At 42.0% G+C, this 81882-nt stretch carries 80 protein-coding genes; 63 read left to right on the forward strand and 17 right to left on the reverse strand.

The window, feature by feature from the left end; all coding sequences use genetic code 11:
• Nucleotides 1-85: 85 nt before the first annotated feature.
• From arsS to ACT3ID_RS17435, 9 genes are all read left to right on the forward strand, one after another.
• Complete coding sequence (gene arsS, locus ACT3ID_RS17395; protein WP_491543414.1) at nt 86-1135, forward strand: arsenosugar biosynthesis radical SAM (seleno)protein ArsS; 1050 nt, start codon at nt 86-88, stop codon at nt 1133-1135.
• 93 nt (nt 1136-1228) lie between these two features.
• Entirely contained in the window at nt 1229-1807 is a 579-nt protein-coding gene (locus ACT3ID_RS17400; protein WP_491543415.1) for a TIGR04282 family arsenosugar biosynthesis glycosyltransferase, read from the forward strand.
• 220 nt (nt 1808-2027) lie between these two features.
• Nucleotides 2028-2714, forward strand: a complete 687-nt coding sequence (locus tag ACT3ID_RS17405; RefSeq protein WP_491543336.1) for a TIGR04283 family arsenosugar biosynthesis glycosyltransferase — start codon at nt 2028-2030, stop codon at nt 2712-2714.
• Nucleotides 2715-2910: 196 nt separating this feature from the next.
• Nucleotides 2911-6243 carry a TonB-dependent receptor gene (locus tag ACT3ID_RS17410; protein WP_491543337.1) on the forward strand — a complete coding sequence of 1111 codons (3333 nt, stop codon included), beginning with the start codon at nt 2911-2913 and terminating at the stop codon, nt 6241-6243.
• Nucleotides 6244-6333: 90 nt separating this feature from the next.
• Nucleotides 6334-7584 (forward strand): alkaline phosphatase family protein, encoded by a 1251-nt coding sequence (locus ACT3ID_RS17415; RefSeq protein WP_491543338.1) that lies wholly within the window; start codon nt 6334-6336, stop codon nt 7582-7584.
• A 168-nt stretch (nt 7585-7752) separates the two neighbouring features.
• A complete protein-coding gene (fdxA, locus tag ACT3ID_RS17420) occupies nt 7753-8091 on the forward strand; it encodes a ferredoxin FdxA (RefSeq protein ID WP_491543339.1) in 339 nt (112 codons plus the stop codon).
• A gap of 74 nt (nt 8092-8165) precedes the next feature.
• The gene (folP, locus tag ACT3ID_RS17425; protein ID WP_491543340.1) at nt 8166-9023 is read left to right on the forward strand and encodes a dihydropteroate synthase; all 858 of its coding nucleotides are present in this window, start codon (nt 8166-8168) and stop codon (nt 9021-9023) included.
• 287 nt (nt 9024-9310) lie between these two features.
• Nucleotides 9311-10129 carry a diadenylate cyclase CdaA gene (gene cdaA, locus ACT3ID_RS17430; protein ID WP_491543341.1) on the forward strand — a complete coding sequence of 273 codons (819 nt, stop codon included), beginning with the start codon at nt 9311-9313 and terminating at the stop codon, nt 10127-10129.
• Between the two features lie 74 nt (nt 10130-10203).
• A complete protein-coding gene (locus ACT3ID_RS17435; RefSeq protein WP_491543342.1) occupies nt 10204-11076 on the forward strand; it encodes a DUF4097 family beta strand repeat-containing protein in 873 nt (290 codons plus the stop codon).
• Between the two features lie 327 nt (nt 11077-11403).
• Here ACT3ID_RS17435 and meaB read toward each other — a convergent pair whose 3' ends face one another.
• The 4 genes from meaB to ACT3ID_RS17455 all read right to left on the reverse strand — a co-directional run bounded on the left by meaB (nt 11404) and on the right by ACT3ID_RS17455 (nt 17468).
• The gene (gene meaB / locus ACT3ID_RS17440) at nt 11404-12498 is read right to left on the reverse strand and encodes a methylmalonyl Co-A mutase-associated GTPase MeaB (RefSeq protein ID WP_491543343.1); all 1095 of its coding nucleotides are present in this window, start codon (nt 12496-12498) and stop codon (nt 11404-11406) included.
• Nucleotides 12499-12625: 127 nt separating this feature from the next.
• Nucleotides 12626-13078 (reverse strand): endonuclease domain-containing protein, encoded by a 453-nt coding sequence (locus ACT3ID_RS17445; protein WP_491543344.1) that lies wholly within the window; start codon nt 13076-13078, stop codon nt 12626-12628.
• Between the two features lie 57 nt (nt 13079-13135).
• Nucleotides 13136-15265 (reverse strand): methylmalonyl-CoA mutase, encoded by a 2130-nt coding sequence (gene scpA, locus ACT3ID_RS17450; protein ID WP_491543345.1) that lies wholly within the window; start codon nt 15263-15265, stop codon nt 13136-13138.
• Nucleotides 15266-15437: 172 nt separating this feature from the next.
• On the reverse strand, nt 15438-17468 hold the full coding sequence (locus tag ACT3ID_RS17455; RefSeq protein WP_491543346.1) for a methylmalonyl-CoA mutase family protein: 2031 nt from the start codon (nt 17466-17468) through the stop codon (nt 15438-15440).
• Nucleotides 17469-17676: 208 nt separating this feature from the next.
• On the opposite strand from ACT3ID_RS17455, the gene ACT3ID_RS17460 reads away from it, so the two are divergent.
• Nucleotides 17677-18840 (forward strand): acyl-CoA dehydrogenase, encoded by a 1164-nt coding sequence (locus ACT3ID_RS17460; RefSeq protein ID WP_491543347.1) that lies wholly within the window; start codon nt 17677-17679, stop codon nt 18838-18840.
• 426 nt (nt 18841-19266) lie between these two features.
• Here the strand turns inward: ACT3ID_RS17460 and ACT3ID_RS17465 are convergent, their stop codons facing one another.
• Nucleotides 19267-20043: a formylglycine-generating enzyme family protein gene (locus ACT3ID_RS17465; RefSeq protein ID WP_491543348.1), complete on the reverse strand. Its 777-nt coding sequence runs from the start codon at nt 20041-20043 to the stop codon at nt 19267-19269.
• 161 nt (nt 20044-20204) lie between these two features.
• Between ACT3ID_RS17465 and ACT3ID_RS17470 the strand changes: the two genes are divergently transcribed.
• From ACT3ID_RS17470 to ACT3ID_RS17485, 4 genes are all read left to right on the forward strand, one after another.
• Nucleotides 20205-21458, forward strand: a complete 1254-nt coding sequence (locus ACT3ID_RS17470) for a PAS domain-containing protein (RefSeq protein ID WP_491543349.1) — start codon at nt 20205-20207, stop codon at nt 21456-21458.
• 75 nt (nt 21459-21533) lie between these two features.
• On the forward strand, nt 21534-21977 hold the full coding sequence (locus tag ACT3ID_RS17475) for a SufE family protein (protein WP_491543350.1): 444 nt from the start codon (nt 21534-21536) through the stop codon (nt 21975-21977).
• Between the two features lie 731 nt (nt 21978-22708).
• On the forward strand, nt 22709-24007 hold the full coding sequence (locus ACT3ID_RS17480) for an aminotransferase class V-fold PLP-dependent enzyme (RefSeq protein WP_491543351.1): 1299 nt from the start codon (nt 22709-22711) through the stop codon (nt 24005-24007).
• 4 nt (nt 24008-24011) lie between these two features.
• Nucleotides 24012-24533 (forward strand): Rid family detoxifying hydrolase, encoded by a 522-nt coding sequence (locus ACT3ID_RS17485; protein WP_491543352.1) that lies wholly within the window; start codon nt 24012-24014, stop codon nt 24531-24533.
• Nucleotides 24534-24537: 4 nt separating this feature from the next.
• Here the strand turns inward: ACT3ID_RS17485 and ACT3ID_RS17490 are convergent, their stop codons facing one another.
• Together ACT3ID_RS17490 and ACT3ID_RS17495 are read right to left on the reverse strand one after the other, a co-directional pair.
• A complete protein-coding gene (locus tag ACT3ID_RS17490; RefSeq protein ID WP_491543353.1) occupies nt 24538-24753 on the reverse strand; it encodes a dodecin in 216 nt (71 codons plus the stop codon).
• A gap of 119 nt (nt 24754-24872) precedes the next feature.
• Entirely contained in the window at nt 24873-25082 is a 210-nt protein-coding gene (locus ACT3ID_RS17495; protein WP_491543354.1) for a cold-shock protein, read from the reverse strand.
• Nucleotides 25083-25264: 182 nt separating this feature from the next.
• Between ACT3ID_RS17495 and ACT3ID_RS17500 the strand changes: the two genes are divergently transcribed.
• Nucleotides 25265-26137 (forward strand): nucleotide excision repair endonuclease, encoded by an 873-nt coding sequence (locus tag ACT3ID_RS17500; RefSeq protein WP_491543355.1) that lies wholly within the window; start codon nt 25265-25267, stop codon nt 26135-26137.
• Between the two features lie 53 nt (nt 26138-26190).
• On the opposite strand, the gene ACT3ID_RS17505 is transcribed toward ACT3ID_RS17500, so the two are convergent.
• Both ACT3ID_RS17505 and ACT3ID_RS17510 read right to left on the reverse strand, forming a co-directional pair.
• Nucleotides 26191-27216 (reverse strand): porin, encoded by a 1026-nt coding sequence (locus ACT3ID_RS17505; protein WP_491543356.1) that lies wholly within the window; start codon nt 27214-27216, stop codon nt 26191-26193.
• A gap of 143 nt (nt 27217-27359) precedes the next feature.
• Nucleotides 27360-29360, reverse strand: a complete 2001-nt coding sequence (locus ACT3ID_RS17510) for a sensor histidine kinase (RefSeq protein WP_491543357.1) — start codon at nt 29358-29360, stop codon at nt 27360-27362.
• A gap of 223 nt (nt 29361-29583) precedes the next feature.
• Here ACT3ID_RS17510 and ACT3ID_RS17515 point away from each other — a divergent pair, with 223 nt between their 5' ends.
• Nucleotides 29584-30012 carry a hypothetical protein gene (locus ACT3ID_RS17515; RefSeq protein ID WP_491543358.1) on the forward strand — a complete coding sequence of 143 codons (429 nt, stop codon included), beginning with the start codon at nt 29584-29586 and terminating at the stop codon, nt 30010-30012.
• Nucleotides 30013-30016: 4 nt separating this feature from the next.
• Here ACT3ID_RS17515 and ACT3ID_RS17520 read toward each other — a convergent pair whose 3' ends face one another.
• Nucleotides 30017-30472: a hypothetical protein gene (locus tag ACT3ID_RS17520; protein WP_491543359.1), complete on the reverse strand. Its 456-nt coding sequence runs from the start codon at nt 30470-30472 to the stop codon at nt 30017-30019.
• Nucleotides 30473-30788: 316 nt separating this feature from the next.
• Between ACT3ID_RS17520 and ACT3ID_RS17525 the strand changes: the two genes are divergently transcribed.
• From ACT3ID_RS17525 to ACT3ID_RS17595, 15 genes are all read left to right on the forward strand, one after another.
• Nucleotides 30789-31241 (forward strand): response regulator, encoded by a 453-nt coding sequence (locus ACT3ID_RS17525; RefSeq protein WP_491543360.1) that lies wholly within the window; start codon nt 30789-30791, stop codon nt 31239-31241.
• 10 nt (nt 31242-31251) lie between these two features.
• Nucleotides 31252-31749 (forward strand): chemotaxis protein CheX, encoded by a 498-nt coding sequence (locus ACT3ID_RS17530; RefSeq protein ID WP_491543361.1) that lies wholly within the window; start codon nt 31252-31254, stop codon nt 31747-31749.
• 8 nt (nt 31750-31757) lie between these two features.
• Nucleotides 31758-34196, forward strand: coding sequence for a chemotaxis protein CheA (locus tag ACT3ID_RS17535; RefSeq protein WP_491543362.1), 2439 nt, complete (start codon nt 31758-31760; stop codon nt 34194-34196).
• 81 nt (nt 34197-34277) lie between these two features.
• On the forward strand, nt 34278-35063 hold the full coding sequence (locus tag ACT3ID_RS17540; protein WP_491543363.1) for a CheR family methyltransferase: 786 nt from the start codon (nt 34278-34280) through the stop codon (nt 35061-35063).
• A gap of 15 nt (nt 35064-35078) precedes the next feature.
• Complete coding sequence (locus ACT3ID_RS17545; protein WP_491543364.1) at nt 35079-35564, forward strand: chemotaxis protein CheD; 486 nt, start codon at nt 35079-35081, stop codon at nt 35562-35564.
• A 146-nt stretch (nt 35565-35710) separates the two neighbouring features.
• Nucleotides 35711-36118, forward strand: a complete 408-nt coding sequence (locus ACT3ID_RS17550; RefSeq protein ID WP_491543365.1) for a response regulator — start codon at nt 35711-35713, stop codon at nt 36116-36118.
• The gene (locus ACT3ID_RS17555; RefSeq protein ID WP_491543366.1) at nt 36087-36548 is read left to right on the forward strand and encodes a chemotaxis protein CheX; all 462 of its coding nucleotides are present in this window, start codon (nt 36087-36089) and stop codon (nt 36546-36548) included. The genes ACT3ID_RS17550 and ACT3ID_RS17555 overlap by 32 nt, the downstream gene beginning before the upstream one ends.
• Before the next feature lie 9 nt (nt 36549-36557).
• Nucleotides 36558-37604: a protein-glutamate methylesterase/protein-glutamine glutaminase gene (locus ACT3ID_RS17560; protein ID WP_491543367.1), complete on the forward strand. Its 1047-nt coding sequence runs from the start codon at nt 36558-36560 to the stop codon at nt 37602-37604.
• Nucleotides 37605-37630: 26 nt separating this feature from the next.
• Nucleotides 37631-38020: a response regulator gene (locus ACT3ID_RS17565; RefSeq protein ID WP_491543368.1), complete on the forward strand. Its 390-nt coding sequence runs from the start codon at nt 37631-37633 to the stop codon at nt 38018-38020.
• A gap of 428 nt (nt 38021-38448) precedes the next feature.
• Nucleotides 38449-38949, forward strand: a complete 501-nt coding sequence (locus ACT3ID_RS17570) for a chemotaxis protein CheW (RefSeq protein ID WP_491543369.1) — start codon at nt 38449-38451, stop codon at nt 38947-38949.
• A 71-nt stretch (nt 38950-39020) separates the two neighbouring features.
• Nucleotides 39021-41042: a methyl-accepting chemotaxis protein gene (locus tag ACT3ID_RS17575; protein WP_491543370.1), complete on the forward strand. Its 2022-nt coding sequence runs from the start codon at nt 39021-39023 to the stop codon at nt 41040-41042.
• Between the two features lie 272 nt (nt 41043-41314).
• The gene (locus ACT3ID_RS17580; protein ID WP_491543371.1) at nt 41315-43327 is read left to right on the forward strand and encodes a methyl-accepting chemotaxis protein; all 2013 of its coding nucleotides are present in this window, start codon (nt 41315-41317) and stop codon (nt 43325-43327) included.
• 87 nt (nt 43328-43414) lie between these two features.
• On the forward strand, nt 43415-43828 hold the full coding sequence (locus ACT3ID_RS17585; RefSeq protein WP_491543372.1) for a TonB family protein: 414 nt from the start codon (nt 43415-43417) through the stop codon (nt 43826-43828).
• Nucleotides 43829-43898: 70 nt separating this feature from the next.
• Complete coding sequence (locus ACT3ID_RS17590) at nt 43899-44315, forward strand: hypothetical protein (RefSeq protein WP_491543373.1); 417 nt, start codon at nt 43899-43901, stop codon at nt 44313-44315.
• Nucleotides 44316-44360: 45 nt separating this feature from the next.
• On the forward strand, nt 44361-44750 hold the full coding sequence (locus tag ACT3ID_RS17595) for a response regulator (RefSeq protein WP_491543374.1): 390 nt from the start codon (nt 44361-44363) through the stop codon (nt 44748-44750).
• Between the two features lie 112 nt (nt 44751-44862).
• Here ACT3ID_RS17595 and ACT3ID_RS17600 read toward each other — a convergent pair whose 3' ends face one another.
• A complete protein-coding gene (locus ACT3ID_RS17600) occupies nt 44863-45819 on the reverse strand; it encodes a sensor histidine kinase (protein WP_491543375.1) in 957 nt (318 codons plus the stop codon).
• A 442-nt stretch (nt 45820-46261) separates the two neighbouring features.
• Between ACT3ID_RS17600 and ACT3ID_RS17605 the strand changes: the two genes are divergently transcribed.
• From ACT3ID_RS17605 to ACT3ID_RS17710, 22 genes are all read left to right on the forward strand, one after another.
• Nucleotides 46262-46600, forward strand: coding sequence for a flagellar basal body rod protein FlgB (locus tag ACT3ID_RS17605; RefSeq protein WP_491543376.1), 339 nt, complete (start codon nt 46262-46264; stop codon nt 46598-46600).
• 13 nt (nt 46601-46613) lie between these two features.
• On the forward strand, nt 46614-47108 hold the full coding sequence (gene flgC, locus ACT3ID_RS17610) for a flagellar basal body rod protein FlgC (protein WP_491543377.1): 495 nt from the start codon (nt 46614-46616) through the stop codon (nt 47106-47108).
• Between the two features lie 61 nt (nt 47109-47169).
• Nucleotides 47170-47499: a flagellar hook-basal body complex protein FliE gene (gene fliE, locus ACT3ID_RS17615; protein WP_491543378.1), complete on the forward strand. Its 330-nt coding sequence runs from the start codon at nt 47170-47172 to the stop codon at nt 47497-47499.
• Nucleotides 47500-47507: 8 nt separating this feature from the next.
• Nucleotides 47508-49148 carry a flagellar basal-body MS-ring/collar protein FliF gene (gene fliF, locus ACT3ID_RS17620; protein ID WP_491543379.1) on the forward strand — a complete coding sequence of 547 codons (1641 nt, stop codon included), beginning with the start codon at nt 47508-47510 and terminating at the stop codon, nt 49146-49148.
• A 6-nt stretch (nt 49149-49154) separates the two neighbouring features.
• A complete protein-coding gene (gene fliG, locus ACT3ID_RS17625; RefSeq protein WP_491543380.1) occupies nt 49155-50195 on the forward strand; it encodes a flagellar motor switch protein FliG in 1041 nt (346 codons plus the stop codon).
• 5 nt (nt 50196-50200) lie between these two features.
• Nucleotides 50201-50899: a FliH/SctL family protein gene (locus tag ACT3ID_RS17630; protein ID WP_491543381.1), complete on the forward strand. Its 699-nt coding sequence runs from the start codon at nt 50201-50203 to the stop codon at nt 50897-50899.
• Nucleotides 50900-50946: 47 nt separating this feature from the next.
• Nucleotides 50947-52224: a FliI/YscN family ATPase gene (locus ACT3ID_RS17635; protein WP_491543382.1), complete on the forward strand. Its 1278-nt coding sequence runs from the start codon at nt 50947-50949 to the stop codon at nt 52222-52224.
• A 15-nt stretch (nt 52225-52239) separates the two neighbouring features.
• On the forward strand, nt 52240-52668 hold the full coding sequence (gene fliJ, locus ACT3ID_RS17640) for a flagellar export protein FliJ (protein ID WP_491543383.1): 429 nt from the start codon (nt 52240-52242) through the stop codon (nt 52666-52668).
• A gap of 5 nt (nt 52669-52673) precedes the next feature.
• Entirely contained in the window at nt 52674-53255 is a 582-nt protein-coding gene (locus ACT3ID_RS17645) for a hypothetical protein (protein ID WP_491543384.1), read from the forward strand.
• An 86-nt stretch (nt 53256-53341) separates the two neighbouring features.
• The gene (locus tag ACT3ID_RS17650) at nt 53342-55312 is read left to right on the forward strand and encodes a hypothetical protein (protein WP_491543385.1); all 1971 of its coding nucleotides are present in this window, start codon (nt 53342-53344) and stop codon (nt 55310-55312) included.
• 21 nt (nt 55313-55333) lie between these two features.
• A complete protein-coding gene (locus ACT3ID_RS17655; protein ID WP_491543386.1) occupies nt 55334-56023 on the forward strand; it encodes a flagellar hook assembly protein FlgD in 690 nt (229 codons plus the stop codon).
• Between the two features lie 77 nt (nt 56024-56100).
• On the forward strand, nt 56101-57738 hold the full coding sequence (locus ACT3ID_RS17660; protein WP_491543387.1) for a flagellar hook protein FlgE: 1638 nt from the start codon (nt 56101-56103) through the stop codon (nt 57736-57738).
• Between the two features lie 439 nt (nt 57739-58177).
• Nucleotides 58178-59062 (forward strand): motility protein A, encoded by an 885-nt coding sequence (locus ACT3ID_RS17665; RefSeq protein WP_491543388.1) that lies wholly within the window; start codon nt 58178-58180, stop codon nt 59060-59062.
• Complete coding sequence (locus ACT3ID_RS17670; protein ID WP_491543389.1) at nt 59020-59754, forward strand: OmpA/MotB family protein; 735 nt, start codon at nt 59020-59022, stop codon at nt 59752-59754. Before ACT3ID_RS17665 ends, ACT3ID_RS17670 begins: the two co-directional genes overlap by 43 nt.
• Before the next feature lie 22 nt (nt 59755-59776).
• Entirely contained in the window at nt 59777-60265 is a 489-nt protein-coding gene (locus tag ACT3ID_RS17675) for a flagellar basal body-associated FliL family protein (protein WP_491543390.1), read from the forward strand.
• Between the two features lie 31 nt (nt 60266-60296).
• Complete coding sequence (locus tag ACT3ID_RS17680) at nt 60297-61232, forward strand: flagellar motor switch protein FliM (RefSeq protein WP_491543391.1); 936 nt, start codon at nt 60297-60299, stop codon at nt 61230-61232.
• 7 nt (nt 61233-61239) lie between these two features.
• Nucleotides 61240-62238, forward strand: a complete 999-nt coding sequence (gene fliN / locus ACT3ID_RS17685) for a flagellar motor switch protein FliN (protein ID WP_491543392.1) — start codon at nt 61240-61242, stop codon at nt 62236-62238.
• Complete coding sequence (locus tag ACT3ID_RS17690; protein WP_491543393.1) at nt 62228-62779, forward strand: flagellar biosynthetic protein FliO; 552 nt, start codon at nt 62228-62230, stop codon at nt 62777-62779. The genes fliN and ACT3ID_RS17690 overlap by 11 nt, the downstream gene beginning before the upstream one ends.
• 1 nt (nt 62780) lies before the next feature.
• A complete protein-coding gene (gene fliP / locus ACT3ID_RS17695; RefSeq protein ID WP_491543394.1) occupies nt 62781-63578 on the forward strand; it encodes a flagellar type III secretion system pore protein FliP in 798 nt (265 codons plus the stop codon).
• A 12-nt stretch (nt 63579-63590) separates the two neighbouring features.
• A complete protein-coding gene (locus ACT3ID_RS17700; RefSeq protein ID WP_491543395.1) occupies nt 63591-63860 on the forward strand; it encodes a flagellar biosynthetic protein FliQ in 270 nt (89 codons plus the stop codon).
• Between the two features lie 32 nt (nt 63861-63892).
• Nucleotides 63893-64672: a flagellar biosynthetic protein FliR gene (gene fliR / locus ACT3ID_RS17705; RefSeq protein WP_491543396.1), complete on the forward strand. Its 780-nt coding sequence runs from the start codon at nt 63893-63895 to the stop codon at nt 64670-64672.
• 323 nt (nt 64673-64995) lie between these two features.
• Nucleotides 64996-65283 carry a hypothetical protein gene (locus ACT3ID_RS17710; protein WP_491543397.1) on the forward strand — a complete coding sequence of 96 codons (288 nt, stop codon included), beginning with the start codon at nt 64996-64998 and terminating at the stop codon, nt 65281-65283.
• A 707-nt stretch (nt 65284-65990) separates the two neighbouring features.
• Here the strand turns inward: ACT3ID_RS17710 and ACT3ID_RS17715 are convergent.
• From ACT3ID_RS17715 to flhB, 5 genes are all read right to left on the reverse strand, one after another.
• A complete protein-coding gene (locus tag ACT3ID_RS17715; protein ID WP_491543398.1) occupies nt 65991-66758 on the reverse strand; it encodes a sigma-70 family RNA polymerase sigma factor in 768 nt (255 codons plus the stop codon).
• Nucleotides 66755-66985 carry a hypothetical protein gene (locus tag ACT3ID_RS17720; RefSeq protein ID WP_491543399.1) on the reverse strand — a complete coding sequence of 77 codons (231 nt, stop codon included), beginning with the start codon at nt 66983-66985 and terminating at the stop codon, nt 66755-66757. The genes ACT3ID_RS17715 and ACT3ID_RS17720 overlap by 4 nt, the downstream gene beginning before the upstream one ends.
• 101 nt (nt 66986-67086) lie before the next feature.
• Nucleotides 67087-68586, reverse strand: a complete 1500-nt coding sequence (locus ACT3ID_RS17725; protein WP_491543400.1) for a hypothetical protein — start codon at nt 68584-68586, stop codon at nt 67087-67089.
• Entirely contained in the window at nt 68583-70679 is a 2097-nt protein-coding gene (flhA, locus tag ACT3ID_RS17730; protein WP_491543401.1) for a flagellar biosynthesis protein FlhA, read from the reverse strand. Before flhA ends, ACT3ID_RS17725 begins: the two co-directional genes overlap by 4 nt.
• Before the next feature lie 9 nt (nt 70680-70688).
• Nucleotides 70689-71762, reverse strand: coding sequence for a flagellar biosynthesis protein FlhB (flhB, locus tag ACT3ID_RS17735; protein ID WP_491543402.1), 1074 nt, complete (start codon nt 71760-71762; stop codon nt 70689-70691).
• Between the two features lie 368 nt (nt 71763-72130).
• On the opposite strand from flhB, the gene ACT3ID_RS17740 reads away from it, so the two are divergent.
• From ACT3ID_RS17740 to ACT3ID_RS17785, 10 genes are all read left to right on the forward strand, one after another.
• Entirely contained in the window at nt 72131-72868 is a 738-nt protein-coding gene (locus ACT3ID_RS17740; RefSeq protein ID WP_491543403.1) for a flagellar hook-basal body protein, read from the forward strand.
• A 20-nt stretch (nt 72869-72888) separates the two neighbouring features.
• Nucleotides 72889-73686 carry a flagellar basal-body rod protein FlgG gene (gene flgG, locus ACT3ID_RS17745; protein ID WP_491543404.1) on the forward strand — a complete coding sequence of 266 codons (798 nt, stop codon included), beginning with the start codon at nt 72889-72891 and terminating at the stop codon, nt 73684-73686.
• A gap of 290 nt (nt 73687-73976) precedes the next feature.
• Nucleotides 73977-74672, forward strand: a complete 696-nt coding sequence (gene flgA / locus ACT3ID_RS17750; RefSeq protein ID WP_491543405.1) for a flagellar basal body P-ring formation chaperone FlgA — start codon at nt 73977-73979, stop codon at nt 74670-74672.
• Complete coding sequence (locus ACT3ID_RS17755) at nt 74654-75361, forward strand: flagellar basal body L-ring protein FlgH (protein ID WP_491543406.1); 708 nt, start codon at nt 74654-74656, stop codon at nt 75359-75361. The genes flgA and ACT3ID_RS17755 overlap by 19 nt, the downstream gene beginning before the upstream one ends.
• A 7-nt stretch (nt 75362-75368) precedes the next feature.
• Complete coding sequence (locus ACT3ID_RS17760; protein ID WP_491543407.1) at nt 75369-76520, forward strand: flagellar basal body P-ring protein FlgI; 1152 nt, start codon at nt 75369-75371, stop codon at nt 76518-76520.
• A 41-nt stretch (nt 76521-76561) separates the two neighbouring features.
• Nucleotides 76562-76846, forward strand: coding sequence for a hypothetical protein (locus ACT3ID_RS17765; protein WP_491543408.1), 285 nt, complete (start codon nt 76562-76564; stop codon nt 76844-76846).
• Nucleotides 76847-76948: 102 nt separating this feature from the next.
• A complete protein-coding gene (gene flgN, locus ACT3ID_RS17770; protein WP_491543409.1) occupies nt 76949-77449 on the forward strand; it encodes a flagellar export chaperone FlgN in 501 nt (166 codons plus the stop codon).
• Between the two features lie 2 nt (nt 77450-77451).
• On the forward strand, nt 77452-78822 hold the full coding sequence (flgK, locus tag ACT3ID_RS17775; RefSeq protein WP_491543410.1) for a flagellar hook-associated protein FlgK: 1371 nt from the start codon (nt 77452-77454) through the stop codon (nt 78820-78822).
• 4 nt (nt 78823-78826) lie between these two features.
• Nucleotides 78827-79711, forward strand: a complete 885-nt coding sequence (locus ACT3ID_RS17780) for a flagellin N-terminal helical domain-containing protein (protein WP_491543411.1) — start codon at nt 78827-78829, stop codon at nt 79709-79711.
• Nucleotides 79712-79748: 37 nt separating this feature from the next.
• Complete coding sequence (locus ACT3ID_RS17785; protein ID WP_491543412.1) at nt 79749-81101, forward strand: tetratricopeptide repeat protein; 1353 nt, start codon at nt 79749-79751, stop codon at nt 81099-81101.
• A 281-nt stretch (nt 81102-81382) separates the two neighbouring features.
• Here ACT3ID_RS17785 and ACT3ID_RS17790 read toward each other — a convergent pair whose 3' ends face one another.
• Complete coding sequence (locus tag ACT3ID_RS17790) at nt 81383-81751, reverse strand: GIY-YIG nuclease family protein (protein ID WP_491543413.1); 369 nt, start codon at nt 81749-81751, stop codon at nt 81383-81385.
• Nucleotides 81752-81882 lie beyond the last annotated feature (131 nt).

An 81882-nucleotide genomic window follows, 5' to 3' on the forward strand; every position in this document is an offset into this window, starting at 1 on the left:
AACCGATAACCGATAACCGATAACCGATAACCGATAACCGATAACCGATAACCGATAACCGATAACCGATAACCGATTTTCCATGATTAAATCGCTAAAGACACAGAGTCATCGGCTTTCTGATCCGGCATATCAGCTCGAGGTTTTGAATAATTCTTCAGAGTCGCTTCGGAATCAGCCTAAATTCCGTGAAAAACTGGAGGAAATCGACCTTTTCCCTTTAAAACCTACGGGCATCGATATATTTCAGATGAATGTGGGTTATATGTGTAATATGACGTGTAAACATTGTCATGTTGATGCGGGTCCGGATCGTGATGAGGTTATGGAAAAAGAAACTTTTAAACATTGCCTGAAAGCTTTGGAAAATTCTGATATATCTACAGTAGATTTGACTGGTGGCGCCCCCGAAATGAATCCCCACTTCCGGTGGTTTGTGGAGGAGGTCTCAAAATTTGGCAAGCATATCATCGTGAGGTCTAACCTCACGATTTTAACAACGGCCCCCAAATACCAGGCACTCCCAGAATTTTTTGCCGAACATGGTGTGGAAGTTACCTGTTCTCTTCCTTTTTATAATAAATCGCGTACCGATCGGCAGCGTGGAGAAGGAACTTATGACAAATCGATTGAAGCACTAAAAAGATTAAATGATATTGGTTATGGAAAAGAGGACTCAGGTCTGGAATTGAACTTGGTTTATAATCCTGTCGGTGCCTTTTTGCCCGGCGACCAAGAGGCAATAGAGCAAGATTTCAAGCGTCAACTGGACCGCAAGCACGGGATTACATTCAATAATTTATTTACGATTACAAACTTGCCGATCAGCCGTTTTCTCAACTTTTTATTGAAATCCGGGAATTTGGATGAATATATGGACAGGCTGATTACGGCTTTTAATCCTGCAGCAGCAAAGGGCGTTATGTGTCGGGATACTATTTCGGTGGGATGGGACGGAACGCTCTACGACTGTGATTTTAATCAGATGCTGGAGATGCCCGTGGAGGATAAAGCACCGCAGCATATCAGCGAGTGGAATGAGCTGAAATTGAATAACCGGCAGATAAAAATCAATCAGCATTGTTTTGGTTGTACCGCAGGTGCCGGAAGTAGCTGTGGCGGAGCAACTACGTAACCCTGGGTATAGGGGTAATGTCTTTATTCTTCTAGCACACACCTCTAACAACACTCCCGAAAAATGGCAGAAACCGCACGAAATAATTTACTAATGATCTTCATCAAAAATCCTCGAAAAGGTCATGTGAAAACCAGATTAGCCGAGGCTGTTGGTAAAATAAAAGCTCTGGATATTTATCAGCGGCTATTGAAAATTACTAAATCGATAACAGATCAGCTTAAGGTCGACCGACAGGTATGGTATTCCGATTTTATTGATAATGACGACCTGTGGTCGAACGGTGAATATGAAAAGTGTCTGCAATCGGGAGAACACCTGGGAGAACGGATGAAGGATGCTTTTAACCAGGCGTTTACCAAAGGCTATGAGAAGGTTGTAATTATTGGCAGTGATTGTGCGTCTCTGACAAAAGCAATAATTGAAAATGGATTTAAGAACTTGAAAGATAACGATATTGTTATCGGTCCCTCGCTAGACGGCGGATATTACCTGTTAGGCATGTCAGCATTTTATCCCCAAATTTTTGAGAAAATCCCATGGAGTACGCCTGATGTGTTAGATCATACTCTCGAACGAGTTAATGATCTGGAGCTTTCTTATAAATTATTACCCGAACGCAATGATATTGACACTATAGAGGATCTGCAGAATTCCAATACAGAATTTTAAATTACCTATGCAGATAACTCTGCGCCCTCTGCGGTTTTAAAACCATTTATATTGAGGCATGTTTGTTCAGTTGTGAAATTAATATGCCCGAAATCACCAAGGGAATACGTTAAATTAACCACAGAGTTACACAGAGGATTCGCAGAGACCATTGATAATTAAGCTTGTAATATCTGTGAATCCTCCGCGCTCTCTGCGGTTAAAAGATAAGAATGCTACCATGAAATTAAGTGTAATAATTCCTGCATATAATGAAGAGGATTTCATAGTAGAGACTATAAAGGAAATCACAAAAAGAGCGGGAGACTTTGTTTCGGAAATTATTATTATTGACGGTGGAAGCAGTGATGAAACAGTTGAACAGGCAAAATTAACTGGAGCGACGGTTATCTCATCCCCGAGGAAAGGACGAGCTGCACAAATGAATTACGGCGCGGAGCAGGCTAAGGGGGATTGCCTGTACTTTTTGCATGCCGATAGTATTCCTCCTCTTAATTTTGATCAGAAAATTTTCCAAGCGGTATCAAAGGGATTTAAAGCGGGTTGTTTTCAGCTGGATTTTGATGAAGATCACTACCTGCTTGATTTTTACAGCTGGTGCACTAACTTTGATATTGATGCTTTTCGTTTTGGAGATCAAAGTTTGTTTATAGAACGTGACACATTTATCCAGCTAGGTGGCTATCAGGAAGATCATCTGGTAATGGAGGACAACGAAATGGTCAGGCGCATAAAAGGTGATTATGACTTTATCATCCTGGACGATTCGGTAGTAACCTCAGCTCGGTCTTACATGAAGGTAGGAGTTGTTAAACTACAGCTTGTATTTGCGATAATATTTTTGCTCTATTTCTTTGGCGTTAACCAAGAGATATTGGCGGATATCAGGCAAAGAATACTTGTATAAAATTAAGGCATTAGTTCTAACTCTTAACAGATTCTTTATACGAAAATTGCCGATAATTTTATAGATTTGGGCGTCTTAAAGATTGGCTATAATTATCTGCTAGTATATAGTTAGTTTTACTTTTAAGTAGTTGATCCATTTCACATATCAAACATACATTTGACATCACAATCTAAATCAAACATATCTATCGATTATGAAACGTTACGGAGTAGTTTTATTTATTTTCTTGCTACTACCACTAATTGGATTCAGTCAGGGTGTTACGACTGCTTCCATGAAGGGGACAGTAGTAGATGAAAATGGCGAAGCTTTGGTCGGGGCTAATGTGTTAGTTACACATATGCCCTCTGGTACAGAATACGGGGCTGCTACTAATGCTGAGGGAGCGTTCAACATACGCAACATGAGGTCTGGTGGCCCTTACAGGATTAGAGTGACCTTTGTTGGTTATGATACCTATGTAAGTGAAGGAACTCAACTCGAGTTGGGGGAAACAGAAACTGTGGAAATACAGATGCAAGAAGGTTCAGCCGAACTCGGGGAAGTTACAGTTGTTGCTGCCGGTGAAGTTTTTGATCGAAGTAAAACTGGTGTAGGTAAAAATGTTTCTACACGAGATATTGAAGAATCTCCGACAGTTGGAAGATCACTGGCAGATTTTACTCGCTTGAATCCACAAGCTTTCGTTGTAAACAGCGACGATGATGGTGCAGCTATTTCTATAGCCGGTCAAAATAATAGATTCAATTCCATATTTATCGATGGGGCTGTAAACAATGATGTGTTTGGTCTTTCTGCTCAAGGCACGAATGGCGGACAGACTGGTGCTTCGCCTATTAGCATGGATGCAATTGAACAGTTTCAGATAAATAGTTCTCCCTTTGATGTAAGTCAGGGAGGATTTACTGGAGGTGCTATCAATGCTGTTACCAAGAGTGGAACAAATGAATTGGAAGGGTCTGTCTATTGGTTTAACCGAAATGAAAATTTAGCTGGTGAAACGCCTATAGCACTTGCAAATTTTAATAATAGTGACCGTGAACCACTCCCAGAATTTAAAAATAACCGTTTTGGTTTAAACCTGGGCGGACCAATTGTGGAAGATAAGCTTTTCTTCTTTGCTAACTTGGAGTTACTGCGTTCTGAGTCGCCACAGCCATTTTTAGGTGTAGGTACTTCAGGAGCTTACCAAGGAGACGCATCTATTAGCGACCTTGAAGAAATTTATTCAACGCTCCAGAATGAGTTTAACTATGATGCTGGAACTTTTCGTGATAAAAATTCTACGTTAGATAGTGATAAAGCTCTGTTTAAGCTCAACTGGAATATTAGCAATAATCACAAGTTAATGTTCCGGCACAGTTATACCGGATCGGATAATATTGACAGATTCCAAAGTGGAGTTGGTACGATAAACTATAGCAATAACAGTGAGGTGTTTCCCAATACCACACATTCATCTGCTCTGGAGTTGACTAGTTCATTTGGGCAAAACATGAGTAACAAGTTAATTGTTGGTTATACAGATGTACTTGATGATCGTGATTTTGCAGGAGAGGCATTTCCAACAGTAACCATATTTGATGGGAATGGTGAGATTAGATTAGGTAATGAGCCATTTTCAACTTCTAATCTTCTGGATCAGCAGATATTAACTATTACCAATGACTTCAACATTTTTGCGGGAGATCATACGATAACCATTGGTACTCACAACGAGTTCTATGATATGGCCAACCAGTTTATTCCATTTAACAATGGTTGGTACCAGTATAATAGTGTGGACGATTTCTTACAGTCAGTTCGTGCTGTTAATGATCCGTCAATTGATCCTGCCACTCCTGCACTTTATCTGCGAGGGGTTTCACTTGTCGGCGGACAGAACGTAATTGGGGATGAAGCAGAAAATACCGGTGCTTTTAAAGCGTATCAGCTTGGACTTTATGTCCAGGATGAGTGGCAGGTGAATGATCAGTTCCGTTTGACAGGTGGCCTTCGTTTTGATATGCCTAATATTACTACGGAGCCCCGACATGCTGATGATGTGTTTAGTACCACTATTCCGGATCTGCAGTCAGCTGGAAAAAATCTGGAAGGTGCTCGTCCGGGTGAAACACCTGCGCCGCAACTCTATATTTCTCCAAGATTCGGTTTTAACTGGAATATTGATAATGAAGGCGAAACACAAGTTCGCGGCGGTGCTGGTGTATTTCTCGGCCGAGTACCATTTGTATGGCCAGGTGGTATGTTCCTGAATAATGGGGCGAATACTGGTGTCATTGTAGGTGGTCCGTGGTTAGGTCAGGAAATACCATTCCGTCCCAATCCAGAAAACGGTTTAACGCTTGAAGATTTCGGCCGCTCTCCAGATGAAGTTATACCAAGTGGTCGTCTGGAAATGTTTGCAGAGGATTTTAAATATCCTACGGTTTTCCGAACAAGTTTAGGAGTTGATCATCGCCTTCCATATGACATCGTTGGTACATTTGAAGTCCAGTATACTAACACCATGAATAACATTCTGATTGAGAATGTGAATCTAAAGTCGCAGAATGAGACATTGGATGGACCGGATAATCGTCCTATTTATGCTTATTCGGGTTCCGATAGATTTATTGACTCGCGTTATGATAATATTCATGTGGTAAAGAATACCAGTGAAGGCCATACATATGATTTCACTGCTCAGCTTCGTAAAAACTTCAACCAAAACTTCCGGGCAAATGTGTCCTGGACATACGGTGACTCATATGTAGTAAATGAGGGAACATCTTCACAGATTAATTCACTCTGGCAGTATCAAGAGCATGTGAACGGAGCTAATAATTTGGATCTTTCTCGCTCTGATTTCGCGATGGGGCATCGTATAACTGCCAGCCTTACCTATCGCAAAGAGTTCCTGAATAATTTGGCCACTACATTTTCACTGTTTTACGAAGGAACCTCTGGCCGTCCAATTTCATATGTAATTGATGGTAGTGAATTTATGGTTAATGAAAATGGAGACGATGCTTCTCTCATTTATGTGCCGGAAGATGCCTCTGAACTGGCGTGGACAGGTACTGCTGCTGAACAGCAAGCTCAAGCAGAGGCTTTTGATCAGTTTATAGAAAGCAGTGACTACTTGAGTAGTCGCCGCGGAGAATACGCTGAGCGAAATGCTTCTCGAACTCCTTTCGAATCTATCATTGATTTAAAGATTAAGCAGGAGTTGTTTGCTGATCTCATGAATCGCAGACAAAGTCTTGAGTTCACACTCGATATATTCAATTTCACCTCTTTACTGGGTGATCTGTTTGATACCAGCTGGGGTACTCGTTACAACGTTGGAAATGGCGTTTATGAGCCTATCGAGTTTGAAGAATTCCAAGATGCAGATAACGGAGATTATACACCAGTGTATAATCTGAACTATGATCCCAGTCAGATTCAATCTGTTGAGGATATGTTTCAGCAGAACGTTCATGATTTCGGAACATACAGTTCTCGTTGGTTAATGCAGTTTGGTGTCCGTTACACATTCTAACGAATAGCCTATTTTGATTATATTCAGAGGGCAGTCTCAGTTGGGGCTGCCCTTTTTTATTGCACTAAAATTAAGCGTATGAAAACATCTATGAGATTCAGAATAACGTTTATCTTCTTACTGGCACTTTTTGTAGGCGTAAGCGCATGCGACCAAAGCCAGCAGCAAACAAATCCCCAGAAAACACTTTTGATCTCCTTTGACGGATTTGGTCACGATTACCTGGAAAAAACAGATACTCCCAATTTTGATTCGCTTGTTGCCGGTGGTGTGCAGGCTGAGGGACTTATTCCAGTTTTTCCCAGCAAAACGTTTCCTAATCATTATTCTATTGCAACCGGATTATATCCCGAAAATACTGGTTTTGTAGGAAATACAATGTATGATCCGGAATGGGATGAGTGGTATAGAATTAGCGATCGGGAGGCGGTCGAAGAAGGAAAGTGGTACGGCGGGGAACCGATCTGGAATACATTAGAAAAGCAGGGTATACGCACCGGCACAATGTTTTGGGTAGGTTCGGAGGCCGATATCCAGGACATGCATCCCACGCACTGGAAAATATATAATGAAAGCATGCCCGGCCAGGCACGCATTGATACGGTTATAAAATGGATGAATGCTCCCGGAGATCAGGACGTTGATTTTGCCACGCTCTATTTTAGTGATGTGGATACGAAGGGGCATCAGTACGGTACCGAATCTGATTCTGTGAAACAGGCTATCGAACGCGCAGATCAACTACTGGGTTATCTGAAAAATCAGATGCTAGAAAATAATCTATGGGAAAATACGAATATTATTATCGTATCCGATCATGGTATGGTTGATCAGTCAGCAGATAAGGTAATTCGCCTGGATAATATCATTGATCTGGATGATACCGAGCGCATCATCTGGGGACCGATGACGATGATTCAGCCAAAAGAAGATCGAACGCAGGAAGTGTATCAGGCACTTAAATCCCGGGAAAAAAAATACAAGGTATACCGGAAAGAAAACATGCCGGAGCGATATCATCTGAATCACCGGCGCGTTGCTGATATTGTAATGGTAGCCGATCTGGGATATACTATTTTGGAAGAAGAATACGAGCAGGAATTTATCGAATCACTACCTCGGGCTACCCACGGCTACGACAACAATGAAAAAGCGATGCAAGCAGTATTTATTGCGCATGGACCGGCATTTAAGCAGGGAGAAAGGGTGGAACCTTTTCAGAATATCCATATTTATGAGCTGATTAATCACCTTATGGGAACAGAACCAGCTCCAAATGATGGTTCGCTGGATAGTGTTAAAGCACTGTTGAATGCCGAACCGAATAGTAAGAAACAATGAATTTAGAGGGATCTCGGTTCTTTATTCGACATTCCTTGTTCGGAATTCTTCGGTTCTCTGTACATACGTTTTCTAAATTAAATTTATTACTGTAAAACGTTGCATCTATCCCTTTAAGGCGGGATATTTAGTCCAACTTTGAACCATCAATAGATCACTAATTTTGTAATGGCCTACGTAGTAACAGAACCCTGTATCAACTGTAAATACACTAACTGTGCAGCGGTATGTCCGGTTGATGCTTTCCGGGAAGGCCCCAACTTTCTTACCATCGATCCGCTGGATTGCATTGATTGTGATGCGTGTGTGGCAGAATGTCCCGTTGAAGCAATTTATCCCGATGATGAAGTGCCTATGGAGTGGGAACACTACATTGAACTCAATGAACGATTAGCTGAAGAGTGGGCCGATCATATTATCAATCAAACCAAAGAAGACTTGCCCGATGCCGATAAATGGGCTGAAGTAGAAGACAAGTTCGAACATCTGCAGGAAAGTTGGGATTAAGTTATAGTGATTAGGTGATTATGTAATTGAGAAAATTACCTAATCACCCTCACCTGATCACATCTAGAGGTTAAATGAATAAGAACTCCTCAAAGAAATATCCACTTGCCGTCCGAGACAAACACCTCGATTTATCGTCTCCCCAAATAATGGGGATCTTAAATGCCACTCCTGATTCCTTTTCTGACGGAGGCAATTTTAACGAACTTGAATCTGCTCTAAACAGGATTGAAGTAATGGTCGGGGAAGGGGCCTCGATCATCGATGTAGGAGGCGAATCTACGCGTCCCGGCTCAGATCCGGTGACTGAACAAGAAGAGCTTGACCGGGTTTTGCCCATTCTTGAAAGAGCAATTCCGCAATTTCCGGATACGCTATTTTCTATTGACACCACTAAATACCGTGTTGCCGAAGAAGCGCTACAATTGGGTGCACATTTTGTGAACGACGTCAGCGGTATGCAAAAAGAGCCGCGACTGGTGGATTTATGTATCCAGTACAATGCCGGATATATTTTGATGCACTCTCAGGGGAATCCCAAAACAATGCAGCAGGATCCCACCTATGATGATGTAGTGCAGGATATCTGCCAGTTTTTTGAAAAGAAGTTGCAACAAGTTAGCGAAAAAGAGCTGGATCAGGTGATTATCGATCCCGGCATCGGATTTGGAAAAACGCTGGATCACAACTTAAAGCTTTTGGCAAATCTTGATGAATTTAAAAAGCTGGGTTGTCCAGTAATGGTAGGAGCCTCTCGTAAGTCGATGATTGGCCAGATTTTGGGTGACCGTCCTGTTGATGATCGAGTGACAGGTACCGTAGCCGTTCATTATCATGCGATGATGCAAGGTGCCAATATTATTCGTGTTCACGATGTAAAAGAGGCCAGCGATTCGTTGAAAATTTTTAATGCGATAGCAGAAGCAGAATAAAGGAAACCACAGATTGTGCAGAGGATCTACAGAGGGTATAAAACATCTCTGTGTAACTCTGCGATTTCCTCGGGTTTTTCTGCGGTTAGTAAAGTTTTTATGAATCTTTTTTGAACAGTCCAATTTTAACCTCATTCTCAGTTCTCGCTTGGGAATGTATAATCTCCCTCTGGCAGGAACTTCTTTTTCTTTGCAGATGTATCAATAAATAGATACTTGGGAATAAATATTTCTTCAAATTATAATTATATTCCCTGAAAGAAGATCTAGTTAAACGAGGTACCCCATTGATTCCCATTGGCTTCCTTGAATTTGGTGTGAAGGACTTTCTGGAAGTTCTTCTAATAACCATGGTACTGTTCTGGCTGTACCGATGGATACGGGGGACCTTTGCCATACAGGCAGCAGTTGGGCTGGTTTTCATCATCATAATAAATGCTGCCGTAAGTGCGCTTGGCCTAACGACGATCAATTTTATTTTGCGCGGCATATTGGATGTGGGAGTGCTAGCCGTATTTATCATCTTTCAACCCGAAATTCGCAAGCTGCTTTACAGCTTAGGACAAAATACCAATCTCGATCGCTTTTTTGTTCGCTCTAATTCTGATACTATCATCGATGAGGTAATAGATGCCGTACGTAATATGTCTCACTCCAAAACGGGAGCTCTAATTGTTTTTGCCCGCTCATCTTCGTTGCAGGATCTGGTGGATGTCGGTGTCAATCTTGACGCTAAGGTAAACAGCGAATTGATTCAGACTATCTTCAACAGAAATACTCCTCTGCATGATGGTGCAGTAGTCATTCGCAATGATCGGATCGTGGCCGCAAGTTGCTATCTGCCGATTTCTCAAAATCCCAATATTTCATCCGTATTCGGAACGCGTCACCGTGCTGCTGTGGGAATCACCGAAACGAATAACGTATTTGTGGTGGTGGTTTCAGAGGAGACAGGACGAATTTCTGTCGCCCGTAATGGATCGCTTACAAGCGGACTTACTATTCAGAAGCTACGCAGCGAGATGCAACAGGTACTTGGCACACGCGAGATAGAAGATGAAGAAGTCGGATTCACCTCTGCCCAGTCCGAGCTCAATATCAACTGATTACCCTTACCCCTAACAAAATCAGCTTTGTTTCGTAAGGTGGGTTTGAATGATAATTAAATAAAGGGATGATTATGAAACGGAGCAAGCTGGCATTTTTAACAATTGTACTTTTGGTTATAGGGATGGAGGTAAATGCCCAGGATAAGGAATATAATCTGGATGAAACCTATTCTTTAGATAATGATGGGACCATCCATCTGCAGAGTAATGATGCTGAAGTCAGCATTCGCGGAACCGATCGCTCGGATGTACATTTAGTGGTATATCACAGAATAGATGTTGATGGTTTAGAGATTAAATCCGAAGATGAATTTGAAATGATTGTTGAAGATAGAAACGGGGATCTCCACATCCGTGAAAATAATCGCGAAAATGGTCGATTTGTTTTAGGGTCTGTCCAAAAAGAGTATCGCATAACAATTGAAGCACCGCGATCTGCTTCCTTGAATATTAACGGAGATGATGACGATTACGAAATTTCAGGTTTCGACGGAGCCCTCAAGCTTGATGCGGATGATGCGGAAATTGATCTCCGAGAATTGAATGGTGATAATTTTGAATTTGATATAGATGACGGCAGAATAAATATGGACCAGGGAAAGGGACAAATGAAGCTGGAGATGGATGACGGCGAAATATTTGTCCGAAGAGCTGACTTTACTGAAGTTGATGCCAGAGCAGATGATGGGACTATTGATATAACAACCTCGCTTTCCGGCGACGGATTCTATCGATTTGATATGGATGACGGAGATGTGAGGTTGAATCTGTCCGGCGGGGGCGGAGAGTTTGATATCCGTCACGATGATGCCTCGGTACGCGTTGATCCGGATTTCGAAGAGATTCGTTCGGAAGAGGAATATTCTGTTTTTAGGTTAACTGGTGGAGAGTCTAAAGTCGATATCTATACTGATGATGGAAATATAGAGCTGCGAATAATTTAACTCGTGGTGATGAGGTTATCCTCGTCGAACGTCTGGGTTTGACGTCCGATGAGTTTAGGTAATAGTAAACATCCCTTTTTTCGACGGACTTGGGTGGCTCCCCTCGGGGGAGAAGTTCGTGCCTCCTTGAGGAGGGTGCCTATCCGCTGGTTGATGAATCGGCGGGAGTTGTCAAAGTGGAGTAGGTTATGTTCTTCCGCCTGAAGATGAATCATCAGGCTAAGAATTTATAACCCGAAGCCCACTTCAAGTGGGCTTTTTTAAAATATTCCTAGTCCACGATTCATCCGTGGGAAAATGATTACAGAAAGACACTCCGCGTCTAATTTACAGAGAATCGAAATACAACTCCAGCAACTCTTGCGCCGCCTTGAACGAGCTTATCTCTCCGTTTAACACTTTTTGCTCAATCTTTTTTAGCTGATTTTGAACAGTTTTATTGTCATAGAAATGTTCCTGTAACCTGTCAGAGATCGTGTCATACATCCAGTGTTTGGACTGCCGATTTCGATTATCCTGAAAATAGCCATTGGATTTCGTTTGTTCGACGTAATCCTGGATGAGATCCCAGATTTCAGGAATGCCTTGTTCCGTGATAGCTGAACAGGTTGTTACTTTTGGACTCCAGCCCGACTTCGTCTCGGGATAAAGATGCAGCGCATTTTTATACTCTCGTACTGCTTGCTGTACTGTCTTTTCAGGTGTCTCATCAATTTTATTGATAGCAATAGCATCGGCCATCTCTATAATGCCCCGCTTGATTCCCTGCAGTTCATCGCCCGCCCCGGCAAGCATGAGCAGCAGAAAGAAATCTACCATTGAGTGAACGGCCGTCTCGGATTGTCCCACGCCAACCGTTTCGATAAAGATAGTATCGTATCCGGCGGCTTCGCAGAGATAGATTGTCTCACGTGTTTTCCGTGCCACACCGCCCAGTGAACCGCCCGTTGGAGATGGACGAATGAAAGCTTGGTCGTTGTTTGCCAGTGTTTCCATGCGCGTTTTGTCACCAAGAATGCTGCCCTTGGTGCGCGTGCTGCTGGGATCGATTGCCAGCACTGCCAGATTTTTCCCTTGATCGATAATATGATTGCCCAGTGATTCAATGAAGGTGCTTTTGCCGACGCCGGGCACGCCGGTTATGCCAATTCGAACAGAGTTACCTGTCTCAGGAAGGCATTCTTCGATAATCTCCTGTGCCAGCTCCCGATGCTCGGATTTTGTACTCTCGATCAGCGTGATGGCCTGACTCAAAATAGTACGATCACCCGATGTAATTCCTTGCACATAATCATCCAGGGAAAGCGAAGGGGATACATTTTTAAAACGATTACGTATTTCAGGATTTATTGAGCTGTTTTGATCTACACCTTCGCTTACTGAGAGGGAAGAGTCGTTATTTGAATTCGATTTGTTAGTCATAAGCTACTTTGGATACCCCCATCCCTTCGGCATAACGATTATGCCTAAGTACTTCCCTCTAGGGAAGATGACATCCCTCCTTGAGGAGGGTGGGCAAATCCGCCATCGGCGGATTGGGTCGGGAGGGTTATTCATTTGTTGATTTATATTTAATCCAATTTTCTATTTGTTGAACTACAGAATCAATATCCTGTTTTATTTCTTTATTATCGAATCTGAGAAAATGAACGCCATAAGTTTCTATTTGTTTCTGTCGATTTAAGTCATTCACGCTTACCTCTGGATGATTATGTAACCCACCATCAACTTCTATAGCCAATTTTAATTCGTGGCAGTAAAAATCAACAATGTATTCAAGTATTGGCACTTGCCGATGAAATTGATAACCCAAGCTTTTTCTACGGACTTTTTGCCAAAGTAAAACTTCAGCATGAGTCATATTTTTGCGCAGGCTACGTGCCAGTTCTTTTAGATCTGGATTATATGGTATAATTTTATTATCGGACATTTCAATAATAAAAATGGATGCAAACACCCCTCCCGCTTCGCGGTTCTCCCCTCGAGGGGAGATGAAGTTCATCCCTCCTTGAGGAGGATGCCTGAATTCTGTGATTCTCGGAATTCGGGCTAGAGGGAGTTATTCATTATTACTATCAATTAAGATCTCCAGAATCTGCTGAGCGGCCAGTGGGATTACAGTACCGGGACCAAAAATCCCGACTACTCCCTTGTCATACAAAAACTCATAATCCTGCTCGGGAATTACGCCGCCGACAATCACCATAATATCCTTACGGCCTAACTCCTCGAGCTTATTAAGAACTTGCGGGACCAGCGTTTTGTGTCCGCCGGCCAGGCTCGATACGCCCAATATGTGCACATCGTTTTCTACCGCTTGCCGCGCCGCTTCCTCAGGCGTTTGAAACAGCGGACCGATATCCACATCGAAGCCGAGATCGGCAAAGCTGGTTGAAATCACTTTTGCACCACGATCATGACCGTCTTGTCCCATTTTGGCAACCATGATACGAGGACGTCGTCCCGCAACATCCGCAAATTTATCGGTTAGTTGCTGAGCTTTTTCAAAATTTTCATCTTTGTCTATTTCTGAGGAATACACACCTGATACTGATCTAACGGTTGCTTTATATCGTCCGAACTCTTTTTCCATCGCATCGGATATTTCTCCAAGTGTCGCACGCTCTCGGGCAGCTTCAACAGCTGCTTCCAGAAGATTACCGTCACCGGTCTCCGCGACCTTTGTAATGGCATTGAGCGCTGATTGAACCTCTTCTTCATTACGCTCGGAGCGTAACTTTTCCAGTCGCTCAACCTGTGTTTTTCGGACTTCTTCATTATCAACTTCAAGAATGTCAATCGGCTCTTCTTTGTCAAGCTGATATTTGTTGACGCCGACAATAGTTTCTTTATTCGAATCGATGCGCGCCTGCTTCTTGGCGGCCGCTTCTTCGATGCGCATTTTGGGAACACCCGTTTCGATGGCTTTAGCCATACCCCCGAGATCTTCTACCTCTTCGATGAGCTCCCAGGCGCGACGGGCAATACGATCAGTCAGATATTCCACATAATAGGACCCGGCCCATGGATCTACCGCTTTGGTAATACCGGTTTCTTCTTGCAGATAGATTTGTGTATTCCGCGCAATACGGGCAGAAAAGTCAGAGGGCAGGGCAATAGCTTCATCCAGTGCATTGGTGTGCAGCGACTGGGTATGCCCCAATGCCGCGGCCATTGCTTCGGAGGTAGTTCGCGCCACATTATTATAGGGATCCTGCTTGGTGAGGCTCCATCCAGAAGTTTGGCTGTGCGTCCGCAGCGACATCGATTTAGGATTTTCGGGATCAAATTGTTTGACCAACTTGGCCCAGAGCATTCGGGCGGCCCGCATCTTGGCAATCTCCATAAAATGGTTCATCCCGATAGCCCAGAAGAACGAAATGCGTGGTGCAAAATCATCAATATCGAGTCCGGCATCGATACCGTTACGCAGGTATTCGAGTCCATCGGCCAAGGTATATGCCAGCTCAATATCACAGGTTGCGCCCGCCTCCTGCATGTGGTATCCGGAAACGGAGATAGAGTTGAACTTGGGCATATACTCCGAAGTATATTCAAAGATATCTCCGACGATTCGCATCGATGGTTTCGGCGGATAGATGTAGGTGTTGCGCACCATAAACTCTTTGAGAATATCGTTTTGGATCGTCCCCGCCAGCTTTTCTTTGGATACTCCCTGTTCCTCGGCCGTGACAATATAAAAGGCCATAATCGGGATGACAGCTCCGTTCATGGTCATCGATACCGACATCTGATCCAGCGGAATCTGATCAAAAAGCACTTTCATATCCAAGATGGAATCGATAGCAACGCCCGCTTTGCCAACATCACCGGATACGCGCGGATGATCGGAGTCGTAGCCGCGGTGCGTGGCCAGATCAAATGCTACCGACAGCCCTTTTTGCCCCTGCGCCAAAGCTTTACGATAAAATTCGTTGGATTCCTCCGCCGTAGAAAATCCTGCATATTGACGAATGGTCCACGGGCGATAGGTATACATTGTGGAATAGGGACCGCGCAGATAGGGTGGAATACCGGCCGCATAATCGAGATGCTCCAGCTCATCAATATCCGATTTAGTAAAATCCGGCTTCACAGAAATCTCTTCAGCTGTATCCCAGGCTTCGCCATTTTGAGAATCTGAAGAAAGTGCAGAGTTAAATGCTATGTCGGAAAAATCTGGTCTCATAATAATAGCTTTTGTGTCATCCTGAACTTGTTTCAGGATCTGTTATTCGTAATTATTTTTTTGCAACAGATGCCGAAAGAGATCCCAAATCAAGTTCAGGACTAAAGGTTCGGCATGACATGTTGGTTGTGATTTACCACAGGTTAAACTGCAAAAACCTGCTTAATCCGTTTCATCCGCGTTCTATTATTCCAAGTTTCTGTTGAAAACTTTTTAGAATTTTGAGCACGTTGCAATCGCTGTAAATAAATTCATCAATGCCAGCCTCCGTATAGGTTTTAATATGTTCTTTGGGATATCCTGTCAGCACAAGAATTGGCTGCTGTTCAAGTTCAGAAATCGCATTTCCGATTTTGGCAACCAGTTCCTGGTACTCTTCATCCGAGCTGCAAATGACAGCAATATCGGGCTTTTCTTTGTGAACAGCTTCCATGGCAGCATCCACATCCTCAAAACCAACAGGATCTTCAATATCATACCCAACGCATCCGAAGAAATTAGTTGAAAATGTGGCCCGGCCTTTTCGCCACTTTTTATTGCCCAGCGGAAGATTTAGTACTTTCGGAGTCGACTCATGATTTTCGGTCGCCAGTCGCAATTCCTCAAATGCTTGTGCACCGCGATAAGGAGCAATTGTCCTGATGTAGTGTTTGCCGAAGTCAAACAGATAGGGAGTTACCAGATCACCGATTGATGCACCGTCAGCAAACGCCCGGGCTAGTTCTTGTACATATTGCTCGGGATTTATATCGAATTCTTGCTCCTCTGATTCTCCCAGAGAAATCGTTTTGTATCCGGATTCAATTTTCTCTGCCATCCTATCTTCCGGATTTGTGTATTTGTTGGTGCCAACCAGCGTACGTTGTCGTGTTGCGATAGCCTGATCCCGCTTTTGCTGAGACTCTTCAATCGCTGACTGGACGGTACCGTTTTTAGTAGCTTCCAAGAGCCCGCCCTCGGTTTCAATATCCTGAAACAATTGCCAAGCTTGTTGGCCGATATCTTCAGTTAACTGCTCAATGTAGTACGACCCGGCTCCTGGATCTTCGACTTTATCCAAAAAAGCTTCTTCGCTGAAAATAAGTTGCTGGTTGCGGGCAATACGCTGTGAAAAATTATCCGGCTGACGAAAATGCTGATCAAACGGAAGTACAGTTATGGAGTCGCAACCCGCAATTGCTGCGGACATCCCTTCAGTTGATGTGCGCAACATGTTCGTATAAGGGTCATAAATCGTTTTGTTCCACTGGGAGGTCTCCCCGTGAATGTAGACATTGTTATTTTGGGGATCTCCGCCGTAAGCTTCTATGATATTTTTCCACAGCAGTCGTGCGGCCCGAAATTTTGCAATTTCAAGAAAATAATTTGATCCCACTCCAAAAGTGAAATGCAACAGATTACTTGCTTCATCAATATTCAAATCGGTGTCTGCTAAAATTGATAGATATTCCGAAGCACCTGACATGGCAAAAGCAAGTTCCTGTACGATCGTTGCACCGGAATTATGGAAAGTCCGGGCGTCAATCCCCAGCGGACGAATGCCCGGCAGTTTATGTAATGCAAACTCTGATAGCTGTACAACATCATTTTTTATCTGTGTATCTCCTTTTGGCAATTGACCGTTGAGCGGCACGTAGGTGTATGGATCAAACATAAAAGTAGCCGCCACCTGTTCTTCTTTGATATTTTGGTTTTTAACCTCATTCCAGAGCATAGCTATCATTGCCGGGGAAGCAAGACCTGAATCAAAATGGAGCGGTGTATCCTCAAGAGAAATATCTTTAAGTAGATTTGAGAAGTCATCCTGTTTCAAGATGGGTAATCCTTGAAGATCGCCGCCCAGCATACCTTCGGTACGTCGAACTTTGAGATGAAACTGAAGAGCATCAGCTCCGTGATCAAGTGCATTGCGCGCAGTTTTGTTGGCTGTAGATATTTGGGTCTCAAAAATAGGTTCTCGAATTTCCCACGCGTTTGCCTCCTCATTTTGGTAGGCTTTGGGGATTGGATTTCTTCGGTCAAGCTCCGAAAGATCCTCTCTGCGATAAAAAGGGAGAGGGGCTATGCCTTCACCGGTATTCCATCGAAGTTTTTCTTTGTAGTCAGCGCCATTTAAATCTCGTTCAATAACTTTTTCCCATTCTTTTTTTGAAATGGGAGGGAATTCGTGGAAAAGAGACTGTCGGTTTTCGGGATTACTCATAATGATGTTATCGGTTGATAGCTATATCATTAGCCAAAATAATGAGCTTCTCGTTACTTTACTAACACATTGACTGGCATGCTCGTTTTAATAAATCAGGCAATAGAACAATTCTAACCACCGAGGGGTTTTAAGGCCGAATATTTGATGAGGAATTCCTATATTTAGAGTGAAAAATTTCAATCCATACAGATAAAAAAACTATTCCATGGAACAAGTAGATCAGGTAATGCCCGCACTGACAAAGCTAACAGAAGATGAGAAAATGTTGAGGGATGCGGCCCGCGATTTTGCCGAAACAGTCATAAGTCCCAAAGTGCGCGAGATGGATGAGGCGGCAAAGCTGGATCCGGATTTGGTGCAACAGTTTTTTGATATGGGATTGATGGGGGTTGAAATCCCGGAGAGATATTCGGGTGGCGGTGGATCGTTCTTTATGTCAATAGTGGCGATTGAGCAGATATCACGCGTGGATGCATCAGCCGGAGTGTTTATGGATGTACAAAATACGCTCGTTAACAATGCTTTTCTGAACTTTGCCAGTGAAGACCTGAAGGAGCGGTATTTGCCGCAGTTAGCGACTGAAAAAGTCGGTGCCTATTGTTTGTCGGAGGCCGGTTCGGGCAGTGATGCCTTTTCCATGAAGACAACAGCTAAGGAAGATGGCGATGATTTTGTATTGAATGGATCAAAACTGTGGATTACCAATGCAAATGAGGCAGATATTTTTATCGTTTTTGCCAATGCCAACCCCGATGCGGGATATAAAGGAATAACAGCTTTTATCGTTGAGCGGGATTTTGAAGGGTTTTCAGTTTCCAAGAAAGAGGATAAGCTGGGTATCCGGGCCAGCTCAACCTGCGAAGTTCTGCTTGAGGATTGCAGAGTGCCCAAAGAGAACGTGTTGGGTGAAGTTGGCAAAGGCTATAAAGTAGCCATGGAGACGCTCAATGAGGGTAGAATTGGAATCGGTGCGCAGATGGTTGGCGTTGCCCAGGGAGCACTTGATGCTGCTCTGGATTATACGCAGGAGCGCGAACAGTTTGGTCAGCCGGTTTCGGATTTCCAGGGGGTCCGCTTTCAGCTGGCAAAGATGGCTACGGATATTGAAACGGCGCGCTTGCTGGTATATAATGCGGCTCGCATGAAAGAAAATGGCGACACCTTCCAAAAAGAGGCAGCGATGGCCAAGTACCACGCTTCAGAAGTAGCTGAAAATGTGAGCTCGCAGGCTGTTGATCTGTTTGGCGGCTACGGATATGTGAAGGAGTATCCTGTTGAAAAGTACTATCGTGATGCGAAGATCGGTAAGATTTATGAGGGGACGTCAAATATGCAGCTGAATACCATTGCCAAGCTGCTGTTGAAATGATGCGGAATAGACACTAAATCTTGTTCCGATGCTCCGCGTCGGAACAATAAACTCGTTCCGTACCTCTGGTGCGAAATGTTAAAATATTACTTGGCAAAACAGGGATTGTAAATCCCGACCTTGGTCACGCACCAGAGGAACGCGACCAGGTTGGAAAGTTATCTCGTTTCTGCTATTCTGTTGCGGAATGAAGTGGCATCAATCATTTGCAGGATGTATAAGATTACCAGAATGATCAGTTTTGTTGGATATATATAGCTTTGCACCTTGTAAGTGAAGAGGCAGACTTTACTCTCCCTATTTTATCTTGCCCGGCTTTTGCTTGTACCCACGGATGAATCCGTGGGCTAAGAATATCCTAAAAGCTCACTTTAAGTGAGCTTCCGTTTTTTCTTAGTATGATGATTGATCTTTGGGATACGTCTCCTATTCTTTTAGCGGATCCACACACCGAAATCCTACATCATATTCTTTAGCATCTTGAAGCATTCCGGCCCGCCAGTATGTTGAGGCAATAGGTCGCCCCTCTTTAAAGCTGCCGCCTCTGAGAATGCGCAGTGATCTTTTTTCCAGATCATCCCATTCGGGATCTTTATCCTCGCTGGGATAAAACTGGTAATATCTTCCTATCCACTCATGTACGTTACCGCTCATATCATAAAGTCCGATCTCATTGGGCTTTTTGGTGCCTACGGGAAAAGACCTGTGCATGCTGTTGTTGGTAGTACGTGCGTATTGATTCAGGCTATCGATATCATTTGTGCCGGCAAAGCGTCTTTTTTTACCGCCGCTTCGTGCAGCATATTCCCATTCCTGCTCGGTAGGCAGACGCCATCCATGAAATTCGCAAAAGGCTTTGGCATCATCCCAACTAACATTTACCACGGCACGCTGACCTCTGCCCAGTGAGTCGGCCGGGGGCAAGAGGTGATCGGTGCGCCGGGCAAAAGCATCGTATTCTTCATAGGTGACTTCGTATTTGCCAATCCTGAAATCCGCCAGCGTGACAGTATGAGCCGGGGTTGCATCGGGATTGTCATCACCGTAAATATCGCCCATAATAAAAGTGCCGCCTTCGATGTAAACCATTTCGGGTTTGGGCATCTCTTGGGATGATCCTTTAAAAAGGTTGCAGCCGGCCAGCGTTGCCAAAGCGGTTATAAAAAGAAATAAAATGCTTTTATCGCGATAAAATCTACTCATAATTAAATTATTACTATTCTTATAGTACTAATCTAGTCGGATAGCTGATCATTCTCAAGGCTGATTGGAATGGTAGATACTGCGTTTGTTGTTCTGCTTGAGTATTAACAATCCATCCGAACTGAATTTTGAAATAAGCCCTAATTAATCCCCCAAACGATATGCGACTAGAAGACCTGAGCAAGCTGAAAAAATGGAGCAAAGACGATAAGTCTTTTGAGAAACTTAAAAGTTTTGTCGAGGATCTGCTGAAAGAACGCGATCGGAAAGCAGAAAACTTGCGCTTGCTGGAGTCTGCTATACGTGATGACTATGACGGGATATTGATTACAGAGCTTGAACTCGAGAAGCCCGGCCCGCGAATCGTGTATGCCAATGATGGGTTTTGTGAGATGACCGGCTATTCTAAGGAAGAGCTTATCGGCCAAACCCCCCGCATTTTACAAGGTCCCAAAACAGATTCTGAGGTGCTAGACGAGCTGAAAAACTGTCTCAAAGAGGGAAAATCTTTCTTTGGTCAGACCGTGAATTACCGGAAGGATGGATCAGAATTTGTCAACCAATGGGATATCCATCCGCTGACGAACAAAGAAGGTAATATTACGCACTGGGTTTCATATCAGCATGATATTACCGAACGTAAACGAGCCGAAGAGCAGCTTATGGATCAAAAGGTAGAATTTGATGGCCTCCGTGAAGAATCAAAGCGTACGGTGGTTGATGTGGATTTGGAGGGTAATATCGTGATGGCTAACAAGTCGTTCCGTGAGCTAATCGGTTACTCAAAAGATGAGCTGAAAAGAATTAAAGTCTGGGATCTATTTGCTGACAGATATAAAGATTCTTTTAAAAATCGTTTTCTTGATATCGATAGTGAAAGTTCCTTTGAAGGAGAGGAGTTTAAAGGCATAATTAAGCATAAGAGCGATGTGCCAATCCAGGTCAAAGGAAGAGCGCGTGTTATGGATTTGAAAGATCAGAAGTTGATAAGGGCTGAGATACATAATATTTCGCTGCAAAAGCGCATTATGGATACGCTGGAGAAAAGAAAGGTTGATTTCGAGCGGATTGTCGGTAAGGCATCAGAGTTTTCGTACAGCGTGCGTTTTGATGGTGATGATTTCATCATTACCGCAGTATCCGAAGAGTTTCCGGAAATTACCGGGCTTTCTGCTGAAAGTGTGATCGGGAAGAATAGCTGGAGTAAATTCGTTCATCAAGACGATTTGGAAAAAGTTAAGGCACATTTTCAAGAAATTTTGGAAGGCAGGAATTCTACCTGTGAATATAGATTGAGAACCGAAGATAATTCTTTTATAACGGTGTTGGATTACGGAAAGCCTGAAAAGTTAGAATCTGAGCAGGTGAAAGGTTGCCGATGTGCTGTTTCTGTTGATAAAGCCTACAAAGTTTAGGCATAATTGTCTTAATTTCTCTTGAATTCTTTGTATTTTTCTGAATGGAAATAATCTACCATTTATCCTTTATCTATGCCTGATATACACGAAAAACAGCTGCAGATTATTAATGAGTTTAAGGCGCTTGATGATTGGACAGAGCGTTATAAGCATATTATAAAGCAGGGTCAGACATTGGATCCGCTTGATGAGGAGCATAAGGTAGAAGAGAATCTGGTCCGTGGCTGCCAATCTCAAGTATGGTTGCATACCCGTCTGGAAGATGGAAACGTGATTTTTGAGGCGGACAGTGATGCAGCTATTACAAAGGGGCTGGTGGCGCTGATGGTACGCTTCTATTCCGGACACGATCCTGATACTATCATCAATACCAATCCTGACTTTATTAAGAAAATCGGGATGGAGCAGCACTTGTCACCTACCCGTTCCAATGGCCTGGCTTCGATGGTAAAACAGATGAAGATTTATGCCATGGCCTATAAAACCAAGATGGAACGTGAGCAGGCCGAAGCGTAAAGATCTTCCTTTTGCGAGAGCTGAGGATGCGTTAAGTAATTAGTGATATCTGAAACCACAGCATACGCAGAGACATATAACCCACTCTGCAATTCTTCCGGTTCGTTCCTGCTTCGCCTACTCCTTACATCTCCGCATGGATTCGGAAAGGGTGAGGGGTGTTATTATCTGGTATACTCGTACACAAATGGCTATTAGATCTTGTTCATTTTTTGTGACCCCCGGGACCAAAAAAACGCTGGAACGAACTCAAAAAGTCCTTGCCCTGTGGAATCCCCGAACCTCCTGAGATAAAGACCGTAAAATCGGCACCTTATAAAGACTATCGGATAGTTCTCGTTACGATGCTCTGCGTCGGAACATCTTAGACGCTCCGCGTCTGGTTTGAGTCTTTTAGCTCCTACCCATTGGTTGCTCTATTGCAATGACATGGATTTTTTCAATGCCTCTTTCATCCTGTTTGCTAGTTTGGAGAATCAATCACTGTTGCAAAAGGTACATAGGTAGCCCAGGCGTTAACGCCTGGGCTACCGAAATAAAACTATTACGTTTTCTTGAAGATTCAGTTAAGGGAGTTTTTATAGCTTATAACACTGATTTATATCTGTAGGATTAAAAGATTCTGCCTATCTCTAACTTTCCTCTAAAAGTCGCAGTTGAAATTTTATCTTTATTGGTTCATACTGTTTATCAGCAGGATGTGCAAAATCCAATAAATAAGCGGGGATACTATGCAATCGCGACGCTCCTTTTTGAAAAATATGGGAACGGCTGCCGGGGCAGCTATGACCGGTGCATTGTTTCAGTCAGCGAAAGCCAAAGATATTGTTAAGAATCTGAATGGGTACACTGGAAACGCTAAAGAGATAGCAAGGGACGAAACGTTCTGGCACAAGGTGCAGCAGGCATTTACCGTTGATCGGTCGCTTGTGAATCTGAATAATGGTGGTGTGAGTCCGGCACCGGCTATTGTTCAGGAGGCGATGAAAGATGATCTTGACTATTCAAACGAGGCTCCCGTTTATACGATGTGGGATGTTCTGGAGCCCCAGCGTGAAGGTGTGCGGCAGAGGCTGGCACGTTCGTTTAAATGTAGACCCGAAGAAATTGCCCTTACCCGGAATGCTTCAGAGGGATTGCAGATCTGCCAGTTTGGATTTGACCTGAAACCCGGCGACGAAGTTCTCACTACCAATCAGGATTATCCCCGGATGATCAATACTTTTAAACAGCGCGAGCGGCGGGAAAATATCAAATTAAAGCAGTTCAGCATCCCTGTGCCTGCTGAAGATGATGAAGAGATCGTCCGCCGCTTTGAAGAAAATATCACCTCCCGCACCAAGCTGATCCTTATGTGTCATATGATCAATATCACGGGACAGATCTTGCCGGTGAAAAAAGTTGTCAACATGGCGCGTGGTTACGACATTCCCGTTATAGTAGATGGAGCTCATACTTATGCTCATTTCGATTTTGACCTTACAGATCTGGATTGCGATTACTATGCTACCAGCCTGCATAAATGGCTGTTGGCTCCCCACGGTACCGGCATGCTTTATGTTAATAAGGATAAAATTGCCGATCTGTGGCCGCTGATGGCTGCTCCGGACAAAATGGATGACGATATCCGAAAATTTGAAGAAATAGGCACGCATCCCGCGGCTAATTATCTTGCAGTGGCAGAAGCGTTAACTTTTCATCAGGGAATAGGAGCCAAACGCAAAGAGGAGCGGTTGCGATATCTCAATGATTATTGGGTAGATAAAATCATTGATTACGACCGCGTGCAACTGCATACCAGTCGAGATCCGAAGTATTATTGTGGTATTGTTAATGTGCAAGTTGAGGGTATTGATCCCGGAGCTCTTACCAATTACCTGTGGAAGAAACACCAAATTATCGTGACGCCCATAAAACACGAGGAACTTGAGGGAATACGAGTCACTCCCAATGTCTACACGACTATTGAAGAGGCAGAACGTTTTGCCGAAGTGATGGAGTCGGTGACCAATAGTGGTTTAAGGGGGTAGAGTCATGAAAAAGTATATTCTCTATTTTTTGCTGATTTTTTTAGCCGGCTTCCTCATCATGCTGTGGGGTGATTACCTGAATAAGGATGATTCTGAGCTAATCAGGAAGACAGTTGAAACGCAAGATGCACCAGAAGCTATTGGCCCCTATTCACAGGCGGTACAGGTTGGTAAAACACTTTATTTGGCAGGGCAAGTAGGTTTGGATCCTCAATCAGGTCAGCTGGTAAGTGATTCGCTGCACCTGCAGGTATGGCAGGCGATGGACAATCTTGAGGCTGTACTAAATGCCGCTGACTTCAGGATGAATGATGTTGTTGAAGTGCAGGTGTTTATGACAGATATTGATCAGTTTTCGCAGTTTAACAAACAGTACGAGCAATATTTTCATGAGGAACCTCCTGCAAGGGCTGTAGTGGAAGTGTCCCGTTTACCGCTGGATGCCAAGGTTGAGATAAAAATGACAGCGGTCAGGAGTGAAAGAGAGAGGGAGATATTAGATAATAATCAGCTGCCAGTAGAATGAGCGGTTATTCCGTATCCTTTAGGGTGAATCCTATTTTTACGGTGACTTGCCACTGCATGACTTCATCTTCTTCTATTGTCCCGCGCGTTTCTATTACTTCAAACCAGCGCATTTCATCCACAGTTTGCGACGCTCTTTCAATAGCATTTCCAATGGCTGTTTCCATAGATTCATCTGAAGTGCCGGTAATCTCGATTTTCTTGTAAATATGATTTTCCATAGTTATCTCCTTTTATGAACAGAATTTGTATGAACAATATAGCACCTTTATAACATCAATAAAAAAAGCGTCACCGAATGATGACGCTTTTAAAAATAATATTTAGAGTAAAATATGTGTTACAGTGGTATCACCTCTTGTGCTTGTAATCCTTTGTCTCCCTCAGCAACAGTGAATTCGACTTCCTGGCCTTCTTCCAGTTTTTTATAGCCTTCCATCTCAATTTCACTGAAGTGCACGAAAATATCTTCGCCTTCATCTCTAGTGATAAATCCATAACCTTTGCCGTTATGGAACCACTTTACGGTACCTACTTCGCGTTCTGCCATTTTTAAATCTCCAAAAAATTTTACTTCGTGTGCTACTTAAATGTTCAAAAACGCCGTGCTAATACAATAAACAGCGCCTGAACGCCTAAGTATAGTATATTTTTTGTGGATTCCCTACTCTGAAAGAAATTTCTTGTATAATTTTTTGATATTTTGAGTAAAAAATAAATATAGAAGCAGAAATGGCCGAGCAGCAGCGTCTTTTTGATCACTATAATCCGATGGAAAAACGATTGGGCAAAGCGTTTTTTGACGACCTGCCTACGGAATCAGGTATCTACAAGATGTATAATGCAAGTGGAAAGCTGCTCTATGTTGGGAAAGCAAAAAATCTTCGTACCCGTCTCTTTACCTATCGACGAGCAAAGATGGAGACGACATCATCGAAGATTATACGGCTGATACGAATGACGCATCAGATAGAAATAGAAATCTGTGATACAGAAAAGGAGGCGCTGCTGTTAGAAAATGAGTTAATTCGAAAACATCAGCCCGAATTTAATTATGCAAAGAAACAACCAGAAACGTACTATTTTATTGGACTTCAACCTTCAGAGGAAGCACTGGAATTCAGCCTGCAAATGCACATGCCGGATAAAGAGTTGATTTTTGGATCTTTTAAAGGGCACCGGATCGTTAGAAAATCAATGGGCGGAATTATTCGCATTTTGTATATCCTGGAGAATGAAACTGATTCTGTTTTTGATCTGCCCCCTGTGCTTACTCAAAAATTGACGCCCATGAAATATGAGTTATCGATTAGGAAGGTAGAGATTGATCAGATTTTAGGACTGATTTCTTCTTTTTTGATTGGCGAAAACCGGAAGCTTATCGATTGGATGGTTGCGAGATGTGAAGAGAAAGATTTGCTGGAATCATTTGCCGGTTCTATGATTCTGGATGACCTGGACGCATTGAAATGGTTCTTTCAGCGCTGTTCGCATCGTAATTACCAGATAAATCAGCAGTTTAAGCGTGATGAGATGCTAATTCCTCAAGAGGAATTAGATGATTTACTGGTGAAGTGGGTATTTGCCCGGAAGAATAACAAATAGATTTATGTATGTGAGCATGCACCTTACTCACACACATAAATCTTTTTCAATAGCTAAAAACCGATTTGTATGGCAGCCAGTAAGTTGGAATATCCTACTCTTTTGTCCACGGGAAGTGTGTAATTCAATTTCAACTTCATAAACTTATTTGGTTTATAATTGAGCCCCGCAATAACTGATTCGGAATCATAGCTGAGGTTATCAGCAGAAAAGGTATCCCATCGAAGTAAAACTCTGCTGCTTTTGGTTACATAATAACCAGCGGTAATATAGTAGCCGTAGGGATTATGTTGATTTCCTATTTCAGGATTCATCCATCCATAGATGAATTCTCCATCAAGTAAAAGATCATTTTGTTCAAAACTTACATAAGAACCCAACAACGTTTGCTTTCCGGCAAAAGATGCCTGAATATTCCCTGATCCCGGCGCATCCTTTTGCTCATAGGCGATGTTAGTTCCAATCTTTAAGCTACTTTTATCACCTTTATTCAGATTTGTCTCCACCCGGGCAATGTATTGGAAATGATCATCGTCATTAAGGTTATTGCCATAATTATTTCCGTTGAAAACGCCACCGGTAAAGCGAAATGTGCGGTTGGGTGTATAGGCATCAAGTTGTGCACCCACTTGTCGTTTGGTTCCGAGGTTTTTGACTACAGCAGATCTATTGATAAATAGAGTTGAACCTGCTCCGGTTAAATATTCTTGAGTAAAAGGAGATTTAAATAATCCCGTTTTAATTGAAAAGTGAGAAGTCGGTTTAAAATATACATTTGCGTCTATTACAGCGGGAGACTTTAACATTGTCGCTTGCAAATTGTATCCGAATTGATCTCCAAAAATTCCTGATGCTTTAAATCGTGCATACGAAGCGCTGAAACTGTTATAGCCTGCCGACCGTTCGGCCTGAAAATCTGCACGGCCCTGGAACAACATACCGAGTGAGAAGTAATCCTTTTTAAACTGTTTTTCCAGATCATAAGCCTGCTTTTCTATTTCCGAAGTAGTCTGTGCAAAAGAAGGTATTGCCGCGACTAAAAACACCAGGGTAAGAAGACGCTTCATTGTTTTATACATACTACTGAATTAACCTAAATTTAGTTTATTGTGACAGCTACTCCTGCTTATCGTATCTATTTTGATAATCTTAAACAGTTTGGAGAGGAGACAGCTTTAAGAAGGGGGGGGATTCTTGGATACAGGAAGAAGGGAATTACAGCTTAAACAAAGGAATGATTGATTGATCTGCCATTGAGAAAACAGGAATAGATGGTACTTACTAATTTGTTATAACTGTTTGCATTTTTTTGAACTATAGCATCAGCGTACCTTGTGAGTGCCTGGCGGTCGGAGGTATTTAATTTTTTTCCCGTATAAATTATGATAGGCATTTGGGCATATTGAGGATGTGACCTTAATCTTTTAGCAATATGAAAGCAGTTCGTATCATAGATAATATAGTCCAGTACAACACAATCTATTGATTGCTGATTAATTATCTTGAAGGCCTCTTCAGGGGTTTGAGCTGTAATGCATTTATTAAAGGTATAGCTTAAAAATTCTTTGATAGCCATATTGTGAACTTTACTATCATCCACAACTAGTATCGAACGATCAAGAGGGTCAATGGCAGGCGTTGTCAAAGACTCTTCTGAGTGATGCTGATTCTGTATGATCGGATCGGATTTGCTTGATTCTTTATTTGGAAGAAACAAGGTAAATGCACTTCCAATATCGACCGTGCTTTCGATATGTAGCTTCCCGCCCAGTGCCCGAGTCAGTTCATGAGCGATATCTAATCCAAGTCCTGATCCTTCGCTGTTAGGAATTTGTGTATTAGCACGTGAAAACCGTTTAAAAATCTGTTTTTGATCGTTTTTGGATATGCCAATGCCTGTGTCCCGCACTTCGAAAGCAACGATATTCTCGATTTTGAATCCAAGATCTATCTCTTCTTCTTTTGTTGAATACAAGTTGAACGAGACACTTCCTTCTTCAGTATATTTAAAAGCGTTAGATAAAATATTTTTTAAAATCCGTTTAATATAGGTTGGATTGCTCTTAAGAAACTGAGAATGGAGATTATTTGTATTATAGTGAAATACAATATCCTGTTCTGAGGCAACAGGCTTGAAAGTTTGATATATCTTTTGGCCAAATTCAGGAAGTGAAATATTCTGAACTTCTATTTGTTTCAAACCTCCTTTTTCATCTATGACTTCGAAAAATTCTTCGATGTATTCTATTAAATGGTTGCTTACAAAATTAATTGTTTGGGTAAACTTCTGATGAGAACTTTTGCTGGAATCACCTCTCCATTTTTTAGTTAATAACTTGTTAGAGAGAATAATTGAATTGATGCTTGTTCGCATATCATGAGCAGCATTAGCGATCAGACTTTTCTTCTCCTTATTTTTCTGAATGTATTCATTCGTTAAAGTTCGTTGCCTCTTTAGCTTTTGAATTTTGAACCAAGCTCCACTTATATCTTTATTTGTTGCAAGAATATAAGTTTTTTCTCCTTTGTCTATTTTTTTTAAATGAGTTTCGGACGGATATATCGCACCCATCTTTCGTTTAATATTCGTACAGAGGGAAATTCTTTCGCGCTTGTTATTTTGAAGGGGCGAAACTAATTTTGCAAACGCCTCGTGATCGTATTCGTTATAGATGTCTGCCGGTTCTAGTGATGAGATTTCATCTTTGGAATAACCACAATTTCGGGCAGCGGTTTTATTGGTGAATATGCACTTATAGGTAGTACTGTCGAATATGAAAACCTCTTCATCACTGATATCGGATATGTGAGATAATATTTCTTTGAAATTTTTGGTCCGGTGGAGATCATCACGGATCTTTTTGTGTTCAAATTCTCTGCTGGCAATAGGAATCAACCGCTCAATTTGATCACTGGAAATACAGTCTTTCGCTCCGTTTTGCATAACTGTTGCTGCTTTGCCGCTCGAATAATTTTGGGCAAAGTAAATGATTGGAATACTGCTATAATTTTTTGAAAGCTGATTTAGAAATGAGTATGAACTATCACGTTCAGACATGATGATCAGGTCGAAAGGGGTAGATGCAAAAATATCATCATCTATATTTTTATCTGGCAAAATTTGATGATTCACTGAGATGCCGTTATCCCGGAATGTTTCCAGAATAGCAGATAGATCCGAATCCTGAATATTTATAAATAATAGATTTATGTGATCGATCATTGATCTGTAATCTAAACCGTTAGCCAATAGTTGTGGCTTAATATTTTCCTAAAATGATAGTCCAATACTTAATCCTTCTAGAATAAAAGAGGTACTGCCTTTATTATCAAAGAATTTATTAACATTTTTTAATGTTAGGATTTATTAATATACTAGCAAATGATATGGGGGGTATGTTCGGGGGATAACTTAGAGGTTATAAAAAAAGGACACGTTGGCTTTTATGGATACTGACAAAAATATGTTGCAAGACAATCGAAATTCAGTCGAAGTAGAGAAAAATAAAAGTAATGGATCTGCTTCGTCTAACAGTAAAATGTCAAAGCTTAATTCTTTAAACAGAGAAAAAAACCTTTGGCAGTTTAAGAAATATCAAGAAATCCAAAGAGAGATGGTACGGAAAAGTATGCACCAGGCAATGTCGCCTATCAGTGCTATTTCCGGATATCTTGAGCTTATAAAAATGTTTCTTGAGAAAGATGCCAGAAGTGAAAAGATTGAGAAGTATCGATCAAAAATAGAAGAAGGAGTGAATGAGCTGGAAATGATTATAGAAGATCTCTATGACACCTTTGATGAAGATGATAGCAACATCAAGGAAGATTTCAATAGCGAAGATGCCAGTTCAAACTCTACCCGCCGCGCTAGCTAGATCTTTATAGAGAAGCATCATAATTTCTGCCTCTTGGCGACTTGTATAAAATCATTTGAAGTTGATAACAATGTTTTCGCAGGGCCAGAGAATGTTTAAGGTTTAGTTCAGCTAATTTACGAAAAGGGTTTTGGCCAAAGTCGCTGCTTTCCCGGATCTTAGCCTGTATCATCATCAGCTTTTTGTGTTCAGCCACAAAAAATCGCTTAAACATTTCTTCAAAATCGTTAAAAGGCATCAGATCCGAATAAACGAAGTCATCAGCTCCCTCTGTTTTTTCTCCGTTACCAGCTAATACGGAATTTTTACTATTCTGATCTTGCTGATCTTCATTTTCTAATTCCGGAAACTTTTCCTGTGGGCGGGTCTGTAAATCCGATGAATATTCTTGTAATGGGTTTATACCTTCGGGTATTGTGATCTTAGAAGAGCGGCTTGTCTGGGATGAACGTGATAACATAGACGACCCTGCTTTGAGAGTATACCCGGTATAGTATTAACCTGTTATATTGTATTAATTAGTATAGCTTTTATCGGTGATTTCGAAACCTATCTTAAAATTATCGGGAAAATAGGGTTAAGGCATTTCTTATCAAAACAGATAAAATAATTTAAGAGTCTAATCTGAGTGCCGATAAGAAGTAATGAGTTCTACAAACGGGTGTGTAGTAACTAAGGTTCTCACAAGTTTAATACAGAGTTTAGTAAAGTGCAATCTTTGAATGGCAAAGATGAAATTCAGCAAAACTATATCAAAAAAAGACATATAGCATAAAATGGGAAAAATAAAAGCACTGGTTGTTGATGATTCAAAAATAATGCGAAGTGCCGTTAAGCGTGCATTAAATAATTTAATGCTGGCTGAGTTTGAATATGTGGATGCAAAAGATGGCGAAGACGCATTGGAAAAATTCACAGATGATATTGATATCATGTTTGTTGACTGGAACATGCCCAATATGACTGGGGTGGAATTCTCACAGGAAGTCAGAAAACAAGGCAATGAACATATCCCTATCATTATGGTAACCGCTGAAAAATCTATGGGTAAGGTAGACAAAGCTTTGAACGAAGGGGGAGCTGATGAGTACGTAACCAAACCTTTTAATGCTGATAAAATGCATAAGGCTATTAGTGGTTATTTTGATGATGATGGAAATATTGCCTCACGCGGTGGTGATGAGGAGGAAGAAAACAAGAGCTTTTTCAAAGGCATTTTAAACTCATAACCAAAGAGAGATGAAATTAGCACAGTTAAGTGAAGTTAAGGAAATTCCACAAGAACTAGTGGAAAAGGTGAAAGAATCGACCCTCGGAACATTTGAATCCATCCTGGGCGAAGAGCTTGAATATATAGAAGAAACAAATGGCCAAGGACCACTCAATGGTATAATCGGCAACGTTACGGTTTTCAACTCGGACCATACGATTTCGTTAATGTTGGCTGTGCCAAGAGATACAGCTTTGTTTTTTTCTGAAGTGTTTATTGGCATGGAATTGCCGTTTGAAAGTGATGATATGGGCGATTTGATCGGAGAGATATCAAATATTCTGGCCGGTGATGTTGCTGCAAATGTAGAGAAAGTTGGTTTTCGGGGGCAATCGTCATTACCAACGGCAACGCGCGGGAGTGATTTAACACTTTTTATGCCCAAAAAGCCTCCTACAAAAGAGATGAAATTCAAAAGTGAAAACGCAGAATTTCTATTAATAATGGTTTTAAGTGAATCCAACTAGATGGTGATATGATGAGTGGTAGTACCAATGAGCAGCGGATCAATGATTTAGAAGATATTATTAAGGCACTGGCAGATGTGTGGCCGTCGGATCGAGAGAACGTGGCCGTGGCGGGGGGCAAGTTTGAAGAGTTTATATCTACTTTCGAGGATGATCCCGGACAGCTACAGCGTCTTATCGATATAGCGTGGAAGGGACTGAAATACCTCTACGAAAAGGATGAGTTCTTCATGAGCGTGAAGACGTCGACGATGCAGGCCATTAATACGATTCGTGAGTATCTTGTTAATGATGGAGATATTGAGGTAGAGAATTTTGAAAAAGCCTACGATGATCTGAATGATGCTTTATCAGGTGAGAAAGAATCCGCTGATACAATTATTGAGTTGGAGGAGGAAGAATCGGAAGAGGCATCAGCAGAAGTTGATCAGAGTTCGCTGAATGATTTGGCTACTTATATACTCGGACTGGATGAGTCTGATGCATCCGGAGAATACATTGAGGGTTTAAGCAGTTTGTTGGAATCTGTAATTGACAATTGTGAGCCCCCGGTAACTAATGCTTTGGAAGAAGCACAAGAAATTCTCAATAAGGTTCAGGAAGAAGGGGCAGATCAACATCAGGGGTGGCTGGCTGAGATAGCAAATCTTACAGAAAAAGCTATCGAGGCAAAAAATGATGAAGAATGGGATCAGGAGGATAATACCGATGAGGTAAATAACGATCATATCCAAAGTGGTGAGAATGAAGAATTTTATATTCTCGAAGATATTGATGAGGCGATGCTTGGGGAATTTATTACGGAATGTACTGAGCTTTTGGATATGGCCGAAGGGGCGCTTTTAGAGCTGGAAGATCAACCCGATAACGATGAACTGGTCAATAAGGTTTTTCGGGCTTTTCACACGATTAAAGGTACTTCGGCCTTTATGGGATTGACTCCTATTTCGGAGTTTACGCATGTGCTGGAGACGGTGTTAAGCATGGTGCGCGAAGGTGAGTTAGAGTTTGATGTAACTTGTGCCGATATCTCACTGGAGGCTATTGATATTATTAACAGCATGCTCGATGTGGTTGAAACAGCTGAGAGTGGAGATTATCTGCCAAAGCCAATGAATTTTAATCTGCTGACAAACGTACTGCAGCGTGTAGCAGATGAAAAAATATCGCCCGCAAAGGCGCTTGATGATGCCGGTGGTTTACAATATGAGAAGGCTTCCGGGGAAGAACAGGTAGACCCTTCTCTTAATGATGATACATCGCAAAACACAAACGGAACTACCAGTAAGAAAGACAGTCAGTCCGATTCGTCAGTTCGCGTTAATGTAAGCCGGCTCGACCAGCTGATAGATATGATCGGTGAGTTGGTTATTGCTCATTCCGTAGTAGCCCAGGATGAAAATATTCCAGATCACTCAGATCTGCAGAAAAAGATCAATCATACCAGCAAGATATTACGGGAGCTTCAGGATACCAGTCTTTCACTGCGAATGGTACCGCTGAGATCTACCTTTCATAAAATGAATCGACTGATTCGTGATTTGTCACGAAAAGCAAATAAATCTATTAACCTTTCCACTTTTGGTGAGGATACAGAGATCGATCGTAATATGGTTGATATCATTAATGAGCCATTGGTTCATATGGTGCGTAATGCGATTGACCACGGGATAGAGTCGCCAGAAGAGCGAAAGAAAAATGGAAAACCTGAAGAAGCGAATATTTGGCTGCGTGCCTCGCAGAAGGGTGGGAAGGTACTTATTGAAATTGAGGATGACGGACGGGGAATCAACAAAGAAAAAGTATTGGAGAAGGCTATCAACAAAGATTTAGTAGATCCCGATGAAAATTTAACCGATAAAGAAATTTATAATCTCATTTTTCTGCCGGGCTTTTCCTCTACGGATGAAGTCACTGACTTGTCAGGCCGTGGGGTAGGCATGGATGTGGTACGAAGATCGATTGAAGAATTAAAAGGTACTGTTGATGTAGAATCTGAAGAAGGGGAAGGTACCAAAATCACTGTATCGCTGCCCTTCACACTTGCCATTACTGACGGTATGTTAGTGCGTGTTGGTTCTCAACGTTTTATTGTGCCGATTTTGAATATTGACCGAGCATTCAGGGTACAGCAAGATGATATTTTTACCGTGATGGGTAATTCTGAAAAAGTTAATATTCGCGGTGAAACTGTGCCGATTATACGACTTCATAACTATTTTAATATTGATGATGGCATTGAAAGTTTAACAGAAGGAACACTTATCGCCATTAGAAATGCAAACAAGAAGTATGCTTTACTGGTTGATGAGGTAATTGGTCAGCAACAACTCGTGGGCAAATCTATAAATATGGCGGGAGAGCTGGATCATATCTCAGGCGGGGCTATTCTGGGTGATGGCACTGTGGGCCTTATCTTGGATACTGCAGCCCTTATGACTAATTAAGCTCGTAAAATCGGAGCATCATCTACTTTACTAACAAAGTTGGTCACCAAGTAACCCTATAGCACACCGGTACGTATTTTGATGAAATTAAAGCAATCTGAATTTAAACGAATACAGCAAAAGATATACCAGTACTGTGGGATAAATTTACATGAAGGGAAACAAGCTCTTGTGCGTGCACGGGTTATGAAAAGAATCAGAAAATTGGGGCTAAATGATTTTTCTCACTATCTAAAATACTTGGAAAAAGATTCTTCAGGAAATGAATTTCTTGCGTTAGTAGATGTACTTACTACGAATAAAACCAGCTTTTTTCGGGAGAGTGCACATTTTGACTTTATTCGGAATCACGTGATTCCTGAGATAGGAACAAGAAAGGTAAAATGGTGGTCGGCGGGTTGTTCAACAGGTGAAGAAGCTGTCAGTACTTCAATTGTTTTACTTGAAAATAATATCTCTGGATCAGTAAAGATTCTGGGTACTGATATATCTCGCGAGGTTATCCAAATTGCGAAGAAAGGAGTTTATTCGAAGAAACGTCTGGCAGAAGTTTCTCCACAAATTACGAGCAAATATTTTCATCAGATAAATAATTATGAGTATCAGATTAGCCGAGGAGTTCGGAATATGATTACTTATGGCCGACTCAATCTCAAGAAAAAATGGCCGCTGAAAGGACCGTTCCATCTTATTATGTGCCGAAATGTTATGATCTATTTCAACCAGAAGACTCAGCAGGAATTAGTAAGCCGATTCCGAAAAATCCTGGAGCCCGGAGGGTATCTCTTTTTGGGGCATTCCGAAAGTGTAGCCAGTACAGAAAAAGGATTTGAAAATATACGTCCGGCTGTCTACAGAAAGAAATAACCAGAGGTGACCTGCATGAAAACAGTAGTGGGCGTTAACGATTACCGGGTTTCGTCAAATGTCAATGAAACTATTATTACCTATGCATTAGGTAGTTGTCTGGGGATAGCAATTTATGATCCTTCAGTACGCATAGGTGGGTTATTACACGTAATGCTTCCCGATTCAAAAGCTGATACCGAAAAAGCAGCGAAAAAACCAGCAATGTATGTTGATACAGGCCTTTCCTTGATGTTATATGAAATGTATGAATTGGGAGCACAGAAAAGGAATCTGATAATTTCAGTTGCTGGTGGAGCCAGCATGAAGAGGAAAGGGAAAAGCGATTATTTCAAGATTGGGAAACGAAATTTTATAGCATTTCGAAAGTACCTATGGAAAAATGAATTTATGATTGCGAATCAGGAAGTAGGGGGATCAATATCGAGGACCATGACTTTACGTATAGCCGACGGAGCAATAACAGTTAACAAAAGACCAATTAATGTAAAAACAAGCTAATATATAGATAACTTCTCGATTCCTCTGCGGTAAAAACAATTGCCATGTAACTAAAAGGATAGCAAAAGCTTAGACTGAATTTTTCAAATTTTTGGCCGATAACAACAATTGGGAATAAATTTATTAACGCTTTTAACAGAGAAATAATGAGTTTAAGAGTTTTAATAGTAGAAGATGAGCCTACAATACGAGTTGTGCTTAAACAGATACTATCAAAAATAGGTTTTCCCACAAAACAGATACATGAAGCAACAAATGGCAAAGAAGGTATTAACGTATTAGAGAAAAATCCTGTGGATTTAATACTAACAGGTATAAATATGCCGGTGATGAATGGACTGGAGATGTTAGGTTATATCCGAACTCAACCCGATTTAGTTGAGATACCCACTGTTGTGGTTACGTCGATCAATGATGAAAGACTGGTAAAAGCTGTGACCCAAAGCGGAATGGGATATGTGCATAAACCAGTAAAGATGAAATTACTGAAGAACCAACTACTAAGTTTTAATGGATGCAATTATGAAGTCAGGGCTCAGAGACAAAATTTATGACTCAGTGGTTAAAACATTTGAGGTTGTTTGCTATATGCATCCACTGGAGAAATCAGAAATAGAAGATGAAAATCTTATAATACCTGATCACCAAATATATTCAGTGGTTGAGTTTGATGGGGCGGTAGAAGGAAAGATGATTATTACACCCTCGGATGAGCTTCTATCGGAGATGACAAAAAATATGCTTGCAATTGATAATCCCGATGAAGAACAAATGACCGGAGCCCTTAGCGAGGTATCAAATATTATTTGTGGAAATACAGTTCCGCTCTTTGCCAAGAATGAAAATATATGCTACATACGTCCTCCGCGAATTTTAAAAGAGTATGAAGTTAGGGCTGGTGAAAATAAAGAGGTGAATAGAGAGTTCCTTAGAGTTTTTCTCGAGGGGGGAGTAGTAGAAATTATTGTTTTACTGTTCAATTAAAGGCAAACTATGATAAAAGTATTAGTTATAGATGATTCAGCTCTTGTTAGAAAGTTGCTTACAAAAAAGCTTAATGAACAGCGTGATATTAAGGTAGTTGGCACTGCGCTGAATCCATATGTAGCACGGAAAAAGATTGCAAAATTAAATCCGGATGTTTTGACGCTGGATTTAGAAATGCCCCGTATGGATGGACTTTCCTTTTTGTCAAAGTTAATGAAACATCATCCTATGCCCGTTGTGGTTGTAAGTTCGCTGACTCCCAAAAATAGTGAAAATGCGCTAACTGCATTACGTTTGGGAGCAGTGGATGTGATCTGTAAGCCGGGATCGGCCTATTCCACCAAAGAAATATCGAAAGAAATCATACAGGGAGTACGTGCGGCAGCGGCAGCGAATATCAAAAATGGTGTTAACAATCATGTTGAACGACCGCAAACGACCGTAAAGCCTTTGAACGCACGGTTAAAAGAGACCACCAAAAAGCTTATAGCCATCGGGTCATCAACCGGGGGTACGAAGGCGCTTGAAGAAATATTACCTGCATTGCCATCTAATACTCCGGGAACAGTGATTGTACAGCATATGCCACCGGTGTTTACAAAAAGTTTTGCCGACCGATTAAATGAGATTTGCAATGTTAGTGTCAAAGAGGCGGAGGATGGAGACTGGATACAACCCGGCCTGGTTTTGCTGGCACCGGGCAATTATCATATGTTGGTCCAAAAAAAAGGTGCAAAATATTATACAAAGATAAAGAAGGGACCGCCCGTACATCATCATCGTCCGAGTGTAGATGTGATGTTTAACTCTGTAGCTGATGCTGCCGGTGTAAATGCGACCGGCGTTATACTGACCGGTATGGGATCCGATGGGGCAAAAGGATTGCTGGCAATGAAAAACGAAGGGGCTTATACAATTGGTCAAAGTGAAGAAAGTTGTGTGGTGTATGGTATGCCAAAGGTAGCTTATGAAATGGACGCAGTGGAAGAGGTATTACCCTTATCAGAAATCGCTGAGGCAATTGTTGCCAGAACCAAAGAAAAAGCTGTTTAAAAACAGTAATAATAATTTATCTCGTTATGGCTATTAACGTATTAGTTGTTGAAGACAGCCCGATCATGCGGAAAGTTATTGAGCGAACGTTCAATATCTGCGGCTTTGATAAAAACTCCATTTTTGAAGCAGTGAATGGAAAAGAAGGACTTGCAATCCTAGAAAAGCAGAAGGTTGACATATTACTTATTGATATTAATATGCCGGTGATGGATGGTTTGAAAATGCTCAAGGAAGTGCGCGGGAGAGAGAAAATCAAAGAGATACCAACGCTGGTTGTTTCAGCGGAAAGTAATGACAAGCGCATTGAAAAAATAAATAGCTATGGAGCTACATTTATTCACAAGCCCTTTACTCCCGAAAAGTTAAAAGATGAAATATTGCGTCTGACCAGAGAGAAAATATCAAATACATGATTTACTTGTTAATGGACCATCGAAATCTCCCATCCTTGATTTTATGATTATAACCCGGAGCCACACACATAGGTTGCGAGTTTTAGGCTGGTCTTGTGTACAAGTTTAATTTTATCTGTTCTCTGTTACAGGTCACAGATCTTCAATGATTGGAACTTACTTTACCTGCTTTAAAACACTTGAATTCGTCTCGGGCAGCCGTCAGTAGTGCTAATTCTAAAAAAATAAACGGTTTTCTTAAGATTAGAAACTCAGCAGACAGCATTGCTCATCTACAATCTGCAATATCCCACATTAAAAAAATTTAAGAAAAAAGTTTTCCTTCCGATAACAATGAATAGATAGGGTTTTAATAAAAAATGTATGTAAAGATACGGGATAATTATATCGGATATACAATCCATTAATTATGAAAACAGTTTTTAGTTATGAGTGAAGTAACCACAAAACAAGAAGAACAGAAAAAAATACAGGTTGACGGCGGGAAATTTTTAACCTTTTTCCTGGGCGATGAAGAATACGCCATTGAAATATTGAAAGTGCAGGAAATTATTGGCTTGATGAAGATAACGCCCGTACCCAAAATGCCCGATTATATTCGTGGTGTTTTAAATCTGCGGGGAAAGATTGTGCCTGTGATGAATTTGCGGACTCGATTTGGCCTGGAAGAAATAGAAGACACAGATGAGACCTGCATTATTGTAATCCAGCATGAAGATTATGTAATGGGTGTATTGGTAGATCGGGTTTCTGAAGTGGTAGATATAGCAACCGAAAATATCGAAGATGTCCCTTCTGTTGGCGTAGACGAACAAAGTGAATATTTAGCCGGAATAGGCAAGGTTGATGAATCGGTAAAAATGATTATCGAAGTGCACAAGGTTTTGTTTGATGTACCAGAAAAGGTTTTAAAAACATCAGACGGGTAAAGAAGCCCTCATAACAGCAAATAAATAGGTTTGGCATTTACTTTCTAATCTTAAAATAACTAAATATAGGTATGTCTTTTCTTGACAATGTCATTGGAAATTCTGGTTCAGCTTCTGATAAAAAAAATTGGACCATTGGAAGGAGGATTAAAGCATTAACATTAGGCGGCGCTGCTATAACCCTCTTGATAGGTGCCGTATCGATCTATGCCTTTTATGTAATTGATAATTATTCCAGTACTGTAGACAACATTTATGTACCGGAATGGGGAACTAGTGTGGCTTTGGACCAGCAGGTGAGAGCAGCTAACAACGATTTTCAATCGTATATGAGAACATTTGCCAATGAAAATTATGAGAATGTTCAAGCCCGGTTTGAGAATATTGATAAAGAAATGGAAGAGCTCGATCAATATATAGAAGAGTTTGATCTTCCAGCCCTTGAGCGCGAGATGCCCGGTCTCAAAAATGAGCTGCAGAAATACAAAGATGATGTGGAAAACTATCAAATACTTGCAGAACAAATGCAGGTTTCAAGAACAGAAGTTGAGACAGCCTCTGAAAATGTTCTTGCAGCCTTTGATGAATACCTCAACAATCCGAGGGCACAAAGTATTGACCGTGTATCAGATCTTAAGACTGATGTAGTGGATAATGCTCGTCGTTTATGGAAGGTGGTTTTAGAAAATGATGAAGCTCGTTGGGATCGGATAACAACTACATATGAAAATATAAAAACTAACTTAGATACGGCACGCAATGCTGTTGATGTTGGAACTGACAGAAGAGCTCAACTGGATGATGCTAACAGTTTGTTGGATGAAAACATTGCCAAAGTGCGCCAAATGCGCCAGGCAAATACCGAAGCTATAGAGGCTCAGCAACAGGCATTGCGGGGTTTTGAAACTTTAAAACGAACAGTTGAGGTGGTCTATAAAGCTGCTGAGAAAGGGGTCAGAGATGAAGTATCACTTACCAGTGCTACGGCTAATAAGTATATGTGGATTATAATCATAGGTGTTGCTGTTGCCGGAGTTTTATCAATTGTGTTCGGGTTAATGATGGAGCGATCAATAACTTCAGTATTGAAGAGGATGATCCAGAAGCTTGACAGTGGAGCAGAGCAGGTGGATGCTTCTTCCGAGCAGCTGTCGCAATCAAGTCAGGAGCTGGCAGAAAGCTCCAGCGAACAGGCGGCCAGCTTGCAGGAAACAACTTCTTCACTAGAAGAAATTTCGTCGCAGATCAAACAGACTGACGAACATTCCGGTGAGGCTGAAAAGTCTATGAAAGAAGCACAGCCACTGGTTGAAAAAGGTGTTGATGCAATGGAGCGTATGCAGGGTGCTATGGAGGATATCAAGGAGTCTTCCGATGAGACCTCAAAAATTATCAAGACGATTGATGATATTGCTTTTCAAACTAACTTACTGGCATTAAATGCTGCCGTTGAGGCAGCGCGTGCCGGAGAAGCAGGTAAGGGATTCGCCGTAGTTGCTGAAGAGGTGCGGAACCTTGCTCAGCGCAGTGCTGAAGCGGCGCAGAATACTTCAGAATTGATTGAAAGCTCTCAGGAGCAATCTGAGCGGGGTACAGAAGTAGCTGAGGAAGTTTCAAAATATCTGCAACAGATCGAAAATAAAGTAACAGATGTAAGTACTCTGGTTGTTGAAATCTCAGCTGCTTCTCAGGAACAGGCTAGTGGTATTCAGCAGATTAATTCGGCCATGTCCGAAATGGATAATGTTGTACAGGGTAATGCATCAGCTTCGGAAGAATCAGCCAGTTCAGCCGAAGAACTTTCTTCTCAGGCTGCAGAGCTCAACCATATTGTGGATGAGCTGACCCAACTGGTAGGAGGTGTTCAAAACAATATATCCAGTAATAGAAAGAACGTCTGGAAGACGGACACCAAGAGCAATGGAGTTACTGCTCAAAACAACAGGGATTCAGGTTCTAATAATAGCTCGAATGGCAATGGTGAGTCTATTAATTCCCAATTTTCAGATCAGCAGCATACCAGCGGGGATGACGGCAGTGATCTTATTCCCTTTGATGAAGAGGAGGAGGAAGAAAATTTCAAAGGTTTCTAAGCAGAGTTGATTCCCTAATATCCTAACCAATAGTCCTAAAGTGTCATCCTGGATAAGGGTGGCACTTTTTTATTTGATACAGAAAAAGCCTTCGAGTAGAGTCAGCCACATCTAAAGCAAGAGATTAAATTTTATTTAAGGAATCTATAATCCTGCCGATAAAATTTGTAGAGGATTATAAATAATTAGTCAAAATCCGAGGTGGATTTGTGAACCTCGGTTTAATTGAAATGATAGTGTATTCTATTGTTTTATTCATTAAATAAATCTATATGATGGGTTTTTTAAGAGATATACTTCGTAATATTGCATCAAGATACGGTAATGAACAACGTACTATTGGTAAACGTATCCTGCTCATTGTAATGGGTGGCTCGTTGATGACACTTATCGTGGGAGTGGTAGCGATTTACTCCCTCACTACGATAAATAGTAACACAGACGAGCTGGTGGATGTTAATATCCCGGAATGGAATATTGCCAACTCTATTGAAAATAATATGTGGGAGTCGGGATATAACTTATCCCGATACAATGCTACACATGAGGATACTCTTTATCGAATAGCGATAGCAAAACTTGACAGTATCGGTAAAGAGATAGAAGAGGGACGGCAGATTACGGAGTCATACGATGTGCCGAACTTTGAAAGCGGGATAACTTCTATTGCCGAATCATTTGCAAATTATCGCGAATCTGTAGAAGCATATCACAAAGCAATCCAGGAGCTCGACCAGTACCGAAATAACACAGCATCAGCCACTGGTGAGTTTGTTGATATTATGAATGAGTTTACGGCTTCTGCTAATCAAAGTATTCAAAATCTTTCGGATGCCAATGAAATTCAGCAAGTGCAAGAAGAACTCAGTACAGCTGATGAAATAACCAAATCCTTTCTGCACAACATAAGTAAATTGTGGCAATCCGAAGCTTTACGTGATACGGAAGAGTTAATAGAGCTGGAAAATGAATTCAGTGAGATGCGCTCTAAAATGGGAGAGCTATACGAAGGTACTACAGACCCCGAAAGAGACATGCAATTAAGTATAGCTTTAGCCATACTCAATGATAATGTAGAAGCGGTTAAAGCAATGATTGCTGCTCGAAATACTGTTACCGAGCAGGAACAGATCCGTTTGGATGCTTACGAAAACATTGTGGGGAGGGCTGCTGAACTGGCAAGTGCTTCACAATCATGGGCTAGTGAGCAGGGGCAGTTGACTAATGCTACAGTATCCAACACTATTTGGGTACTGGTGGTGTCTGTTGTAGTGGCGATGGTTGGTGCTATTTTGTTTGGTTTGTTTATGAATGAGTCGATCCTGCATGTACTTACCGATATTATTGAGCGGTTATCAGCTGGTGCGCAGCAGGTAAATGATTCTGCTGTTCAGATGAGTGGCACCAGTCAAGAATTAGCAGAGAGTTCAAATCAGCAGGCCGCCGGTTTGCAGCAGACTACGGCATCGCTTGAAGAGATGTCGGCACAATCTAAGCAGACGGCGCAAAATGCCCAGGAAGCTGAATTAGCTATGAAGGAAGCCAAGCCCAAAGTATCGCAAGGGACGGAAGCTATGGAGAGGATGAATGAGGCAATGGAGGAGATACAACAAGCATCGCTGGAAACTTCCAAAATTATAAAAACGATTGATGACATTGCCTTTCAGACTAACCTGCTGGCGTTAAATGCTGCTGTTGAGGCGGCGCGTGCCGGAGAAGCCGGGAAAGGCTTTGCGGTAGTTGCGGAGGAGGTTCGTAATTTGGCGCAGCGTAGTGCAGAAGCAGCTCAAAATACTTCCGAGCTGATCGAGAGTTCGCAAGAAAGCTCCAAGCGCGGTGCAGAAGTGGCAAATGAAGTGTCTGAAAATCTGAATGAGATACAGGAAAGTGTGGAGAATGTAAATACACTGGTTCTCGAAATATCAGCGGCATCTTCTGAACAGCAAAAGGGTATTGAGGAAATAAATTCAGTGATGACAAAACTGGATGAGAATGTGCAGAATAATGCCTCCAGCTCGGAAGAATCTGCGAGCTCGGCTGAGGAGCTATCATCACAAGCTAATGAGTTGACTAATATTGTTGATGATTTGGTTGAGTTAGCTGGCATTGATGAAGAGGATAAGGCCGAAGATCTTGAGCATGATCCCAAAAATATTAATGGGCAGAATAATCATCACTTTGATCCTGACCCACAAAGTAATGGCCAGGATCATGATGACATACAAGATGCTGACGAAACTGGTGAGGCTGGAAAATTTGAGAAAGGCAGTTTTAATGGGTTTTAGTAGATGTTCACAGCAACTTTTAGTATCGGTAAACACTCGATCGAATAGTTCTATATAAGAAAAACAATAATGTAAATATAAAATACTATGAAGTACTTTACACTCACACAACCTATTACCGTAGTAACATTCTTTGCTTTTTTAATTGTTATATTGAGCGGATCGATGACAACAGTTAAGGCACAGGATTCTGATGAAGTATATTCAGTTGTAGAAGAGATGCCGGAAATTGAAGGCGGTTTATCTGCATTATACGAGAAAATAAAATATCCGAAAGAAGCCGTACGCAAAGAAATTTCAGGACGTGTATATTTGCAGGTTATCGTCCACGAAGACGGCACTGCCAGAGATCCTAAAATTATCAGAGACATCGGCGGTGGATGTGGTGAAGCAGCTGCAGAGGCGATTACCAAGGTCAAATTTAAGCCCGGAAAAAAAGATGGTAAAAAAGTTAAAGTTAAATACTCATTACCGGTGACCTTTAGAATAGAAGATAGATAACGTATAAAGTAAGCAGATAAAAGCGTAAGTGGGATGTTTAGAGGGAGAATACGCTTGCTAAACAAGAAGAATGGTGGTAAAAATGGACGAGATACCTACAGATCTGGAAATACTTGAAGATATCTATTATAGATATCATGATGAATTTCGGAAATATGCCAAAAAAGAGCCCGACCGAATTGCACGCATACGAGTGCCTATCGATGTAGAAGAGATTGCTGAAGCATGTGGTGTTGAAGAAGACATGATATTCGGACGAATTTTTTATCACTTCAATAAGAAATACAGCTATACAGATAGTAATGGTGAAGTAACAACTTTCTTTACCACAGAAAAATTTGAAGGGTTAAGTGTGATCTTCCCACTGGTGGCTTCTATATTAGCGGATAAATATCAAGAGAGAGAGCGGGAGCAGATCGTAAATATACTTTTGAGTACAGCTATTGCAATCTCAATAATTGCTTTGTTAGTTGCTTTTTTCGTGTAGTTTAAGGCTTTCTAACTGTTATCATTATTATAAATTTGAGGTATTATGTTACTAAATGTGCTAATTGTTGAAGATGATGCCACAATGCGTGTGGTTCTTAAGAATACTCTTATGTCGGTTGATATGGATGTTGAATTTGACGAGATATATGAAGCTGAAAATGGTAAAGAGGGTATTCAGGTGCTTAAAGAAAAAAAGGTAGACTTGATGCTTGTAGATATCTATATGCCCGTTATGGATGGATTGGATATGCTAGACTATGTCCATGATCACCCCGACTTTCAACATATACCGGCCGTTGTCGTTTCTACAGAAAATAATGAAGAACGTATTGATGCTATTCTGCGGCAAGGTCTGGGTTTTGTACCGAAGCCTCTTACCCATGAACTTTTAGAGGGACAGATTGAAAAAATGCTGGAAAACGTTCAAGGTTAACGTATCTTGGATGCTTTCATGCTGAGAATGGCGTGTTGATGATTCAATCTTACTCACTTTCCTTACTTCCACGAGAGTTGTGATGGAGGTGAATCCCTTCTAGACAAGGTCTTTATGAGAATAGCGAGTAGGTATGAGAGGTTTTCTGAGGAGGTAGGCAAAAGGTAAGGGATACATTTTTAAAAGGTATGTTATCTGTTAAGAAAATGGAACCTCTGTAACGCTTGGCGTATAGTATAGCAATTGTTAAACCAATACCTAACCTTCTGGCTTTAGAGGTTACAAAGGGATAGAATAGTTCCTTTGATACTGATTTTGGAATCGATGCGCCGTTATGAGATATTTTAATGGAGTTTGCCGAGGGTTGTGAAATAGTAATCTCATGCTCGTCAATCGGAGCGTGCACAATGGCATTTTCAATCAGGATTGAAAGTATTCGGCGTAAATCGCCTGGATTACAGCGCAAAACACTTTCCTTTGTTATGGAAATTGATAATTTCTTCCGGATCTTTGCATCGTAAGATGACAGTAATTTCTGAGCTATTTTTTCAGGGTACGCGGAAAAATTATTCGTTTCCACGGGTTTTTCCGGAATATTTTCCAATGCTTCCAATTCATCTAAAATTGCAAATAGTTCGTCAACTCCCCTGTCAATCTTGTCTATATATTTTGAAGTTGAGCTATCTTCCACACTATCTTTTACAAATTCAGCATATCCCTGAATACCCGTAAGTGGTGATCGGATGCGATGTAGCAGAAAACCGATCATATTATTTAAAGTATGGATCGTTTCGAAATCGGGAATGTTATCTCGATTTTGCAAACTGATCTTCAGGTGGGGACTTTCCTCCCATAGTATTGTTTCTTGTTTCAAAGTATACCATTGATTATTGAAAAATGCGGCAATTACATTTTGGCTGATATTATTTTCGATATGAATAATATTGTCTATCCGCTTGCCGATGGGATTGCTTTGACACGCAACAACCAACTCTTTATTTATTTTGCAAATCTTCCTGCTTTCTATCTCTACTATAAAGGTAGGGTCAGCAGTATTTAATTTATTCATTCGAATATCGTATCAATAGTATTTTGATTTTGAACACCCTATACTGAATCATCAGCCTCTGTAACACAAAGTGTGTAAATATATTATCAGCAAAGAGGGTGACATCTTAAACCCACTGCAATTGCTAAGATAATTTGCCACATACCAACCTTCCTGTCTGAAAAAGTTAGCGAACTCCTCCTTCTACTGAGTGAAAACAGTCCTAAATGCTTCACAATATTTTACTGAGGAAAAAATTACCTCCCGAACGGTTATTTATGCACTTTCCCGCAGCCAAATCATTTTTTGGAACGCTACTAACATACTGATTCTGGTAGTATCCGGATTTGGCATAGGTATTGCCTGATACATTTACACAAACTAAAAACTTAATATTTAGTTCTTTGTTCCGATAGAACGCACTATTTGAGTCTGAATATAAAATGAATATTAACTGCGAATTATGCCAATAATCGATAGTAATCATAGTGAACTCCTGGCCAAGGCGATGGATAGCTATTCACTGCGTCAGGAAATATCATCGTCGAATATTGCAAATATCGATACGCCGGGATACAAAAAGCATGAGGTTGAATTTGAGAACGCTTTACAAGAAGCCCGCAAATCGGATACCGATATGCACGAGGTAAACCCCAGGATAAAAGAAACAGACGACGATGTAATTTTAGAAAATGAGCTTATCGAAATGGCCGATACACAGATGAGAGTACAGTTGGTAACGCGCTCATTACGTCATCATTTCGATACGCTGAAGGCAGGAATAACAAGTACAACCCGTTAATAAAAAGTAATTTATGATTCCCGATAGACTTTCATCAGCATTTCAAACAGCAGCACAGGGGCTTTCGGTTCAACGAGAGCGAATAAATACGGCATCCCGAAATATAGCGAATGTCAATACCAGCTCTGCCAAAGGAGCTAAAGAGGGATATCGTCCTCAGTCGGTCCGTACTTCGGCCCCGGGGGCACAAGATTTTAAGCGGGTATTGAGTAAAAGCATGGGATCCTTAAACAGAACCCGCGAGCAGCATTTGTCGCCTTCAGCCCGATCGCAAACGGAAAAAGGTCAGTCGTTGGGTCCGGATTATAAAATTGCCGAGCAGGATAATTTCAGGTATGAGTATGATCCCCATCATCCGGATGCCAATGAAGAGGGCATGGTGCGATATCCTGATATCGATATGGTAAAAGAGATGACAGAAATTGTAAGCGCAAATCGGTTATACGAGGCGAATCTCAGCAGCATAGAAGCCGAGAAAGAAATAATGAAGCGCTCTCTTCAGATTTAATGCTACATGCAGCATTTGATAGAATTGAAACAGCAATAAGTCACAGCCAACAGAGAATATTATGATTGAAGGAATAGAAGCCAGCGGTTTGCTCCGACAAATATCGGACATTGAGCAGTCGACAACCGAGCAAGAAATTGGAACTAATGAACTCTCCGGTGAAAAGAAATCACAATCGTTTGCAGATATGCTGACCGACGCTATTAACGGAGTGGATGAAACAATGAAAGCTTCAGACATAAAAGTTCAGGAATTTATTGCCGGCGAAACAGATAATGTGCACGATGTGATGATTCAGATGCAGCGAGCCCAGCTAAGCTTTGATATGATGGTAGAAGTGCGCAATAAAGTTGTTGAGACGTATCAGGAAGTAAGCCGCATGCAAATATAACTAGTTAAATGAATTCGATTATTGAAAAATTCGAAGAGTTTCTTGCTCCATTAAGTACAGCACAGCGAACGCTGTTTTTTGGGTTGGTTATAGCCATTATGGTGTTTGTTGGCACCCTGTTCTATTGGGCATTAAGTCCAAGTTATACCCTTCTTTTTGGTTCACTGGATCAGGAGGCTGCTCAGGAAATCGTTACTGAGCTGGAGGAGCGAGGTGTAGATTATGAGCTGAATAACGGGGGACAATCTATTTATGTGCCTGGAGGACGGGTTGATGAGTTGCGTCTTGAATTAGCACCGTTAGGAGCTCCTCAATCTAATATGAAAGGCTACGAACTTTTTGATGACAATTCGTTAGGGATGACCGACTATATGCAGCAGCTCAACAACCGGCGGGCTCTGGAGGGAGAATTATCGCGTTCGGTTAACAGTTTGCAGCAGGTAGAATCATCGCGTGTTCATCTGGTTCTACCGGAGCGCTCACCATTTGAAGAAGCCACAGTAGATGCTTCGGCATCCGTGTTGATCACACTTAAACGAGGTGAAAAGTTGGGAAAGCAGCGCATTGAGGGTATTACATCCCTTATTGCGGGTAGTGTTGAGGGACTGGATGCAAAAGATGTAACCATAGTTGACCATGCCGGCAACAGATTGACAGATGAGAATCAAAATAAAGAAATGTTTTCATCCGAAGATGGTGGATTGCAATCTGAGCAGAAGGCAGAAAACTATTTAACCGAACGTGGACAAACAATGTTGGATCGGGTGCTGGGGCCGGGCAACAGTATAATCCGCGTAGCCGTTGAAAAAGATTTTGACAGTTTGGTTCGGGAATCGAATAAAATAGATCCGGAAAGCAGAACGCTAATATCGGAACAGCGCGAGGAAGAAAGGCATGTTCAGGAAGGATCTGAAATGGTGCCTGTGGATGAGTTTACACCAGTCGGAGACAGGGGGGAAACAGCAGTTGTATCATCGAATGAAGATGAAGTTACCTCCCGGACACGAAATTATGAAGTCAGTGAAATTAAAGAGGTATATAAGAAAAGCCAGGGTAATATCAGTAATATCAGCGCTTCGGTTTTGCTGAACCATAAACAGGTAAGGAAGGAAAATGAGCAGGGGGAAATGGTTTGGGAGACAGAGCCCTATTCGGAGGAAGAACTCCAGGAATTCAGCGAGGTTGTAGCATCGGCCATTGGCTTACAGCCAGAGCGGGGTGATGAAATTACCATTAAACAGGTCGAGTTCTGGGATCCAAGCGAACTTTCGCCACGAAGAGAAATGATTGATGGTCCGTGGCCCTGGAGTAGAATATTGCGATGGGGGCTTATTTTTGCCGCGCTCGGTTTAATTGTATGGCTGTTATACAGCATGCGCAACCAAGTACACGGTCAGCCCGGATTGGTTATGCAATCGCCTTTTGGGAGTAGGCAGGAAGTATTTACAGATGATCATGTTGATCAAAGACTAGAAGATATGAGTGAAAAAGAACTCGAAGACTTAATGGATAGCGAAGACAAAGAAGAAGTAAAAGCGCTTGAAAATAAAAAGTATGATCTCGAAGAAATTGTGAATATGGTTGAACTAAAACCCGATAAAGCAGCAAAAATTGTTCGGGCAATGTTAATATCAACTGATAAAGAGTAATCTGTTATGGCTGACGAAAAAGGAAAAAAGAATGTTATTAGTGATGCCAGTGACTTAACAGGAGCAGAAAAAGCGGCAATATTTATAACGAATTTAGGTACTAAAAACGCCGGGCCGATGCTACAGTTTCTCAAGGAGGACGAGATTGAGGAAATTACACTGGCAATTGCCAATATGGATAATATTGAGCCTCATGTGGTTAACACAGTGATGAATGAGTACTACAAAATAATGGTCAGTGACCAATTAATATTAGAAGGTGGAGCCGAATATGCTACAGATTTGCTAAAAGAGATTGATGGTGATTTTAATTCGGATAGAGTACTCCAAAAGTTGAAAGCAAACTCTGAAAATACTGCTTTTGCAGATTTTCAGGAGAGCAAGATGACGCAGATTACAAACTTCTTAAGAAAGGAACATCCCCAGGTGATCGCCTTGATCTTTTCGCAGCTGGATGAGCAAAAAACTGCTGAGATCCTTGGCAATCTGGAAGGGGATATGCAGGCCGAAGTGATTTACCGGCTTTCTACCATGGAGAAAATTTCAAGTGAAGTAATTGAAGAGATCGAAGAAGTAATTAAGGAGCAGATGGGAGGTATGTATACCGCCGGAGATCGCTTGAAAAGTGGAACCGATGCCGTTGCACAAATTCTTAATGAAGCTGAAATATCGGTTGAGCGGCACGTATTGAGTATGATTGAAGAACGCGATGCCGAAATGGCTGACGAGATCAAGCAGCAGATGTTCCTGTTCGAAGATATCGTTTATTTCAACGATCGTACGGTACAAACTATCATCAACCAGATGGAAAAAAGCGATCTTGTTATGGGCTTAAAAGGTGTTGATGATGAGGTGAAGAATAAATTCCTGGACAACATGTCGGATCGTGCGGGTGCGATGCTGCAGGAAGATATGGATGCACTGGGTCCTGTTCCGCTTAAGGATGTGAAAGAGGCACAGTCTCGAATCATCAGACAAATTAAGCAGCTCGAAGAAGAAGGACAGATTACCACCCGTAAGATGTCTGAAGAAGAGATTGTAGAATAGAACAGATGGACAAACAAAAGATTTTAAATACCGATGAAATTGACTGGTATGAAGAAGATGAAAATCGCCTGGATTATGAAGTTGTTTTTGGTGGTAATGGACAGCAAAAGGATAAAGAGAAATCTTCAGAAACCTCGGATGAGCAGCAGGTTGATGTAAAAAAGCTTATCCAAAAACGGAATGAAAAATGGGAAAAGCGGCTGCGAAAAGCCCGAACAGAGGCCTTCCGGAAAGGACGAAAGCAGGGGCGGGAGGAAGGATATCAAAAGGCTGCAAAAGAGATAGATGAAAAGATATCCCGATTAGAAAACCTGATCAAAAAAGCCCATAACGACTGGACCCGGCGACATCAAACGATAAATCCGGGGCTCCTGGACTTGGCCTTTGATATGGTCGAAAAAATAGTGGGACTTCCGGTTGAAAATCCCAAGGTAAGAGAACGGCTCGAAGAAGAGCTGTCACTGTTACTGCATGACATTGATAAAGAGGCAAAACCGCTGCTGTGGGTCAGCGAAACGGATTACCAATTTGTAGAAGAACTGGTTAAGGAATACGCTCCCGAACTAAGTCTTTCTATTCGCATTAGTGAAGATTGTAATCCCGGAGAATTTGAGTTTGAAACAAAGAAAGAAACGATAGTCCATAGTTTTCGGGAAAAATTGAACGACCTGAAAGAAAATATTTCGTTGCCATTATGGAAATGAATTCTTCGACTGAATTATCTGAACATATCAAAACAGTTCACGATCAATTGAAAAATTATTCGATCGGGAGTAAACGCTATGGTAAAGTTTCTTCTATTGTAGGCACCATTATAGAATGTACGGGATTGCAAGCCAGCGTTGGTGAAGTATATGGTATTGAAACGATTATGGATAAAACTGTTCCGGCCGAAGTTGTGGGTCTTCGAGATGATCATGCGCTGTTAATGCCGTATGAAAACATTAAAGGCATGCGATCCGGCTGCAAAGTAGAATATTTGGGACAATCGCTGACCATATCTACGGGGCCTGAGATGCTGGGACGTATTGTGGATGCCAATGGAGATCCTATCGATAAAAAGGGGCCTATGTTATGCAGCAGTCAGCAACCTGTCCATAATGATCCTCCCTCACCCGTAGAGCGAGAACCGATCAACGAAATAATGTATACCGGAGTACGCGCGCTTGATGCTTTAAATACCATTGGTAAAGGCCAGCGGATCGGGTTGTTTGCCGGTTCCGGCGTGGGTAAAAGTGTTTTACTGGGGATGATTGCCCGCCATTCCGATGCTGACATAAATATTATTGCACTTATTGGGGAGCGCGGACGTGAAGTGCAGGAATTTGTTGATGACACACTGGATGATGAGTTGATGGAACGGTCAGTAATTGTAGCTGAAACGTCAGATAAGTCAGCGATGAGTAGAATAAAAGCAGCATATACCGCTACTGCAATAGCAGAATATTTCCGTGAAAGAGGAAAAAATGTCCTCTTGATGATGGATTCCGTCACTCGCGTAGCCATGGCACAACGCGAAGTGGGATTGGCTACGGGCGAACCTCCCACCACCAAAGGATACACGCCGAGCGTGTTTTCTATGTTGCCCAATTTCCTGGAGCGGGTTGGTAAAACCTCTCGTGGAAGCATCACCGGAATATACACAGTGTTGGTTGATAATGATGATATGAATGAACCGATTGCAGATGCTGTCCGCTCTATTTTGGATGGTCATATCGTGCTTTCAAGACGTTTAGCCCATAAAAATCACTATCCGGCGATTGATGTTCCGGAAAGCATTTCGCGTGTAATGCCGAATGTTGTATCAGAGGAAAAATTGGAATTGGCGGGTAAAGTTCGGGATATGATAGCGACCTATCGTGAGGCGGAAAACCTGATCAATATTGGTGCTTATGTGGAGGGATCAAATCCTAAAATAGATAAAGCGGTAGAAAAACGAGAGGATTTGGAATCATTTTTGATACAGAATATGAATGAAGCGGATTTCGGCGGAGATTTGTGGGATTCGCTTAGAACAATTGTTGAATAGAAGTATTGAAAAGCTATGAAATTTAAATTTTCGTTAGAACCGGTTTTAGAAGTTCGTAAGCACAGAGAAACGATCCAGAAACAAAAGCTTGCCGAAAAACTGACGAAAAAGAAAAAGTTGAGTGAACTGCGTGATCAATTAAAGCAAAAACTGGAAGTGAATTTGGCCAAGGCCGACCGCGAAGGGTTTACAAATTTGCATGATCTGAAACGGTACCAGCAGTATATCAATGATTTGCATAAAAAAGTGGAAGAGTTGAATGGCAGTTTGAAAATCATAAAAAAAGCGATCGATAAGCAGCGTGATAAGCTGGCTGAGGTTCATAAAAAGCGCCATATCATGGAAAAGATGAAAGAAGAAGAACACGAAGTGTTCCTGGAACAGGTATCAAAACAGGAGCGAAAAATTATGGATGAAGTTGCTACACAAACCCATACACAATAAGCACCATGAGTATTAACAAAGTTCTTAAAATATTAGGCTTCATTTTTTTGCCATTGCTACCATTGACTGTAGCTGTCTATTTCTTGTTTCCTTATATCAACCAGGAAAAGCATCAGGAGGTAGCGGAAAAGTACGATGAGGAAATAGTACTGGCTGACAATTTTGAAACACAGGAGAATTATGATGGAGATGCAGTTGAAGAAGATCTGGGAACGCTTAGTGAGCGTGCCAGTGCCTTCAAACAAAATATTCAAGAGTTGCAAACTCAGCTGGACTCGTTAACAACGGTGAATGATTCTCTTAAAAGCAAGTTGTTAGCCAAAGAAGAGGAATTGAAAGAGTTAAAAGAGAATGAGGAGTCAGCATCGGAAGATGTTGTATCTGAGGAACTCAGCAACGAAGAGTTATCAGAGAATGTGAAAAGCCTGCTGGATCTGGATGATGAAAATTTATCCCCTATTCTAAATGAAATGTCTGATTCTCAATTAATTCGGTTGTATGAAGTAGGCTCTTCACTGCAACGCAAAAAATTGCTGCGGGCTCTGGAATCGAAACGAGCTGCTAAACTAATGACGGAGGTAATGTGATGTTGAGTAAACTGTTGTCAAATATAGCAAATAGCAAAAATGTTTCGTTGCCCGAGGGTTTATCGGATAATGTAGAAAGCGCGGAGATGGGAAAGGATTCTCAGCAGGTGTTTCAGTCGCTGCTTAAAGCGTTGCAAAATGATCAATCAGAAGATAATCAGCAGTTGCTGCGCCTGGAAAATTCAGATGACGAGACAGAAGGTGAAAATGGCAGTGTCCGATTAAAAGGCATGGGCGGCATTTTCACACAAACCGATATTGATGAAGCTGTTGTCAATGAACAACAGAGTGCGTCTATATTAGAGCGTCTGCAACAACAGCTGAATAAAGAGACTTCGGAATCTGGTGAGCAGGAAGTAGTAGAAAATCAGTCGACAGAAGTACCGGAAGGAAATCCATCCGACAAAGAAAATACTGTTGATACTGAAAAGGATATGGTACCTCAGAAGGAGGATGGAAATTCTGGAGTTGATGATAAAAACAGAGAAGTAGATGCCGAGCCCCGACAATGGGATAGGGAAGGAGTCGATGAAACAAAGAAAACTGTCGATCGGCTGAAGGAAAAACTGATTGGAGAAAGAGAAAATACGAACAGTGAAGATCAGCAAGATTCCCGGCAGCTTCCTGAAACTTCGAATAAGAGTGAGGAAAATCAGTCGACAAATGAGCACAAAGCTAAGATCGAAGACAGTAAGAAGAAAGCCGGTAAAGCCGAAGTAAAAGCAACTGCTGAATCTTCATCAGGAAATAATATAGAGGCGGATCTTGAGCAACAGATTATGAATACCTCAGATTCTGATCAAAATAATGAGGAGAATCGGGTACAAACAGGTGCAACATCTAACAACTCAGATGAAAAAATTGAAGTATTGGCTGAGGATGAAGGTAAAACGTCCAATGATTCCAAACGGGATCAACAAGTAGCAGCCTCGCAGCGCGAAAAAGGGCAGGAGAATATCCAAAAAGATACTAATCAAAGGGTTGATAATAAGAACGGAAAAGAATCACAGAAGCTAAATGCCGACCCCAAAGAACAAAGTGGTGAGAAACGAACGGTTTTTTTAAACGAGAATCTCCAAAGGTCCGAAGGAATCTCGAATAAACGAAGAGAAGTACCTGCTGCAGATACAAATCAAAAAGAGCAGAATAAGCAGCAATTAACAAGTGAAACGCCTGGAGCTAAATCTGCTAAAACAGAGTTGAATGACCGTCAAAAGATGGTTTTCAATTCGTTCTTCCGCAATAATAATACGGCTGGTCTTTCTGATAAGGGTTTTGAAATGAAAAATGTTACGCTCGAAAAGGATCGTAGAAAAACAAAAGAGAATGATGAGAATAATGAAAAAGCCGGAAGTATAAGGAAAAACCGAGATCAGATTTTGACTCGGCTTGGAATTTCAAATACAGGAAATTCCAAGCAGGCCAGGTCTATTGATATTCAAAATATCCCGGGTATGTCTACGGGAGATTCGCAGATGAGTACTGAAGAACAGAAAGTTTGGGATCAGCATACGGCAGAGAACGTTGAGGCTGATGATGAAAAAGAAACCCAAACGAGCAGTTCTTCAAGTTCAGCCAGGTTAAGTCAAATACCGGTGGCGAATGCTTCGTTACGGCAGAAAATGTTGCCCGGGATAACGCAAAGCGTACAAAAAGCGGCCGCAGAGGCTAAGAAAAGTCCGGGTAACTGGCAGAAACACAATTTTGTATTAGACGATGGCAAGAAGGTACAGTTATCGGTCCGTGAGTCGAAAGGAGTACTGCAGGTTAAAATGGGTTCGATGAACGCTGATTTGAGTAAGCTGTTGCAGCAGAATTTGCAACAGATTCGTGAACATTTGAAACAGGAGTTTGATTCGGATATCGATCTGCAGGTCCAGGGTCATAATCAAAGCGAAGAAGAATCAGCATTTTCAGAAGGGTCAAGATCATCCGATCAACAAAGAGATTATAGGAATACATTATCAGGCAATAAGGTAGCAACAGAAGGTACTGGTGATGTAGGAAGTTCAACAGTCCGCAATTTTGGTTATAACCAGATGGAATGGACGGCATAGTTAATATAAAAGCATAAAATTATGGATATAGGTCAAATAGGTGCGAATGCACAAGCGGCACAGGACAGTAAAAGCAGTCAGACAATGTCGGGCAGCAGTGATTTGGGAAAGGATCAGTTTTTGAAACTGCTGGTTGCTCAAATGCAGAATCAGGATCCGATTAATCCTATGGACGGTAAAGAGTTTGCCTCTCAGCTGGCGGAGTTTAACTCGGTAGAGCAGCTTATTGGGGTTAATGATGGTCTGTCTGCACTGGCTAAAAACCAGGATTTGATGCGAACGGAGATGACTAATTCTATGGCTTCGTCATTAACTGGAAAAGAGGTCAGAGCGTTAAGCGATAAAGTAAATCTGCAGGCCGGTGAAGATGCAAATATCAATTTTGATCTGAATAATACCGCCAGCGAGGTAGAAATTGTGATTCGCGACTCCTCGGGGAGCGAAGTACGGCGTGAAGTTATTGACGGCGCTGCATCCGGTGAAAATAACTGGACCTGGGATGGATATGCCAACAATGGCGTACGGGCTCCTGAGGGGCAATACAGTGTAGAAATCAGTGCCTCGAATGGCGATGAAAATGTAAAAGCCAGAATGTATACCCAGGGTACTGCCGAACATGTGAGATTTACAGGCGAAGGAGTACGAATATCTATTGATGGAACAGAAGTGCCTATAGGTAATATCGAAACAGTGGCGCAGGGTAACTTTTAATTAAAATTGAAATAATCTTTTTAACAACCAGGGCAGGATTTCGAATCTGTCCTTCATACAAAACAAAGGAGTAAGTTATGTCTTTAATAAAATCGTTGAATTCGGGAGTAAGTGGATTAAAAAGTTTCCAAACTAAGATGGATACGATCGGAAACAATATCTCAAACGTGGATACTACAGGTTTTAAAGCCTCCGAGGTAACATTTTCGGAGCTAATGAATGAAAATATTGGCGGTGCCGGAGGGGGAGGATCTGCCCCTTCGCTCAGTAATCAGGTAGGACTGGGTGTTCGTGTGGCATCAGTCGATCGTGACTTCAGCCAGGGCACAATTGAAAATACCGGAAAAACAACCGATCTGGCTATTGAAGGTGATGGATACTTTGTGGTAAACGACGGTACCCAAAATCTTTTGACACGAGCTGGAAACTTTACGTTTAATAAGAATGGAAATCTTGTAGATCAAGCCGGTAATTTTGTCCAGGGATATAATGCTAACCAATCGGGCAATATCCTGGTTGGAGGCACTACCGATAACATCCGGGTAGATTTTGAAAATGCCCTTGAGCCACAGCAAACGAGTGAAGTAAACATCGGTGGCAATTTAAGTTCTAAAACTAGTACTACGCAGATTGTACAGGCACAAAGCGCTTTTACGAATGATAGCGGTGACATTGCTTCAGGAACAACACAATTAAATGATTTGAGTCAAACGACCACTGATTTCGATGGAACTGAGACCATAACACTTAACATAGAACATAACGACGGTTCTGGTAATACTGACATCAGTTATAATTTGGGATCAGCAACTGATACCCTTGATGATGTCGTATCCGGATTGAATACTGCCATTGATGGTAATGCGGATGTTAATGGCGAACTGAGTCTGGTGGATGGTATGCTGATGCTCCGTTCAGATGAATTGGGAGACAGTTCCTTGGATGTCAACAGCATGTCTGTCAGTGGTGGTACCGGGGCAATGAATACGCCCGGTTTTGATGTTATGCAGGAGGGAGATACCGGTACTCAAACTATGAGTACAACAGTATATGATAGTCTTGGCACCGAGCATTCATTGTTGGTTGACTTTACCCAGGTTGATAAAAACGAATGGGAATATGAAGTGAAGTTTGCTGAGGGCGAAAACATCACCGGCGGTGCTGCAACAGGCACTATTGAATTTGATGAGATGGGTAGAATAGATTCTGGTGATAGTTTTAATATTGAATTTGATCCTGGAAATGGTGCGGGTACAGCCAACTTTGACGTTAATTTGGGTGGCTCTGAGGGATCTGATTTCACCCAGTATTCGGGAGCTAATACAGCAAAAGTATTAAGCCAGGATGGTTACACCCAGGGATCGCTTGTTGACATTCAGATTACCGGAGACGGACGAGTACAAGGTGTGTACAGTAACGGAGAAAACCAAGGTCTGGCTCAGCTTGCGCTGGGTGATGTTCAGAACGAAGATGGGCTTGAAATGGTCGGCGGAGGACTTTTTAGAGCTACCTCAGCGGCAGGTGAAGTCTTTGTTGACTCTGCTGATAATATTTCGAATAGTACTATCCAATCAGGTGCTCTTGAAGGATCAAATGTTGAGTTAGCCCAGGAGTTTACCGAGATGATTACCTCGCAACGCGCTTATCAATCCAGTGCAAGGGTTATCAGCACGTCTGATGAGATGCTTACTGAGGCGGTAAATCTTAAGCGATAATACTACTGCTTATCGCAGGTAAAAAATCTGCGAGTTGAACATCTTAGGCTTACATTAAGTTAACGCCTCGTTCTTATTTGAGTTTTCCAGATAAGTTCGGGGCGTTTTTTTGCCATCACTGGAATAGTGCGGGCATTCATTCTTGCCCCCCTGCCTCCAAGCCCCTGCTTGGAGGCAGCAATAGAAATATCCGGATCGGAGCAGGCGCTACGATATACTTCTTTCTTGTCGTTCCGAAGCTCATGCTTCGGAACGGTCTTTTAATAAGATAGGCGGCTTCAAGTAAAATAATTACTTCTCAAGAAACTAGTCTTTAGGTGGAAAAAGCGAATCAAGAGGAAAAGCCGTGGAATTTCCACATCTGCTGGCAGGCGTAGATTTTTAGTCTCACTGCCGGATTAGGTTTAAGATCTTCATAAAATAGACGATAACACAGAGTATGTTAGACAGATCAACAATTATAGGATTAGTATCAGGGTTTTCCTTGATTCTGCTGGCGATTGTAACACAGGGAAATTTATTAGTCTTTGCCAGTCTTTCAGCCTTCTTGATTGTGGGCGGTGGAGTGTTGGCGGCTACTCTGGTGAATTATAGTTTCGAGAATATAAAGTTCAGTTTTCAAACAATCAGCAGGATGATGGGAGCTAAATCGGTGGATCTGCGCACTGATATGGAGTTGATGCGCATGTTTGCTCGCAAGGTACGGCTTGAGGGATTATTGGCTATCGATGGTGATATCAAAAATATTGACAATGAATTTTTGCAAAATGGCTTGCAGTTGGCTGTTGATGGTTATAATAAAGAAAGTCTTGAAAATATTTTAGAGGATGAAATAGAAAGCCAGGAACGACGGCTTGCAATTTCGGTTCGGGTGCTTGATTCAATGTCAGAATATGCGCCGGCGTTCGGGATGATCGGTACGCTGATCGGTATGATTTTAATGTTGCAAAATATTGAGGATCCGGAGTCGCTGGGTGCCGGTTTGGCCGTAGCTCTGATAACTACTTTATACGGCACTATCTTCGCGAATATGGTATTGGGACCACTTGCAGGAAAGCTGGAGTATTTGAGTAAGCTCGACCTCAACAGAAAACAGATGTTTCGTGTGGGTATTATTTCGATGGTGGAAGGTGAGAACCCTCGTGTTATGGAGAATAAGATGCTGATACATGTTACACCAAAGCAGCGAGCTGAATACAAAAAGTATCATGATAAGTTACCATATGGCAATGACAGAGAAGAACAGCTATACCAGGAATGGACTAAATATCAAAATGAAGAATGGGAAATTTTGAACGAAAATCTGGAAGCGGAAACTGGCTGACAACCTACAGTGATTTGGTAACGCTGTTGCTGGTATTTTTTGTGTTGCTATACGTTATGACTCCGGGTATTGATGAAGGAACATTCAACGAAATTTTGTCTTATTTTCAGTCTTCAACGAGTGTAGTATTCGAAAATGATGCAGCAAGTAAACAGCAAGCTGAAGATACCCTTCGAGAAGAATGGGTGGAGGTCCAGCAATTTTTAGAAGAGAATGGTTTTTCTTCAGAAGTAGATATTGAGCAGACAGATGAAGGAGTCAAAGTAACGTTGAATGACTCTCTGACTTTTAACAGCGGGTCTGCAAGATTACTGGAGCGTTCCGAAATTGTGCTGGAACGTATTGCAAAGGCAATACGCCCTAATGTGAAGGAGGTTAAAACACACGGCCATACCGATAATATGCCCATTACAGCTAGTTCTCAATACCGCTCTAATTGGCATTTGGGGGCTGCACGTGCTGTGTCGGTAGTGTTATTTTTGAATAGGTATTCGGATCTGGAAACGCGGAAATTTGAAGCTAGCAGTTATGGAGAGTTTCGGCCCGTGGCATCAAATGAAACACCCGAAGGCCGCAGAAAAAACAGAAGAGTAGAAATATATATTAATTACCAGGATGCAGAACCGATTGGGGAAGAGTTGAAGAGACAAGCAGAAAAGTTATTAAACCAGATGAACTCTGATTCATTATAAGTTGGAATTAAACGGTATAGGCATGGCTGATAAAAAACAAAAAAAATCGGTGAGTAATAGAAAGAAGAATAAACTGTCAAAATTTCGAAGTATTGGAAAATATTTCCTGATTATACTTTTTGTGGTCGGCCAAATGCTTATAGCATACCTGGTTGTAGCTCATAATTATGATGCTATTTATGGCTATGTACAGAACCTAACTCCTCAGGAACAGGGGAAATATGAGCTGGAAGATATCATTGTAAATCCTGCTGATACAAATGGCCAGCGTTATTTATTAGTCCAATTATCCCTTGAATTGGCCGATAGAGGGGATATAAGCCTTATAGAAGAGCATGAATCAAAGGTACGAAACAACATTATCAGTTATCTTTCATCACGTTCGGTGCAAGAATTGCAGGGAAGCAGGGAGAAAGAAAAGGTGCGTCTTGAATTGGTAAAGATCATAAATAATGCCATTGATTCGCGTTCGGTACGCAATTTGTATTACTCTAAATATGTAATGCAATGATGCTAATAAATAGCCGAACGAAACATTTTTTATGGATTCTCATCAATCTGAGAAACAGTTCAGGAATGTAAAATATGTAGAGCCTTACGACTTTAAACAGCCAAAGCTTTTTAGTAAGGAGATTATGCGTAATCTCCGTTCTCTGCATGATATGTTTGCCCGTAGCACAAGCCGGGTATTCAGTAGTGCACTGCGCCGAAAAGTGGATGTTAGTCTTGATAAGATTCAGCAGCTTTCCTCAAGTAAATTCATTAATAAGATTAAAAGTCCCAGTGTCATTTACTTGTTGTCAGTGGATGACTTTTCGGGGAATATTATCATGGTACTGCCGCCCGCTTTTTGCATTTATCTGGTAGAGCGGCAGAGTGGTGGATATGGTGGTGAGCTCTCGGAAAGACGAACATTGACTACTATTGAGGAGAAGATCATATCCCGGATCGTTAAAAGCATCAATCACGAGATTGTCATGGCCTGGGAGCCATATATGGAATTTGATATTGGCTCGTCAACGTACGAGAGCAAACCTGAAAATATACACCTTGCTTCGGTTGATCCTACGATTATTATAAAGCTTATGATCAGCTTTGGAGAGCAAAATGTGACCATTCATCTCTCCTATCCTTATAGCTTGTTAAAAGAGGCAATGAATAATTCGGTATTGAAAAAAGGTAAAAAGACCGAAACGGAGAAGTTGTCTGAAGATCAGCTGGAGTCATATAAATACACCCTCTCTAGCGCCACTGTAAATATAAAGCCGCTGTTGGGTGAGACAAAGCTGTCGATAAAAAATATTATGGATTTGGAAGAAGGTGATGTAATACCGCTGAATCAGCGAACCGATCAGCCCTTGAAAGTAAAGGTAAACAACGTACATAAAATGTCGGCCTATCCCGGTGTTCTTCACGGAAGAAGGGCCGTAAAGATTTACGATATGATAGAAGAAATTAACGAACAGGAGGTTATATAAACGTATTATGGATATTCTAAAAGAAACATTAGAGCAATATCTGCCGACAACAGAAGAATTTTTAACGTCACTTCTGCTGGAAGAGACAGATATTGAGATAGATTCATTTAAAGAAGTTGAAAATGAATTCGCACTTAAGCACCTCAACAACACCGATGTATATCTGTATGCCCGGGAAACAAATATAAGCTCTGATATAATCCTGGTACTCGATCAGGAATGGTTTGGGTTATTGTCAAGCATCATGCTGGGGATTGAGGAGAAAGAAAAGAATGATCAAACAATCGGCCTGTTGAAAGATTTTGCCGACGACCTTATTGCTGCTATTAGCGAAAAGGCTGCCTCGGAAGATGCTGAAATTGAGTTGGGAGATGTTGAGGTTCTTTCAAAAGTAGAAATGGAAGAAGAGCTTGCACATGAAAAATACTATTGGTCAAAGTTAGAGATCGAAGGTATTGCCGATGATAAGGTGCGGGCAGAGTTTTTGATCGGAGATCCGGATACGGAAATAGAGAAAGAAGAGCTGGCTGAAGATCCTGAAGGAGCTGATGAAGAAAAAGAAGAAGAGCAGGAGCCGAAAGAGGAGATCAGTTCGCTTGATGAGAGTAATGAAGAGGATTTCACCACGGTGGATACCAATTCAAGCTCAAAAGAGGTTAAAAAAGAAGAAGTGATCTCGGCACGGCACATCGAGTTCGCAGAATTTGCCGAAGAAAATGGCAATGGCGATGAAGAAGCCCATAATATGGATCTGCTCAAAGATGTGGAACTTAATGTTTCAGTAGAGCTGGGACGAATTGAGCTTCCATTGGGCAAAGTGCTGGAGCTTGCCAAGGGATCGGTTATTGAGCTCGAGAAGCTGGCCGGTGAGCCGGTTGATATCCTTGTAAATGGCAATCGTATAGCATTGGGCGAAGTTGTGGTCATTGATGAGCATTTCGGTGTTCGTATTTCCAGCCTGGTAACTACAAAAAAACGTCTAGCTAAGCTTAAAAATGGATCTTAGAGATAAACTGTCCTCGCTGGATGTACCACCCGCCAGGATTCTGAAAGTTGTTCTTGCCCTTTCTGTGATCTTGTTGCTGATCTGGTTGCTTACGCTATCACATGTAGATTATAACCAGGGGCCAGATACCAACCAATTTATGAATTCAGAGCATCCCGTGGATACCACGATGGTGTCATCGGATAGTAGCAAAATCAAAGAGATTCGCTCGTCCGATCAATCGTCATCAAGTATGTTTACGAATGGTTTGGTCACATTTTTTGTGCTTTTGGTTATTCTGATCATGGTATGGGTGTGGCTGGATCGGAAAAAAACGAACGATTCAGCAACGATTGATCGACAGCTTGGAACAGAGAATCTGGGTGAAGGAGCACAGCTCAGAATTATACGCCTTAACAACGAGATTTGGGTGCTCGGAGTCACATCCGGTTCGGTAAATCTATTGCATCGCTATGATGAAAGTGACTGGACCGAGAAGGCCCCGGAAAAAGATGTTGGCAGTGCAGATAAATTTCGAAAGCTTTTCAAGAATCACCTGTAGCATGAAACGAATGATAAGTATTAAATGGAAAAAAGTGGCTGTTCTGGCTACTTTGGTGCTACTCGCGATGCCTCTTAGCTTATGGGCCAGCTCTTTTACCTATCCAAGCATGATCAGCAATCCGGCACTGCTGCAGAGCGCTCCTGTTATTGATTTAGGGATGGAGGGCGAAGACCTTTCGGTGGCCATTCAGGCGTTGATCTTGGTTACAATACTTTCATTTGGGTCTGCTTTTGTTACCATGATGACGAGCTTTACCCGCATTGTGGTTGTCTTTTTCTTTTTGCGTATGGGGTTAGGAACTCAGCAATCTCCGCCGAATAAAGTGCTGATTGGACTGGCGCTGTTTCTAACTATTTTCATAATGATGCCTACCTTCCAAACGGTTAATGAAGAGGCTGTACAGCCTTACTTAAACGAAGAGATTACACAGATGGAGGCGATAAGTGAAGCTTCTCTGCCGTTAAAAGAGTTTATGGTAAAGCAAACCCGGGAAAAAGAGCTGCTATTTTTTATGGACATGGTAGAGATGGATTCGGTAAATAGCATAGAAGATATGCCGTTTTATATCGTCGTCCCATCTTTTGTAATGAGCGAGCTGCGGATCGCTTTCCAGATAGGATTTATGATATATCTCCCTTTCGTCGTAATTGATCTGGTTGTTGCAGCGGTGCTGTTGTCTATGGGGATCATGTTCCTGCCCCCGGTGCTCGTATCGCTCCCATTTAAAATTTTGGTATTTGTGCTAACGGACGGATGGTACCTGTTGGTACAGTCGCTGGTTGAGAGTTTTAATTAAAGCAAGATTGCTATGAATACTGAAACGGGATTATACTGGTTGCAAGAAATGCTAACGGCTGTAGTGGCCCTGGCAGCTCCGCCTTTAGTGGGAGCAGTCGTAATCGGGCTGGCTGTTGCTATTTTTCAGGCAGCCACATCCATCCAAGAATTAACATTGAGCTATGTGCCAAAAATGTTAGTTGTGGCGGTGATACTCTTTTTCTCATTTGGCTTTATGCTGCAGTATGCAGTTGGTTTTATGGAGCGGGTAATAGAGATCATCCCGGAACTGGTTAAATAATGATAGTTACGCTAAATATAATGAGTACATAAATGTCGCTGCTGTCAACCCATTTTATACTGGCACTCTTCCTGATATTTGTTCGGGTAAGCAGTTTGGTAATGACGGCCCCATATTTTAATTCAGCAGCCTTTCCACGCCGTGTCAAGTTATTTTTGGCGTTGATAATTGCCTTTATTCTTTCCTTTGTAATCCCAAAAGAAAACGTGCTGGCGGGTATACAACCAGAGCTTCCATTTATTGTTACTGCAATTGTTTTAGAGTTGCTGATAGGAGTAGCACTAGGCTTGGTTGGGCAGCTTATTTTTGCGGGTATTGAGATGGCTGGCCGACTGATAAGTCTGAAGATGACTCTCAGTTTTGCACAGATCGTAGATACGATGACTCAGCAAAAAACTGATATAGTGGGGAATGTATTCACCATGTTTGCTATTCTCGTATTTTTAATGATGGACGGTGATAAAATTTTTATTAATGGATTGGTCAAAAGTTTTGAGCTTATCCCGTTAAATCAGGCGGACATAAGATATGCGGGACCATTTATGCTTCAAGTGGCCAAGTATCTTTTTGTGATTGCGGTGCAGATATCCATTCCGTTTCTGATTGTATTTTTTCTTTTAGACCTTTCCCTGGCCATATTTGCCCGCATTATGCCACAGGCAAATATCCTGTTTATTGCCATTCCTATTAAACTGCTACTCGGCTTTACACTACTCTCGTGGTTGTTGACTTATATGCCCGATGCCTTTGGAAAGATTTTTGATACGCTCTTCGACTATCTCGTTAATCTGATGGGCACAATGGCACCGTAGGAATATTGTCACCGCAAGGGAGTGTCTTTCGACCGCGGCGATCCCCAGTTTAATATCATACTCCGAACAAGGAACCGAAGAATTTACGAAATACCTATCCCTCGACATTCATCATTCCTTGTTCGATATTCTGCGGTTCCCGATCCCGCTCTTAATCCACCATCACCTTATCTCATTCCCAAGCTTCAGCTTGGGAAGGTAAATTATTTGTTAGGAGCAGAAACGCATCTTGTTTCCTAGCCAAAAAAAGTGGAAGATGTGAAACCATATCACTAGCGTGGGAATTAATTCCCGCGCTAGCTATATCAATTCAGGAGAAAGAATTGCCTGAGATCGATTTATACCTCGTTTACATGCCTCGGGAACGGGAGGTGTCTCTTCATATCCCTCTTACTGATGTCAAAGGCAAAAGTAATATTCAGGAGGTTCTTAAGCAGGAGCTTAAGAACGAGGGGAAACCAGCGCAAAAAAATGCCTCCCGACGTCACTCCGCACTCCGATGCGGAGGCTGGCACGGCAGGGAAGAGAACCCTAGTACAATCTATACCAGCAATCAACGTCTGAATACAATCCATCCTTACTCACTGTGGCATGAAAAGCCGCTGGTATAGCGCTGGATTAGAATCCAAAGCTATTGCTGTACGAAATTGCGGATCAAATCCGCAATGACGGGATTGCAGGTTCTATGACTTGCAACCCAGCGAAATAGTAGAGAACATATTTGGAGAGGGCAACATTTGAGATAAAGTCCATCAAGATTCATCCTTTCATCCTGAAGGTCCTGATTCAAAGACGTAAACTAAGCTGTAGGTTTAATAAGGGAGAGGGATTCTAGCGTAATGAAACTTCTTAAAGTAGTGTTCCGAAGCAGGAGCTTTGGAACGAGGAGGAAAGGGGGATTTTGTACAGCGAAGAGCTCGCTTCGTTCATACATTTTATTATTGTTTCTCCAAGCGGTCTTGAGTTACTACTGGTGGCGGTCAGTAGCTTCTGCTATCTCATTACGTACCTCTGGTGCGTAACATTGGAACACTCAACACCAGCTTTTCCAAGCAGGGCTTCTTTATATACCCTGTGTTGTACAGCAGAGGAGCAAAACGAGACACTTGGGGATTGCCGCACTCCGTTCCCACCGGTCACTACGTTCGCAATGACAGATTTCACTTATTTAAACCCTGTCATCGCGAGCCCGTGGTTTTTGGGGCTGGCGATCTCCTCATTAATATTGAACACCGAACAAGGAACCGAAGAATTTAGAAGTGACTATACCTCGAAATTCATCATTCCTTGTTCGACATTCTGCGGTTCTCAGCTCCCATCAATCTACCGTCACCTTCTCTTCCATCAAATCTTCCTTTAACCGTATTAGTAGCTTACCAATAATTTGCGATATGCGTGCTTCCGAAAGCTCCAGCAGAAGTGCCACTTCCTGCATGGTCATATCCTCGTAATAATAGAGCGTAAGTATCAGACGGTCTCGCTCTTTCAGCTGACCAATTTTCTCTTTAAGAATTTGGGCCCGTTCTTTATCGACCAAACTCTCATCCGGAAGTTCAGCTTCTGTATTTTCATGAATTTCATAAAAAGAATTTGAATCATCATCATTTATATTATTATCTAGCGACAAAGCATTACGCGTTTGCACGTTGGAGAGCAGCTGATAATAATCATTGATATCCATATCCAGTTCACGAGCTACTTCTTCGTCACTCGGCGTGCGTCCCAGCTTCTGTGACAATTCCTGAATAGTTTTTTTTACTGTTCCGTAGTCTTTTCGCTTCTGCCGCGGCAGCTGATCAATCTTGCGAAGATAATCAATGATATTTCCACGAATGCGATAATAGACAAACGTATTAAACTTGATATTACGGTCACAGTCGTACGAATCCATCGCTTGTATGAGCCCCGTTATGCCAGCGCTCTCAATATCTTCTTGCTGAGTGAGCGGCTGGTCGGGAATATTAATTTTCCCGATGATGCTGCGAATAAATGGCATAGATTTACTGATAATTGCGTTCCGCAATCCATCAGACGGATTCTTACAATACAGTTCGGCTAATTCTTGAAGTGTTTTATTCCCCATCATTGATCCCCGCTCTTATTCTTATTGCTTTCTGTTGCTGTAGAGCTCTTCGACATAGTCCCTGTGTTTTCCTGGATGATATTCAGCAAAAACATCGATATATAGACTACTGAAAATAGGATTAGAAAAACCAGCAGGCCTCGATACAAAGCTGTGTTGATGCTTTCGCCTCCTACCATCAGTAACAAAAACTGGATAAGTGATATAATTGCAATTATTCGTAATAACATAGTATTCGTTTTTAGATGGTTCTCAAATATTCTGTTAAGCGATAGTTGGATTTTCTTTAATTCCTATTTCCGCTGATTAGTTAAAAATTTGTCTTTTACAGTTAAGCTCTTAACAGTTTCCGGGTAAATTTTTGGGCGTCAAACGGCAGCAGATCACCTGAAAGTGAAGGGCCACAGCTAATGTATCGCAGTCTGTAATCAGTATTGAGAAGCAACGGAATAGCTTTTCCCCATTTCGTCGATCGGTCTATGTGAGTCAGAGTTACATGATCGGCTGCAACTTCATTTGCTAGCGGATCATTAAAAGCAACCCCCTGTACCGATGTGTTAACCAGGTAATGCGTTTCAACAGTAGCCTGTGACTGGAGCTCATTGTTCAGCTCGTTGATGGCCGTGATCAAAGATTCACCACCGGTTTCCAGTGCGGGTGTTTCAAAAAGTACGTGGTCATACGACTTCCATTTCGAACGATAGTTTGCCGCTTCATCTGCATTTTCAAGTTGATAAAAGTCAATATTATTTTCGTGGCAAAATGGTTTTACAATGCTGTAATTTTGCTTAATGAAATCTTTATCAGGAACAAACGACACTACAGCTATATCATCAGTTTCTAAAAAATGTGTAAGGGTTGTCAGCTTTAATATCAGGTGTGATTTACCGCTTCCTGATCGACCGGTAAATAGCAACATCTTAGCAGCAGGACCGGCCTGAGATACTTGTAACTGTTTGCTGATCAGATGCAGCAATTTCGACCGAAATAGCTCATGCTGTTGATCAGGATCAATATCTTCCTGCTTAATTGTTTCAAACCAAGAGGTGATTAATTGCTGCGGCACACCCCGTTCCATAAGCTTGTGGTAGATAGGATGATTAGCACGCTTATCCCCCGAAAAGGATAGCTGACCCTCTACCAACGATTCCAGGCGCTCCAAGCGCTTGTGCAGATCCTGCTTGTTATTTGCCTGTTTTTCTTCCTGATCTGTTTTCTTGCCGGGGCTTGAAACACCATTGGGCAGATCCTTAACAAGCTGATCATATAATTCCTTCGAATTTGCTTCCGTTTTCTCCTGGGGATTTTTCTCCCCCTTGTTACCATCCTGTTGTAAGTTCCGCTCTTCCGAATCCGCTTTATCCTTCGATCTTCGAGGACGAATATCTTTTCGGCTATACAGTTCACTAACCGGCTTTGGAATTTTTATTTCGGGCTTGTTATCTGTTTTAGCCGATCTATTTTGTTTACCGGGTAGTTCACTGTTATTTGAACTCTTTTCCCCATCTCCCGTACTCTGTTCGGCAGCATATTGGCGAATTGAATCCAGTTTGCCGTTGATTCCGGTGGAGCTACCATCATTCTTCAGCTGGGGCTCTGATCCGGACCGCTCAAAGACAACGCCTTCCTGAGCAGTACGTTCGGCAAGTTCTTCTTTTGTTTGCGCATCTTCTTTATCAAATGTTTCTTGCCTGTTAGAAAAACTACGCTCTTGCTCTTCATCGTCTTCGGAGGTGATCTCCTTCAGCTTAGAAAAGTCGTCACCGTAAATTTGCTGTGCGCTCTGCTTAGCAGCTTTTAATGTCTTGTCGATAAAGTTGTTGAATTTCATACGGTTTCAGGTTCATTTAATTCGGCTTGTACTTGCAATCGATCAAATGTTTTAAACTGTACATTTTGACTGATGTCGTTATATGACAGTACATTTATTTCTGGCAAAATTGGTGCCAAAAACTCAAACAGTGTGTGTCGCAACACCGGCGATGTAAGCAGGATAGGGTCGTATCCCTGACGTATCATATCCTCAAAAGTGCCGGAGGCGTTTTTGTAAAGCTGTTCAATCAGCATTGGATTGAGTCCCAGCGTATTGGCATTCAAATTACCTTCCTGGGCTTTTTCAATCAGACGTGATTCCAGGTTGGAATTCATCATTACGACAACAATCTCATTGCTATCACCTACAAATTTTTGTGTTATCACTTCAGAGAGGGCTGCACGGCAATATTCCGTCAGAACATCAGTATTTTTGGTTTCCTGGCAATGATCGGCCAGCGTTTCGAGAATTGTGACAAGGTTATTGATGGGTATACGCTCGCGAAGAAGCCGTTTGAGAACCTTTTGTATTTCTCCGATCTGCAGGCCTTCGGGAACAAGTTCTTCAACAAGCGTGGGCGACTGCTCTTCAATATTATCGATGAGTCTTGATACCATCTGGCGATCAAGTAATTTATGAGCATTATTTTTAAGCACTTCCATTAAATGCGTTGTGATTACTGCACCAGCTTCGATTACGGAAAGACCAAATTTTTCCGCTTGAGATTTATTTTTTCCGCTTACCCAGATGGCATCCATTCCAAAAGTGGGGTCCTTCGTTTCAATTCCCTGGATATCAGCGTCAAAATCCGAAGGTAAAAGTGCCAGGTGATAGTCGGTCAGAAGTTCTCCGTCACCTTGTTCAATACCGCGCATTTTTATGATATACCGGTTGGCATCCAGCTGTACGTTGTCGCGTATGCGAACTGATGGAATAATGATGCCCAGCTCCGAAGCCAGCTGCTTGCGAAGCGAAGTAATGCGGTCGAGCAGGTTGCCTCCCTGCTGCTCTTCTACCATCGATATTAAACTGTATCCAATCTCGATCTCAAGGGTATCAATTTGCAGATAATCTTCCACGCGATCTTCTTGTTCTGGCAGTTCTTTCTGTTGATGTTCCTCAACCTCTTTTTGCTCTTCTTCGTCTTGATGACGGCGATAAGCCAGAAACAAAAACAAGCACGTCATCAGTGAAAATGGAATAAGCGGCATGCCGGGCATGACGCCGAGGAAGAAAACGAATACTGATCCCAACACAAGAGTTTTTGGATTTCCAAGCAGTTGACTGGTTAGCTCTTTACTTAAGTTTCCTTCGGATGCGGCGCGCGATACAATAATACCGGCTGATGTAGAAATCAGGAGTGCGGGAATCTGCGTTACCAAACCATCACCGACGGTAAGCAGTGTGTACAGACGGGCCGCTTCTCCCATCCCCATACCATTTTGTACGGTACCAATAACAAGACCGCCTATAATATTAATGCATGTGATTAGCAGTCCGGCAATAACATCACCGCGTACAAATTTACTGGCACCATCCATGGCACCATAAAAATCAGCTTCGCGTGCAATCTCCTCACGTCGTTCTTTGGCTTCTCTGTCCGTTATTAATCCCGCGCTTAAATCCGCATCGATCGACATCTGCTTACCGGGCATCGCATCCAGCGTAAAGCGGGCGCCTACTTCGGCGATGCGGGTTGCACCTTTTGTAATCACTACAAAGTTGATAATAATCAGTACAGCAAAAATAATTATCCCGATCACATAGTTACCTTGTACGATAAAGCCGCCAAACGACTCAATAATTGATCCGGCATATCCTTCACTCAAAATCAGCCTGGTCGAGGCAATATTAAGTGAAAGTCGGAACAGCGTTAAAATGAGCAGCATGCCCGGAAATACAGCAAACTCAAGCGGTTTGATAGTATAAAAAGCCACCAGCATCACAATGATGGAGAGCGAGATGTTCAGCGCCAGGAAAAAATCCATCATTACCGGCGGAAATGGTATAATCATTATCAGTATAATGACAATGATGCTCGAAGAAATCAGAACATCGGTTTGTAGAAACCGGTTCTTAAGTTTGCTGGTTGTGATATTCTGAAAAGCCATTTCTTCGTATCAGATATTGTGTTTGTTTTTGAGTTTATAAACGTAAGCAAGTATTTCTGCCACGGCGCGATACAGTTCTCCGGGGATATGTTGATCTACTTCAGCGGATGCAAACAAGGCTTGTGCTACCGGCTTATTTTCAACAATAGGGATGTTAAATTCCCTGGCCAGATCTTTAATCTTTTGAGCTCTTAAACGTTGTCCCTTCGCCATTACAATAGGGGCAGTATTTTCTTCGGGATCGTACTGCAAGGCTATGGCATAGTGTGTAGGATTGGTAACCACCACATCCGACTCCATAACCGCATGATCCATCCGTTTTTTAAGAAACGATTGCCCCATTTCTTTCTGCTTGCTTTTCACCTGGGGGTTCCCCTGTGTCTCTTTATGTTCATCTTTGACTTCTTTCTTTGTCATTTTAAGATCTTCTTTATGTTGATACTGCTGATAGATAGCATCAGCAATAGCCAGTACAAGGAGAGCTGCAAAAATTCTGCCTAAAAAGAGTAGTACGAAATGTCCCGACTCACTGATGTTGTATTCAAACGGCATTACGGCAAGAGAAACAAAATGCTCAATATTGGGACTTACAGTGATGTAAAGAATGCTTCCTATAATTGACAGTTTAAGTACACCCTTTGCCAGCTCCACTAATCCCTTCATCGAAAAAATATTTTTAATCCCATTTATGGGATTAAGTTTGCTGGGTTTAGGCTTTATGGCCTTAAATGAAAAAGCGCCTTTTGTTTGAATCAGGTTGACAACCAAGGCAGTTACCATTAAGACAATGAGTATAGGCATCATAGCCTCCAGGCCGTACCGAAAAGCCAATCCCAGGTATTCTACAGCGTTATTCTGGTTATCAAGCGCCATCTGCGCATTTAAAAAGAAAGTTTCAAAAAGAGCTTGAATTCGCCCGTAGATAAAATCACCCATGGCAAGAACCGTCAGCAGCGATACAACCATCAGCATGACCGACGATATTTCGGTGCTGAAAGCTACATTCCCTTCCTCGCGAGCTTTTTCAAGCCGCTTTTGAGTGGGATCTTCTGTTTTTTCCTGTGCTGAGTTTTGATCTGACATGAGTGTAGAGATAAATCAAATACAGTACCATATCGAAGAGTGTTCGTTTTATGAGGCTGAATAAATTATTTAAGTCAGTGAGGGAGAAATAATCCCCCATGGACGGAAAACATTTCCATAGCAGCGGTCTTTTTGACCGGATTTCCCAAAATGAGGTCGAATCAGTCCGTCATGGCATTCTTATCCGGCTAAAACAGCGATTTACACCTTATTATATAAGGGAAGTAGGTATTTGCGGGGTTACCTGTCAGCGGATAGGTGCGGGGTAAAGTTAATGAAACATCAGTGGCATAAAATTTGAAAGTACTATCATCTCATCCGGTAATTCCCGGATTTGCCAAAATGCAATAACCAATCAGATAAAGATTATGATTGAACGATTACAGGCGCAGATGCAGGCTATGCAGATGCTTACAAAAATGCAGGATGTTACTGCTAATAATTTAGCGAATATCAATACTCCCGGATTTAAAGGGAGCAACGTTTTCCAAAAAATGGTGCAAGAGCGTATTGACGGAAAAATGGTTTCCCGGTCGATACCGCAACAACAAATTGATATGCGACAGGGAGTCTTGGAACCGACCAATAACATGCTCGATTTCGGTATTAAAGGAGAAGGGTTTTTTGTCGTTGAAGATGAAAACGGTACGCACCTGACGCGCGACGGACGAATGCATTTCAATAGTGACGGGTACTTGGTGGACGATAAAGGAGCGCGAGTTATGGGCGACTCCGGTCCCATCCATATGCCTGAATATATGAAAGCAACCGGTGAAAGCGGGGAGCAGGCCAAGCTTGAAGTAGCTAAAGATGGAACTATACGATTAAACAATGAGGTATTTGATCAGCTCAAGGTGGTAAAAATTGAAGATACATCTCATCTGGAGCGTAAGGGTAATAACTACTTTAGTGCACCGGGCAATGCGTTGATAGATGATCAGTCGAGCAATGTGTTGCAGGGTTACTATGAGTCGGGCAATGTAGATGCCCTTGAGGAAATGGTAGATATGATGAAAACCACCAAAATGTTTGAGTCACAGCAGCGAGCTATGACAACAACGGATCAGATGGTGGGACAAGCGACATCGAAATTAGGAAAATTTTAATTTGAACAAACGAGAACATTATGCCTTTTAGAGCTTTAGATACCGCAGCGCTCGGGATGAGTGCTCAGCAAAAGTCAGTTGATAACATTGCCAATAATCTAGCCAATGTCGGTACTACAGGATTTAAGCGAAGCAATATCGCTTTTCAGGATCTTTTCTATGAAGATATTGCCGTATCCAAGCCGGGTGGGGCGTCAAGCAGAATCTCAAATGATAGCCCACGCTTACAAATAGGACATGGATCACAGGCAGTGTCGACCATCCGAAACTTTATGCAGGGTTCGATGTCAGAGACCGGAAATCCACTGGACCTGGGAATTAGCGGGGAAGGATTTTTCCGCGTAGAAAGACCTGACGGTTCGATTGCCTATACGAGAGATGGTAATTTCAGTCGCGACTCTTCGGGAATGTTGGTGAACAATTCCGGTCTCCCCCTCGCAGAACAGATTGAGGTGCCGATGGAGGCCAAGGCCGTTCAAATATCACAAGATGGAACTGTGACGGCAATGATGTCGGGTGAAGGAGAACAAATCGAGCTGGGTCAGATCGAACTGGCCAAGTTTTCAAATCCGGCTGGACTTGAAGCGCTGGGAGATAACTTATTCCAGGAAACACAGGCCTCGGGTATGCCATTTGTGGATCATCCCGGAGCTGAAGGTTTTGGCGCCGTACGTCAGGGATTTCTGGAGGATTCAAATGTGGATGTTGTGAATGAGATGGTTGCACTCATTGAGGCTCAGCGTGCTTATGAAACGAATTCGAAGATGGTACAATCGGCTGAAGAAATGATGTCGGTTACAAATTCAATCAAACGTTAATTCAATAGATAGTGGCCGATTCGGTAGATGATTTTAAAGAGCAAGCAAGGATAAGGGTACTAGCACACTCTTAAATCCCTCCCGAAAGCTTTCGGGAGAGACTTATCTTCTCCGCCAGCCGGCGGAAGGAGACAGGGGTGGGTCAGAAAAGGCTCGAAACTCAGTGCTCAGGGTTATTTAATATAATCATATAACAGATAATTATAATGTTTCAAAAGGTAATGGCAGGCATAATATTTTTCTGTGGCCTCTTTTTTCTGGGGATGATTCCGGCAAAAGGTGCTTCCCCTATGTTTGCTTTAGATCGAGCAGACATTAGCGAGACAGCTGTATCAGTCGCTGTTATTGATTTAGCAGATGCGGAATCCGTAATCCTGGAAAAAGCCCGTGAACAATTAGAACGACGTTTCTCGGATGGAGAATATCGGTTTGAGGTGCAGGCGCGCTGGATTCCCAATCGGCTTTTGCAACTTTCGCCGGGTAATATTTTGGCGCTGGAGCTGCAGGGAAATGTAAAGCGTCATACTAATTTTGAGGTTTTATATCAGCAGGGCGGTGCACGTCAGCGTACCGAGATACAGCTAAAGGTAGAGGCCGAGCAAAAATTGCCTGTTGTAATCGAGCGGGTAAGACGAGGAGAGGAATTGAACAGCTCAGATTTGTCGTATCAATGGGTTTCATTGTCCCGGAACAGTGGAGACTATATCGAAAATATGGAGAGATTGGAAGGAAAGACGCTCCGAAAAACATTGCTTTCCGGGCAACCCGTGAGGAGATCCATGATAAGCAGAGAAATAATTGTCGAAGCTGGTGATGAGGTCAAGGTGGTTATAGAACGTAATGGCGTTCAGGTTCAGGTGTCCGGCGAAGCCCGTGAAAATGGGGCGCAGGGGGAACGAATAAGAATTTACAGTAGTGAAACACGAAAAAAATATGAGGGCGAAGTCATTCGTCCGGGAATAATACAATGGAAAAACACACTTTAAATAGACCTTGCAAAGTCCGTGGCACCCTGTCCCGAAAGCTTTCGGGACTGCATGACATGGTAGATTTTGCAAAGCTCGCTTTAATTACAAAAAGAGTTGCAGCGGTTCTGCTTTTTCTAAGCATAACCGCCGTGGGATATAGCCAGCATTCGCTCTATGAAGACCCCAAGGCAGCACAGGTAGGTGATATATTGACAATAATTTTACAGGAGAATATATCGGGTAGCACCAGTTCCGATGCAAAAAATTCTTCAAATGCCGATGCCAGTGCCGGGGGATCGGTGTCTGGTAACTTTATCCCTTTTCAGCCTACCTTTGGCTCTGATGCAGAGGTCAACTACGATGCTGATGAAGCGGCGTCAACCAATCAGGGGCAACTATTAAAAGGGCGAATGACTGTAGAGGTCGTGGAATTGACGCCATCGGGCAATTTGGTTGTCGAAGGCAGTCGATCCACCGAAATCAATGGTGAAAAACATCAAATTGATCTGAGCGGCGTAGTGCGACGAACTGATATTGACGGTGACAACCGCGTGTTGTCGTACCACGTGAGTAATGCAAAAATTAATTATGAAAAGGAAGGGGATGTACATGGATTGACAAAAAAAGAAGGCTTCCTGAAAAGGGCCGCTTTGACAGCAGTAGGCGTTGGTTTAGCTGCAGTAGCGGTATTTAAAGCAATGAACTAGGATCAGAATGATATTGAAGAATATGAAGATGACGAAAAAATATTACCTGCAGGTTTTGGTATCTGTTGTGCTGGTTGCCTGTTTTATGTCCGAAGCTGAGGGACAAACCAAGTTGAGTAGCGTGCTGAAGGTGAAAGATGCCAATTCCAAAAAAGTAATTGGCTATGGCTTGGTGGCCGGGCTGGATCGTACCGGTGACCGAACGATAAGCCGAAGGGGCGCTCAGTTTACCGTGCGTTCCATTGCCAATATGCTTGAGAATTTTGGCATTACGGTAGATTCAGAACGCCTTCGTACGCGAAATGTGGCCGCTGTTATGGTCACGGCCGAAGTGGGTGCCTATAATGCCAGGGGAAGCGAAATAGATGTTACCGTTTCTTCTATGGGTGATGCCAGTAGTTTGGAAGGCGGTGTTTTACTTGAGACGCCTCTGTTGGATCCCCAAACCAAAGAGTTATTTGCTACGGCACAGGGGCCGCTTATTGTAGGCGGCATCAATGAAGAGATAGGAAGTTCTCGGGTATCACGAAATGGATCGTTGACCGCAACCGTTCCCGGCGGCGGAACCGTAGAAAAGGATAATGATTTCCAGCTCAATCCCAATGAACAACTCAGCCTTGTTGTGGAAAAACCGAGTTATGTGAATACGCGTCAAATTGTAGAGACGATAAATGAAAATTTTGATGAGCAGTTAGCTTCAGTTTACAATCCCGGATTAATCCAGGTGGAATGGCCGGAAGCATTTCAGGAGCAGGGGATGCGGAATATTTTTATCAGTACTATAATGGAACAGGAAGTAGAGCTTGAAAGACCGGCGCGCGTGGTTATTAACGAGCGAACCGGTACTATCGTTGCTGGCGGTGGTGTAACGATTGATGACGCGTTGGTATCGCACGGTAGTGTGCAGGTACGGACGCAGGTAACGCCTTTTATTAGTCAGCCTCCGCCATTTAGTGGTGGCGACACAGAAGTTGTACCGGTACCCAGTGTAGGAATAAGCGAAGAAGCAGCCCAGAATATGGTGCTTGAGCCCAATACCAATGTGCAGCAGCTGGCAGACGCTTTGGATTCACTGGGATTAAGTCCCCGGGATATTATCTCCATTTTTCAAGCTCTTGACCGGGCCGGAGCGCTGCAGGGTGAGCTTATTGTAATGTAGCTCAGAAGAAAATTAACAGTAACACATAAATTCTAGTATCTATGGATATCGGTTCAATTTCTCAGTCAATGCAAAGTCAAATTGATGGAATACAAAACAAACAAAGTAAAAAGGAAGAAGTTGCCACCGAGTTCGAAAAAATTTTCGCCAAGAAACTGGTTAGCGAGATGACTAAAGATTCTTTTAAAATGGGCGATAAAAATGGACTCATGGGACAATCGAATAATATGTATCGAAGGCATATTACGGAAACACTTGCAAATGAGATAGCAAAGCAAGGAAAGTTAGGAATGGCCGATCTCATAGCGGAGTATAATAAGCTATGATCTTGTTTCACGTAGAAATAACACACCCCTCCACGGGAGGGGTAGGGGTGGGTAAAACCATAGCTCAAATTAATTGAATAATATTTAAACTAATTGGTGGATATGATAACCACGAAAGCATTAAACGAGTTTGAAGATATCATAAGGGAACTACAGCGAATATCTCGAAAGCTGATGGATGTTCTTGACAAACAAGCCAAGGCTGTTATATCTGGTAAAACAGATGATATTGACCATTACGTCGGGAAATACACCAATCTGAAATCAAGCTTTAAAGAGCAGGAGCATCGATTTGTCAATCATCTACAGTCGTTGGTGGAGGAATCTGACAATGTTGATGAGCTACGACTGGAAAGTTTGAAAGAGGTATTTCCACAATCGCAGAATATTATCAATGAATGGCAAGAGGATCTTGGCAAGCAAACACGCGATCTGAAGCAAAAGCATCAGAACTTAAATAGACTTCTTGAATTTGCAGTTGAACAAAATGCATCACTGATCCAGTCTGTTTACAGCCTTCATAATGAAAAGCATACCCATTACAGTTCGAAAGGAAATAAAGAGGAAATATCTTCCGGAATTGCAGTAAATAAAGAGGCTTAGATATGAATTCATTATTTGAAATAGCAAAAAGTGGTCTGCGTGGATCAGAGCGATCTATGTCGGTAACATCCAATAACATTATCAATGCTGATACCCCTGGCTACAGTCGACAGCGCGTAGAAAAATCACCTAACGGCATGCAGATGGATCAATCGCATGCTGGATTGGGAGTAAACGTTGATGAGGTGAGTCGTTTGCGCGATAAAATGAACGATATGTTGATCAATGAAAAGCAGCAAGATATGGGATATCTGCAAAAAAAAGCGGATGTCTATGAAAAGCTGGAGTCAAGTTTGGTCTCGGATTATGGTAATGATCTGGATACTCAGATCGGGGGATTGTTTGATAACTTTTCTGATTTGGCCAGTAATCCTCAGGATGTGAGTGTACGCAATAACTTAATTAGTGAGACTCAGCAGTTTACGAGCAAGCTTCGCGAGACCAGTAGGAATATTGATGAAAATAGCGAGCTGCTAAAAGAATTTGCGGGCAAAACAGTGGATTCTATTAATGGATTGCTGAGCGACATTAACGAACTAAACCAGTCGATTAAAGAAGCGGAAGCGAAAGGAAATCCTGACTTTACCAGTCTTGACAAACGTGTAGCTAAGATGGAAGAGTTATCGGAATTAGTAGATTTTGACAGCCAGGAAACAAGTACTGGCGCCATGGAAATAAAGATTGGCGGGCTGAGTGTGGTAGATGGGGACCGCAAGTATAACATTCGATCTGAGGTTGATAGTACAAATAACAAATATAGACTAAGACTCGATAACGGACTCGTTATTCAGCCATCCGGCGGAAAAATCGGGGCTGAAATAGAAATGTATGAAGAGGGTATCCCCGACCTGAAAAAGAAGTTGGATAATTTAGCATCCACCATAGTATCAGAGGTAAATGATTTACACAGCAGCGGTTATGGACTGGAAGACAATACGCAGCGTAACTTTTTTAACCCCGGTGGGACAACAGCTGAAACAATCCAGATAAATGACGAGCTGGTTAATAATTCAAAACATATTGCCGCTTCTGATACGGATGGTGAGGCCGGAAACGGAGAAATTGCGTCTGAAATTGCAAATCTGCGTAATCAAAAAGTGATTGGTGACACCAGTCAAAACCAGACGCTGACTAATTTTACGGTAAGTTTGATCAGTGAGCCAGGGAAGCAACTGGATGGTATTTATTCCACGATAGAGGCTCGTGATTCTGAAATCCAGATGCTGAAAACCCAGCAAGAGCGAACGGCCGGGGTAAATATCGATGAAGAGCTTAGCAAAATGATCAAATATCAAAATGCATATCAGGGAGCAGCCAAGGTGATGAGTTCAGCCCAGGATATGTATGACACTCTCCTTAGTATAATCAGATAATATTATGCGTGTAACACAAAAGACAATATTCGATAACTTTATGCGGGATGTTAATAAAAATCGCGGCGAAATGGCCGAAATACAATCTGACTTGTCGAGCGGACTCAAAGTGCGGAGAGCTTCTCAAGATCCAATCAGTTTTCAAAGCAGTCGTATTATTGAAGCCGATCTCCATAAAGTTGAACAGTTTCAAAGCAATATCAACAGTGGACTGCGGCAGGGACGGTTGGCCCAGGATACCATAGATGGTGTTATTGATAGTTTAATCAGTGTGAAAGATTTGTTAGTGAAAGGGGCCTCAGATTCGGTAGGCACCAGTGAGCGCGAAAATATGGCTGATGAAGTTGCAGGCATACGTAATCGTATCGTGGACAGTCTGAATATACAATATGGCGAACGATATCTTTTTGCGGGTACGAACAGTGGGAATAAACCATTTGAACTGGCTGGTACTAATGTTACAAATAATAGCAATGATGATGCTCCGCATATAACAGCAGCTGACGGTGTAGAGATTGATATCAGTATAACCGGACAGGAAATTGCCGATACCTCTGCCGGGGATCTGTTTGACTTTCTTGAAAACGTAGAAAATGCTTTGCGCAATAATGACAAAGATCAATTTGATAACCTGCTTGAAGACAGCGATAAGGTTATTGATCATGTAACAGATTCAGCTTCGAGGCTTGGAGACAATATTAACCGCATGGATTTCATGTTTGAGCAATATGAATCCACAAAAATAACCCAAGAGTCGGATATTAGTGAACTGGTTGATACGAATTATGCCGAGGCGTTTTCTAATATGCAGCGAAACCAGGTTGCCTTTGAGTCGGCGATGGCGGTACACAGCAAGATGTTTGAAAATACACTATTAAACTACATTTAGTCTTACACAGACCATGTAATAAATGGATGAGGTTATTATGGAATCGGAACTTATAGCAGTATCACATCAGGGGAAGCAGGAAGTAAATTGGATAGAAGCGGTACTCTTTCTGACGGATCGAAAATATGTCGACCGAAAAAAAATTAAGCAGCTTACCGAGCGCTTTGGTCAACTTAAAATTGCAGCTCCGTTTGCTGCACCGGGTTCTTTACATGATATGTCATGGTACGAATATGATTCTGTACAGCCAAAATCATCAATTTGGAACTCGTTAGTAGATGAAGCAGAATTACCGTGGGTTCTTTTTGTAGAAGATGATGAACAGCTGCGGTTTAGTAGTTTGCCGGGCAAGAAAACGTTGAGTGCAGGAAAATGGACGCCGGCAATAATAAAAAATGAAGAAAATGGAAATCACTTCCAGTATTATCAGATGAGGCTGGTAAACAAAGAGGTCGCCCAGTCGGCCGATCTGTTTGCGGGGCAGAACCTGCCGGATGCGACTAAATTTATTCGGAGTAATGAAATAGGATTAATAGATCAGCCGATATTCTTTGAGCGTGAAAGCAGTCCTATTGATCACGTTGATATTGATGAAGAGTTATCCATTCAAACGTATGCCCCCAAGCTTTTTTTAGTACAGGGTAAACGTTATTTCGAGAAGAAGAAGTATGTATATGCTGCTGCACAGTATCGCCAATTGCTGAAGAAGGAAAAATTATTACCGTTTGATCGACTGGCCGGCGTAAACGGATTGGCCAGTTGTATGGCTGAGCAGCACAAGTGGCAAAAAGCATTGTCATTAACCAAACAGTCGCTTGAAGCTGATCCTTTTCAGCGGTTGCCGTATTTAATACAATTTCGGATCTATGAGCTCAGAAAAGAGTGGCAGAAAGCTTATGTGACGCTTAAAAAATATTATGAGCGTTTGTCGTTGAATTCCAGTGCCAATTTCGACCGCTACATGAAAGAGGAGAAATCGCTCGTTAAGTTAGCGGATGTAGCATTGAAAGCCGGACATCGTTCTGATGCAATAGAATATTTTAATGTGCTCTTTACCTTTAAGCGTGGAAATGTCAATCGGGATCTGCTTCAAAAAGCACTCTTACTGTCTGTTGAGTTAGGCAACTTTGAACGTTCCGTAAATTTATTTGAACGATTATTTGGTAATGTTCTACCGCCAAATGAAATGGACGAAGCGTATCGAGAAGAGCTGGATGACATTATGACGATGTTTATGAAGAAAGAGTGGTATGAATATGTCTCATCTATATATACAAAACTTCATAACGCATATCCTGATGATCGCGATTTTAAACGGAAGCTAATTGTTACGCTTTCTAAAACGAACAGGTTAGATCAGGCTAAGACAATGGTTGCTAATATTGTTTGACCCTGGTATTCAGGAGTGATTGTTGTCCCAAATAGTTATCTCGGAGTTTCGACTCCGGGATTACTATTTTTTATCCATGACACCAGCGGCAATGGCAATAGCGCAAGCGTACCGCATATGCTGAAGGGTAGTGACGCCAAGCGGGCGCTCGAACCATAGTGATGTTCTTCTATTAACATCTCATTCCCCAAGCTCCTGCTTGGGAATGTAGCAAGCTGTTCCGAAGCAGGAGCTTCGGAATGAGGGGAAGGGATAAAACATCTGTTCGACGTCATCCCGCACTACGATGCGGGATCTCGCGCGGCAGGGAAGGATGAGATTAGCACGAAATTTTTATCAGCGGTTACTACTGTCAAAGTCTTTAACTGTCTCTTCCCAAATATCTCGCATTTAGGATTTACTTTCTTGATCAGTTCCAGTTTCCATTCACGTTTCCAGTTTTTTATCTGTTTCTCCCGTTCAATAGCCCGCTGAATACTTTCGTATTCCTCATAATACAGAAGATATCTGGTATTATATTTTCGGGTGAAATAACATCCCTCACTCTGCCGGTGTTTTTGTATCCTGAAAATCAATGAGGAGGTAACACCGGTGTAGAGAACGGTCCGGGTTTTATTGGAGATAATGTATACATATCCCTGCTTTGGCATGAGAAATCTTTTTTATAAGTAAGACCATCTTTGAAGCTGATCCTTACGTCTGAGAAAAGTAGTCTCGTTGCCGCTGGTATGATCTTGAAATAAAATTCAGGGCTGTTGCCGTGCGAGATTGCGGATCAAGT

It is taken from the genome of Fodinibius sp. GM108 (assembly GCF_058386985.1).

Bases quoted from the DNA above. Each gene is read 5' to 3' on its own strand.
- ACT3ID_RS17435 (WP_491543342.1), top strand. From the start codon at position 10,204: ATGAAACGGAGCAAGCTGGCATTTTTAACAATTGTACTTTTGGTTATA.
- ACT3ID_RS17570 (WP_491543369.1), top strand. From the start codon at position 38,449: ATGAGTGAAGTAACCACAAAACAAGAAGAACAGAAAAAAATACAGGTT.
- scpA (WP_491543345.1), bottom strand. From the start codon at position 15,265: ATGAGACCAGATTTTTCCGACATAGCATTTAACTCTGCACTTTCTTCA.
- fliR (WP_491543396.1), top strand. From the start codon at position 63,893: ATGTCGCTGCTGTCAACCCATTTTATACTGGCACTCTTCCTGATATTT.
- ACT3ID_RS17700 (WP_491543395.1), top strand. From the start codon at position 63,591: ATGAATACTGAAACGGGATTATACTGGTTGCAAGAAATGCTAACGGCT.
- ACT3ID_RS17755 (WP_491543406.1), top strand. From the start codon at position 74,654: ATGGAAAAACACACTTTAAATAGACCTTGCAAAGTCCGTGGCACCCTG.
- ACT3ID_RS17500 (WP_491543355.1), top strand. From the start codon at position 25,265: ATGGCCGAGCAGCAGCGTCTTTTTGATCACTATAATCCGATGGAAAAA.
- fliN (WP_491543392.1), top strand. From the start codon at position 61,240: ATGGATATTCTAAAAGAAACATTAGAGCAATATCTGCCGACAACAGAA.
- flgK (WP_491543410.1), top strand. From the start codon at position 77,452: ATGAATTCATTATTTGAAATAGCAAAAAGTGGTCTGCGTGGATCAGAG.
- ACT3ID_RS17460 (WP_491543347.1), top strand. From the start codon at position 17,677: ATGGAACAAGTAGATCAGGTAATGCCCGCACTGACAAAGCTAACAGAA.
- ACT3ID_RS17680 (WP_491543391.1), top strand. From the start codon at position 60,297: ATGGATTCTCATCAATCTGAGAAACAGTTCAGGAATGTAAAATATGTA.
- ACT3ID_RS17720 (WP_491543399.1), bottom strand. From the start codon at position 66,985: ATGTTATTACGAATAATTGCAATTATATCACTTATCCAGTTTTTGTTA.
- ACT3ID_RS17555 (WP_491543366.1), top strand. From the start codon at position 36,087: ATGAAGTCAGGGCTCAGAGACAAAATTTATGACTCAGTGGTTAAAACA.
- ACT3ID_RS17785 (WP_491543412.1), top strand. From the start codon at position 79,749: ATGGAATCGGAACTTATAGCAGTATCACATCAGGGGAAGCAGGAAGTA.
- ACT3ID_RS17690 (WP_491543393.1), top strand. From the start codon at position 62,228: ATGGATCTTAGAGATAAACTGTCCTCGCTGGATGTACCACCCGCCAGG.
- ACT3ID_RS17585 (WP_491543372.1), top strand. From the start codon at position 43,415: ATGAAGTACTTTACACTCACACAACCTATTACCGTAGTAACATTCTTT.
- fliJ (WP_491543383.1), top strand. From the start codon at position 52,240: ATGAAATTTAAATTTTCGTTAGAACCGGTTTTAGAAGTTCGTAAGCAC.
- ACT3ID_RS17595 (WP_491543374.1), top strand. From the start codon at position 44,361: ATGTTACTAAATGTGCTAATTGTTGAAGATGATGCCACAATGCGTGTG.
- ACT3ID_RS17650 (WP_491543385.1), top strand. From the start codon at position 53,342: ATGGGAAAGGATTCTCAGCAGGTGTTTCAGTCGCTGCTTAAAGCGTTG.
- ACT3ID_RS17670 (WP_491543389.1), top strand. From the start codon at position 59,020: ATGGGAAATTTTGAACGAAAATCTGGAAGCGGAAACTGGCTGACAACC.
- ACT3ID_RS17590 (WP_491543373.1), top strand. From the start codon at position 43,899: ATGGTGGTAAAAATGGACGAGATACCTACAGATCTGGAAATACTTGAA.
- flhB (WP_491543402.1), bottom strand. From the start codon at position 71,762: ATGTCAGATCAAAACTCAGCACAGGAAAAAACAGAAGATCCCACTCAA.
- ACT3ID_RS17665 (WP_491543388.1), top strand. From the start codon at position 58,178: ATGTTAGACAGATCAACAATTATAGGATTAGTATCAGGGTTTTCCTTG.
- ACT3ID_RS17445 (WP_491543344.1), bottom strand. From the start codon at position 13,078: ATGAACTTCATCTCCCCTCGAGGGGAGAACCGCGAAGCGGGAGGGGTG.
- meaB (WP_491543343.1), bottom strand. From the start codon at position 12,498: ATGACTAACAAATCGAATTCAAATAACGACTCTTCCCTCTCAGTAAGC.
- ACT3ID_RS17475 (WP_491543350.1), top strand. From the start codon at position 21,534: ATGCCTGATATACACGAAAAACAGCTGCAGATTATTAATGAGTTTAAG.
- fliF (WP_491543379.1), top strand. From the start codon at position 47,508: ATGAATTCGATTATTGAAAAATTCGAAGAGTTTCTTGCTCCATTAAGT.
- ACT3ID_RS17535 (WP_491543362.1), top strand. From the start codon at position 31,758: ATGATGAGTGGTAGTACCAATGAGCAGCGGATCAATGATTTAGAAGAT.
- ACT3ID_RS17405 (WP_491543336.1), top strand. From the start codon at position 2,028: ATGAAATTAAGTGTAATAATTCCTGCATATAATGAAGAGGATTTCATA.
- ACT3ID_RS17760 (WP_491543407.1), top strand. From the start codon at position 75,369: ATGATATTGAAGAATATGAAGATGACGAAAAAATATTACCTGCAGGTT.
- ACT3ID_RS17415 (WP_491543338.1), top strand. From the start codon at position 6,334: ATGAGATTCAGAATAACGTTTATCTTCTTACTGGCACTTTTTGTAGGC.
- ACT3ID_RS17645 (WP_491543384.1), top strand. From the start codon at position 52,674: ATGAGTATTAACAAAGTTCTTAAAATATTAGGCTTCATTTTTTTGCCA.
- ACT3ID_RS17540 (WP_491543363.1), top strand. From the start codon at position 34,278: ATGAAATTAAAGCAATCTGAATTTAAACGAATACAGCAAAAGATATAC.
- ACT3ID_RS17525 (WP_491543360.1), top strand. From the start codon at position 30,789: ATGGGAAAAATAAAAGCACTGGTTGTTGATGATTCAAAAATAATGCGA.
- ACT3ID_RS17490 (WP_491543353.1), bottom strand. From the start codon at position 24,753: ATGGAAAATCATATTTACAAGAAAATCGAGATTACCGGCACTTCAGAT.
- ACT3ID_RS17765 (WP_491543408.1), top strand. From the start codon at position 76,562: ATGGATATCGGTTCAATTTCTCAGTCAATGCAAAGTCAAATTGATGGA.
- fliP (WP_491543394.1), top strand. From the start codon at position 62,781: ATGAAACGAATGATAAGTATTAAATGGAAAAAAGTGGCTGTTCTGGCT.
- ACT3ID_RS17715 (WP_491543398.1), bottom strand. From the start codon at position 66,758: ATGATGGGGAATAAAACACTTCAAGAATTAGCCGAACTGTATTGTAAG.
- ACT3ID_RS17495 (WP_491543354.1), bottom strand. From the start codon at position 25,082: ATGGCAGAACGCGAAGTAGGTACCGTAAAGTGGTTCCATAACGGCAAA.
- ACT3ID_RS17470 (WP_491543349.1), top strand. From the start codon at position 20,205: ATGCGACTAGAAGACCTGAGCAAGCTGAAAAAATGGAGCAAAGACGAT.
- flgN (WP_491543409.1), top strand. From the start codon at position 76,949: ATGATAACCACGAAAGCATTAAACGAGTTTGAAGATATCATAAGGGAA.
- ACT3ID_RS17550 (WP_491543365.1), top strand. From the start codon at position 35,711: ATGAGTTTAAGAGTTTTAATAGTAGAAGATGAGCCTACAATACGAGTT.
- ACT3ID_RS17520 (WP_491543359.1), bottom strand. From the start codon at position 30,472: ATGTTATCACGTTCATCCCAGACAAGCCGCTCTTCTAAGATCACAATA.
- ACT3ID_RS17455 (WP_491543346.1), bottom strand. From the start codon at position 17,468: ATGAGTAATCCCGAAAACCGACAGTCTCTTTTCCACGAATTCCCTCCC.
- ACT3ID_RS17480 (WP_491543351.1), top strand. From the start codon at position 22,709: ATGCAATCGCGACGCTCCTTTTTGAAAAATATGGGAACGGCTGCCGGG.
- folP (WP_491543340.1), top strand. From the start codon at position 8,166: ATGAATAAGAACTCCTCAAAGAAATATCCACTTGCCGTCCGAGACAAA.
- ACT3ID_RS17485 (WP_491543352.1), top strand. From the start codon at position 24,012: ATGAAAAAGTATATTCTCTATTTTTTGCTGATTTTTTTAGCCGGCTTC.
- ACT3ID_RS17560 (WP_491543367.1), top strand. From the start codon at position 36,558: ATGATAAAAGTATTAGTTATAGATGATTCAGCTCTTGTTAGAAAGTTG.
- ACT3ID_RS17780 (WP_491543411.1), top strand. From the start codon at position 78,827: ATGCGTGTAACACAAAAGACAATATTCGATAACTTTATGCGGGATGTT.
- ACT3ID_RS17725 (WP_491543400.1), bottom strand. From the start codon at position 68,586: ATGAAATTCAACAACTTTATCGACAAGACATTAAAAGCTGCTAAGCAG.
- ACT3ID_RS17565 (WP_491543368.1), top strand. From the start codon at position 37,631: ATGGCTATTAACGTATTAGTTGTTGAAGACAGCCCGATCATGCGGAAA.
- flgC (WP_491543377.1), top strand. From the start codon at position 46,614: ATGATTCCCGATAGACTTTCATCAGCATTTCAAACAGCAGCACAGGGG.
- ACT3ID_RS17515 (WP_491543358.1), top strand. From the start codon at position 29,584: ATGGATACTGACAAAAATATGTTGCAAGACAATCGAAATTCAGTCGAA.
- flgA (WP_491543405.1), top strand. From the start codon at position 73,977: ATGTTTGCTTTAGATCGAGCAGACATTAGCGAGACAGCTGTATCAGTC.
- ACT3ID_RS17575 (WP_491543370.1), top strand. From the start codon at position 39,021: ATGTCTTTTCTTGACAATGTCATTGGAAATTCTGGTTCAGCTTCTGAT.
- ACT3ID_RS17530 (WP_491543361.1), top strand. From the start codon at position 31,252: ATGAAATTAGCACAGTTAAGTGAAGTTAAGGAAATTCCACAAGAACTA.
- ACT3ID_RS17740 (WP_491543403.1), top strand. From the start codon at position 72,131: ATGATTGAACGATTACAGGCGCAGATGCAGGCTATGCAGATGCTTACA.
- ACT3ID_RS17410 (WP_491543337.1), top strand. From the start codon at position 2,911: ATGAAACGTTACGGAGTAGTTTTATTTATTTTCTTGCTACTACCACTA.
- ACT3ID_RS17400 (WP_491543415.1), top strand. From the start codon at position 1,229: ATGATCTTCATCAAAAATCCTCGAAAAGGTCATGTGAAAACCAGATTA.
- ACT3ID_RS17790 (WP_491543413.1), bottom strand. From the start codon at position 81,751: ATGCCAAAGCAGGGATATGTATACATTATCTCCAATAAAACCCGGACC.
- ACT3ID_RS17605 (WP_491543376.1), top strand. From the start codon at position 46,262: ATGCCAATAATCGATAGTAATCATAGTGAACTCCTGGCCAAGGCGATG.
- ACT3ID_RS17545 (WP_491543364.1), top strand. From the start codon at position 35,079: ATGAAAACAGTAGTGGGCGTTAACGATTACCGGGTTTCGTCAAATGTC.
- ACT3ID_RS17580 (WP_491543371.1), top strand. From the start codon at position 41,315: ATGATGGGTTTTTTAAGAGATATACTTCGTAATATTGCATCAAGATAC.
- ACT3ID_RS17505 (WP_491543356.1), bottom strand. From the start codon at position 27,216: ATGTATAAAACAATGAAGCGTCTTCTTACCCTGGTGTTTTTAGTCGCG.
- fliG (WP_491543380.1), top strand. From the start codon at position 49,155: ATGGCTGACGAAAAAGGAAAAAAGAATGTTATTAGTGATGCCAGTGAC.
- ACT3ID_RS17465 (WP_491543348.1), bottom strand. From the start codon at position 20,043: ATGAGTAGATTTTATCGCGATAAAAGCATTTTATTTCTTTTTATAACC.
- fdxA (WP_491543339.1), top strand. From the start codon at position 7,753: ATGGCCTACGTAGTAACAGAACCCTGTATCAACTGTAAATACACTAAC.
- flhA (WP_491543401.1), bottom strand. From the start codon at position 70,679: ATGGCTTTTCAGAATATCACAACCAGCAAACTTAAGAACCGGTTTCTA.
- flgG (WP_491543404.1), top strand. From the start codon at position 72,889: ATGCCTTTTAGAGCTTTAGATACCGCAGCGCTCGGGATGAGTGCTCAG.
- ACT3ID_RS17600 (WP_491543375.1), bottom strand. From the start codon at position 45,819: ATGAATAAATTAAATACTGCTGACCCTACCTTTATAGTAGAGATAGAA.
- ACT3ID_RS17630 (WP_491543381.1), top strand. From the start codon at position 50,201: ATGGACAAACAAAAGATTTTAAATACCGATGAAATTGACTGGTATGAA.
- ACT3ID_RS17655 (WP_491543386.1), top strand. From the start codon at position 55,334: ATGGATATAGGTCAAATAGGTGCGAATGCACAAGCGGCACAGGACAGT.
- ACT3ID_RS17510 (WP_491543357.1), bottom strand. From the start codon at position 29,360: ATGATCGATCACATAAATCTATTATTTATAAATATTCAGGATTCGGAT.
- ACT3ID_RS17675 (WP_491543390.1), top strand. From the start codon at position 59,777: ATGGCTGATAAAAAACAAAAAAAATCGGTGAGTAATAGAAAGAAGAAT.
- ACT3ID_RS17660 (WP_491543387.1), top strand. From the start codon at position 56,101: ATGTCTTTAATAAAATCGTTGAATTCGGGAGTAAGTGGATTAAAAAGT.
- fliE (WP_491543378.1), top strand. From the start codon at position 47,170: ATGATTGAAGGAATAGAAGCCAGCGGTTTGCTCCGACAAATATCGGAC.